The sequence below is a fragment of the Photobacterium atrarenae genome, assembly GCF_024380015.1.
Classification (GTDB): Bacteria; Pseudomonadota; Gammaproteobacteria; order Enterobacterales; family Vibrionaceae; genus Photobacterium; species Photobacterium atrarenae.
On record NZ_CP101509.1, the window covers coordinates 861,066 to 976,408 of the forward strand.

113 protein-coding genes and 3 pseudogenes (2 of these 116 cut by a window edge) are annotated in these 115,343 nt (G+C 51.7%); 78 read left to right on the top strand and 38 right to left on the bottom strand.

Going from position 1 to position 115,343, the window contains the following annotated elements:
• Together NNL38_RS19900 and NNL38_RS19905 are read left to right on the top strand one after the other, a co-directional pair.
• Positions 1-71, top strand: partial view of a type II toxin-antitoxin system Phd/YefM family antitoxin gene (locus NNL38_RS19900; protein ID WP_255392186.1) — the final stretch only. The gene continues 199 nt to the left of window position 1, outside the view; the window shows 71 of its 270 coding nt (coding positions 200-270); its start codon lies beyond the left edge, outside the window; the stop codon is at positions 69-71.
• Positions 55-399: a hypothetical protein gene (locus NNL38_RS19905; protein WP_255392187.1), complete on the top strand. Its 345-nt coding sequence runs from the start codon at positions 55-57 to the stop codon at positions 397-399. The genes NNL38_RS19900 and NNL38_RS19905 overlap by 17 nt, the downstream gene beginning before the upstream one ends.
• A gap of 177 nt (positions 400-576) precedes the next feature.
• On the opposite strand, the gene NNL38_RS19910 is transcribed toward NNL38_RS19905, so the two are convergent.
• The gene (locus NNL38_RS19910) at positions 577-1,491 is read right to left on the bottom strand and encodes a LysR family transcriptional regulator (RefSeq protein ID WP_255392188.1); all 915 of its coding nucleotides are present in this window, start codon (positions 1,489-1,491) and stop codon (positions 577-579) included.
• A 137-nt stretch (positions 1,492-1,628) separates the two neighbouring features.
• Here NNL38_RS19910 and NNL38_RS19915 point away from each other — a divergent pair, with 137 nt between their 5' ends.
• From NNL38_RS19915 to NNL38_RS19930, 4 genes are all read left to right on the top strand, one after another.
• Positions 1,629-2,570, top strand: coding sequence for a universal stress protein (locus tag NNL38_RS19915; RefSeq protein WP_255392189.1), 942 nt, complete (start codon positions 1,629-1,631; stop codon positions 2,568-2,570).
• A 27-nt stretch (positions 2,571-2,597) separates the two neighbouring features.
• Positions 2,598-3,041: a phosphate-starvation-inducible PsiE family protein gene (locus tag NNL38_RS19920; RefSeq protein ID WP_255392190.1), complete on the top strand. Its 444-nt coding sequence runs from the start codon at positions 2,598-2,600 to the stop codon at positions 3,039-3,041.
• A gap of 240 nt (positions 3,042-3,281) precedes the next feature.
• Positions 3,282-4,256, top strand: a complete 975-nt coding sequence (locus NNL38_RS19925) for a DUF1852 domain-containing protein (RefSeq protein ID WP_255392191.1) — start codon at positions 3,282-3,284, stop codon at positions 4,254-4,256.
• A 30-nt stretch (positions 4,257-4,286) separates the two neighbouring features.
• A complete protein-coding gene (locus NNL38_RS19930) occupies positions 4,287-5,333 on the top strand; it encodes a methionine synthase (protein WP_255392293.1) in 1,047 nt (348 codons plus the stop codon).
• A 173-nt stretch (positions 5,334-5,506) separates the two neighbouring features.
• Here NNL38_RS19930 and NNL38_RS19935 read toward each other — a convergent pair whose 3' ends face one another.
• Positions 5,507-7,093, bottom strand: coding sequence for a sensor domain-containing diguanylate cyclase (locus tag NNL38_RS19935; RefSeq protein ID WP_255392192.1), 1,587 nt, complete (start codon positions 7,091-7,093; stop codon positions 5,507-5,509).
• 670 nt (positions 7,094-7,763) lie between these two features.
• On the opposite strand from NNL38_RS19935, the gene NNL38_RS19940 reads away from it, so the two are divergent.
• The 3 genes from NNL38_RS19940 (at position 7,764) to NNL38_RS19950 (ending at position 10,670) form a co-directional block, all read left to right on the top strand.
• Positions 7,764-9,329 carry a methyl-accepting chemotaxis protein gene (locus NNL38_RS19940; protein ID WP_255392193.1) on the top strand — a complete coding sequence of 522 codons (1,566 nt, stop codon included), beginning with the start codon at positions 7,764-7,766 and terminating at the stop codon, positions 9,327-9,329.
• 195 nt (positions 9,330-9,524) lie between these two features.
• Positions 9,525-10,070 (top strand): hypothetical protein, encoded by a 546-nt coding sequence (locus tag NNL38_RS19945; protein WP_255392194.1) that lies wholly within the window; start codon positions 9,525-9,527, stop codon positions 10,068-10,070.
• A gap of 33 nt (positions 10,071-10,103) precedes the next feature.
• Positions 10,104-10,670, top strand: coding sequence for a hypothetical protein (locus tag NNL38_RS19950; protein ID WP_255392195.1), 567 nt, complete (start codon positions 10,104-10,106; stop codon positions 10,668-10,670).
• Positions 10,671-10,733: 63 nt separating this feature from the next.
• On the opposite strand, the gene NNL38_RS19955 is transcribed toward NNL38_RS19950, so the two are convergent.
• The 4 genes from NNL38_RS19955 to NNL38_RS19970 form a co-directional block, all read right to left on the bottom strand.
• Positions 10,734-11,267, bottom strand: coding sequence for an HPP family protein (locus NNL38_RS19955; RefSeq protein ID WP_255392196.1), 534 nt, complete (start codon positions 11,265-11,267; stop codon positions 10,734-10,736).
• A 525-nt stretch (positions 11,268-11,792) separates the two neighbouring features.
• Complete coding sequence (locus NNL38_RS19960) at positions 11,793-12,803, bottom strand: sensor domain-containing diguanylate cyclase (RefSeq protein ID WP_255392197.1); 1,011 nt, start codon at positions 12,801-12,803, stop codon at positions 11,793-11,795.
• A 390-nt stretch (positions 12,804-13,193) separates the two neighbouring features.
• Complete coding sequence (locus tag NNL38_RS19965) at positions 13,194-14,195, bottom strand: Gfo/Idh/MocA family protein (protein WP_255392198.1); 1,002 nt, start codon at positions 14,193-14,195, stop codon at positions 13,194-13,196.
• A gap of 17 nt (positions 14,196-14,212) precedes the next feature.
• Positions 14,213-14,500: a putative quinol monooxygenase gene (locus NNL38_RS19970; RefSeq protein ID WP_255392199.1), complete on the bottom strand. Its 288-nt coding sequence runs from the start codon at positions 14,498-14,500 to the stop codon at positions 14,213-14,215.
• A 101-nt stretch (positions 14,501-14,601) separates the two neighbouring features.
• Here NNL38_RS19970 and NNL38_RS19975 point away from each other — a divergent pair, with 101 nt between their 5' ends.
• Positions 14,602-15,471 (top strand): LysR substrate-binding domain-containing protein, encoded by an 870-nt coding sequence (locus NNL38_RS19975; protein ID WP_255392200.1) that lies wholly within the window; start codon positions 14,602-14,604, stop codon positions 15,469-15,471.
• A gap of 217 nt (positions 15,472-15,688) precedes the next feature.
• Positions 15,689-16,741 carry a methyl-accepting chemotaxis protein gene (locus tag NNL38_RS24750; RefSeq protein WP_304414212.1) on the top strand — a complete coding sequence of 351 codons (1,053 nt, stop codon included), beginning with the start codon at positions 15,689-15,691 and terminating at the stop codon, positions 16,739-16,741.
• A 317-nt stretch (positions 16,742-17,058) separates the two neighbouring features.
• Here NNL38_RS24750 and NNL38_RS19990 read toward each other — a convergent pair whose 3' ends face one another.
• Positions 17,059-17,835, bottom strand: coding sequence for an AraC family transcriptional regulator (locus NNL38_RS19990; protein WP_255392201.1), 777 nt, complete (start codon positions 17,833-17,835; stop codon positions 17,059-17,061).
• A gap of 98 nt (positions 17,836-17,933) precedes the next feature.
• Between NNL38_RS19990 and NNL38_RS19995 the strand changes: the two genes are divergently transcribed.
• On the top strand, positions 17,934-19,157 hold the full coding sequence (locus NNL38_RS19995) for an MFS transporter (protein WP_255392202.1): 1,224 nt from the start codon (positions 17,934-17,936) through the stop codon (positions 19,155-19,157).
• Between the two features lie 563 nt (positions 19,158-19,720).
• On the opposite strand, the gene NNL38_RS20000 is transcribed toward NNL38_RS19995, so the two are convergent.
• The 4 genes from NNL38_RS20000 to NNL38_RS20015 all read right to left on the bottom strand — a co-directional run bounded on the left by NNL38_RS20000 (position 19,721) and on the right by NNL38_RS20015 (position 24,073).
• Positions 19,721-20,212, bottom strand: a complete 492-nt coding sequence (locus NNL38_RS20000; RefSeq protein WP_255392203.1) for a GNAT family N-acetyltransferase — start codon at positions 20,210-20,212, stop codon at positions 19,721-19,723.
• Positions 20,213-20,303: 91 nt separating this feature from the next.
• Positions 20,304-21,599 carry a GGDEF domain-containing protein gene (locus tag NNL38_RS20005; protein ID WP_255392204.1) on the bottom strand — a complete coding sequence of 432 codons (1,296 nt, stop codon included), beginning with the start codon at positions 21,597-21,599 and terminating at the stop codon, positions 20,304-20,306.
• 296 nt (positions 21,600-21,895) lie between these two features.
• Positions 21,896-22,858: a TDT family transporter gene (locus NNL38_RS20010; protein WP_255392205.1), complete on the bottom strand. Its 963-nt coding sequence runs from the start codon at positions 22,856-22,858 to the stop codon at positions 21,896-21,898.
• Positions 22,859-23,509: 651 nt separating this feature from the next.
• Positions 23,510-24,073: a glycoside hydrolase family 108 protein gene (locus NNL38_RS20015; RefSeq protein WP_255392206.1), complete on the bottom strand. Its 564-nt coding sequence runs from the start codon at positions 24,071-24,073 to the stop codon at positions 23,510-23,512.
• Between the two features lie 627 nt (positions 24,074-24,700).
• Between NNL38_RS20015 and NNL38_RS20020 the strand changes: the two genes are divergently transcribed.
• The 10 genes from NNL38_RS20020 to NNL38_RS20065 all read left to right on the top strand — a co-directional run bounded on the left by NNL38_RS20020 (position 24,701) and on the right by NNL38_RS20065 (position 33,605).
• Positions 24,701-25,747, top strand: coding sequence for a tyrosine-type recombinase/integrase (locus NNL38_RS20020; protein WP_255392207.1), 1,047 nt, complete (start codon positions 24,701-24,703; stop codon positions 25,745-25,747).
• Complete coding sequence (locus tag NNL38_RS20025; protein ID WP_255392208.1) at positions 25,744-25,992, top strand: co-chaperone GroES; 249 nt, start codon at positions 25,744-25,746, stop codon at positions 25,990-25,992. Before NNL38_RS20020 ends, NNL38_RS20025 begins: the two co-directional genes overlap by 4 nt.
• An 83-nt stretch (positions 25,993-26,075) precedes the next feature.
• A complete protein-coding gene (locus tag NNL38_RS20030) occupies positions 26,076-26,942 on the top strand; it encodes a hypothetical protein (RefSeq protein WP_255392209.1) in 867 nt (288 codons plus the stop codon).
• Positions 26,923-27,207: an STAS-like domain-containing protein gene (locus NNL38_RS20035; protein WP_255392210.1), complete on the top strand. Its 285-nt coding sequence runs from the start codon at positions 26,923-26,925 to the stop codon at positions 27,205-27,207. Before NNL38_RS20030 ends, NNL38_RS20035 begins: the two co-directional genes overlap by 20 nt.
• 513 nt (positions 27,208-27,720) lie before the next feature.
• Entirely contained in the window at positions 27,721-28,233 is a 513-nt protein-coding gene (locus NNL38_RS20040) for a hypothetical protein (RefSeq protein WP_255392211.1), read from the top strand.
• 12 nt (positions 28,234-28,245) lie between these two features.
• Positions 28,246-29,238, top strand: a complete 993-nt coding sequence (locus NNL38_RS20045) for a hypothetical protein (protein ID WP_255392212.1) — start codon at positions 28,246-28,248, stop codon at positions 29,236-29,238.
• The gene (locus NNL38_RS20050; RefSeq protein ID WP_255392213.1) at positions 29,231-30,829 is read left to right on the top strand and encodes a hypothetical protein; all 1,599 of its coding nucleotides are present in this window, start codon (positions 29,231-29,233) and stop codon (positions 30,827-30,829) included. The genes NNL38_RS20045 and NNL38_RS20050 overlap by 8 nt, the downstream gene beginning before the upstream one ends.
• On the top strand, positions 30,826-32,178 hold the full coding sequence (locus tag NNL38_RS20055) for a hypothetical protein (RefSeq protein WP_255392214.1): 1,353 nt from the start codon (positions 30,826-30,828) through the stop codon (positions 32,176-32,178). Before NNL38_RS20050 ends, NNL38_RS20055 begins: the two co-directional genes overlap by 4 nt.
• Positions 32,179-32,190: 12 nt before the next feature.
• Positions 32,191-33,279, top strand: a complete 1,089-nt coding sequence (locus tag NNL38_RS20060) for a hypothetical protein (RefSeq protein ID WP_255392215.1) — start codon at positions 32,191-32,193, stop codon at positions 33,277-33,279.
• 116 nt (positions 33,280-33,395) lie between these two features.
• Entirely contained in the window at positions 33,396-33,605 is a 210-nt protein-coding gene (locus NNL38_RS20065; RefSeq protein ID WP_255392216.1) for a hypothetical protein, read from the top strand.
• 182 nt (positions 33,606-33,787) lie between these two features.
• On the opposite strand, the gene NNL38_RS20070 is transcribed toward NNL38_RS20065, so the two are convergent.
• On the bottom strand, positions 33,788-35,218 hold the full coding sequence (locus NNL38_RS20070) for an SNIPE associated domain-containing protein (protein WP_255392217.1): 1,431 nt from the start codon (positions 35,216-35,218) through the stop codon (positions 33,788-33,790).
• 310 nt (positions 35,219-35,528) lie between these two features.
• Here NNL38_RS20070 and NNL38_RS20075 point away from each other — a divergent pair, with 310 nt between their 5' ends.
• The 25 genes from NNL38_RS20075 (at position 35,529) to NNL38_RS20195 (ending at position 54,065) form a co-directional block, all read left to right on the top strand.
• On the top strand, positions 35,529-35,738 hold the full coding sequence (locus NNL38_RS20075; protein ID WP_255392218.1) for a hypothetical protein: 210 nt from the start codon (positions 35,529-35,531) through the stop codon (positions 35,736-35,738).
• Positions 35,735-35,962: a hypothetical protein gene (locus NNL38_RS20080; RefSeq protein ID WP_255392219.1), complete on the top strand. Its 228-nt coding sequence runs from the start codon at positions 35,735-35,737 to the stop codon at positions 35,960-35,962. The genes NNL38_RS20075 and NNL38_RS20080 overlap by 4 nt, the downstream gene beginning before the upstream one ends.
• Positions 35,963-36,048: 86 nt before the next feature.
• Positions 36,049-36,450, top strand: a complete 402-nt coding sequence (locus tag NNL38_RS20085; protein WP_255392220.1) for a hypothetical protein — start codon at positions 36,049-36,051, stop codon at positions 36,448-36,450.
• Positions 36,429-36,659: a TA system antitoxin ParD family protein gene (locus NNL38_RS20090; RefSeq protein WP_255392221.1), complete on the top strand. Its 231-nt coding sequence runs from the start codon at positions 36,429-36,431 to the stop codon at positions 36,657-36,659. The genes NNL38_RS20085 and NNL38_RS20090 overlap by 22 nt, the downstream gene beginning before the upstream one ends.
• Positions 36,634-36,957 (top strand): type II toxin-antitoxin system RelE/ParE family toxin, encoded by a 324-nt coding sequence (locus NNL38_RS20095; protein WP_255392222.1) that lies wholly within the window; start codon positions 36,634-36,636, stop codon positions 36,955-36,957. Before NNL38_RS20090 ends, NNL38_RS20095 begins: the two co-directional genes overlap by 26 nt.
• A 155-nt stretch (positions 36,958-37,112) precedes the next feature.
• Positions 37,113-39,689, top strand: coding sequence for a hypothetical protein (locus tag NNL38_RS20100; protein WP_255392223.1), 2,577 nt, complete (start codon positions 37,113-37,115; stop codon positions 39,687-39,689).
• A gap of 63 nt (positions 39,690-39,752) precedes the next feature.
• Positions 39,753-40,340, top strand: a complete 588-nt coding sequence (locus NNL38_RS20105; protein ID WP_255392224.1) for an ABC transporter ATPase — start codon at positions 39,753-39,755, stop codon at positions 40,338-40,340.
• A 3-nt stretch (positions 40,341-40,343) separates the two neighbouring features.
• Positions 40,344-40,883: a hypothetical protein gene (locus NNL38_RS20110; protein WP_255392225.1), complete on the top strand. Its 540-nt coding sequence runs from the start codon at positions 40,344-40,346 to the stop codon at positions 40,881-40,883.
• Positions 40,884-40,899: 16 nt separating this feature from the next.
• Positions 40,900-41,175, top strand: coding sequence for a chromosome partitioning protein ParA (locus NNL38_RS20115; RefSeq protein WP_255392226.1), 276 nt, complete (start codon positions 40,900-40,902; stop codon positions 41,173-41,175).
• A 1-nt stretch (position 41,176) separates the two neighbouring features.
• Positions 41,177-41,785: a hypothetical protein gene (locus NNL38_RS20120; protein WP_255392227.1), complete on the top strand. Its 609-nt coding sequence runs from the start codon at positions 41,177-41,179 to the stop codon at positions 41,783-41,785.
• The gene (locus NNL38_RS20125) at positions 41,778-42,278 is read left to right on the top strand and encodes a hypothetical protein (RefSeq protein WP_255392228.1); all 501 of its coding nucleotides are present in this window, start codon (positions 41,778-41,780) and stop codon (positions 42,276-42,278) included. The genes NNL38_RS20120 and NNL38_RS20125 overlap by 8 nt, the downstream gene beginning before the upstream one ends.
• Positions 42,278-42,814 (top strand): hypothetical protein, encoded by a 537-nt coding sequence (locus tag NNL38_RS20130; RefSeq protein ID WP_255392229.1) that lies wholly within the window; start codon positions 42,278-42,280, stop codon positions 42,812-42,814. The genes NNL38_RS20125 and NNL38_RS20130 overlap by 1 nt, the downstream gene beginning before the upstream one ends.
• Positions 42,814-43,425 carry a phage baseplate assembly protein V gene (locus NNL38_RS20135; protein WP_255392230.1) on the top strand — a complete coding sequence of 204 codons (612 nt, stop codon included), beginning with the start codon at positions 42,814-42,816 and terminating at the stop codon, positions 43,423-43,425. Before NNL38_RS20130 ends, NNL38_RS20135 begins: the two co-directional genes overlap by 1 nt.
• Before the next feature lie 7 nt (positions 43,426-43,432).
• The gene (locus NNL38_RS20140) at positions 43,433-43,780 is read left to right on the top strand and encodes a GPW/gp25 family protein (RefSeq protein WP_255392231.1); all 348 of its coding nucleotides are present in this window, start codon (positions 43,433-43,435) and stop codon (positions 43,778-43,780) included.
• Positions 43,777-44,652, top strand: coding sequence for a baseplate assembly protein (locus NNL38_RS20145; RefSeq protein ID WP_255392232.1), 876 nt, complete (start codon positions 43,777-43,779; stop codon positions 44,650-44,652). The genes NNL38_RS20140 and NNL38_RS20145 overlap by 4 nt, the downstream gene beginning before the upstream one ends.
• The gene (locus NNL38_RS20150; RefSeq protein ID WP_255392233.1) at positions 44,649-45,293 is read left to right on the top strand and encodes a phage tail protein I; all 645 of its coding nucleotides are present in this window, start codon (positions 44,649-44,651) and stop codon (positions 45,291-45,293) included. The genes NNL38_RS20145 and NNL38_RS20150 overlap by 4 nt, the downstream gene beginning before the upstream one ends.
• Positions 45,294-45,297: 4 nt before the next feature.
• Entirely contained in the window at positions 45,298-46,392 is a 1,095-nt protein-coding gene (locus NNL38_RS20155) for a phage tail-collar fiber domain-containing protein (protein ID WP_255392234.1), read from the top strand.
• Positions 46,335-48,164 carry a hypothetical protein gene (locus tag NNL38_RS20160; RefSeq protein ID WP_255392235.1) on the top strand — a complete coding sequence of 610 codons (1,830 nt, stop codon included), beginning with the start codon at positions 46,335-46,337 and terminating at the stop codon, positions 48,162-48,164. The genes NNL38_RS20155 and NNL38_RS20160 overlap by 58 nt, the downstream gene beginning before the upstream one ends.
• Positions 48,165-48,308: 144 nt before the next feature.
• On the top strand, positions 48,309-49,475 hold the full coding sequence (locus NNL38_RS20165) for a phage tail sheath C-terminal domain-containing protein (RefSeq protein WP_255392237.1): 1,167 nt from the start codon (positions 48,309-48,311) through the stop codon (positions 49,473-49,475).
• 13 nt (positions 49,476-49,488) lie between these two features.
• A complete protein-coding gene (locus NNL38_RS20170) occupies positions 49,489-50,007 on the top strand; it encodes a phage major tail tube protein (protein WP_255392239.1) in 519 nt (172 codons plus the stop codon).
• Between the two features lie 9 nt (positions 50,008-50,016).
• Positions 50,017-50,412: a phage tail assembly protein gene (locus tag NNL38_RS20175; RefSeq protein ID WP_255392241.1), complete on the top strand. Its 396-nt coding sequence runs from the start codon at positions 50,017-50,019 to the stop codon at positions 50,410-50,412.
• Positions 50,413-50,464: 52 nt separating this feature from the next.
• A complete protein-coding gene (locus NNL38_RS20180; protein ID WP_255392242.1) occupies positions 50,465-52,627 on the top strand; it encodes a phage tail tape measure protein in 2,163 nt (720 codons plus the stop codon).
• A 9-nt stretch (positions 52,628-52,636) separates the two neighbouring features.
• Complete coding sequence (locus NNL38_RS20185) at positions 52,637-53,032, top strand: phage tail protein (protein WP_255392243.1); 396 nt, start codon at positions 52,637-52,639, stop codon at positions 53,030-53,032.
• Positions 53,029-53,235, top strand: coding sequence for a tail protein X (locus NNL38_RS20190; protein WP_255392244.1), 207 nt, complete (start codon positions 53,029-53,031; stop codon positions 53,233-53,235). The genes NNL38_RS20185 and NNL38_RS20190 overlap by 4 nt, the downstream gene beginning before the upstream one ends.
• Entirely contained in the window at positions 53,226-54,065 is an 840-nt protein-coding gene (locus NNL38_RS20195) for a contractile injection system protein, VgrG/Pvc8 family (protein WP_255392245.1), read from the top strand. Before NNL38_RS20190 ends, NNL38_RS20195 begins: the two co-directional genes overlap by 10 nt.
• A 13-nt stretch (positions 54,066-54,078) precedes the next feature.
• On the opposite strand, the gene NNL38_RS20200 is transcribed toward NNL38_RS20195, so the two are convergent.
• The 4 genes from NNL38_RS20200 to NNL38_RS20215 all read right to left on the bottom strand — a co-directional run bounded on the left by NNL38_RS20200 (position 54,079) and on the right by NNL38_RS20215 (position 58,747).
• A protein-coding gene (locus NNL38_RS20200; RefSeq protein ID WP_255387610.1) for an IS3 family transposase occupies positions 54,079-55,646 on the bottom strand; the annotation gives its coding sequence in 2 pieces (ribosomal slippage) (positions 54,079-55,193 and positions 55,193-55,646; 1,569 coding nt in all).
• 352 nt (positions 55,647-55,998) lie between these two features.
• Positions 55,999-57,222 (bottom strand): PIN-like domain-containing protein, encoded by a 1,224-nt coding sequence (locus tag NNL38_RS20205; RefSeq protein WP_255392246.1) that lies wholly within the window; start codon positions 57,220-57,222, stop codon positions 55,999-56,001.
• A 75-nt stretch (positions 57,223-57,297) separates the two neighbouring features.
• Entirely contained in the window at positions 57,298-57,597 is a 300-nt protein-coding gene (locus NNL38_RS20210) for a helix-turn-helix domain-containing protein (protein ID WP_255392247.1), read from the bottom strand.
• Between the two features lie 325 nt (positions 57,598-57,922).
• A complete protein-coding gene (locus NNL38_RS20215; protein ID WP_255392248.1) occupies positions 57,923-58,747 on the bottom strand; it encodes a helix-turn-helix domain-containing protein in 825 nt (274 codons plus the stop codon).
• Positions 58,748-58,877: 130 nt separating this feature from the next.
• Between NNL38_RS20215 and NNL38_RS20220 the strand changes: the two genes are divergently transcribed.
• The 14 genes from NNL38_RS20220 (at position 58,878) to NNL38_RS20285 (ending at position 68,235) form a co-directional block, all read left to right on the top strand.
• Positions 58,878-59,084, top strand: coding sequence for a hypothetical protein (locus NNL38_RS20220; protein WP_255392249.1), 207 nt, complete (start codon positions 58,878-58,880; stop codon positions 59,082-59,084).
• A gap of 222 nt (positions 59,085-59,306) precedes the next feature.
• Positions 59,307-59,792 carry a phage regulatory CII family protein gene (locus NNL38_RS20225; RefSeq protein ID WP_255392250.1) on the top strand — a complete coding sequence of 162 codons (486 nt, stop codon included), beginning with the start codon at positions 59,307-59,309 and terminating at the stop codon, positions 59,790-59,792.
• A gap of 28 nt (positions 59,793-59,820) precedes the next feature.
• Positions 59,821-60,495: a tyrosine-type recombinase/integrase gene (locus tag NNL38_RS20230; protein WP_255392251.1), complete on the top strand. Its 675-nt coding sequence runs from the start codon at positions 59,821-59,823 to the stop codon at positions 60,493-60,495.
• The gene (locus tag NNL38_RS20235; protein WP_255392252.1) at positions 60,483-60,698 is read left to right on the top strand and encodes a hypothetical protein; all 216 of its coding nucleotides are present in this window, start codon (positions 60,483-60,485) and stop codon (positions 60,696-60,698) included. The genes NNL38_RS20230 and NNL38_RS20235 overlap by 13 nt, the downstream gene beginning before the upstream one ends.
• A 2-nt stretch (positions 60,699-60,700) precedes the next feature.
• Complete coding sequence (locus tag NNL38_RS20240; protein ID WP_255392253.1) at positions 60,701-61,009, top strand: hypothetical protein; 309 nt, start codon at positions 60,701-60,703, stop codon at positions 61,007-61,009.
• Positions 61,006-61,305, top strand: a complete 300-nt coding sequence (locus tag NNL38_RS20245) for a hypothetical protein (RefSeq protein ID WP_255392254.1) — start codon at positions 61,006-61,008, stop codon at positions 61,303-61,305. Before NNL38_RS20240 ends, NNL38_RS20245 begins: the two co-directional genes overlap by 4 nt.
• Complete coding sequence (locus NNL38_RS20250; protein WP_255392255.1) at positions 61,295-61,609, top strand: hypothetical protein; 315 nt, start codon at positions 61,295-61,297, stop codon at positions 61,607-61,609. The genes NNL38_RS20245 and NNL38_RS20250 overlap by 11 nt, the downstream gene beginning before the upstream one ends.
• Positions 61,575-64,334, top strand: coding sequence for a toprim domain-containing protein (locus NNL38_RS20255; protein WP_255392256.1), 2,760 nt, complete (start codon positions 61,575-61,577; stop codon positions 64,332-64,334). Before NNL38_RS20250 ends, NNL38_RS20255 begins: the two co-directional genes overlap by 35 nt.
• Positions 64,335-64,336: 2 nt before the next feature.
• Positions 64,337-64,573, top strand: coding sequence for a hypothetical protein (locus tag NNL38_RS20260; protein WP_255392257.1), 237 nt, complete (start codon positions 64,337-64,339; stop codon positions 64,571-64,573).
• Positions 64,566-65,195: an HNH endonuclease signature motif containing protein gene (locus NNL38_RS20265; RefSeq protein ID WP_255392258.1), complete on the top strand. Its 630-nt coding sequence runs from the start codon at positions 64,566-64,568 to the stop codon at positions 65,193-65,195. Before NNL38_RS20260 ends, NNL38_RS20265 begins: the two co-directional genes overlap by 8 nt.
• Positions 65,195-65,701 (top strand): PadR family transcriptional regulator, encoded by a 507-nt coding sequence (locus tag NNL38_RS20270; RefSeq protein WP_255392259.1) that lies wholly within the window; start codon positions 65,195-65,197, stop codon positions 65,699-65,701. The genes NNL38_RS20265 and NNL38_RS20270 overlap by 1 nt, the downstream gene beginning before the upstream one ends.
• Before the next feature lie 7 nt (positions 65,702-65,708).
• The gene (locus NNL38_RS20275) at positions 65,709-65,960 is read left to right on the top strand and encodes a hypothetical protein (protein WP_255392260.1); all 252 of its coding nucleotides are present in this window, start codon (positions 65,709-65,711) and stop codon (positions 65,958-65,960) included.
• A 49-nt stretch (positions 65,961-66,009) separates the two neighbouring features.
• Positions 66,010-66,543, top strand: coding sequence for a Rha family transcriptional regulator (locus NNL38_RS20280; protein WP_255392261.1), 534 nt, complete (start codon positions 66,010-66,012; stop codon positions 66,541-66,543).
• Positions 66,544-67,077: 534 nt separating this feature from the next.
• Complete coding sequence (locus NNL38_RS20285; RefSeq protein ID WP_255390679.1) at positions 67,078-68,235, top strand: site-specific integrase; 1,158 nt, start codon at positions 67,078-67,080, stop codon at positions 68,233-68,235.
• An 814-nt stretch (positions 68,236-69,049) separates the two neighbouring features.
• Here the strand turns inward: NNL38_RS20285 and NNL38_RS20295 are convergent.
• The 3 genes from NNL38_RS20295 to NNL38_RS20305 all read right to left on the bottom strand — a co-directional run bounded on the left by NNL38_RS20295 (position 69,050) and on the right by NNL38_RS20305 (position 73,874).
• A complete protein-coding gene (locus tag NNL38_RS20295) occupies positions 69,050-71,929 on the bottom strand; it encodes an AMP-binding protein (RefSeq protein ID WP_255390680.1) in 2,880 nt (959 codons plus the stop codon).
• A gap of 176 nt (positions 71,930-72,105) precedes the next feature.
• Positions 72,106-73,350 (bottom strand): response regulator, encoded by a 1,245-nt coding sequence (locus NNL38_RS20300; RefSeq protein WP_255390681.1) that lies wholly within the window; start codon positions 73,348-73,350, stop codon positions 72,106-72,108.
• A 311-nt stretch (positions 73,351-73,661) separates the two neighbouring features.
• Complete coding sequence (locus tag NNL38_RS20305) at positions 73,662-73,874, bottom strand: hypothetical protein (RefSeq protein WP_255390682.1); 213 nt, start codon at positions 73,872-73,874, stop codon at positions 73,662-73,664.
• A 202-nt stretch (positions 73,875-74,076) separates the two neighbouring features.
• Between NNL38_RS20305 and NNL38_RS20310 the strand changes: the two genes are divergently transcribed.
• On the top strand, positions 74,077-74,982 hold the full coding sequence (locus NNL38_RS20310) for a LysR substrate-binding domain-containing protein (RefSeq protein WP_255390683.1): 906 nt from the start codon (positions 74,077-74,079) through the stop codon (positions 74,980-74,982).
• A 91-nt stretch (positions 74,983-75,073) separates the two neighbouring features.
• On the opposite strand, the gene aspA is transcribed toward NNL38_RS20310, so the two are convergent.
• Positions 75,074-76,504, bottom strand: a complete 1,431-nt coding sequence (gene aspA, locus NNL38_RS20315; RefSeq protein ID WP_255390684.1) for an aspartate ammonia-lyase — start codon at positions 76,502-76,504, stop codon at positions 75,074-75,076.
• A 728-nt stretch (positions 76,505-77,232) separates the two neighbouring features.
• Between aspA and NNL38_RS20320 the strand changes: the two genes are divergently transcribed.
• Entirely contained in the window at positions 77,233-77,877 is a 645-nt protein-coding gene (locus tag NNL38_RS20320; RefSeq protein WP_255390685.1) for an ABC transporter ATP-binding protein, read from the top strand.
• Entirely contained in the window at positions 77,870-78,640 is a 771-nt protein-coding gene (locus tag NNL38_RS20325; RefSeq protein ID WP_255390686.1) for an ABC transporter permease, read from the top strand. Before NNL38_RS20320 ends, NNL38_RS20325 begins: the two co-directional genes overlap by 8 nt.
• A gap of 74 nt (positions 78,641-78,714) precedes the next feature.
• Here the strand turns inward: NNL38_RS20325 and NNL38_RS20330 are convergent, their stop codons facing one another.
• Positions 78,715-78,858: a hypothetical protein gene (locus NNL38_RS20330; protein WP_255390687.1), complete on the bottom strand. Its 144-nt coding sequence runs from the start codon at positions 78,856-78,858 to the stop codon at positions 78,715-78,717.
• A gap of 632 nt (positions 78,859-79,490) precedes the next feature.
• Positions 79,491-79,946 carry a tetratricopeptide repeat protein gene (locus NNL38_RS20335; RefSeq protein ID WP_255390688.1) on the bottom strand — a complete coding sequence of 152 codons (456 nt, stop codon included), beginning with the start codon at positions 79,944-79,946 and terminating at the stop codon, positions 79,491-79,493.
• Positions 79,947-80,382: 436 nt separating this feature from the next.
• On the opposite strand from NNL38_RS20335, the gene NNL38_RS20340 reads away from it, so the two are divergent.
• Both NNL38_RS20340 and NNL38_RS20345 read left to right on the top strand, forming a co-directional pair.
• Complete coding sequence (locus tag NNL38_RS20340) at positions 80,383-81,471, top strand: phosphotransferase (RefSeq protein WP_255390689.1); 1,089 nt, start codon at positions 80,383-80,385, stop codon at positions 81,469-81,471.
• Positions 81,472-81,475: 4 nt separating this feature from the next.
• Complete coding sequence (locus tag NNL38_RS20345; protein WP_255390690.1) at positions 81,476-82,450, top strand: 3'(2'),5'-bisphosphate nucleotidase CysQ family protein; 975 nt, start codon at positions 81,476-81,478, stop codon at positions 82,448-82,450.
• A gap of 333 nt (positions 82,451-82,783) precedes the next feature.
• Here NNL38_RS20345 and NNL38_RS20350 read toward each other — a convergent pair whose 3' ends face one another.
• The gene (locus NNL38_RS20350; RefSeq protein WP_255390691.1) at positions 82,784-84,595 is read right to left on the bottom strand and encodes a hypothetical protein; all 1,812 of its coding nucleotides are present in this window, start codon (positions 84,593-84,595) and stop codon (positions 82,784-82,786) included.
• A 642-nt stretch (positions 84,596-85,237) separates the two neighbouring features.
• On the opposite strand from NNL38_RS20350, the gene NNL38_RS20355 reads away from it, so the two are divergent.
• The 3 genes from NNL38_RS20355 to NNL38_RS20365 are packed head-to-tail and all read left to right on the top strand — an operon-like array spanning position 85,238 to position 88,357.
• Positions 85,238-85,657 (top strand): STAS domain-containing protein, encoded by a 420-nt coding sequence (locus tag NNL38_RS20355; RefSeq protein ID WP_255390692.1) that lies wholly within the window; start codon positions 85,238-85,240, stop codon positions 85,655-85,657.
• A complete protein-coding gene (locus tag NNL38_RS20360; RefSeq protein WP_255390693.1) occupies positions 85,642-86,694 on the top strand; it encodes an ATP-binding protein in 1,053 nt (350 codons plus the stop codon). Before NNL38_RS20355 ends, NNL38_RS20360 begins: the two co-directional genes overlap by 16 nt.
• Entirely contained in the window at positions 86,687-88,357 is a 1,671-nt protein-coding gene (locus NNL38_RS20365; protein ID WP_255390694.1) for a putative bifunctional diguanylate cyclase/phosphodiesterase, read from the top strand. The genes NNL38_RS20360 and NNL38_RS20365 overlap by 8 nt, the downstream gene beginning before the upstream one ends.
• Before the next feature lie 70 nt (positions 88,358-88,427).
• Here the strand turns inward: NNL38_RS20365 and NNL38_RS20370 are convergent, their stop codons facing one another.
• The 3 genes from NNL38_RS20370 to NNL38_RS20380 all read right to left on the bottom strand — a co-directional run bounded on the left by NNL38_RS20370 (position 88,428) and on the right by NNL38_RS20380 (position 92,485).
• Complete coding sequence (locus NNL38_RS20370; protein WP_255390695.1) at positions 88,428-89,294, bottom strand: MBL fold metallo-hydrolase; 867 nt, start codon at positions 89,292-89,294, stop codon at positions 88,428-88,430.
• A gap of 99 nt (positions 89,295-89,393) precedes the next feature.
• Positions 89,394-90,764, bottom strand: coding sequence for a solute carrier family 23 protein (locus tag NNL38_RS20375; protein WP_255390696.1), 1,371 nt, complete (start codon positions 90,762-90,764; stop codon positions 89,394-89,396).
• A gap of 101 nt (positions 90,765-90,865) precedes the next feature.
• Positions 90,866-92,485: an acyl-CoA synthetase gene (locus tag NNL38_RS20380; RefSeq protein ID WP_255390697.1), complete on the bottom strand. Its 1,620-nt coding sequence runs from the start codon at positions 92,483-92,485 to the stop codon at positions 90,866-90,868.
• Positions 92,486-92,696: 211 nt separating this feature from the next.
• Here NNL38_RS20380 and NNL38_RS20385 point away from each other — a divergent pair, with 211 nt between their 5' ends.
• The 4 genes from NNL38_RS20385 (at position 92,697) to rfaH (ending at position 98,716) form a co-directional block, all read left to right on the top strand.
• Positions 92,697-95,018, top strand: coding sequence for a PAS domain-containing sensor histidine kinase (locus NNL38_RS20385; protein WP_255390698.1), 2,322 nt, complete (start codon positions 92,697-92,699; stop codon positions 95,016-95,018).
• 29 nt (positions 95,019-95,047) lie between these two features.
• Entirely contained in the window at positions 95,048-95,680 is a 633-nt protein-coding gene (locus NNL38_RS20390; RefSeq protein WP_255390699.1) for a response regulator transcription factor, read from the top strand.
• A gap of 219 nt (positions 95,681-95,899) precedes the next feature.
• A complete protein-coding gene (locus NNL38_RS20395; RefSeq protein WP_255390700.1) occupies positions 95,900-97,285 on the top strand; it encodes an FAD-binding oxidoreductase in 1,386 nt (461 codons plus the stop codon).
• A gap of 945 nt (positions 97,286-98,230) precedes the next feature.
• Positions 98,231-98,716 (top strand): transcription/translation regulatory transformer protein RfaH, encoded by a 486-nt coding sequence (gene rfaH / locus NNL38_RS20400; RefSeq protein WP_255390701.1) that lies wholly within the window; start codon positions 98,231-98,233, stop codon positions 98,714-98,716.
• 84 nt (positions 98,717-98,800) lie between these two features.
• Here the strand turns inward: rfaH and rnk are convergent, their stop codons facing one another.
• The 6 genes and pseudogenes from rnk to NNL38_RS20430 all read right to left on the bottom strand — a co-directional run.
• Positions 98,801-99,214, bottom strand: a complete 414-nt coding sequence (rnk, locus tag NNL38_RS20405; protein WP_255390702.1) for a nucleoside diphosphate kinase regulator — start codon at positions 99,212-99,214, stop codon at positions 98,801-98,803.
• Positions 99,215-100,133: 919 nt separating this feature from the next.
• Positions 100,134-100,703, bottom strand: a complete 570-nt coding sequence (locus NNL38_RS20410; RefSeq protein WP_255390703.1) for a hypothetical protein — start codon at positions 100,701-100,703, stop codon at positions 100,134-100,136.
• Positions 100,703-101,131, bottom strand: a complete 429-nt coding sequence (locus NNL38_RS20415; RefSeq protein WP_255390704.1) for an AHH domain-containing protein — start codon at positions 101,129-101,131, stop codon at positions 100,703-100,705. Before NNL38_RS20415 ends, NNL38_RS20410 begins: the two co-directional genes overlap by 1 nt.
• Before the next feature lie 173 nt (positions 101,132-101,304).
• Positions 101,305-101,727, bottom strand: a pseudogene (locus tag NNL38_RS20420) (IS3 family transposase); the annotation flags it as partial.
• 36 nt (positions 101,728-101,763) lie between these two features.
• A protein-coding gene (locus NNL38_RS20425) for an IS3 family transposase (protein WP_255387610.1) occupies positions 101,764-103,331 on the bottom strand; the annotation gives its coding sequence in 2 pieces (ribosomal slippage) (positions 101,764-102,878 and positions 102,878-103,331; 1,569 coding nt in all).
• A gap of 75 nt (positions 103,332-103,406) precedes the next feature.
• Positions 103,407-104,137, bottom strand: a pseudogene (locus NNL38_RS20430) (IS3 family transposase); the annotation flags it as partial.
• A gap of 437 nt (positions 104,138-104,574) precedes the next feature.
• Between NNL38_RS20430 and NNL38_RS20435 the strand changes: the two are divergent.
• Positions 104,575-104,673: pseudogene (locus tag NNL38_RS20435) on the top strand (transposase); the annotation flags it as partial.
• A gap of 520 nt (positions 104,674-105,193) precedes the next feature.
• Positions 105,194-107,206 carry a methyl-accepting chemotaxis protein gene (locus tag NNL38_RS20440; RefSeq protein WP_255390705.1) on the top strand — a complete coding sequence of 671 codons (2,013 nt, stop codon included), beginning with the start codon at positions 105,194-105,196 and terminating at the stop codon, positions 107,204-107,206.
• Positions 107,207-107,290: 84 nt separating this feature from the next.
• Here NNL38_RS20440 and NNL38_RS20445 read toward each other — a convergent pair whose 3' ends face one another.
• The 4 genes from NNL38_RS20445 to NNL38_RS20460 form a co-directional block, all read right to left on the bottom strand.
• A complete protein-coding gene (locus tag NNL38_RS20445) occupies positions 107,291-108,838 on the bottom strand; it encodes an HAL/PAL/TAL family ammonia-lyase (protein WP_255390706.1) in 1,548 nt (515 codons plus the stop codon).
• 205 nt (positions 108,839-109,043) lie between these two features.
• A complete protein-coding gene (locus NNL38_RS20450; protein WP_255390707.1) occupies positions 109,044-109,304 on the bottom strand; it encodes a phosphopantetheine-binding protein in 261 nt (86 codons plus the stop codon).
• Positions 109,305-109,410: 106 nt separating this feature from the next.
• Positions 109,411-110,184, bottom strand: a complete 774-nt coding sequence (locus tag NNL38_RS20455) for a beta-ketoacyl synthase chain length factor (RefSeq protein WP_255390708.1) — start codon at positions 110,182-110,184, stop codon at positions 109,411-109,413.
• A 165-nt stretch (positions 110,185-110,349) separates the two neighbouring features.
• A complete protein-coding gene (locus NNL38_RS20460; RefSeq protein ID WP_255390709.1) occupies positions 110,350-111,321 on the bottom strand; it encodes a glycosyl transferase family protein in 972 nt (323 codons plus the stop codon).
• Positions 111,322-111,454: 133 nt separating this feature from the next.
• On the opposite strand from NNL38_RS20460, the gene NNL38_RS20465 reads away from it, so the two are divergent.
• The 3 genes from NNL38_RS20465 (at position 111,455) to NNL38_RS20475 (ending at position 113,628) form a co-directional block, all read left to right on the top strand.
• On the top strand, positions 111,455-112,204 hold the full coding sequence (locus NNL38_RS20465) for a dienelactone hydrolase family protein (protein ID WP_255390710.1): 750 nt from the start codon (positions 111,455-111,457) through the stop codon (positions 112,202-112,204).
• Between the two features lie 86 nt (positions 112,205-112,290).
• The gene (locus NNL38_RS20470) at positions 112,291-113,283 is read left to right on the top strand and encodes a Gfo/Idh/MocA family protein (RefSeq protein ID WP_255390711.1); all 993 of its coding nucleotides are present in this window, start codon (positions 112,291-112,293) and stop codon (positions 113,281-113,283) included.
• 30 nt (positions 113,284-113,313) lie between these two features.
• On the top strand, positions 113,314-113,628 hold the full coding sequence (locus tag NNL38_RS20475) for a heavy metal-binding domain-containing protein (protein ID WP_255390712.1): 315 nt from the start codon (positions 113,314-113,316) through the stop codon (positions 113,626-113,628).
• Positions 113,629-113,717: 89 nt separating this feature from the next.
• Here the strand turns inward: NNL38_RS20475 and NNL38_RS20480 are convergent, their stop codons facing one another.
• Together NNL38_RS20480 and NNL38_RS20485 are read right to left on the bottom strand one after the other, a co-directional pair.
• The gene (locus NNL38_RS20480; RefSeq protein ID WP_255390713.1) at positions 113,718-114,821 is read right to left on the bottom strand and encodes a hypothetical protein; all 1,104 of its coding nucleotides are present in this window, start codon (positions 114,819-114,821) and stop codon (positions 113,718-113,720) included.
• Positions 114,822-114,943: 122 nt separating this feature from the next.
• Positions 114,944-115,343: the final stretch of an ABC transporter permease gene (locus NNL38_RS20485; RefSeq protein ID WP_255390714.1), read on the bottom strand. It continues 464 nt past the right edge of the window; only the last 400 of its 864 coding nucleotides appear in the window; the start codon falls outside the window, past its right edge; its stop codon occupies positions 114,944-114,946.

The window sequence follows — 115,343 nt, forward strand, 5'->3', positions numbered from 1 at the left end:
CCTCGGATTCGCTGAAGAGCCGTCTGGCTGCCCGTAAACAAAAGGCGCAATCTGATGACGGTAACCGTTAACTTCACGGAAACCTTTTATCACACCGCTGAGCAAGTGATCGATCATTTGGCAGACTTTCGTGAGGAAGCGGCGGTGATAGAAGATGTAGAGCAACTGATTCATTGGTTCGAGGATGCGGTATCGACGCATCCTGAACGGTTTAAAGTGTGCTCTGATCTCGCGAAGTTTGGAATTTACTTATATCGCGAAGCAATTTATGGCAAATTCCGCCTGCTCTATAGCATCGATAAGTCATCTGGCCAGATCCGTATTACCGGTGAAATATTATTGCGGACCAATATGGATATTCGCGAGCATCTGGTTGAGTACTGTCTGCTCTACCGATAAAAAACTGAACTATACCTGTTTTGGTTATCAATTGTACGGTGTATGGATACATGACGTATCTTTTGATGAATTACCACTATTTCTTAATAGAATCAGATGCTCAGGACGAAAACACTTAGTGCGATCACGCCGGATGATGCAATGCTATTGTGGCTTCCCGGCAGGAAGATTGACATATCATTGCTGGCTGTTGGCTTGGTCAGCCAGGTGCTGGATAAAAGCCGTGCTCAAAGGGGTCTGCAGTTTTAGTGGCGACTTGACAATGTGCCAGTACGTTTTGATGGGAAAATGGTCGACCGGTAAAAAGGTGATATTTTCATTTGGTTCGTAATGCAGGGCATATTCAGACAATATCGCGACTCCCATGTCGGCCAGCACACAGTGTTTGATGGCTTCGTTACTCTCGATGACCAGCTTAGGCCGGAAGGGTAACTGGAGGCCGGCTAGATGCTTTTCGATGGCAAAGCGGGTACCGGACCCTTGTTCCCGAGCCAGAATCGGATAATCAAGGAACTCTTTGATTGATATTGCTTTCTTACCGGCCAGTGGGTGCTCTTTATGCGCGACGGGGTAGAGTCGGTTGGGGAGAAAACGCACCGCCGAATCAATCATGTCAGGCTCAAGGTGGCTAAACAGGTAGATGTCATCCAATCCTTGTTGGTAACGCCCCAGTATTTTATCCCGGTTGCCGACTTTCAGCACCACATCAATTAAGGGGTATTGGTGGCAAAACTCCCCCAGAAGGTGGGGAATAAAATATTTCGCGGAAGTGACCACCGCGACTCGCAAAGTGCCTGCCTTCAGGGCCATGAGATTAGCAAGCTCTGATTCCAGTGTATCGGTTGCCGCCATGATCGTTTGGCAATACCGGGCCATCAGATGGCCTGCTTCCGTGAAAATGAGTTTCTTCCCCCGGAGTTGATATAGCGGGGTGTCGATGAGCTCGGCCAGCTGGCGCAGCTGGATCGAAACCGTTGGCTGGGTCAGGTTGAGCGCTTCGGCTGCCAGGGTGATGGAGCCCAGCTCATAAACCTGGCTGAACACACGTAATGGCCTGATATTGTTCAGTCGGTTTCTCAGGTGTTGGGGCATGGTTGCTCCTTAAAACTTCTTTTATAGAAGTTCATCTATGCTTTCCATGTGTTTATTTAATTATAATTTATGTTTTGCTTCGTTCATGATCTCCCGTGAAACAGAGATTCACGTTGTCTGATTGAGAGGGAGGTCCTATGAGCTTTCGTCATTTATTGCTTCCAATTGCCCCTGAGCAACAACTGGAGAAGTCATTTCAGGAAGTGCTGCAATTTGCCAATGCACACTCTGCGCAGGTGACTTTGCTTACCGTGGTTGATGAGCTGGAGAAATTCCAGGAGTTGTCTCAATACACCGGAACCACGCTGGGCTTGCTGGATAAAGCGACGCAGTACTATCACGAGTCGTTAAAGCAGCATGTGCAGTCTTTCCGCTCGAGTTATCCGGAAGTTAAATTTTCAACGCTGATCCGGGTCGGGGTGCCGTTTATTGAAATCATCAAAGCGGCGCACGAGGTTCAGGCCAGTTTGATTGTGATTGATACCCACCGCCAGAATAAAGCCGAAGCCTGCCAGCAAGGCAGTACGACACGGCATTTAATGCGCAAGTCGGCGCTGCCGATTTGGTCGAGCAGCATGGAGCCGATGGCGATTCGCCGGGTTGGAGTGGCCGTGGATGTCGCCAGCCAGGATCAAACCGCATTTAATGAGAAAGTCGTGTCACTCTCACTGGAGTTCTGTGCGCTCACCGGGGCTGAGCTGATCCTGCTGCATGCCTGGCGCCTGGATACGGAAGGGTTTTTACGCAAGTGGAGCGGCTATAACCATTTGGATGTGGCACTGGTGGCGAAACAAATGCGTGACGACCGCGCCGCTCGGCTCAAATCATTGCTTGCCCCATACGCACACACGCCGGTGAAGCAACAAATTATGTTGCTGGAGGGAGAGGCCAGGGCGGTGATTCCTCAGTTTGTCGAGCAGCAGGCGCTTGATATGGTGATTATGGGCTCGTTGTCCCGGACTGGTATTGCAGGATTTCTGATCGGCAATACTGCTGAGTCGATGCTGGATCAATTGCGTTGCTCGGTGATGACACTCAAGCCGGATGCGTTTCACTCGCCGGTGCTGAGTCGGAAATAAGCTTGTTGTGCTGCCGCGGGAGGCGTTATGAAGATAGATAATGATGACAAGCTCTCCAAGCGACTGGAGAGGGTGATCCATTGGTCCGTACGCACGCTGTCTATTCTTATGGTCTTTGTGATCGTCATGGGGGTGCTGGATGTTGCCTGGATCCTGTATCAGCGGATGATCACCCCGCCTATTTATATCCTGACCATCTCTGACATGCTGGCCACGTTTGGGGCCTTTATGGCGGTGCTGATAGCGATTGAAATTTTCATCAATATTACGATTTACCTCCGGGAAAATGTCATTCATGTCAAAATCGTGATGGCAACAGCGCTGATGGCGATTGCCCGGAAGGTGATCATTATTGATGTGGAGGAGATGGATGTGATGTACCTGTTTGCGATTTCAGCAGTGGCGCTCAGTATGAGCGTGGGTTACTGGCTCATCCATCAGCTACCGCGGCAAAGCCATCTGGATGAGTGATTGTGTATTTATGCAAGTTTGATGGCTGGTGCTCATGATTAATTATGAATGTTTCTCATGTTCTATATGAAGTAAAAACACTCTGTTTATAACGCTGGATAACATTAAAATCGAATCTTAGTTAGGTGATTTGACACCAATCAAAAAAGACTGGAAAAGTCACAAAATAAAATTAGAAAGTACGGAAAGCTCAAGAGATAAATTCAGGTTTTATCTCGAACAATTGGATACCGGATCACGATGAATAAAGACTTTACATTTACGATTAAGAGCATTCGTCTCGATGAAAACTATCATCCCTCAGATAACACACGGATTACGACCAACTTTGCGAATTTGGCCAGAGGGGAAAGTCGTCAAGCGAATTTGCGCAACGCCTTAAAGATGATTGACAATCGTTTTAATGCTCTGGCGAACTGGGATAATCCTAAAGGCGACCGTTATTCTATCGAACTTGAAATTATATCGGTTGATATGGATATTGAAGGTAGCGGTCAGGCTTTCCCATCGATTGAAGTATTGAAAACCAATATTGTTGATTACAAAACTAACGAACGCATTGAAGGCATTGTCGGGAATAATTTTTCCTCTTATGTGCGAGACTATGACTTTAGCATTGTCCTGTTGGACCACAATAAAGATCAGCCTCAATTTAGCATCCCGGATAACTTTGGCGATCTGCATGGCAAGCTGTTTAAGTACTTTGTCAATTCGACCGCTTATCAGCAAAACTTTAAGAAGCCACCGGTGATTTGCCTTAGCGTTTCCGATAGCAAGACCTATCATCGAACAGAAAATCAGCATCCCGTTTTAGGTGTTGAATATCAGCCAAATGAATCGTCTTTGACTGAGCAGTATTTCAAAAAAATGGGGTTGCAGGTGCGCTATTTTATGCCGCCAAACAGTGTTGCACCGTTAGCGTTTTATTTCTTCGGTGATTTACTCAATGACTACACCAATCTTGAGCTTATTAGCACCATCAGTACGATGGAAACATTCCAAAAAATTTATCGGCCTGAGATTTATAATGCGAATGCGGTTGCAGGAAAGTGTTATCAACCAAATTTGAAGAATCTGGATCATTCATTAACGCAAATTGTTTATGACCGGGAAGAGCGTAGTCAGTTAGCGATTGAACAGGGAAAGTTTGCGGAGCAGCACTTCATCAAGCCATACCAGTCTGTACTGGAGCAATGGTCTGCGCATTACGCCTAATCAATAACGAGTATATAAAAAGGCTTTATGATGAAAAAACTATTACCGACTTCAACGTCAGGCAGTTTGCCGAAACCGTCTTGGCTTGCACAACCCGAGGTCCTTTGGTCACCTTGGAAATTGCAAGGTGAGGAACTCATTGCCGGAAAACAAGATGCGCTACGTGTGTCATTACAAGAGCAACAACTTGCCGGGATTGATATTGTCAGTGATGGCGAGCAAACACGCCAACATTTTGTAACGACCTTTATTGAGCACCTGAGCGGCGTTGATTTTGAGAACCGGAAGACCGTTAAAATCCGTGACCGCTATGATGCGAGTGTCCCGACGGTCGTTGGTGCTGTTTCTCGCCAACAGCCGGTGTTTGTGGAAGATGCCAGGTTTTTACGCCAGCAAACCAAGCAACCGATTAAATGGGCCCTGCCAGGCCCCATGACAATGATCGACACGCTTTATGATGACTATTATCAAAGCCGTGAAAAACTAGCTTGGGAATTTGCCAAAATCCTCAACCAAGAAGCCAAAGAACTAGAGGCTGCGGGTGTTGATATTATTCAGTTTGATGAGCCTGCATTTAATGTGTTTTTTGACGAGGTCAATGACTGGGGAATTGCGTGTTTAGAAAGAGCCATTGAAGGCCTGAATTGTGAAACGGCTGTCCATATCTGTTATGGCTATGGCATCAAAGCCAATACCGATTGGAAAAAGACACTGGGCTCTGAATGGCGACAATACGAAGCAGTTTTCCCCAAGTTGCAACAATCGAATATCGATATTATCTCCCTTGAATGTCACAACGCTCGTGTGCCAGTCGAGCTCCTTGAACTCATTCGCGGTAAAAAAGTAATGGTCGGAGCCATAGATGTGGCAACCAATACCATTGAAACGCCTGAGGAAGTCGCTGATACCCTACGAAAAGCACTTCAGTTTGTTGATGCTGAGAAGCTTTATCCTTGTACCAACTGTGGGATGGCGCCTTTGCCTCGTGAAGTTGCAAGAGGTAAGCTGAATGCCTTAAGTGCTGGCGCAGAAATCGTGCGAAGAGAACTCTCGGCCGAGTGCCAGCCGATCACTTGATGAGTGATAGTTCCCGAGGCCGTGAACACAGGGTGTTCACTGTTGAGCATGGTCCCGCCTCCGGCTGAAGGGGACCGGAGGGATAGGCGGGGAATGTTGTGGTTCCCCGCTCATATTCCCTGATGACTGGTATGCCAGTCTATTACAGATGAGGCTTGCAGACGGGGCGCGGTTTAACTCTCGGTCGGTAGTTTCTCATTGTAGCGTACCGTACAGTTGCGGCCGTTGGATTTGGCTTCATACAGGGCGTAGTCTGCCTGCTTGATGGTTTCGTGGACATGGTCGGGATCCCCCGAACAGTGCGCGAGTCCGATGGAAACGGTGATCTTGCCGACAGGAGAAATATCATGTGCTGAGATGGTTTCCCGCAAGCGCTCGGCAATATCGAATGTGTGTTCAAGGCTGGTATCGGTCAGGAAGATGAGAAACTCTTCGCCGCCGGATCGACAGAGAATGTCCTCTGTCCTGGCATGTGCCTGCATTAAATCCGCTACAGTGACGATTACTCTGTCCCCCACATCATGGCCATAGGTATCGTTGACCTGTTTGAACCGGTCAATATCTATGGCGATGACAGAAAAGCCTTGGCGGGTGTCACTGAACGCATCTAAAGCTTTCAGCATCCCGCGTCGGTTGAGCAGGCAGGTCATCGGGTCCGTATGGCTGTCGGTATCCAATTGACTGATTTTGCTCGTCATCATACCCAGGCATTTAGTGATGGCAGCTTTCAGCTGTGCGGTTTCAAAGTACCAGGAGCGAATCCTCTGGATTTGCTCAACGGTGTCATCATGCTCCAGGGTTTTGACTTCCCGGGCTAACTGCCACAGCGGCCTGGAAATGAAGGCGGCCGATATCCAGATCCCGGCCAGGGTCAGGAGCCCGACCGGGATGGTCGTGACAAAAACCGCCACCATCTGCTCATTCAGCTCCGAGAGTGTCTTTATTTTTGGTCGCTGGGCGACAACTCCCCAGCCGGTTTGCTCTACCGGCGAGAACCCGGCTAACATGTCGATGCCCAAAGAGTTCACCATGTTCATGGAACCCTGGTTACCGGAGAGCACGTAGTTGATGGCGTTGTTGTTCTCAATCACCTGACCGATCCTGGATGGATCCGGGTGATAAATCAGAGTCTTATTACGATCAACTACATACAGGTAAGAGCCGTCCTGATAACTGTGTTTGCCTAGAATATCGGATAAGATATTTTTCTTTTCAAGGTAGATGCTTCCGGAGATGTAACCCAGGTATTTTCCCTGCGCAGAAAAAATAGGGTGGGAAATACTGATGAGGTAGTTACCGGCCGGTGAGATAAAGGGATCGGTCACCAGAGGCCGCTTGGCCTGTAAAGACTGCATTGAGTTTTCTGAGGTCAGGCGGACACCTTTGACTTGCAGGGTCTCCGGTGACACCGCAACGATTGTTCCCTCAGCATTAATTACCACCACAGAGTTAAAGGTTTTGGTTTGTCGCCGCAGTCGATCGGTCTCAGCCATCAGTTGCGATTCGTCCGCCATATACGCCCCCAGTCGCTGAGCGCTGAAGGCCAGTTGTTCCTGGGCGGATTCAATAAAGGTATCTGTCGTTTCCGCCATCTTTCGTGCGTAAACCTGATTCGACTCCATCGTTTTGTTGATCAGTAGATCACGCTGGACCTTATAGATGGAGTAGAGCGTATTGGTCAGTGTGATCAAGACACTCACAATCGTCAGCAGCAGAATTAGTTTACGGAGATCAACTTTCAGTGTAGAGGACGGCACCATAAAAGATTAAAACCCTGTTCGGTCATGATAAAGACAAGCGGGAAATTACCGGGTCAATCTAATCGAGCGCTGATCCTGATGCAAGCAGGTAAGTGACAAAGTAAACAACTAAGCTGTATGTTTTATTCGTTTTTTGAACACTGATCCTGGTGGCATCAAGCTGTTCTCCGGATATGCGCACATTTGAGCTGCCACAGAAAGCGAGTTGACACAGTTCAGACCGACCCGGCAGATCAAACACCAGTGTTGTGACTCGTTTTTTCCCTTCGCTGGTGAGGGCGACCTGAGGTTGTGTCAACCCTGGTAAGGCGAAGCCCGTCTCTGAGATTGAGCCCCATCAGGGTGAGGTTGATCAATCCGGCGATCATTTGAATCGACCTGCATGATTTACTGATCAGGTTTAAACTTCTGGCTATTCGGCCGATAAAAGATACTGTCTGCGTATAAGAAATGGGATAAACCCCACACTGAGTGGGTTGTTGCATATTTGTAACGGCTTTATGATGAGCTTTCCATCAGTTATCGGACCAGTCGTCTGACCAACTTTCTCGTAACAGATGCCGACCTGATTCCGGCCGTTCACGTTCCTACAATGTTTCGTGTGACCGGGAATGGTTTGAATCAAGAAAAAAACACAACGCGTCTCAGCGTGGCTATAAGGTTATTCACAGTGAAAAAAATTATCTTACTTGTTGTCAGTGCGATGTTTGCGATAGCCGCAATCGCCAGTATTACTTCGACCTCCTATATCTCCCACCATGAAATCGACAACATCATCCTCAAGCGCTCTCAGGCTCAGGCTGAATTGCTGGCCAAACATGTGGAATATGTGCTGGAGACATCCGCGCAACCCCAGGCTGATCTTCAGGCGCTGGTTCAATCGCTGAAGCAGCGAGGAGATATTAGCTATGCGGTGGTGATTGATAAGAACATTCAGGCGATTGCCCACAGTGATGCGCAGAAGCTGAATAAAGTGTATGACGACAGTTATACCGTTGCCGGTGCCGGGAGTGGGAAAGCACAACACCTGAAATGGTATGCCGATGTTCAGCAGGTGTGGGTGTATGACATTATGACCCCGGTGTATGTTAACGGCGCGCTATATGGCTCTTTTGATGTCGGGATCCCGATCACCGAAGTGAGCGATGCAGCGGAAGAGATCGTTGTGGCGCAGCTCGCGGCTATTGTTGCAATTTTCCTATTGTGTGCGGTTGTGCTGGTGTGGGTGCTGGGCCGGTTGTTCAAGCCGCTGGTTGGGTTGCAGCATGCCCTGGTTGATATTTCCCGTGGGGACGGCGATCTGACGGTGAGGCTGCCGGTGAACGGTAATGATGAAATCGCGCAAATTTCCGAGTCGTTCAATATCTTTGTCGCCAAAATTGACGGTATTGTCAGCCAGGTGGTGAAAACCGGTCAGGATCTCGGTCAGTCTGCGGCTGAGCTGCGTCACCAATCGGCGCAGGCGCTGTCGCGTGGGCAGGATCAAAGCGAGCAAACGCTGCTGGTGGTGACTTCAATGAATGAAATGATAGCCACCATTAATGAAATTTCCCAGAATGCTGCGGGTGCGGCAGAGTCGGCGGGTAATGCCAATGATGAAACTGAGGCCGGTCGCACAACCCTGCAGAGTGCGACGAATACCATGACCGATCTGGCGGGAGAAATGGAGCAGATGTCCGGGGTCGTGACGGATCTGGCACAACGGACCCAGTCGATTGGCTCAATTCTGGAGGTGATCCGCGGCATTTCCGAGCAGACCAACTTACTGGCGCTGAATGCGGCCATTGAGGCGGCGCGGGCCGGAGAAGCCGGCCGCGGTTTCTCGGTGGTTGCCGATGAAGTTCGGAACCTGGCGACCAAAACGGCGGCGTCGACCGATGAAATCCAAACCATGATCGACCAGCTGCAACTGGAAGCCGGAAAAGCGGTCAGTGCGATGGACAGTAGTAAGGCGCTGACGGCTGCCGGAAGCGAAGCGACGGAGCAGGCTTTTGCGGCTCTGGAAGCGATTACGCAGCAGGTCCGGATGATTCTGGATATGAATACCCAGGTCGCGACGGCAACCGAAGAGCAGTCCAGCGTCGCCAATGAAATCAATCAGAATATGGACACTGTGAACAACTCGGTCCAAGCCGGATTGGACGCTAGTCATAAGCTGGAGCAAACATCGCAGCATCTGGATGACTTAGCCAAAGCACTGGATCGCCATGTCGGCTCCTTTAAGGTGTCGCTCTGAAGTACATTCAGTTCTTGATTCGATAATGCGTGAGCCGAAAGCCCCTGACCTGTGTCAGGGGCTTTTTCTTTGAATGTAAAAAATAATCAACAATTTATTTATGGGGCTGATATCGCATTCTGGTTGTCGGGATAACATGATATGCGCTTGATTGCTGCTAGTCTTTTCGCAGACGGATTTGATGATGGAGTTTAAATGAACAATTTCCTTGTTCCGAAGGCGCTGCACGAGGTTTTTGGTGAAAAGCAATCGGTGATTGAAGTCGTGTTTACTGCGTTATTTGCGGTCGTCGGCACATCGCTGATTTACTTCCACTTTGACTTCCCCGGTACAGCACATACCTGGCGCACTGCTTTCGGGCTTATTTTGATTGCGGATGTGCTGGCGGGGTGCCTTGCCAATTTCACCCGGGGCACGAATCAGTATTACGCCCAACGGCCGAAAGGACGCCTGCTCTTTATTGCGATCCATGTTCACTTACTGGTGATTGCCTGGCTGTTATCGGCTCCAATGCTGGCTGCATGTTGGATATGGCTCTACACCATTGCCTGCGCACTGCTCGTCAATCGCTTGTTCGGGTATTCCTTGCAGGTGTTTATTGCAGCAAGCTTGTTGTGTGTCGGACTGTTACTGATTTTGAGTCTGGCTTTGCCCGGGTGGTTTCTCGTGATCAGCATTTTTTTCATGATGAAAGTCATGTTTAGTTTTGCGGTAGACCATTACCGGCAACAGTCAGCATAGTGAATGGCTAACATCAAAACAGAAAAGGAATGGATGATGAAAAAGTTGGGATTCAGTTTAAGTGTGATGATGTTGAGTGGCTGCAGCAGTTTGACGACATCGCAAGAACCGCTACTGGCGGATGCTTCACAGCTGTGTCAAGGAAGCGTGGCGTTGCCTCAGGGCTTGGCACCTCATTTCGAAGCCACGCAGGATCCGGATCTGCTTCAGAGTGCACTGGGTGAGCCTGAACAGGGCAAGCTCTGCCAGGGACAGGTCTATCAGAGTAAGCCGGATGCAGAGGTGGTGCTGTTCCGGGCCTGGAACAGTACCAACCCGAACAGCCAGTTTGGCAAGTGGTGGGCATTCCATCAACCGAATGGAAAAATTGCTTCCTATCGCGCGGATTATGAAATCTGCTACCAGTGGTCACCGCTGGATAAACTGGTTCGCTGTACATTAAAACCTGGGACTAAAGTTGTGGTCGGAAATGGGCAAAGTGCGAAATGTTCGGAGTATTTAACTTACCCGACGTCGGAAAAACAGCAGGTCTACCTGGTCGATGCTGAAGCCGCGGTGCTGAACTGCACCGAGTACGACGGAGTGATGAGCTGGCAGTAAATGGGAACGACGCCCTTCCACTCATGTCAGCATTTTGAATATGAGGGAAGGGACGCCAAGGCGTTAGGCGCTATCTTTCTGACGGCCAAGGCCGTGCCAATATACAGGCCAATTTCCTTCCTCACCGTAGTTATTGATCACCGAAGCAATCAATACCAAAGTGATACTGCCAACCAGCACCGGTGTGATCAGATAGTCAAAACCGACCACCCCTTGTCCTGCCAGTATAATTACCAGCGGGTTGGCTCCGGCTGGCGGGTGTACGGCGCGGAAGAATTGCATCAGCATAATCGCCACGCCGACAGCCAGAGACATGACCACGATTGAGTCGCCCAATCCGTATAAGGCGACAAGCCCGACAGCCGAGGTAATTAAATGGCCGACGATGACATTTCGGGGTTGGGCGAGCGGTGATGCCGGTGCGGCGAACAGAATCACGCACGTTGCGCCGAAAGGGGCCATCAGCCAGGGCATCCCGGTTGACTGACCCAGGTAGCTGAGAGTCAGAATCCCCAGAAACCCGCCGACGAGTCCCTTCATCATGTGAATCATTTTGGGTTTTGGTGGCAACGCGCCTCCGCCTCGTAGCTTTTGCATCTTCGTATCTCCTCATGAAAAACAGGCGATAGATCGGCCTGTCTGATGAATGATGTGTACAGATCTGTACCATCTGTAAAATTATGATACAGATCTGTACACGTTGAGGCAATAACTAATTCATGAAAGCTCGTGTATGTGAAAGATCATGGTCGATGGGACTGGTTACCTCGTGGTGCCGCCGCTGAATTGCTACAGCGGGTTGTTTTCCGTGCCTCAAAGGAGGGGGTCAAATGCCTTCCATTTATTGCCTGCTCTGAATACGTTCGGGAGAGTGCGTGATCAGCAGCTGATTCAGGTGTTGCCGGATTGGCGTGGGGAAAAACGGAATGTTTATGCGGTGTGGTATCGGCGCCAGTTCCTGAGTACTCGAGCGGCCGAGCTGCTCGATTATCTGAAGCAGCATGTTTCTTTTTAGCCGGCGGGGGGCATGAGCTCGCTGTATCAAGCGGGACTGTGTGGAACTTGCAGCCCGGATTGAATCATCGGGCTGGCTTGATTGACTCTTGCGGTTTCATGGCCGCCCTATGGTTGCTCAGGCGCCAGAGGGGGGACAAGGATGTTTTCGTCGCAGTCAGCGAAATGGTACGCACAGTTCCGTCCGTTGGCCTTGGCCTGATAAAGCGCTTTATCGGCTTGGGCGATCAGGCACTTGGAAAGCTCATGGATACTGGTTCTTTCCAGCTCCGCCGGGGCGACAAACGTTGTCAGACCGATACTCACCGTGACTTTGCCGTGTTCAACACTGGCCCGGTAACGTTCGCCCGCCGCTTTACTGTCCGCCTCGCCCGTTTGATACATCAGAATAATGAACTCATCGCCGGCAAGACGGGCAACGACATCGCTGTGCCGTGCCGTATCGCTTAAGGTTTTGCTGACAGTACACAGAGCGTGATCGCCTTCCTGGTGTCCCCAGTTGTCGTTGATGGCCTTAAAGTTGTCGATATCAATAATCGCAATCGACAAGGGTGTTTGATAACGTGCACTTTTAGACAGCTCTTTTTCTAGCATTTCGTGAAAGATGCGGCGATTGTAAAGAGCAGTCAGCGGATCTCGACAAGCCAGTTTTTCCAGCTCACGATTTTTCTCCATCAGCTCTTCTTCCACTTTTTTATAAGCGGTCAGATCGTTGTGCGAGCCTAGCATCCGAACCGGCTTACCGGATTTGTCACGGATGGCGACACCCCGGCAACGGACCCACACGGTAGAACCGTCCTTGTGTTTGTAGCGGACGATTTGATCATACGGATGGGTTGGATCCAGGCTGTGTTTGCGGAAGTTTTCCATTGCCGCCTCGAGATCCTCGGGGAAGATCAGATCCTGCCATTCGGAGGCCAAGTGCTTTTTTTCACTGGGCTCGTAGCCAAGCAAGGTCCAAAACCTGTCGTTCATCCACTCATGTTCCGGGTTTTCCAAATCCCAGTACCACAAGCCGTCTAACGAACCATCCTGGAGAAATTCGAAGATACCGTCTTCTTCATTGAGCAGTTGGTAAAGCTCGTTTTTTAGATAATTGTCGTTATTGTTGTTCATCATGCGTTCCTTGGTAATGGAAGCAAAGTCACACTTTCATTGTGTGGATATTATCAAACTTGTTGTTTAAAGGATGGATTTTATCTCTAAAACCGACTTCTGCTCTCATTTTCGCTGAAGTAAGCGGTTTGAATTGAAGTACATCCCTTGGTTTGAATTTACGAAGTATGAATGGGTTGCTTACTGGCGTGCGAGCCGGGTGGCTAAAGATGTCTCCGTTGATCGGCCCAAGCGTGATCAATACAAGGTTTAACTTCATGAAGAGTCGACCGCTTCAAGGCCCGCCACTGCGACGACTGGTGGTTATGGGGAGCGATAAACGCATGTTGTTCAATGATGGGATTTGGCAAAAAGGCTTACGTGCAAGCGTAAGCCTTGTGATGTGTTGACCCGTTACGGCATCGGATTGGCTTGCGCCGCCGCTTCCCAGTCGGTCAACAACTGCATGATCTGACGAGAGTCTTTCGGGCGTGCGGCCGGGCGAGTCAGCGCCTTTTCTCCGGCGCCCAGGGCGGCCAGGACAGCGCGGACCTGATAGAGAAAACCGTCTCCTTCGGCATCGACTGTGATCAGCGTTTCGGCTTGTTCATATTGGGTCAGTCGCAGTTGGTTGACTTGGGTTGGCAACCACGGATTCGTGACCACTTGCAGGCTGCCGGTGGTGCCTAAGATGGTCAACGAGGCATGTAAACCGTAGTCTTCCGCCGTGTGGAGCTGCGCCATGATGCCGTTGCCAAAACGAATGTTGGCGATGGACTCGCACAGGTTCCCATCGCTGCCTTTGCGGCCCGTGGCGCTGATTTGGTAATCCGTTACCGCCTGCTCTCCTATGCACTGTTGCAGGATCAGCTGGAGGAGGGAAGCGGGGTAGCAGCCGAGGTTGAACAGGGCTCCCTTGCTGTCCGGATTGACGAACTGGGCAATCGCGGCGGTGTATTGACCCTGGATCGCGCGTATCTCACCAATCTCACCAGCCTGGAGGATCTGGCAGATCCGGGCGGCGAGTGGATGGTTTAAATACATCAGCCCCTCGGCAAAAAACACCTGATGGCGGTGTACTGCTTCCAGGGCTGCATCCGTTTGCGCCATATCGACGGCCAAGGATTTTTCGCACAAAATTGCTTTTCCGGCGCTTGCAGCCTTAATCACATACGTATGGTGTAAGTGGTTCGGCAAGGCAATATAGATAATATCAACGGCTTCATCGGCAATCAGGGCCTCGTAACTGTCGTATTGAACCGGAATATCATACTGCTCGGCCAGCGCCTGGCGTGGCTCCGGACGGCGTCCTGCAATGGCGTGGATTTGGCTCTGACCATCGGCTGTGATGGCCTCGGCCATGACGCCGGAGATAAAACTGGTTCCCAGAATGCCCCATGTTTTCGGCTGATTCATAACTTTTTGTCCTTACTTCATTGATGGCTTTCGAACGCCCGGACCAGCTCGGTGATCCCCAGTCCGATAAATTCTTGGGTGTGTCTGGCGTGGAAATGGGCTTCAAATGCTGCCTGATCGTCATACCTTTCCCAGAAAATGAAGCGACGTGGGTCCTGGCGATCCTGGGTCGCCATCGCAAATGAGCAGCCGGGCTCACGGTTCATCCCGGCGCAGAACACGTCGATTGCCGCTTTTGCCTCGTCCAGATCATATGCCGCGTGAACCCTGAGCTCTGCGGTAATGAATAGCCCTTGTTCAAACATTGTTTCCCCCTTACATCCAAGTCGTCAGAGGAATTTAATTGACATCTGAGAGTTGATAAACAACGATTCACTTCGATGTTTATCAACTTATAGTTCGGAATATGGACAAATTGAAAAGCATGCAGGTGTTCGTCGATGTCGTGCAACGGGGCAGCCTTGCAAAATCAGCGGCCCATTTTGCAATCACGGCCACTATGGTCGGGAAGCACATCAAGACGCTGGAAAGCACTTTGGGGGCGAAGCTGCTCAATCGCACCACCCGGCGCCAGTCCCTGACGGAAGCCGGTGCGATGTATTACCGGGAATGCCTGCGTATCCTGGATGATATCCAGGAAGCCGAAGATAACTTACAGGCATTCACCAACACACCGATGGGAACCCTGCGGATCAATGCACCGGTGACGTATGGCGCATTGGTTGTGGCACCGATTGTGGCGCAGTTTCTGCAGCAGTTTCCGCAAATGAATATCGCACTGAACCTTGATAACCAGCGGATCGACCCACTCCATGATCCCTTCGATGTCGTGATACGGATTGGTCATCTCGATGACTCCAGCTTAATTGCAAGGCAGATTGGCGACTATCAAATGTTGTTTTGTGCCTCGCCAACCTATTTCCGGCGACACGGCATGCCGCGAGATATTTCTGAGTTGCGTCAGCATGACTGCCTGGGTTTTGACTATGGCGATCTCCCGTTTCACGTCACCAGCCAGGAAGCATTCGTGCAGAACCGTCATCGGCTTCGGCTACGCAGCAATAGCGGGCAAGCCTTAAAAGCCGCTGCGCTGGCCCATGCCGGGATTATTTTGCAGCCGTCGGTATTGCTTCAGCAGGAGCTTGAGCGCGGCCAGTTGGTTGAATGCCTGTTATCCGACCGGCCTGAAGCACGTCCTATCCACCTGATCTATAAAGATAAGTCGCAGTCTCTGAAGATTCGAACCTTTATTGATTTCTTCATGTCACAGGTCTGATCGTTTTGAAGGCGCGCTGGTGATTGTTGAGTGAAAAATGCCACTGGATGCAGCTTGTTGAAAATAAAAGCTATTTTAAGGGTGATATTTAGTTGTATTTAAAATGCATGTTAAATTAAGATGTCCCCAATACAGAGCGAAGCAGGTGAGATGGCAGATGGGGATCGGGGCGTTATTTGGTCGCAGAGCAAGAAAGCGGGCCGAAAGAATTGAACAGATGGAGGCTGAACTCGCGCAGGTCAGCGCGGCGCTGCAGCAGCAACAGGCAGTGGCTAAGCAACAACAACAGGAGCTTTCGGAGCAGGAATCCGCGTTGCAGGCAGCGATGGCTGCCCGGCAGCATTATGAAGCAGAATTGGCTGCACTGTATCAGCGCACGGAGCGGATGCGGAAGTCGTTTGTCTGGCTGGATGAGAGTTTGCAGCAAAGCAGCATTGCCATTGGCACCTCGGTTTCGGTGTCGCATCAAGCCAAGCAACGGATTGAAAAACTAGCCCATGAATTGTCTGAGCTGACGGTATTGCAGGGGCAGCAGATGAGCTCGTTTACAGACTTATCGCAAGAGATCCAAAGCACCGCGGCCGTGATCGGTAAAATCAGCGAGATAGCCAAACAAACCAGCTTACTGTCCCTCAATGCTTCTATCGAGGCTGCCAGAGCGGGCGTACATGGGCGTGGGTTTGCTATTGTTGCCGATGAAGTGCGCTCGCTCTCGGGCACCACGGGGCAGTCTGCGCAAGCGGCCGATACGCTATTATCCAATCTGTCCGGCTGCTCCTCACAACTTGGCGAGGTCAGTGCCAGCCTTTCAGTCCGGGTCGAGCAAATCGCGGGTGACACCGAGAAAACGCTGGATAACCTGGGGATCGAGCTGGACCGGATCGGGGCCACTCAGGGCGATTTGGAAGCGGCCAACTGGCGCTCCAAACTGGAGCTGGCGATGATCGATGAAACCTTCCTGCGCAGCGATATCATCCAGTATGTGAACCGGCCGGACCAAACGGCGCCGCCTGCGGTGATCACTTCTCAGGAGTGCGGGATCGGGAAGTGGTACAACGCGGCGCATGTGCGGGAGAAATTTCAGCACCACCATCAATTTAAAGCGCTGGAAGTACCGCATCACGGGGTACATGACCATGCCGAGCGTGCCGTGGCAATGGCCATGAAGGGTGATCGCGAGGGAGCCCTGCAGGAGATCGTACACATGGAGAACCAGTACCAGCGGGTAGAATCCATTCTGCTGGCCTTGATCGGAGAAACTGATCGCTAACTCAACTGATTTCTGGGGCATTCAATCTGAGCTCAGGGAAAAAAGCAGTCACTGGGCGGCTCTGTTGCTGTTTGCACTTTGACTTAGCCGTCGAACTTCATCGGGCCACATGACTCACTTCACCCAGCCCTTTAGTGCGGGTAATTCGAACGTGAAGGTTACCGTCTTTGGCTGAATCCAGTGCAGGGCGAGCCGTCAGCAAAGCAGATTTTGATGGCTGTCATGCTTACCCGCCGGGCTTTAGTTTTATCCAGCCCTCATAATTGCGTCTGGACGACACGCGTTGGCGCTCAGGCCTGTCGGTGGCAGTCACCGGATTAGCGCGCGGCCATATATTGCTTCGGCGGTCGTCCCAGGGTCTTTTTGAAGAAAGTGATAAAGGCGCTGACGGACTCATAACCCAATTGCTCGGAGACCTGCTGGACCGGATTGCCGGAAGTCAGCTGCTGGAGCGCCACCACAATGTGTAGCTGTTTGCGCCAGTTGCCAAAAGTCAGCCCGGTTTGCTGTTTCACCAACCGCGAGAGAGTCTTCTCGCTCATCGCATACGCGCTGGCCCACTGGGCCATGGTGCGGCGGTCGGCCGGATCGGTCAGCAGGGCGGTGGCAATTTGATTGAGCCGTGGCTCCTGCGGGATTGGGAAATCGAATTGCTCACGCGGCATGGTTGGTAGTTCATCGAGCAATACCTGAACCAGCCTCGCGGTCGGGCTGTCTGCCGGATAATCCTGCGGGCGGGCGGCGAGGGCGATCAGGATTTCGCGGATCAACGGGCTGACGGATAAGGTACAGACCTGATCCGGCATGTCGGCGGCATCGGGCTCAATAAACAACATGTAGCCTTCTCCCTCCGGTGTGAGCTGGTTGCTGTGGGGAACATCGCCCGGGATCCAGACCGCAGAGTACGGTGGTACAATCCAGATGGCATCTTTGATCCGGCTGGTGACAGAACCGCAGGTCGGCATCACCAGTTGTCCTTTGCGGTGCTGGTGGTAGGGCGACTCTGCGACCCGTTCATCGGCCTGGGTATACAGGATATCGACAGCGTGCGTTGTGTTGTCGACATCCGAGAACAGGGGCGTTTGGGCGGTCATCTTGTCCGAATTTAGCAGTAAAATGTCTATTTATCTTAATTCAGCAATCCGTAAACCGTCTATAGTGCCGGGCATGGATTCTTCATTTGGTCATGCTTATGCGAAATAAATCGCTCACGCCCATCTCGTGCTGGTTTTTACTGGCATTACTTTTTATCGCCCTCAATATGCGGGCGCCGTTCACCAGCTTGTCGCCGTTGCTGGATGAAATTAGCCACTCGCTTTCTCTGAGTGCGACTCAGGCGGGCTTGCTGACAACCTTGCCGTTGATTGCATTTGCGCTTTTCTCGCCCTTTGCCTCGGCTCTGGCCAGAAGGTTAGGGCTGGAAGTGACGATTATGCTGGGATTGGTGTTGATCTCTGTCGGGGTGATGGTGCGCGCTATGAGTGCGATCCCGGCATTGTTTTCCGGCACCCTGCTGCTGGGGATCGGCATTGCAGTGGCGAATGTGTTGCTACCCGGGTTGCTCAAGCGCGATCATGCCCGCCACGCGGCATCGCTGACCGCACTGTACGTGTTGATCATGAGTGTCGGGGCCGCACTGGGCTCTAGTGTGGTGATCCCGCTCGCCCGGTTGGCTGAGCAGTCGATGGCGGCAAGTGTCCCAGGTTGGTCCGTGGCGCTACTGTGGTCTTTGCCGCTTTCACTCTGTGCCGCGCTGATATGGCTGCCTCGGCTTTGGGCCAGCCGCCGTGCGACAGTACAACCGACATCCGGCCAGGGGATTGGGCCTTTGCTGCGCTCGAAAGTGGCCTGGCAGATCACCCTGTTCCTCGGCCTGAATTCTTTCATCAACTATGTTTTTGTCAGCTGGTTTGCTGTGATGGCGATGGATCTGGGGTTCAGTGCTGAAAAAGCCGGGATCTACCACGGGTTGATGCAACTGGCAGGGGCTGCACCTGCGTTGGTGATGGTGCCCTTGATGGCCAAAGTGAAGAACGTTCGGTTTATCGCGGCGATAATGATTATGGCGACGTTGGTCGGTGTGGCTGGTTTGATGATGATGTCATCACTGGCGTTGTTCTGGGCACTATTGCTCGGCGTCGGGCAGGGCGGCGCGTTTATTCTCGGCCTGTCGATGATCAGTCTGCGTAGTGACAGCCCGGAGCAGGCCACTGCGTTATCCGGCATGGCGCAGTGCCTTGGTTATCTGCTGGCCGCGACCGGCCCGGTGGTGATCGGCTATCTGTACGAAACCAGCCAGGACTGGGATTCGGCGTTGTCCCTGATGCTGGGGGTGATTCTGGTATGGGGATACTGCGGGTTGATGGCTTGTAAGCCCGTGTCAGAATCGGTGGAAAATGTTTCAGCCACGGCTTGAGGCTTAGTTGCCCGTAGCGTCAGCGCTATCTGTGGCGAAAATGCTTTCTTCCGCCGCTGACGATCTTTCTTTGAGTGACAGCGCGTATCGGCCCGGCATCATTGCCGGGCCGACTTGTTTGTGGCTTTTCTGGACAGGACAGGTGTGTCCGCAGCTTGAGCCCTAAGTTACTGGAACTGAATGTTGAATGCGAACATATCTTTTGGCACAGCGCCAGAGACTGAATTGAAAGGGCCCTGCAAACATGAAACTGCACAATTCAAAAATATCTCTAATAATTCAAAATTATTTGATCTTATCAAAATATGTGATAAATTGGCGTCAGATTTGAGCAACTCGAATCCCCAAACATTGCGATCGCCTGGTAACAGAGGCGGTTGCATACCTGGTGACGCACTTCATGGTTTATATTGTGTGTCGTCAGTGTGCTGGTCAGCCAGCAACCCTGCTTGGAACACAGGGTTAAAATGGAACGGAAAACGGCCCAGTGCAGCTGCTCTGGGCCGTTTTTTCATGGCTTGCTTTCGGGAAGCCCGAGTTGCTTTTGGGAGACCTGAGTTGCTTTACTGGTTGGTTTCCAGCACGTAGTAGTCAATTTCAGCTTGCGTGTGGTCATAGCCAAACCCGAGCTTCTCCAGTACCTTTTGAGACGCCGTATTGACCGGATCAATCCCGGCAATGAATCGGGTTCTCCCGCCAGTGTCTGCCAGGTGATTGATCAGCCCCTGCATCGCTTCAGTTGCCAGCCCCTGTCCCCAGCACGGCTCGGCAATCACATAACCAATGCGGTATTGCGCCGTTCCTTCCGGAAATACAAACAGGTAACCTGCTACCTGATCGGCCAAAGTGATTCGGACAATTGTGCCGATACTGAGCCGGCGATCGAGCCACTGCGCGACATCATCCTGAGTTTCCAGTTGACTGCAGTCCGGCGGCAAATAGCGGCTGACGCTGTCGGTGAACAGGGTTCTGAGTTCCTGGTCGAGTCCCGGCTGGGCTCTGTCCAGCGTTGCGGCTTGCAAGCGCTTTGTCTTAAAAGCAATGGGTTCCATCATCAGGGGTCATTCTCGTTGGGGGATCGAATTGGGTGAGTTTACCATCAATCCTGATCTGGTCGAATCGATCGCCTATTATCGTTGCAAGAGATTACTCCAGCGCGCTGCACACTTGGTTGCGGCCGGACGCCTTGGCGACGTATAGATATTTATCGGCCTCGGCCAGAGCGCGGTCGATACTGCCTTCCAGCTTGGCAATGCCAATGGAAACCGTGATTTTCGGGTCCAGCGGGGCGCTTTCGATACGTTGGCGGATTCGGTTAAAGATTTTCTCTGCTTCTGCCTGGGAATCCGCATTCAGAATCATCAGGAACTCTTCGCCGCCATAGCGAAACACAATGTCTTTCTTGCGGGCATTGTCTTTGAGCAACTGGGAAATCTGCTTAATGACCTTATCCCCGGTGATATGGCCGAAGGTGTCATTGACGCTTTTGAAGTGGTCGATATCCAGCAGGGCCACAAACTGATCCGGCTGCGCCTCAATTTTCCGTTTATTGCGGTGCAGGTGTTTGCGGTTAAACAGCTGCGACAGCTCATCAATCGAAGACTGGTAATGGGCCTGTTTCCGCTTCCGGTTGACCTGGTATACGCTGAGCAGCAGCACAATCGCCACAAAACCAATGGCAGTCATCAGAAAATAAATTCGATCCACCAAGCGAAAGCGATCAATAAACAACATGTAGAGCGTCTGACCGCCGGAATTCATGATGCGATATGAAATATTCTCGCTGCGATAGAGATAATAGCCCTCTGATGTCGGACTGGTTTTGAGGGTGTGCAGCAGTAACTTGTCGATCTTCCCCTTGTTTTCGCTGTGGGAAAACAACACGTTGCCCTGGCTGTCGGTATTGAGCACCATCACGTTGTTGTTCGGGACCGCCCAGAGCTGCGCACTGTTAACGGTGGCGACATAGTGCAGGGGGATCTGGCGATCGGTTGCCGTCAGGATGAAATAGCTGTTGCCGTTATCCGCGAGCGCGATATTGAACGGCGCCTCGCTGGCGTAGTGATCCAAGGCACCAATATTGAGCTTTAAATCGGCGTTGAAGTTCCGGTAGTGAGTCTGATCCAACACATCAATCTGGGAGATATGATTCGACAGCGATTTGGGTAGTGCTTTGACGACGGCGTTGGCCTCATACGTGGTTGTGGCTTGTTGCCTGACCAGCATCAGGGCGGCTTCGATGTTTTGAATTCGTTGTAGATAGACCAGCTCAACCAGTTCCAAATCTTCGGCCTGGGCGCGCAGCTTATAATTGTTGATGAAATTTTTCGGTGTGGTGACCAGCAAAATAAACAGCAAGATCAAAAGTGTTGCGACCAGCTCTCCTTTGACCGGGGAGAAAAACGTTAACAGCCTCAAAATGATCCCTTTCTTATGATCCATGAACACATCTCTGTACAAAGGCAATGTCACGGTAAAGCGGGATCTTGTTGCTATGGTTTACGTTTAGCCGTGTTCCCTTTCCCCAAGCGCCTCAGTTTGAATGCATTTGTTTGATCTCAGAGTTGCTTGACTGACGTCATTCTCCGAATTTAATCATTTAAATGCATATCACGCATACTATATCGTGTGAATGTGACAGTATAATGATGAATGTTTTCAAATAATTACTGCGAAAATGAATTTGTATTGAGCGCTTTGTGAGTGCGCTCAGTCGGTTGGCGTTCCGCCGGAGCGGATCAAGTCGAGTGTGGATGGCAGCGTTTGGATTGTGGCCAGTAAAATCCGATATATTTCCAGCTAACCCAGATCACCAGCGTGGTGGCGACCATCAATTCGAGCAAGGCCAGAGATTTGAGCCAGGTCCAGTGCGGGTAGTCGATCACCAGCCAGTCGGTCAGTCGTTCAATAGCAACAGCACTGATCACCGACGGGAAAGTCAGGGCTGCCAGTGATGGCTGAAAGCGCTGGTTGAGCAGGTTGATATAGAACAGGTACACCAGGATCGTCATGGTGATCGCAACCCCCGCCAAAGCTCCGGTCAGGACAGGATCCGGTTCAGTCATGTTGCTCAGGTAGGCCGCCAGGGACAGATTCACCGGTGCGGCCATAATCGCCAGCGTTGGTCGGGCTGGGCGGGGCAGACGACCGGCAAAACAGAGGCGGTAGAGCACCACGGGCAGCATCATAAAGTAAATGGCGACACAGACGTGGGTCATCAGTAACGCAAACTCGGTATGGCCGAGCTGCGGGCCGGCAAGCGTACCGCTGATTGCCCCCACCGGATATAAGAACCAGCTGGGGTAGAAGTTGATCAGGCGGAAACGTTTGATTTGATGATAAAAGAAGTACACTAGCATAAAGAAATGCAGGGCCAGCGCCGGATACCAGAGTATGCGTGCAACATGGATATGGATCGATGAAAGATAGTCGGCCAGTACCAGCATCGTCATGGTCATCGGGGCCATCAGGCTGCCGTAAAGCGGGTGGCGCAGATCCAGCAGGAAATTGCGCGGAAATAACAGGTACTTGAGGATCACCGGCATCAGGAGGGCTGCCCCCAGCACAGCGCAGATCCCGCGAATAATGTCACCGCTGCCGGGCATGAACAGTGCCCAGGCTAAACCAATGCCCGTGGTCGACAGAGCCAGTGCAGCCTGTGCTGTGGGTACTTGCCTGAGTGTCCCTCGAATTCCCGCCATGCGCGTTAGATCCCCCCATATGTCATTCAAATGTTAATGCAGCGCTGAATTCTACACCAAAGCGATGGGGCAGCGCTCAGTTTTCCGAGTGATATAACAGTGCTGGCGGTCACGTTTTACGGAGCTTTTGGGCCAAAATGGATTTGCGAAAAGTGACAATTCATACCATATTTATAGAGAAGCTTGTAATGAGCCGCTTCTTGCTTAGCTTCTGGAGGATTAAGCTGTTTTCAAAGGGCTCAAGGGTGCAAGTTTCGTGTTGGTGGTTGCGTGAGCGGCTGCTGACAGAGCGGAAAGCTAAGTCGTGATGACTTAGTGACTTACAATTTGGTTAAGTGACAAAAAGTGAAATTACTTCTTCGCCAAATGACAGGAATGTCCGATTTAAAGAAGTGACTGCATCGGACACGGCATACTCAACGTAATGAGTGGCGAAGCCTCAAGTAACAACGGCCTCGGATGCACCCAAGCGGTCACTGAGGTGTTCATAAAACTTAATCCAAGCCGCACTGCAATGGTGCGGCTTTCTATTTGTATAAGCTAAAGAAAAATAAAGACTTTTCTCCATTTTTACCCTGTTTTTGAAGCCATTTGGGCGCATTTTGGAACCTTATAAATCAACAGCTTATGGCGGGGTTTTGGAACCGTTTTTCAGCCCAAAACACGGTTTTTCATCCAGCCATAGGTAAAGGTTTCGTTCTTGTCTCGGGCTTCCGTGATGTCCAGATATCTGGCTCCCTGACTGCAGTTGAGTGACTGCCAGAGAACCGCTTCTCCTTCTTTCCCACGACGTGATAAATACGCCTTTAAGGCTCGGATCGTTGCCGGCCCGATATGGCCATCTATGACCAGGTCATCATAGTAGGCTTGCTTGTTGTTGTAGACGTTCAGCCAACGCTGCAGGAATTTGGCTGCAACGCTTTGGCCCATATTGATGCCGGTATCGATGAGTTCTTCACCAATCACAGCGCTTACGGCGTGAACCTCATTAAACCGGGGTGTTTTGATGTACCGGTTTGTGTAGATCTCGCGGGCCAGTTCCTGGGTAAGCTCGGACATAGGGCCCTGGTATCCGTATTTCCGCGCTGTGGCTTCAGTGATCCCCCAGGTGGTGTTCCCACCAAGATCATCACTATCATTCGAACGGTGGCCTTCCTTCTTCAAAATCTCGCTGACGATTTGCGCCAGAGAGCGTGCTGCAGGTTGTTTACGCATAGTTGCCTCCTTTAGGTCTATGCGCATTCTCATCTCGCCGGCAACGTCATCAGAGGGCGTTCTGTCGCGACGTACCAGGTGTTATCCCCCTATACAGAACGCCCATCTTCAGAAAGCGCCTTCTCACCCCAAATCGTCGTTCCCCCGCACCCCCTGAGAGGGTTAGGGGCGCCCGGGTTGGATGTGGCAGCGTGAAAAATAGGATGGCGCGGCTTACCCCAGCCTGCAAGCCCGGGGGCACAGGATATTGTTCTAAGTTGTGGACCTGTGGATGCTTGTCGCTAATCCCTTGTCCTTGCTGGGTTTGTTGCTTTATTTCATCCATGAGTTAGCCCATTTATTCCATGGGTTCGTGTTTATCTTCCATGCTTTTCACTTTTGTCGTTTTTCGCCGCCGCTCCTCTTTCTTTTCTTCTTTCTTTTTAAAAAAGAGAGAGATAGAGAGCTAAGGAAGAGAGAAAAGGCTAAAAATCGCATCCACAGGTTAGCCATGAGGGGTATTTTTCGTTCCATGGATTTTTGACGGCTCCATGAGTGATTCCATGGATAATTCAAAGCCCTCCGATAGCCTGTAGGCCGCATGAATACTGGGCTCAATGAGTTCTCACCCTTAGGATCCATGGCTCCATGAGTTTTTCTGCCCCCGGTACCAAAATCGTTAACGAGCAAACTGACGTGTTGCTGGTTGATCAGTTCCTGAATTGGAAAAAGGAGAATGAGAACTGCAGTGCGAAGACAGTGACAAAGTACCGGAAGATCCTGGAGCAACTCGGCACTTATCTCGATGGCCAGTACCTTGGAGCTACTTTGGGGACGCTGGAGCAGTTCACTGGCGGCCAGTTGCACCGAATGGGCTATTCGGCCGCCTCCCGAAAGGTGGCCGTTGCTGCGGTTCGCGGGTTCTACAAGTATTTGCGCCAAAGGCAGCACATTAGAACCAACCCGGCGCATGACCTGGTGTATCCGAAATCCGGAAAACGCTTGCCCCGGGCAATGGGGTTGCACAGCGCCGAAGCCATTTTGCTGCAACCGGATTTGGACACGTTCGGCGGCATCCGGGACAGCGCTATGCTGGCTCTGTTGCTGGGGTGTGGTTTCCGGGTGTCAGGCCTGTGTGATCTGAATGAATCAAACCTAGTCTGGTACAAGCACCAGGGCGCAGACCGACTGGCAATTCGGTTACAAGAGAAAGGCGATAAAGAGCGGATGGTCCCGGTACCGTCAGAGGCCATGTTGCTTCTGCAGGCCTATCTTGGCCATCCGGACCTGCAAGGCATTGACCGACTGCTCGATGACGGCGACCAGGTGCTGTTTGTGAACCTGCGGAATCGCCATATTCCGGAGTGGGACTACCGCGGTGAACTCAGGCGGCTATCAACCCGGGCCGTAGACCGGATGATAAAATACTATGCGATAGCTGCCGGCGTTCCTGAAGACCAGGCGCACCCGCATGCCCTTCGCCACTTGTTTGGTACCGAACTGGCCGAGTCTGATGCTTCCACATTGCAGATTCAGTCCCTCATGGGCCATGCCGACCCGAAAACCTCTGCAATCTATACCCATATCGCGATGCGCAAGATGACCAATGTACTGGATAAAGGCAACCCACTCGGCAAGATCTCAACGCCGGTATCCGCTTTGCTGCGTGAAATGCAGAAAGGCGGTGCTCTATGAAACTGAAGCCGCTGCACGACTGGGTGGTGATTGAGCGTGATCCTGTCCAAACCGAAGAAAAAGGCCTCTTTCTTCCAAGCTCCCCATCCAATCAGGGGAAGGTGTTAGCGGTTGGTCCGAAGGTGAAGGATGTTTGGGTTGGAGATGAGGTTCATTTCAATGCTTATTCTGGACTGATATTTGTACATGCTGATTGGCAGCTGACCTTTATAAAGACATCCGACATTGACTATGTAATTGAATAGTTGAGAACTTTGTCTTTGATATTGTCTTTGATGCATAGTTTAATGGTGTCTTATGGACAGAGATTTTGGGGTAGGTGAATGCCATGGACAAAGTAAGTATTGAAGATATTAAGTGGTGGCTAGTTCAGCTTGACTCTTTCGAGAAAACGGGTAGTGGGAATGCCCCTGGTTTTTGGAAGCCTTTTCATTTTACGACCTTAGCGATTGAAGCAAAGCGTGCAGGGAAAAACCTGATATTGCCACAAGAGCGGGAAAACTATGCTGCCCGAATGGGTCTTTGGGAAGCTATAGGCATGCAACCACCTGTCAAGGTGAATAAGAATCCAGCTTGTGGGCGGTTCGTTGAAGCTCGCTCAGTACAGCATGATGTTGAAGTTCACCCACTTTCAATCGAAATATCTGAGATGTTTCGCGGATGCGTGCAAAATCAATCGACACTGGACTCTATTCAGGTTTTGATGTCAGAGCTTTTAGGGAATTGCTGCGCTCATTCCTCTACCGATGGCGTATTTGGTTTAGTCTGTGGGCAGTCATGGCCAGGTGGTAATCTATCTCAGATTTGTATTGCTGATTGCGGTATGGGGATTCGAAACTCCTTACTCGGGAACGAGGGGTTAAGAGATCGACTCACGCAAAATAATGCGTGCCAAGTGGCAACAGAATATGGGGTTACCGGTAAGCCTTATGGATCTCACTCTGGGTACGGCCTAACTCTAGCGAATGATCTAATCAAAATTAATTCAGGTTGTCTCATTGTTGTGTCTGGGAATGAGTGTTATATAAATCGTGATGGCGTTTCAGAATCGGTTACGCTTGATCATGCTTGGTCAGGAACTTGCGTTATACTTGAATGGAACATCGATCAACCACTCGATGTTGAATTAGTGTACAACTCTTGGCCTAAGCCGGATTCTATGGATGGGGAGGAATATGATGAACTCTTTACTTAATCTCCCTGGCGAATTTCAAACATTGGCCACTAGGGAAAATGGCTCATTAGCGCGACAAAAACTTCTTAACATTTTGGATGATCATGAAGTGGTGACTCTTGATTTCGCAAATAGTTCGGTAAGTCCGTCTTTTGCTGATGAGTTGGTCGGTATTTTGGCTCGAGAACTTGGTTTTGAGGTCTTCAGGACCAAAATTCGCATGGTGAACGTATCGACACCAACAAAAGCTATCTTGAAGCATGTGCTGAGTAAACGGTTACACTGAGCATTAAGTTATGAATAAGAAGGAGAGCATGTGCTCTCCTTTTTTATGTGTACACATTTTGCTGTAGGTATAACTTTATCCTTTCATTTCTTCGAACACCAAAGTCTTAGAACTTACATAACCCGTCTTTAACTTTTTCAGAGATGTCAGATATACTGGGCTTTGGCGGGCGATTATGGCATGTTAAAGAACTGTTAAATAAAACGGCCAAACCCGTCCAAAGTCTTAGAACTTTTTCCCTTTACGAGCTGCGCATACGGCTAGAATGCGCAACTCACCAGATAACCGCGGTGCCCGAGCCTTGATGTTTACTTGCTTCAGTAATCAGAGAGGTTCAGGAAATGCGCAGCTTAATTCTCAATTTCTCCCCTGTACTTCACGACCACACCATCACCGCCCAAGGGGTGGGGGCTCGGCATAGGAAAAAAACGCCTGGCTACAGGGGGAGGTGGGTACCTGGAAAACTACACCAATTTAGAACTTTCACTGAGTGCCTCCGAAGTCGAAGCAGCAGTGAAGTGTCTGCCGCTTCCGGCCCACTGGCGGCGAATAGCCGATCACCTCGGCCCGGATCAATTCCTTTCTCTCTGGCGACGGCTGGAAACCCTGCGAACGGAACGCCGTTTGCGGATCCCCGTCCCGAAATACACCGAACAGCATGAAGCCATGGCGGCGGATGTGTTTGAAGAATGGCTCGATGCGCAGCGCTTGGCGCAGGCCTGGTTTGAAATGTATGTCGCGGTGGATGCCGAGCAGTACCGGTTCATCTGGCGGGAACTCTACCGGGCCGCGTATCACCCAAGTCGGCGAACACTGCGAGTGTACGTGCCGGCATTCACGGTATGGGGCAAGCACCTGAAGCAGGTGCTGATCATCGAACTGCTGCGGGCCGAAGTACCCCGGCCCCGAATCCGGCATCAACTGCACACCTGGCTGGGTTGCGATGCCTCGCCGAGCCGGTTGCTGCGGATGTACAACGAGCTGCGCCAGGCGAACCAACTCCCTCCTGATACCAGACTCAACTGATAACGTATCGCCATGAGTGAGAAGAAGCCCAATCAGCCGCGTGAAAGTATCACCTTCAAGTGTGTTCACTGCAATTTCACCTTCAAAGCGGCCCCGGAACGAGTCGAGGATGAACCCAAACGGGCGCATCCTTTTCGCTATTTTGGTAAATGCACCAACTGCCAGCGGGAAGTGCAGCAGGTGCCGTGGGAGGTCGGGCAGTTCTGCTCGGTGCTGGCGTCGACCGGCCCGAAGACTGCAGAAGGCAAGGCGCGTTCGGCTGCCAATTTAGCCGGTCACCCGACCGCTGCCGAGCGGGCCATCACCCGCTTTAATGCCCTGAAGCACGGCGCCAACGCGAAAACGGCCCTATTTTTCCCCGCTCGCCCCGGGAAATATCCGCAGTGTGCGACCTGTGATGTCGACCACGCTTACTGCGCGACGCAACCGGCCTGCATCAAGCGTACCGAGCTGATGATGCAGCATCTGATCGCCTTTCAGTCCGGCGACCCGACCAAGCTCACCGAGCTGCACGCCATCAACCAGGCCAATCTGGCCGCAATCTTTCAGGACATGATGCAAACCATCGTGGCCGACGGTGTATCGCTGCGCAATCCGGTGTACGACTTCGACAAAGAGGGCGGTTTCCATATCGGCCAGTACAAAGACGGTCACGGTGATATGCAGACCATCGAAGAGGTCAAAGCGCACCCCTTGCTTAAGCCGATGCTCGACATGCTCAGTAAGAACAACCTCTCCATGGCGGATCTGAACATGACGCCGAAAGTTCAGGTCGACCAGGGCATCGAAATGGGCAAAACCCTCGAGCAGGAAGACGAGCGCGAGTCTGCGCTGGAGTACCAGCAGAAAATGAATGAGCAGATGGCAGGCCTGCGGCAGCTTATCAGCCGCTCACAGCAGCGGGTTCGTAACGACAGCATTCTGATTGAGCACAACCATGAGAACGGTGCCGAGGAAGCCGAAGTGATTGAGGTGGATGGCCATGAGGTAAGCAAAGATGGCTGATCGCATCACCGCCAAGCAGCGCATCGAAGTTCAGAGCCTGGCCGAGCAGGAAATCATGCGCTATGCCGGGAATCACGGCATGTGGCATAAACACGTCCACAACGTCGAGCTGGACCCGGTGCAGCTGCTGAAAATGGAAGAGATGGATGCCAGCCCCAACACCGTCGATTTCAGTTGCCGCCGTACCGGGAAAACCGCAGTCAAAGAGATGTATTTTCTGGAGTGGAATGCCATTCACTGCGATCAGGAAGGCGGAATCGTCGCGCCCCGGGAAGCGCAATCACTGGTGAACCTTGGTTACCACCTCGATGCCATCCGGCGCTCCGATATTCTCAGCGGCTACATCGCCTACAAGTCCGGCCGTAAGCAACTGGCCGATACCTATTACGAGTTCGCCAACCGCTCGAAAGCCCGGGCTTACGGCATCATGGCCAACGTCGATGGCGGGGACTTAACCTGGGCATCGCTGGAAGAGGTCGACGACCTCGATCCCGAACGTCTCTACAGCCGGTTCCTGCTGATGATGGGCTCAACCCGCCGTCTGGGTGCCAGCAAAACCGCGGTCAACAAACCGCAAATCCGCATTACCGGGGTTTTCAAAGGTGCCGATACCTTGAGCGGCATGATCGACTCCGGCGAGTACACCTGCCTGCCAACGGTCGACTGTTACCTCGGCATCGAGCTCGGCATCCTCAACGAAGAGTTCGTGATGTCGATGAGAAACCAGCTCTCGGAAGACGAATATATCCGGCAGCTGCTGTGCATCAACGTCGCCGCCAAAAACCTGATCTGGGAAAAGTACATCCGCTACGCCATTCAGGTTGGGGTGAAGATTGGCCTCGAACCGGCGATGCCGGAGCCATATACCGTCTACAAAAAGCGGGGCATGGTCTCGTTCGGCTACGATCACACCGGACATGGCGAGAATGTGGCATCGTCCCGGTCGGCCCTTGTGGTCGAAGAGCAAATCGGCAACTTCTCGGTCGTGATCTTCTGCAAAACATGGCACCCGGGCACCGATGAAGGCGTGATCCGCAAAGATATTGTCGGCTTCTGGCGCTACTTCCGGCCGGATTACGCGATTGGCGATGCCTTCGGAATCGGCCTGATCACCCAAGTGAACGATGACCTGTTCGCCGAAGGCCTGACCCAAATCGACCGCCGGGCCATCGGCGGCGGGGAGAGTACCGCCTCCACCTGGCCGGAATGGGCTTTCTCACCGTTACGGTTTGAAGGCTACGCCAAACACCAGATGGCCCAGTCCCTGCGCAGCGCCTACCACAACCGGCAGATGGTGCTGCCGTATGTCGAAGACCGCGAGAACGACCCGGATGTGCAGGACTTCATGAACCTTCCGCGCCAGCTCAAGAACATCAAGCCCAGCCCGGTGAAAGCGGGCAGCTACAGCAGTTACAAGATGCTCAAAGCGGTGATCGGCGATGACCTGTTTGATGCCCACATGGCCTCGCACTGGGCGCTGGTCACCCAGGGCGCTGCGCCGGTCCCGAGCATCATCACCATCAACCACAAAACCCGCGACCAGCTATTGGGCAGCCCCAGCAGCCTGAATTTGTTAAGGAACCTCTCATGAGCATGATTTCACGCATTTGGGCTGCTGTTCGCAACAAGCCCCTGGCTTCCGCGCCCAATACCCCGGGGAATCAGAGCGGCCAGCAACATTCCGACAAAGGCCATATCGCCGACCCGGAGCGCTCGGTGCAGTACCTGTATGACATGATGCAGTGCGACCCGAACCTGCGGGCGGCCATTGTCACCCTGCGCCATATGGACAAAGTGGATCCCCGGGTGAAGAAGATTCACCGCCGTATTGCCCGCGATGCCACCAAGGGCGGCCTGAAGCTGCACTGGGTCGGCAAAGAAAACCAGCGGGTGAACAAGCTCTGGCTGCAATTCATTACCCGGCTGCAACTGAACAATCGCGCCAAGTTGATGAGCGATGCCGGCGGACTCGCGAAAGAAGGCAACCTGCCGTTGCAGTGGGTGGTCAACGAGGCCATGCAGGTGACCAACGCCATCCGGATGCCGACCGAAACCATTATTCCTATCGTTGACCAAACCGGCCGATTCAAGAGTCCGAAGCAGGCGTTCCGCCAAATCGACCCGATCACCTGGCAGGAACTCTGCACCTTTCCGCTGTGGCAGCTCACCGTCAGCCGGTTAGACCCGGACAACTTTGACGACATGGGCTGCATGGGGCGGCCGTACCTCGATGCCAACCGCACCATCTGGCAGAAGCTGGTGATGACGGAAGAAGACCTGGTGATCCGCCGCCGGACCCGGGCGCCGCAAAAGCTGGCGCACTCGCTGGATGGTGCCGATAAAGCTGCGCTGGATGAATACCGCGAGCGGGTCGAAGGGCAAAGCGGGGAAATCGCCACTGACTTCTACGGTAACAAGCTCTCGGTCACGGCGGTCAGCGGAGATGCCAACATGGATCAGATCGCCGATATCAGCTTGCTGGTTGATGCTTTCTTCTCGGGCGCCCCGGCGCCGAAAGGCCTGTTCGGTTATGTCGACGGCATGGCGCGGGACGTTCTGGAAGATCTCAAGCGTGACTATTACGAGGAAATCGACGCCCTGCAGGATGCGCTGGCCTACGCCTATCAGGACGGATTCAAGCTGCAACTGCTGCTGGCCGGGCTGAATCCGGATTCTTACCAGTTCCAGGTGCAGTTCGTGGAGCGGATGACCGACACCAAGAACCAGCGGGCCGACCTGGCGCTGAAATATCAGGCATTGGGGATGCCGCGCAAACTGGCGTGGGAGTCAGCCGGGGTTGATGTGCAGCGCGCGGAAAGCATGCGCGAGGAAGAAGCCAACAGCCACGCACCATATTTAGAACCATCAGAACCGAATGTAAGCATTACTCCTGGTAATCAGCCTAAAGGGGAAAGTGCAACTTCAATCAGCAATCAATAACAGGTAGTGACGATGGCGAACAATTTGCGAACTCAAACTAAAGCTGCAATTCACCGGGCAATGAAAGCCGCAATGAAAGCGACTGCTGAGCTGAATGACTCTGCTCTGGCTGAGATAGAACAGCTATATACCAGCACATTGGCTGAAATTCAGTTACTTGTCTCAAATTATGCTGATGAGCTGGGTGTGGTTCGCCTTTCCCAGCTTCATAGACTGAGGCAAGAAATTGGGGATAGGTTAAACCGGCTTGCACAAACTCAAACAATGATGGTCCATGAAAACATTAGCATTGCTGCTCAGAATGGCGCTATGGCTTCAAACGGGACCGTGGCTGAAGATGTGATAAGAGATATTGTCGATGACTCAGTCATGACTGCTCGAACGTTTAAATACAATGATGGGTTGCAGCTTAGTGATCGGCTGTGGCGCATTGATCGTCATGCCAGAGAAGTCGTCATAAATGCAGTTGACCGGGCAGTGATTCTGGGTAGCTCGGCCAGTGAAGCTGCCGATGATTTTATACGAAGAGGGCAACCAATACCTGATGATATTGTTGGGAAAATGAAACTGGGTAACGCCGACGGTATTAATCGAGTGATAGCGACTGATCTAATGACAGGAAAAGGCGTACCTTACGATCATATTCGACTCGTCATGCAAACAGAGATAAATCGCGCTCATGATATGGCGTTTATGGGGGCTGCATTTAAAGATCCGTCAGTCGTTGGTATCCAGTTTACGCTTCATCCCACTAAGCACAAGAAGCCAGATATTTGCGATATGCACGCGAGTGCCAACCTGTATGGTTTAGGCAGAGGTGTCTACCCTGAAGGGAAAGTGCCCGTGAAACACATACGTACGACCAGTTATTACAAAAAGGTATTTGAAGACGAAGTGACAGAGGATGACCGCACGGGCCAGACGGATCGCATCAGCTGGCTGAAAGGGCAGAGCCGTGAAGCTCAGAAAGCCGTGCTGGGCCATGATAAGAAAGTCGCAGCTCTGGAGAAAGGCTACCTGACCGAAGGGATGATCGCGACGCCCTGGAAGCACCTGGAGCCAGCTCTGAAGCGAAAGGGCATCAACACCCAGAACTTGTAATCACCCTCTGCGGTGACGAAAAATTGGTCAATTTTGTCTACGTATCTTCGATATAATGATTACGTCAGTGAGAAGCCCATACGGTGACCGCGCCGGGCAAGCTAGGAGCTAAGGATATGAATACCGCAGAGAAAATGCCTGAACGCTACGGCATGAAAGCCAGCGCGGCCAACGAGTCGCCCGTGAAAGAAGTGGTTTGCCAGTGTGGTCACCGGATTTGTGACAGTGAAGGAGTGATCCGCTCCCGCTGTGTGAAGATTGTGGAAGGGGTGGCGCTGTGTCGCTGTAAGCGCTGGGTGGAAGTGCCGGTTGGTAATCAAGGTTGAGGAATGACAATTAAATCAGCGTTTTTTGGTAAAACACAATTAAGCGATGAAGATGCCGATCGTTTCGTGGAGCTGGTTCGGAAAAAGCATCTGAACCCGCGTGCTTCGAGGACTTTACGGCGAGGGCGGGGTGTACTGGCCAAGATGAGAGCAAAGCCTGAGTGAGAACTCAGGCTTTCAGATTATATGGCTTCTGGGAATGCCTCTAGTGCATTAGGTTCAGCTTCTTTTTCTTCCCTCTGTTTGCGGATCGCTTGGGATTCTCTATATTCTCTGGCTTCCGCAGTTACAAGGAATTCAGCGTCAGGAGAGATCTTTTGTACTTCAGCTTCAATATCGCTCAGTGCAACATCAAAAAACTCTTTTCTGTTGTTCACAAGATTCAGCCGTTTTTCATCAAACGACTTATGAAGCGCATTCTCTAATGCAGGTGCATCGTCAGAGTAGATCATGGCATGAACATCAAACGTGAAAGGTACGCTTGCATCGCCTAACTCTTTAACTCGGTCGAGCGGCTCTAAGCGTCTGGTCATGCCTATTTTATAGACGTTTTTACCGAATGAACCGATATTGGATATCACATAAACATGGCCAACTTTAGTTTGTTCTGCCATTGATTTTGCTCTTTCACTTTTAGCGTGAGCCTCTTCTAGTTCAGCGGTCAATGAAAGTATTTTCTCATTTAGATTGTCAAGTTTTTCACCAGTGGCTTTTTTCGCTTCATTTTTAGCCTTTTCAAGAAGTTTTTGATATTGTTCTTCATCCTTTAGGGCTTTTGCCATCTCTTTTTCTAACTTGGCTTCTTCTCTCATTTGTCGTTTTATTTCAGCTTGTTCATCTTTCTCTTGTTTTTTCTTCTCTTGATACTCGTATGCAAGTTTCAACTCTGATAGTTTTAAATCGAGGTAAATTCTTGATATGACGATGCAGTTTGACTCATTTAATTTGTTGATGGCCTCAAAAGACTTTTTAATGCGTGAAATCATGTTATTCACATTATTCCAAGAAACTTTTGCAATACAGGCGTCGCATTCATTATTGAATGCTCTCGCTGTAAGTCGAATGGCTTTATTAACCATTTTTTTGCCTTCGGCCCGGCTATCTCCAACAGTCCATTGAGTTGTACAGCTTATCGCTTGCTTATCAGAAATCATTTGTTTTTGTTTCTGTTTTATTTCTGATATTTTAATTTTGTATGTTTCGGAAGTGTCGAAATCAAATTGGGGCTTATAAAACCCTTGTTCAATCATATCAAGGTCATTTTCATAGAGAGAAACCTCTTTGATTAACTTATCTAAAATGTTTCTTTTAACCTGATAGTTTGATTTTAATTCATTACTTTTATTTTCAAGCCGTTGGATATCTTGGAGCACTCGGTTTAACTCTTCGTCAGCATCAATTACACCGTCAAACCGGTTCTTATAATCATCAATAATATTCTCTTTTTCTTTGAGAATATTATTTCGTTCAATAATCATTTTGTTACCGCGGACGGCAAGGAACAAGAGAAATATAATAATTATTGCTGCAATAGCAATTACTGTTGTTGATATAACCATTACCAGAAGTCCATTTAATAATGTGAGTTGTTTCATATAATCATAACTCGACATCTATAACTGTAAACCTTGACATCCCCTAAATGCGCAGTTAGTCTCATATCCATAGCAGCAAAATCTGTTATCTGGATTGGCGTCCAGCTTGATTCTACTCAGAGCCTAAAGACGCGCTCGCGTCTTTTTTGTTGGGCTGCGTTCGCGCACACCTTAGAAATGTTATATTCTATGGCGGCTCGAACAGGGGCGACTTCGGTCGCGCCGGAACCTGAGTAGCCGGTTACGCCAACCCTGTTCGAGTTGCCACCATCGTGAGTATTGGCGTCTCCGTGTGGCAGCGAATTTTCAGCTACTCAGGAGACATCTTATGTCTGCACTTCAATTATCTCTCCCCGCCCAGGGTAAAGACTCGCACTCTCTCGTACTTGAAGCCCGTGAAATGATCAGCGGACTGGCCGCCATGGCCGGCGCAACCGACGGCACCATCGACACCCTCACCGGAGATCAACTTTTCTACTTGTTCTCCGCCATCAGCGACAAGCTGGATATCGCCCTCACCAAGATGGAGGCGGAATGATGCAACAGGCCAACATCACCGAACTCGAACCAAAATTACTCGAAGCCATGTATCAGGAACTGGCGGGGCCATACCCCGCCGTCGTCTGCGACTGCGGCCACTGCATCTTCACCCACCAAGGCGTCATCCGCTCCCGCTGCGTAAAAGTCGCCGAAGGCGTAGCGCTGTGTCGATGTAAGCGGTGGGTGGAAGTGCCGGTGGGGGATGAGCTTCTACTGACATAGCAGTTGCTTGAGAAGTTTGTGAGGTTTAAAGTTGCGTAATGCGACAATTTGTCGCATTATTATAGTGTCGAAACAAGGGGGCTCAAGTGGAATCAAAATTTATAGTCGTCGATTTTGGCCTAGCGTTTAAAGAGTGGGAAGAAAGACAAATCCGCTTAACACGCTGGATTGACATGGTCGATGACATGCTGAGAAAGCATGAAAGTGGGTATGAGATCGGGCTAAAGCGCAAAGAGGAGGAGATATCTAAGAGAAATCAATTGCTTAACAGCTTGAATAAGTTTCTCAAACTAATTCGACTGTTGATTAAATTCAACCAAATTCTTAAACAAAGTCGACTAGTGAAGTTGGATCAGCTGCTTAAGCTGAATGAAATTATTCGTCAGAATCAAATTATTGACTTGCACTTAGAGGTAAGCAGTAACCGGGTGATCAAGTGCAATGACAAAGCTAAAGGAGCAATGCAATGGCAACAAGTGTCCGCTTAGATGATGAGTTTGTTACTCACGTTAAGGTATATGCGGAAGCGGAAAGCCGCTCTGTGCCTAAGCAAATAGAATACTGGGCTAAAATTGGTCAAATCATGATTGATAATCCAGATCTGTCGTATAGCTTTGTACAAGAAGCTCTCCTTGCTTCCGAAGAAGTCAAATTCGGAATGGTCAAACGGTATGAGCGAAGAACAAAAAGAAATTGATGTATTTGAGACTCCTCGGTTCGCAAAAGCGTTAAAAAAGTTGTCTGAACAGCAACTTAAAGTCGTTGAAGATGAGATAGATAAGATCATTGCTGACCCTGAATTGGGTGTACAGAAAAAAGGCGATTTGTCTCATTTATGGGTGCACAAGTTTAAGTTGGAATCGCAGCAGATTTTGCTCGGTTATAGCTGGGTTGAAAATCAGTTAAAGCTGTACCTTCTTAACATCGGCTCTCATGAAAATTATTATCAAGAGATGAAGAGAAATCGCAAGACCGATCTAAAGCTGATTAAATGATGAGATAGGTTTAAGCCTGAGCAGCAATGCGCAGGCTTTAGTATTCCTTTTAACCCCCTCCCGCCGCTTCCAAGCCTTTGACACCCTGCCCACATTGATGGCGACCGAGCCCCTGAGTTAACCCTCAGGGGCTTTTTCCGTTTTAGGGCAGAGACATGAACCAGAAAACCTTCCTTTCCGCCAGTGTTGTGCTGGCACTCAGCGCAGCACAACCCAGCGGAGCTATTCATCTCCTGTCTGATGCTGTCAAGGTGGATACCAGCAGCACAAATAAGCACACCGTTGTCACCATTACCCGAACCGGCAAATTTTACGACCCGCGATATGGCGAATTTGAACTGACCCAGCAGATGTTCGATTCCCTGGTGAAGAACTTCAACGAGAATGTTTACGGCCAGGAAATTAACATCGACATTGCGCACCAGCCTGAAAACGGTGCCGGGGCGGTGGTCCGTCGCCTGTTTACTGATCGCGGTCGACTACGTGCAGAGGTGGAGTGGTACGAACTCGGCGTCAATAAAGTCCTGAAAGAGGGCTTCAAATACCTGAGCGCCGAAATTCATCCCAATTACGTCAGCAACGAAGCAGGGCAAGACGGCCAGTACCAGGAATTCGGACCCACGCTGCTGGGCGCCGGTCTGGTCACCCGGCCGTGCATCAAGAACCTCGACAAAATCGAACTGAGCGAGGCCAGTTTGCACGAATGCCCAACCTATCTTTCCGAGTCGCTGGCCAACAAATTCTCTGAGGAACGACAAACTATGTGGAAACAACTGATCGCATTGTTCGAAGCGAACATCAAAGGGTTGAAACTCTCCGCCGAGCAGCACGCAGCCATGGTTCAGCTGTTTAAAGACTCCCTCACCGGCGTCAGTGATGAAGTCGCGGCCACCAAGCTGCGCGAGCAGATTGAAGGCGTCGCCAAACAGCTGGCTGAATCCGGCACCACCAGTGCGCCGGTCATTAACCTCAGCGGCGGTAGCCTGACCCAGGAAGACGTGGTGCGCATTCTGGGTGAGCAGCAAACCGCGCAAGCACAACAGCAAGCCGACCAAGCCAAGAAGCTGGCCGAGAAAGTGAAAATTTTCACCGATGCCATCGATGCCGCCGAAGGCCTGAGCGATGACGTGAAAACTGAACTGAAAGAAGCCAAAGACCTGATCACCGTTGAAATGTCGGACCAGCAGATCACCAAGCTGGCGGAAAACCAGATCTCCCACGGCAACCAGAAGATGGTCAGCATCCAGCTCTCCGGCTTGGGCTTCGGCTCGGTGGCCGGGTCGATGACGCAAACGCCGGACCAGCAGCGGGAAAGCCTGCAACTGCAACAGCAAATCCACTCGAACCTGCGCCAAACCAACACCTATTCCCTGGGCCAGCTGAGCCTGAAGGAAGAAAAAGACCTGCCGGTGTTTGCCCAGCAGGTGCTGGCTGAGTTCGACCGCCTGAATCACCACCGCATTCACCAGGAGCGTTTGATGCTTACCGGACAGGGCGGCGCGAACGTGATTTCAGATACCGAGCTGCCGGTGTCGGTACAACGGGAAGTGATCCGCGAAGCCCTGTCTGACCTGAACGTGCTGCAACTGGTGCAGACTCTGACCGACTTCAGCGCCAGCGCCACTACCCACATCCCGTATGAAATGCGCGATGTCTCGGCCATCATGGGCGACGGCATTGTGTTCGAGCACGGTACCATCCCGAAGGTCAAAAACTCCCAGCGCATGGACCTGGCCTACGTGCTGCCGATGAAAGTGGCGTTCGAAGTCTCCAACGAGCTGATGCACTTTTCCAAGTCGTCTGTGATCAACTGGGATGCCTGGGGCCGCAACGTCGCCACGGCCAGCCGCATTATCAAAGAGCTGGTCGCCCGCCGTCTGATGAACACCATGCAGCGTGTGGCCGACAGTTACTTGGCGGCGACAGCCAGTGACGATCTGGCGGCTCAGCTGCAAAATGCTGCAACGTTCAAAACGGCGCAGTTCCCGGTGGTGGCCCAGCATCAGCAGTTCGATCTGCAAGGCAACACCATCGGCACCGTTGAGAACCCGATTGTGCTGACCATCGACGGCACTGAAATCAAACCGTTCGACGGCTCCGGCAATCAGGCCCCAGGTACTTATTATGTGGTTCGCTCGTACAACCTGGGCCAGTTTGCCCTGGTTGATGAGCTGGGTGATCTGAAGCCGGTGACCGCAGGGGCTGCCAGCATCGACTACAGCTACGCCACCAATATCCAGAAAGTTGACAGCGATGTGCCGGACGGTATCACCGCCGAGAAGCACTACAACAAGCTGATGCAGGCCATCGGCCGCCGCAAGGCCATCATGAAGGATGACCGCTTTGTCACGCCGGACTTCCTGATCATGTCCAACACCCTCAACGACACCTGTACCAATGCCGAGCAGTTCATTGTGTCGCAGCGTCGGGACGGAACGCGTACCAGCGCGCAGGGCGATCTGGAAGCGGTGAAATCTCTGCCGGCTTATTCCACCAATGCCCCGGGCACGCACCTGGGTGACGAGCGGATCCTGATGGGTCAGCGTGGCGCCCTCACGTACACTGTGGTTAAACCTTACTCCCTGAGCGAAATGCAGGAAGCCCGCGACAGCAACGGCCAGCTCAAGGGCGGCAAAGAAGCCTACGGCGAAGAGTACAACGCCATCCACTGTCCGAAACCGATCCGTAACCGCTTTACCAGCGTGTTGTTCTACTCAGCGTCAGGACGATAGGGACGTCGTTTCCCCGGCCACCCAGGGCCGGGGCTTTTTCTTTTCAGATTCAGGGTGATCCAAATGAAACCAACCATTGCCTACACCAACAACACCAAACAGCAACAGAACATCGGTGGTCGCACCGTCATGCCGGGCGAAACCCGGGAAGTGGATGCCCGCTTTGTGCCGTCACCGGCGCTGGTCAACCGTGGCCTGATGATCCTGTTCATCAACTTTGATTCGGAAGCCCGTTACTTCGGCACCACCAAGGTCGGGCCGGGCCAAGCGGCGCGGGTGTCCATCATCCATTTCGAGAACCCGAACCGCGAGAGCGCCGGGGCTGTGCAGGATGAGATTTTTGTTCGCCTGCTGGATAACAAAATCGACGTCATCAAGCCCTATTTTTCCGAGCTGGATGACACCGAGCTGCACCGCCTGGCCGAGCTTGAAAAGGTCGACGGCAACCGGAAAACGCTGTTGGAAGACATCGAGACCGAACTGTCGGTTCGCCAGGCCGAACGCGAATTCAGCCCGGCAGAATATGCCAAGTCGCTGGAAGCCATGAGCGATGAAGATCTGCAGGTGGAAATCCTTAAAGCCGGTGACGACAGCCGTAAGCTCGACGCAGTACAGAACGAGCTGGCCAAGCGCAAAGAGCAGGAGGCTTAAGCCATGTCCGGGAATGTATGGGATAAGGTCAAAGGATTGGTTGAGTCATCAGCTCCCCTGATAGGCAGTCTGCTTGGCGGCCCTGCGGGTGGGGCTGTTGGGACTCTGCTTGCAAGCACTTTGGGGGTTGAAGATAGCCCGAAAGCTATTGAATCGGCGATTGAATCGAATCCGAACACGCTGCTTAAGATCCGGAAGATGGAAAGTGATGAGCGGGTGGAGTTGCGCAAGCTCAAGCTGCAGGAAGGTGCGCTGAATTTGGACTTCGAGAAAGCCAAGCTCACGGATACAAAGGATGCAAGGCAGCAGCACGGGGAGCACTGGATGCCTTGGGCATTGACTCTAACGCTGGCTCTGATGGTAAGCGGTATGTTCGCTTCGTTGTTTTTCGGTAATCCACCGCAGGACTATGCTCAGGTGCTCATCATGATCGCCGGGACGGTGATGGGGGCCTTTGGTACCGCTGTGGCTTTTTGGCTGGGCAGCAGCCAGGGCAGCGTGACCAAAGGTAAACAGTTGGTTGGAGGCGGGCATGGCCGGTGACACCGCGGAGTGCAGTGTGATTACACGCAGTGAGTTTTCTGAGTTCCGGATCGAGATGCGAACCTACATGAAGCAGCATACCGAGCTAATGGGGCAAATGATTGAGATGCAAACCAAGCACAACAGCTTGGAATCTCAGGTGGTTCGCCTTGATGAGGCTATGGGGGAACTTGAGAAACGAATGCGGCCACTGGAGTCGGCAACGGTAAGCACCAAGTACAACCGGGATCTGATTTGGGTGCTGCTCCTGTTCGTGGTCGGTATCGCTTCATGGAAACTGAGAGGGGGCTGACATGCAGGTATCGGATCTCATCGTGAAACTTCAGGCGGCGCTGATGGACAGCGCCGAGTTTGTTGCTGGTCATGAAAGGCAGTTGATTGAAATGGCCCTGGCCGACTACAGCCGGTATCGGCCACAGCAACGGCTCGGCACCCTTGCGCTCGAGCTTGGGGTAGATTGCTATTCGGCGCCGGCGGATTTGATTTCTGTTCGAGTTAGTTACTACGGCTTGGCGGCTCGTAAGCAACATCAGCCCTGGGAGCGCGGCTACCCGCAGCATCTGCCGACCTTGAGCCGGATTGATGACGAGAATGGCAAGCCCCTGCTGAAGCTGTCGTTTATGCCCGGCTATCACCTGCTGAATCAGTGCGGCTGGCAGTTCAGCTACAGCTACTACGCCGCGCGTACGATTCAGAATGATGCGTTCAGCATTGACCCGCACGATGAGCCACTGCTGTTGCTCCGGGCCACCGCTGAAGCTGTGAAATACCTGGCTGTGAATCATCTGAGTAAAAACGTCTCGGTGCGAAACAGTATTGGTGGTGAAGCCAAGAACGGCACCCCGGCAGGGATTCATCAGCAGTTGATGGCGCAGTTTGAGCGGCAGGTGCGCCATGCGTGAGTTATCGGTTGATCTGCAAACCTCAGCGCTGGATGAAGCGTTTCGTAATGCGCCTGAGTTGGTGTTGAGCCATCTTCGTCGAGGGGTGATGCGCGCGGCAGGTGATGTAGAGAACGTATCCAGAGATGAAGCACCTACAGCGTCGTTTGGACTTCGTAACGCGATTAGAAGCAAGACGATTGGCGAACTTCAGCAATTAGTACAAAGTTCCCAGAACTATAATGACCTTGTTGTTCAAAAAACCTCGTCTCAAGGGTTTCCACGGCTACGAATGATCGAAGATTGGATTAAAGATCAACGCCTGCAACCGCACAACCCCAAACATACGCAGTCGGACCTGGCATTCATGATCGCCCGGTCGATTGCCCGCAACGGTACCGCCCCCAATGATTTTTACGACCGAGCTGCAGACCAGACGTCCTACAGGGTCGCCGATATCCTGAATGCCTCGGTTGCCGCAGGCCTGCGCGCCGCCGGATTAAGGAGCCGCTGATGGCAAACGCTGAACGCAATATCGACGCCATTCTGACTGCGATTACAGATGGCTTTGAATCCCGCAACCCGCACCGGACAACCACCCGCAACTGGCAGGACCGCAGTGCATACAGCAACCGCGATCTGGAACCTGGGATCCTGACGGTGATTTATACCGGTGAGATCCCGAACGATGTCTACAACACCTACGTCAAAATGCTGGTCATCGGCCGGGTTTACTGCGGTGCGAAAACCACGGGCCTCGAGACTGAGCAGGCCGAGCTGGCGTTCCTGCAGGAGTGGCGGGATTTCTGTTCCAGCAGTGCCTTCGGCAACATCTCGATCCTGTCGGTGAATACTTCGCAGCAGCAGGAAACCCCGGACGGTTGGTTTATTGCGGAATGCCGCACCGGCCCGCATGACCTGGCGGGAGAGCTGGATTGGTTGCCGGTCGGCCCGGAAACCTTGCCGGACCAGATTCTGGCATCGCAATCGCCGGAGATTGGCTTTGGCCATGAGTCTGATTACTTCCCTGTTACGGATGATGATTCCTGATGGAGCTTACCCAGCATCAGCTGATTCGTTTGCTTAGTGAGATGATTCAGTTCGGTACCATCACCGAGGTGCAGGCCAAGCCGCTGCGCTACAAGGTACGGTTTGATGAAGACCGTACCAGCGACTGGCTGCGTTCAAACGTCGGTCACGCTGCAGAAGTGAAAGACTGGCACCCAATGCAGAAAGGGGAGCAGGTAGTGGTGCTCAAACCGTTTGGTTCGCATGGTGGGGTGATTGTCGCCAGCCTGAACCAGACGCAGTTTGACCAGCCGAAAGACAACCTCAAGCTGTTCTACCGCGAGTTCCAGGACGGAACCTGGCTGCAGTACGACATGGAAAACCACCGGCTATCCGGTGAAATCAAAGGGGAAGTCGACATTGTGGCGGATGAGCAGTTCCGGGTGGCGGCACCTAAAATCGTGCTGGTTGGGGACATTGAGCATGAGGGCAAGCAATCCACCACGGGCGATATATCCTCAGGGGCGAATATTACCGCGGCAAATAACATTTCCGATAGCGTTCGCTCGATGGCGGGTGATCGTGAAATTTATAACGGTCATGACCACAACCATGGCGACCCGAGAACCAGCCTTGCCAATCAACGTCAGTAGGTGATGGATGGCGACAGGAATTGATGAAAACACAGGGCTGATCATTCAGGGCGTCGCTGAATTAAAGCAGCGCCTTCTACGCTGTATGCGGACCCGTAAACGCACTTTACCATTGGGCCGGGGCTATGGCTCAAACCTCCCTTATCGCATCGACCGCAACATCACCCCAGAGCTGGAAATGGACATTTATGCGGACGTGGCCGATATGGTCGCGGACCCTCTAAACGGCTTTGCTGACGAGATAAAACTCAACAAAGTGTGGCTGGAACGAGGTGAGAATGCGGTGTTGGTAGGGGTGGAAGTGACGTTGCTATTTGATGGCAGCGTGGAAAATATCACTGGATTGAGCTGGTGAGTCAAATTGACTTGTCTAAGCTGCCGCCGCCGGAGGTAGTGCAGCAGCTTGATGCCGTCAGTATCCGAACCCGGATGCTGCTTCGCTATGCGGAGCTGCAAGGCGTCGAGGTTCCTAAAGTAGGTGATCCCCTGCACAATGCGATGTCCTCAATGGCCGAGGAAGTCACCCGGGCTCGCCAGGAGTTTCAGGATATCTCTCTCGAGAACATGGTTGCCTTTGCCTCCGGGAATAACCTGGTCCATCTCGGTGCTGCCCGTCCGGTCGAGAAATTCGACAAAGAGACAGATGATCAGTACCGCCGCCGGGTGCAAATGGCCCCTGAAAGCTTCAGCGTCGCCGGGCCTGATGGCGCTTATATTTTCCACGCCCTGAATGCTCATGAGGATGTGCTTGATGCGCGCCCATTGAGTCCCACGCCCGTCAAAGTCGATCTCTATATACTCAGTCGCCTTGGTGATGGCAGTGCTTCTCCTGAATTGTGTCAGACCGTCTTCGATTACCTGGACGGGATCACCAAGCGGCCGCTGAATGACAACCTTGATGTGTATCCCGCGATCATCAAGCCTTACCGGATTGAGGTTGAACTCAACATGCCGGTTGGCCCGGGCGAGGCGCAAACCCTAGCGATGGCCGAGAAACGTCTGCAGAAGCTGGCTGATGAAACCCATGTGTTAGGCGGTGAAGTGGCGCTTTCGGCGCTGTATGCCGCGGCGCACGTCAAAAGGGATGACAAAGCCGCGGAGATCGGGAGCTTTCAACCGGTGACCAAAGTGAGCTTGATTGAGCCACTGGCTGGGATTGAATGCCTGGCATCGGAAGCGCCTTTTTGTACTGAGATCGTGGTTCGCAAGGCTGGAGCGGTGGTATGAGTGGTTTTGTCAGCACATTGCCGCCCTCAGCTGCTGCCATGGAGCGTGCGTTAGAGCAGGTGTTCTGGGAAGAAATTGCTCTGATTGAGCGGGAGATTAAGGGTTTTCTCGACCCCAGGAAGTGTCGGTTAGATCTTTTGCCGTACCTGGCCTGGGAAGTCAGTGTGGATGATTGGGACGATAGCTGGGATGAAAAGTACAAGCGTCAGGTGGTTGCCATGGCGCTGGAAATTCATACCTACAAAGGCACCCGATACGCCGTCGACAAGAGCATTGAAGCGATCCGTTCTGACAGCCTGCGGGCTGTTGAGTGGTTTGAAGACCCGGGTAACCTGGCACCCGGCGAGTTTCGGGTTGATCTGATTTCCCAGCAGTCCCCGGTTGACTCAGAAACGCTGAGCAGTGTGTACCGTGCGGTCAACAATGCCAAAAACACCCGCTCCCACCTCAAAGGCATCACCATCACCAGCCGGGTTGAAACCCCTGAGAAGCGTATCGCCCTGAGTCGCCAGACTAAACAGGTTCGCTGTGGTCCGTGGGTGATTAGCTCGATGGTGAGTACGTCTCAAAATGCCATGGTGTGCCTGTCACGTGTCACCGTTCAGGTCCGTTCCGGCCCGTTGCCTTTAACTTTGGAGTAGAAACATGAGTGAGTTAGTGCCTGAGAGCGAACAGCAGTATGGATCTATCCTAACGCTTGCCGGCGAAGCGGCCGAGCAGAACAGTAAGCTGCTGAAAATGGGCGTGGAGATCACCCACATTGCCTTTGGTGATGCCAATGATGCCTATGCGCAGCCAAACCGGAACCAAACCTCACTGATTAACGAAATCGATCGTATCCCGGTCAATGCTGTCGATGTTCAGCAGGCCACGCCGGATGCAGTGCCGATGCTTCGGGTCGAAGCCATTTTACCGCCTGAAAAATACGACCTGGTGATCCGTGAGTTTGCATCGGTCGCAACCTTCAACGGCCAGGAGCTATACCATGCTGTCGGGAACTGTGCCCGCATCTATGTTCCACCGCCCGCAAACAACGGCAATATGCCAACACCGGTAACCCTGGAGATGTTCTATGTAATCACCTCCGGCGAGGCGATCGTAGAGATTGATCCAAGGGTAGTGCATGCGAGTAGGGACTATGTCGCTCAAGCAATAAATAAAACAGAATTACAAATATCACAATTAAAAATCTGGCCCTCAAAATTTGATGATTATCTAAAGGTTGGAGATAAGGTGCCTTTAAGCACCAATGCTGTACGTCTAAAGCTGTCAGATGGTTCAATTCAAGTATTTAGGGTATGGGACAAGGCATTTTTTGATGAAACTCATGTGGTCAGTAATATCCAAGAATATGGCCGTGAACAGTTTGAAATACAGACAGAGCATGGTGATTTTGAAGCAATTTCATTGAGGCTATACGATCTTCGTTTGAGTGGAGATTTGACTGGCTGGGGAGCAGACCCAACAGGTAAAAAAGATGCCACTCTATCAGTCATTTCGGCGGCTGATAGTGGTTTAACAATCAATCATACGGTAAGTTTTTACTGTCAGGCTCAGGTGATATTCATTTGTCTCTGGATTGTAACTTCCAAGGATCTCAATTTGACGTTAATGGATGGAGTGGTCAGTTTATCATTAACAGAGGTGAGGAAATTACAGAGCATTTGCCTGGTAGTGAAGTTGTGGCTGCTATTGAAAATAGTAATTTATATGCAGGAATTACTGCGTTCGATGGATTAACGTTTATGACGCAGCTCGATGGGTGTTTTGTCATCATTGAGACTGATCAGGATTTTTATACGTACCGTGGAGTTGTTAAAAAACGAGTAGAATATAACGTTGTTTATAATCATGGGTTATTGAGCAGTGCAATAAAATACTCGTTGGAAAATGTGAAGATAACTAAAGTTACAGCTATAAAAATCAGTCAAACAAAATTAAATATCGATGGTTTAGCATTAATTGAGAGCGATATATCTAATGTGCCTAATGGTGTATTGGTTCAGTGTGAAGACTCTACTCGTGTATCCTGTGATGTTTCATTTATAACTACAGGGAATAAACCGACCGAAAATAATACTCGACTACGTTTTGAACGTTGCTGCTATCTGCGTATAAATGATTTATATACAGATTATCCGCTGGATAATGAAGATGGTACTTATGGTTATTCATTTTCACTTTTTGATAGTTATGACATTCGAGTGGCTAACGCTAAGTCAGATGGCTACGGATGGGGGGTTGATGGTAGCGGAAATGTTCAGCGTCTATCATTTGAAAATTGCGCACTATCCCGCATTGATGCACATCAGCCATTTAGAGAGTATTTAAAGGTATCTGATAGTACCATTGGTAATTGGGGATTAACACTTGTCGGCATTGGTGACTTGATATTAGATAATGTTGATTTTGTTCAACGAAATGGATCAAAATTAAACGGTATTGTTACGTCTCGTCTTGATTGTGGCGGTTTTATTGATGGTCGATTTGTTGGTAGAAATATAACAATCAATGGTAATCATAATAAGTCATCATTCCCGCCAGTACTAAATTGTGAAACGCATGAGAATCAGGCATTGCCGCAAGGGTCACCTATCGCACCTAGATTCTTTTCTAGTGTTGAAATTAACGGGATATCAACACCTTTGTATGAGGGAGGATTGAATGTTATTAGCGCTGGTGAGGTTGGTAATAACTCGTTACTTTTCCCTCGGTTAATCACTGTTAGAGATGTTAACACGTTAAAGGGGGATCTAAATGTTGACCCTGCAATACGTGTACTTGGTTTTTCTACTGAGAAATTCACATCCGATGAAAGTATAGGAAGTTCTCAACAAGGGCCATATAACACAAAGTTGGTGCTTGATAATGTGAATGTTGATTGGTTGATTGTATCTGGTGATAATTCTGAAATTAATGTTGAATGTTATGCTAATTATATTGGTTCTGGTGATCGATATGAAACGCCAAACGTTGAAATAAAACAAAAAGGTCGTTATGAGTTTATATCCAGTAAGTTGGGTAATTTATTAACAGGATTTGGTTATAACGATTCTGTGTTTGTGTTAAATGGTGGTTCGATAAAGTCAAAAGGAACATTCAGCGAAGATTCGTATAATCGGCTAGTATGGGTGAATGGGTCTAAGTTACAGCTGAATCATGTAGATGTAACATTTAAGGATGCGGTGCAGCAGGCCAACTTAAATAAAGCCGTGATGAACAATTGTAATGTGTTTGATGGTGGGGGGAATCAAGTTCACACCTATTTATTACATCAGTTTTTATCAGGGACATCAGAGTCAATTACTGAGCATTTTATTGTTGGCAATACATACAAATTGATTACAGGGTTAGATGCAGATAATACATCGAGTAGTTTTACTTTTGTTTATAATGGTGATGGGGTTTATTATGTTCCGGGAGTTGGTGGCGGAACCCGTATTATATCATCAGGGGATAACCATCAATTTGTATCAGACCTTCCATTAAGGCGTCTATCATTAGTTTACTAATTCTTCCGGGTTCTGACTGTTGGTGAGAATTAGGGTTAGTTATAGAGCAATTTATTTACGTCCCTCCCATCACCCCCTAACCCCACTACCATAAACACAAAGCCGCTGAAGGTGTGTTTTCTTTGATCAAAGAGGAACCCACCCATGGCCGGATTCAAACATGGCATTTTCGGGTCGACGGATGAGGGCGGCGTTCGTCCTGTACTGATGGCCGACACCTCCTTTGCGGTGGTGATTGGCACGGCGCCTGATGCTGATCCTGCTGTTTTCCCCGTTGGGAAACCTGTCTTAATTCCTGGTGATGTCCGCAAGTTGGCCAAGCTCGATATGGTTGGCGATAAAGCCGGTACCTTGCCGCCGGCGCTGGAAGCGGTCTATGACCAGCAGCGCTGTACCATCTGCGTGATCCGTCAGGAAGAAGGTGCTGACGAAGCTGAAACCATCACCAATATCATCGGCGGTGTCGACCCCGTGACCGGCGCGAAGTCCGGTCTTGAAGCGATTCTGGATGTGCAGTCGATCACCGGCAAACGTCCCCGGTTGCTAGCCGTGCCAGGCTTTACCAATAACCAGTCTGTACTGACCAAGCTGCTGCCGATTGCCACCCGGCTGCGCTGTAAGGTGTTTGGTGACTGCCCGGGCTCGACCTATGAAGAAGCGGTGGCGTATCGCCAGCTATGGGGCGATCGTCGTCTTGAGCTGTTCTGGCCGCGGATGAAAAACGCGATCGGTGACAAGCTGGTCCCGATGAGTGCCTTTGCCCTTGGGATTGAAATCCAGAAAGACCAGAACCCGAATCACGGCTACAGCGCCTCTATCTCAAATCGTCGCGTGAATGGCTCGATTGGGACTGAGTTCCCGATTGATTACGTCGACGGCGACACCAATTGCATGGCGCACCTGCTGAACGAAAACCAGATCACCACGGTGATCATGGACGAAGGCCTGCGTACCTGGGGCAACCTCAGCTGCAGTGATGACCCGAAATGGCAGTTCAACAGCCATGTGCGGGTGAATGATATGGTGCTGGATGCGATCACCCACGGCCTCAAGTGGGCGCGAGACCGCAAGATTCTGGCCACGTTCGTGGAAGATGTGACCGACACCGTGCAGAACTTTCTCGATGGGGAAACCCGTGCCGGCCATCTCTATGGTGCCACCGCCTGGGCAGACCCGGACCTCAATCCGCCGGATTCCATCATTGCCGGTAACTTCTATCTCGATTACGACTTCACACCGCCAGGCATTGCTCAGGCGATTCACGTAACGAGCCATTTCACCAATGATTACGCCGACGTGATCTTCAAATAGGTAAGGACACACCATGGAACGCCGAGCTCCGAAAATGTTGGTCGATTACGCCTGGTACCAGGACGGTATCGGGATGATTGGCCTGGTACCGAAAGTGAAACTGCCGCCGCTGACTCGGATTGTCGAAGACTACCTTGCCGGAGGCATGGTGGGTGCCATCAAAATTGATATGGGCGCAATTGAAACCGAAGACATTGAAGTCACCCTGGCCGAACCGAACCCAAGCACCATCAAGATGTTTGGCCTGACCAACGGTGAGGAAAAGCCTTTTACATTCCGCGCTGCTTATCAAGGGCCTGGTGCCGCGGTCGACCGGTTCAAGGTGCAGGTTTATGGCCGGGTTTATGGGCTGGATCTTGGTGAGCTGGAACGTAAAAAGCTCACCGAGGTGCCCTGCAAAATCACCTGGACCAAGCTGAAGATGGAATATAACGGCGAGGTCTTGATTGATATCGACTTGCTGTCCGGCAAGGAAGAGGTTGGCGGCGTAGACCGCCGAGCAGGGATTAACGCGGCACTGGGTATTTCTTAAGGGGAAAGCATGAGCAACAAATACTTACCGATCACCATCACGATGCAGGTGGCAAAGGACTTTGAGGGCAAAGCGATGCCGTCGCTGACTATGCGGCCGCCGACAACCAATGACGTGATCATCGCTCAGCAACAAGCGACCCGAGTGTTGCCGGATGGCAGCAAGTATATCGATGAGGCGGAATCGGAAGCGCAGTTGTTTGCCAACCTCACGGGGACGACCCGGGAATTTATCGGTGCGCTCGAATTTTACGACTACAGCCAGCTGGGGAAGGCATACGACTGTTTTTTGCTGCCCCTGCCGCAGTATGTCGGCAAATGTGCCTTGCTCTTTCCCGGTTCTGCGGAGGCCTCCCCCTTGGAGAGCTCAGAGCCCTCACCATCGCTGAACTCTACGATTGGCTAGGTGATTGCACAGAGCTGAAAACACAACAAAGTGATGACGAATAGAGGATGCGATGACAGATAGAACTCAGTCTGTCGGCATTGGCGTAGAAGCCCGGGTAGACAGAAGTGTCCCCCGGGCTTTTAACCAGCTGGAGCAGCAAAATAAACGGTTAGGCCGGGACTCTCAGCGTCTGGCGAAGGAAACGCGTCGACTGGGCCAGGACAGCACACAAACCGGGAACAAGGTTGGCCGCTTTGGGCGGACTATCCGCCGGGCCGGTGCCGGCGTGAAGAAGTTCACCCGCGATATTGGCGCAGCCATCAAAGAGAGCAACTTACTGCGCCGCAGTGTCGATAAGCTGGATGAAGGCCTCGATGCTGTCGGAAATCAGTGGACCGCGTTGGCAACCGGTGCGGTCGGCGCGGGCTCAGCAGTGGCTGTCATGGGGCTGGAAGAACGCTATGAGCGGCTGGGTATTCAGGCCGGGAGATCCCGGGAAGAGATGACCCAGCTGCGCAAGGAGATGTTTGCCACAGCCCAGCAGAGCGACATCCGGGTTGATCAGGGAGAGACTCTCTCTGCCGTTGAAAAGATTGTCGAGAAAACCGGTGATCTTGAATTTGCCAAGGAGAACATGGCCAACATTGGTCGGGTGATGCAGGCAACCGGTGCCGCGGGCCTGGATGTCGGGGAGATGTTTGCCGACATGTCGACCAAGTTCGGCCTGAAGAACAGCGAGGATGTCCTGGCCGCGATCGACACCCTGGTGGTGCAGGGCAAAGCCGGGGCATTCACACTGCAGAACCTGGCGGCGGAAGGGGCCGCGGTTTCTGCGGCATATGCCGCGATGGGCCGTACCGGACCGAAAGCGGTACAGGAAATGGGAGCTTTGCTGCAGATCTCCCGGATGGGCTCAGGCTCTGCGGCAGAAGCTGCGAGTGCGATGGAATCGGTGCTGGCAGATATCACAGCGAACTTTGCGGACATTGAAGAGCTGGGCATTCAGGTGTTTGATGAAGAAGCACTTGCCCGGGGCGAGAAGAAATTCCGCGATATCCCGACGTTGCTGAAAGAGATCATGGACGTCACCGGCTCAGACATAACCGAATACAGTCAGCTGTTTGGTGATGAAGCCATGCGATTAATGAAAGTGCTGTCCAGCGATGATGGTAAAGCTAGCTTTGATTCCTTCCTCGGGATTTATGGTGATGGTACCGCCGTTCTCCAGGACTCCGCGCGAGCCGCTCAAACCGCCAATGCAGCTATGATGAGCCTGAAAACAGCCTGGTTTAGCTTTGCTGATGAAAACCTGGCCGCGCCGATTGCGAGCCTGGCTGATGCGATTAACAGCCTTGACCCGGAAACGCTGCAAACAACTCTGAAGGTCGCCACCGGTGTGGGTGGTGCACTGGCTGCTGCCTGGGCTGGGAGGAAAGCCTGGAAGATGGGTAAAAGCGTTGCCGGATTCTTCCGTGGCGGTGGCACTGACGGGGAGTCAGCACCAGGCTTACCCGGCGGTGAAGACGTGTCGAAGGTGTATGTTACCAACATGCCGGATTCGGGCTTGGGTGGCGGTACCGATACACCGCGCCGTAAAAAGCGATACGGGCGACGCCGCGGGCAGCGCCGGACTGGCGTAGGAAAATCGTTGATGCCTCCGCGCTCACCAGGCGCATCAATCCTGAAAGGTCCGGGCATGAAGAGTATTGGCCGTCGTCTGCCATACATCGGTGCCCTGTTAGGTGCGGTTGATGTTGGCAGTACCTTGCTGGATGGTTCGCTCTCCGGCGCCGAGAAAGCGACAGAAGTCGGTGGTTCGGTCGGCAACATGGGCGGTATGGCCGCCGGCGCGATGGCCGGTGCTGCGTTGGGCTCAGTTGTGCCGGTTGTGGGGACTGCATTAGGTGGCGTGATTGGCTCCGTATTGGGTGGCTTCGGCGGCGATGTGGTCGGGCGCTGGGTCGGTGGTTGGATGGGCGGCAGCGACAAAGCCAAGCCAGGCGATGCCATTCAAAAAGCAGAGCAGGCCAGCCCGCAGATAACACAGCAAACCACCAAGGCGATCAGCACCAACCAACAAAGCACGCAGGAAATCACCCTTGCCCCGGTATTCAACATTCAGGGGGAGGTAAGCGACGGCCAGATCGCCAAGCTGGAGCAGATGGTGCTGAACCTCAGCAAGAAGGTTAACAAGCAACAGGGCAGGGTGACAGGCCCGGCGTTTGCGGACTAAGGAGGACACATGGCAGATGTCATGATGGCGCTGGGTGACTACCGATTTTCGATCAATACCGCTGCGCTGCAGAACATTAGCGAAACGCACAGCTGGCGTTGGGCGGATCATAACGTGGCCGGCAGCAAACCCAAATCTCAATTTATCGGCGCTGACCTGTCGGCGATTCGTCTGCAGGGAACGATTTATCCGCACTTTCGGGGCGGCCTGGCGCAGACCGACAAGATGAAAGCCGAAGCGGATAAGGGGGAGCCCCTGCGCATGGTGGATGGCCTGGGGAAAGATTGGGGCCTGTGGACGGTGCGCCAGTTGCAGGTTGAGAAATCCCAGCTCTGGACCAAGGGCGTGGCCCGGAAAATAGAATTCACGCTGGAAATCAAAGAGTACCCGCAGGAGCAGGCATGACAACCTACATCACCAAAGACGGCGATCAGATTGATGATATCGCCTACCGCTATTACAACGGCCAACCCGGCGCTTATGAGGCTGTGTTGGCGGCCAATCGCGGCCTTTCTTCCCTGCCGCATCCGCTGCAAGCCGGGATTGAAATCTTCCTGCCCAAGCTTGAGGAGCCAACGGCAGACGAGGAGATCAGCCTGTGGGATTAGCTGCTTACAAAATCGTTGCCGACGGTAAAGACATCACGGACATCATCCGGCCCCTGTTCGTCAGCCTGACCATTACCGATGAAGCCGGTAAGAACAGCGACAGTTTCAGCTTGACGCTGGTTGATGACGGCAAAATTGCCTTCCCGAAAAGTGAAGCGACGCTACAAATCGCGACGGGCCGGAGTGGTGAAAAATTGCAGGAGCGGGGATCCTTCACCGTGAACTCGGTGAAGCTGGTGAGCCCCGAAAACCTGATCGTGCTCTCCGGGGATGCGGCCAACCTGTCGGGTGAATTCAAAAACCAACGGGATTACACCTGGGAGAATGTCACCCTCAAGGCGCTGGTTGAAACTGTCGCGGGTCGCTGCGGCTATCAGCCGGCAGTGTCAGATGTGTATGCCGGCACCACCATCACGCACCGCCTGCAGACCGGGCAAAGCGATGCCGACTTGCTGACTGAGCTGGCAAACGAGCACAACGCCACGATGAAAGTTGCCAAGGAAAAGCTGATCTTCTTCCCCCGGGGAGACAACCAAACCGTCAGCGGGAAAACCCTGCCGCCGCTCCCCTTGCACCTGAGTGATGAAGTGAAAGCCGAGATCACCCTCAGCGGCGCCGCCAAGTACAAGGCCGTGGTTGCCAAGTGGCATGATGCGGATACCGCACAAACCAACAGCGTGCGGGTTGGTGAGGGCGAAGGTAAGGCCAAGCACCTCAACATCGCTTACCCGGATGAAGCCAGTGCCCGGGCCGCAGCAGAAGCGGCGCTCTACGAAGCCCAGCGCGCCGAATACCAGTTGGAAATCAGCGGTAGATTTCAAGGTAGTTGACCAGATTCTCTAATTAAGCGGCTCTTTTTTGACCGCCTTGTTGGTTGTTATCTGCCCTTTCAGGGTTTAGTGTTACCGCGCCGATCGGTGACCAGTCTCGAGTATCCTTAGCCCAACGCTCAGGGTGTTTGGCTTTTGCCAACTGATAAACAGTATGTCGCTTCGCCAACACCTTGGCATCCAGGTTGCGGTGCCTCTCCGCGGGCGTCACGAACTTAATCGCACTGTGGCGGTGCTCGTTGTTGTACCAGTTTACAAAGTTCAGCATCCATTCACGTGTTGCTGCCAGATCCTTGAAACCATGCGCTGGATAATCCGGGCGGTACTTAGTGGTACGGAACAATGACTCTGAGTAAGCGTTGTCATTGCTGACGCCGGGACGGTTAAACGATGTACTGATGCCCATTTCGTCTAACTTTGCGCGCAAGGTCAGTGACTTCATTGGCGCTCCGTTGTCTGAGTGCAGATAACGCGGTTTTACAAAGCAGCGTTCACTGAATGTCGCGCGCTCAATCAACTGAGAAGCTAGCGCACCACATTCACGGTCATGGACTTCCCAGCCAACGATCTTGCGACTGTAAATGTCAATGACCATATAGAGATACCAGTACAGGCCGCGGACATTCGATGGCAGGTAACTAATATCCCAAGTCCAGATCTCATTGGGCTTCGTCGCTACATGAGAGACTGGCTCCGTGGCGGGCTTGTGTGGTTTTGCCCGTCCTCGGTGGTGTAATTGATCATTGGCTTTCAGTACACGATATATGGTTGATTCACTAGCAATATAGTCTCCCTTATCAGCCAGTCGCGGCACGATTTGGCTGGGTGGTAAACTGGCATATTCAGCGTCATTGCAGACGTCCAGAATGTGCTGGCGCTCTTGCTTTGACAATTTATTCTTCGGCTCCGGTCGGATAGCCAGAGGGCGAAGATCAGCCAATACATGACCGTTTGACGTACGCCAGCGACGCAAGGTTCGTTCAGGCACTTGTATAAGTTCAGCTGTCTTGTACTGAGGCGCGCCATTAGCGACAGCTTCATCGAATAGCTGCAGTAACGTCTGGCGCTCATCGAGAGGGGTTAGTCGTCCTCGCCCTCGACTCCGTACAAGACGTTGAGCTTTTTTGACAGCACCAGCAGCGCAGCCGTTTCAGCAAGTGCTTTGTCTTTGCGGCGCAGTTCTGTTTCCAGTTTGCGGATGCGCTTTTTATCCGCTTTACGTTCAGTCTGCTCAGTTTTCTTGGACTGTTCAGCTTGAGCTGCGCCACTGATACAAGCGAGTTTCCATGCTTTAACTTGCTCGGGATACAGGCCTTTTTCACGGCAATATTGACTAAGTTCTGTTTCTGACAGACTGGCGGTTTCGATGACGGTGGCGAACTTGGCTTCTGCCGACCATTGTTCAGAGTTTTTTTCACTACCTGGCACAGGTTTACCTTCGGAACGGAGTTTACTGCGCCAATTGTACAACGTTGCTTCGCTGATGTGTTCTTCCGCGGCGACTTCCGGAATGGTCTTGTTATGCGGTGGCAGTAGCTTCTTTAAAATGGCGGCTTTTCTCTCTTCGGAATATCTTGGCATAGTATCCTTCGTTAGCCCTCCATTGCTGGATTTTTGGGCGATTTAAGATCTGGACATCTATCCTGACACCGGGGGTCAGCGAGTGCCCCTTTATTCCCGGCCTGCGAGCGGAGCGCAGTATCAGCCTCAGCGGTCACCTCAGGCCGCAGTTTAACGGTGAGTGGATGTGTGAAAGCGTCACCGAAACCCTGGATGATAGCGGGAATGTGCTGAGTGGGGTGTTTGTGGTGCCGAAAGGGAAGGAGGGGAGAGTGCCGCGGTTGCGGTAAGGAAGCTGGAATATATTCTCCCTAGCTTAATTGCTGTGGGGAACTTTATATTCTAGCTGTTCTCGGAGTCGTCGTCTTTTTCTTCATGACTTTTTATTATTTGTGTCATCCAAGCTAAAATGTTTATTATGTTTAAGATTATTGATTGATTTCTGATAAAGAGCTATAGTTCTAGGGTTGATATGACCATATGTATCTTGAATGTACCCTAGAGTTGATAAGTTTAGATGGCTGGTCATGTCTTTAATTTTCCTCATTAATTCTGAGTCAATCAGATGTGAAGATCCTTTTATATGGTCTGGTACTACAGAATTATTTAAGTCAGATAACTCTCGTAAGTATTCCGGAGTTGAATTATATTTTATCAGGTGGTCAAGGCTTTCGTGTTTATCAGAGTTATCTATTTCTATTAGCCTTCTGTGTAGTTCTTCACTCTCGCTAGTTACATCTCGAACTTCATTGATTACATCTTCACTAATTTTTTCATGGAGAGCTTCTGTTGCAAGTTGAAGGAATCTTTCTAGCTTATACATCTGGAACTTATGCTTAGTTTTATCTTGGAACTCTTTAACCAGTTCAGTTCGTGCACCAATAGTCTTTCCATTGAAAATTTGCCACCAATCTTCTTTTCTGTCATCGGAGATAAAGACTACACCTTTGTCTTCACTGACAACCTTGTTAGTAATTTGCATCCAGACAATCAAATCACTAAACTGTCGACATTGAACTTTGAGTTCTTCACTATCTCCAAACTTTCCTGCATCTTTATAGCTATGTGGACTTTTATTGTCATATATTTCTTTACCATCAGAGATAATTTTTCTTAGTTCTTCGTCTGAATATGGTTTACCAACGCAACCATCGAAGAGGTCGGCTATTTTATCTTTGATGTCATCATTGGTGATTCTTATTATGTGATTTTTTTTGTTTTCATAAAGTTCACTACACAGTTCATCAAAGAATGAATTTGCTTTCTCGGATATATCTTTGCTCACAAAAGGGTGCTGGCGTGAATTTTCAAGGGTTTTTTTTAGGTCATTTATCTTCTTCGTTGTGTTGTCATAGGATTTTTCTTGTTCGCTAATTACGGTTAAGCGATTTTTGAAGAACTCCTCTGCTGCGCGATGTGGAATCCAAATGCGCTCTCTTATTTTGTTTAATAAATTGAATAATTCAGTTCTTGTTGAGTCGGAATACCGATAGAAGTCTAATAAAATATTAGCGTCCAAAATAAATAGACAATTATCCCAAACCGAATTTAGGTCTTCATCAGAATTTTTGAAATGTTCAGAAAATAAATTTTTCATCTTCAATCAAGCCACATGAATATATTATAAACAATCATAGTCTCATGTGGATCATATGTCACTGCGCATTGTTGCTTAATTGCCCATCACCCGCATCATCCCCAGCACCGCATCCTGTTGCTCTTCCGTTAGCCCTGAGAACAGGGCTAACAGCTCCTGCTCCTTGGCGCCGGTTTTGACCGGGCGCATGGGGGCCTCGCCGGCTAAATACCACTCGAGTCGAATATTCAGCAACGAACACAGCCTTTTCGTTTCCCGCAGGGTCCGGGGTTTCCGGTTGGTCGTCTCCCAGGCCTTCACCGTGTGGGGCGATTTGTGCATCGCTTTGGCGACCTGATTCCTCGATAACCCAGCTGCTTTCCTTGCTTGTTTCAAACGGATTTTCTTCATTCAGCGGCGCATCATACAGGCAAACTGCGTCAGCTTATTAAAGAGAGCGGATCTGTATCCAGTGGTGCAGTGAGCGGTTACACATTAGCTATATGTGCGTTCTGGCAATTCAACTGCGTAGATTTGGCAGTAGAATCACGTTGAAACACAAAAAGCTAATAAAAAGAAAAGGCTAGGAATGATGATGGGATCAGGGAAGGAACGCAGTGAAGATGCGCCAGCAGATAGGGTGCTATCGCTGGCGCTTGAGAAATTGAAGAGAGTCGCAGCTAGTAAAAAACGCTTATCTAAACTTTCTGTTAGGAAAACATCAGTCGCGAACAACATCGATGGCTGTGCGGATACTGTCCGGAGTCAGGTCTTCCGCAGTCAGCCCCAAGCGATCGGCCTGGCGGTAGACGGCAGTGATAACCCGTGACTTCTGATCGCTGTTGAGGTTCTCGCCCAGCTCATTGGCACAGTCTTCAACCAGTTTGACGACGGCACGCATTAGGTCCAGCTTGACCGTTTCATCGTCAACAGGTTTGGCTGTGCTTGTTGTTTCTGTTGAATAAAACTGCAGATCGGAGTCCTTCGCCGGTCGATGATTGGCCAGTAATGCATCTTCACTGTCGAATAGGCGGTAGGTTCCAACCTGCCCTGTTGCGATGGCTTCCTCATCTTCTGGAGAGAGCAGTGGGATCTTGATTTGCTCGCGGTTCGGGAAGTTTCTCAATTCCGCGGCAAGTTCTTCACTACCTGGGCCGACTAAGATTTCAGTAATTCGATAGTCAATCCATTTGTTATTAAGACCGTACTGTCCAGGCTGTTCAAAAATTAAAATGCTTCTGCTACCAAGGCTGCATACATAAACCTGCCAGTGTGGTTCATCTTCAAGCATTTGCTGGACTGTTTCGAAAAGAGAGGTTCCATTGTTTGTCAGCTCAACATAGAAGGGCATGCCTTTGCCGGTCAGTAACCAGTCAAGGTTAACGTTCTCTGCCCGCCTGATGGCATACAAGAATTTTTCACCGGGAATCCGTCCTCCGAAAATCCCCGATATAGTCGCGCTGGGAAACCCTAAGCTCTTACCCCATGGAGTTTGCTTTCTATCATAAAGTAAAAATTCGAGACGAGACTCAAAAGAGTTTTTCATTATTACCTTCCACGGCTTGAATTGATCAAAAAATGGATCTAGTATTCATCTTGTTCGATAACAAAGTCACTATATGGATTGATTTGTGAATTTGTTCATGTCTTTGAGTTTAACATAAGGAGATTAATCAATGATAACAACCCGAGGTCTGAATTCAGACATTATTTCTACTCGTGATCTTGATTTAAGGCTACGGGTTGAACGGTTGGCAACGTTGGAAGAACGAAAGTTGGCACAAATGGCGCGCATTTTGTTGCGTAAAGCGGTGGAGCGTCAGGAAGAAGAGCTTGGGTTGCCGCCTTTGGATGGGGACGAAATCTCTACAGCTAAAAAGTAAAAAGCCCTTTCCAGAGGCAACCAGAAAGGGCTCCGGGAAGCTGCGCCACAACACTGTTCGGAGGCTACAAGTCTCTTTCAGTGAAGCTAAACAAACTCACCGTAGGGACTAGAGCAGAGGAAGCAACCTCTATGCTCACGGCTCACACACCATTCATCCTTACGGTAGATTGTAGCGCAGCCTCCTGAAAAACAAAACGTATATTCAGAATAGGAGGCTACAATGCCTGGTTCATCTATCGTGGTGCATCACGAGGCACCGTTCTACCCGCAAGTTATCACAGCTTGCCACAATACCCTTCGCCAGTTTGGCAACACTGCGGAACTGGAGCGCCAGCTGAATAAGCGCTCTGGCGTCCTTCCGAATGAAATCAACCCTAAGCAAACCGGACATAAGTTTGGTTTGATGGACGCGATCACCGTCATGACCATTACCGGTGATGTCCAAATCCTCAGAGCAATCGCTGCTCAGCTGAATTACTCCATTTATTTCCTCGCTGATTATCACGCGATTTCAGATGTTGAGCTGCTCAACAGCTACAGCAACTGGCATGCGGAAATCGGGGATGTGAACCGGGAGCTGGCTGCTGCACTGGCCGATGGCGACATCCAGCGCCACGAGTTCGAGCGAATTGAACGAGCATTACAAGAGTCGTTCGCTGCAGCGCTGGAATTCCTGAACCGTGCGCGTTCACTGGTCGTGGACTAATGGAAGGCGAAGCCTGAGGAGGTATGCCATGAGTCATCAAACTGTATTTCAGCACTACTTTACCGAACAGGAAGAAAAGCGCCTGTTCAAAACCATCAAACACACCGACTGCATTTATGCCAAGCGGGATTATTACTGGATGTTACTGATGCGGGAGACCGCTGTTCGCCTGGGCGTATTGGCCGGGCCGGATCCGAAAAAGGCCAATAAGTACGACTTGCCGATGACGGGCCTGACAGTACTGGATGCCGAATTGAGCCTGGATGAAGGCTACCTGGTGTACGACAGCGCCAATACCAAAGGGCAGAAGAAGCACCCGGTATCCCTGAATAAATCAGCAACAGCGGCGTTGAAAGCGCTTCTCAACATTCATCGCCAGATGAGTGCGGGCTGGGATTGGGACATCCCCCGGGATGAACGCCCGCTTTTCCTCAGTCGTAACCGTCAGCGCATGAGCCGCCGGAGCTTTCAGCATCGCTTCAAACTCTGGTGCCGTGCCGCAGAAGTACCGGAAGGAACGCCCCACTGGCTACGTCATTGCTGGGCGAAACGCTACCTGGAGCGGTCGACAGCCCCGGATGCCCTGCGTCGTGTTCAGGCGGTATTGGGGCACTCTGATATCAAAACCACGGCGATTTACACCATGCCCGACCGGGAGTCCATTGCATCGGCAATGCGGGAGGCGAGCACATGTTTGCACTAATGCTGGCCGCCCATAAGCCGGCGGCAACGCTGCGCCGGGGGGATGTCGTCAGCCTTTCCGGCAACCCTTACGACGCTGCACCTGTGGAATCGGTACAGGCGATGTTGGGCGGGAAAGTGCTGGTGAAACAGATTGGCTGTCACGAGCAGTTGATCGGCAGTGATAACCGTGTGGCGGTGTTTTGTGGCTGTAGAAGGAACTAATCATGGCAAAGCAACAATCTCTCACCGAAGTGATGTATGACTTGCGCTGTAAGGCGTTGGCGGCAGCGCTTCGAAACCTCAATCATCATGTTTTTGGCAGCCGGGCGACAGACCGGGAAATTCATGAGTATGTCGCGAATGAACTTGGTATTCACCCGGGTGTCATCCGCAGTTGGCTGCGTCATGAAGGCGTTCCCCGGGAGCATGTAGCAGACATGCTGACCTTGCTGAATCAACACTCTGTGTGGGGACGCCACCAGATTCACCCAACCCGGGCCATTGCCGCGAATTATCTCGGGGGGCAGCTATGACAACTCAGATTTTTGCGTCCTGCATGTCTCAGGAGGCGCAGCACTGTTTGCTCAAGCTGGAACATCAGCTGGTTCGGCTGCAGGGCTTTATTTCTCTGCCTTCATTCGAGGGTGAGCATGCCGAACAGCTGCAGCAGTGGCAGCAAGCCGGGCTTGTGAGTCTCGAAACGAACAGCCTGAGGGAAATGCCGCCGGAGTGGATTCAGCAGCGCGGTGTGACACATGGCTGTCAGATGAGTGACGAGCTCTGGAAGGCTTCAGCCTGTTTGCGTCGGATCCTGGCTCATGGCCTGTAAGCCGCCAGACCCGAGCTGGCCCTGGCGAGGCTATCGGGACCCCGGATGGGCAGAGCCGTGTTTGTCCCGGCTGCAACCGCCCGGTGTGTCCCTCAGCCGGCTACAGCCGGAGAAGAAACGCATGGTGTGGCAACACATTCAAACTCAGCATCCGGATTTGGCTAGGTTACTGACATCTGGCGAGTTTGATGATTTGAAGCGCCAACTGACGGCGTACTTTGGCCCCGTCGAGATTGGGGTGAATTTGCAAGACATTGGAGGTTCGCTGTATGGCGTCCGCAGACAAACTAAAACGAGAAATTGACCTGCACGACCTGGCTGAGCGCCTGGAAATGGAGCGTCCTGATCCGAATGGGAACTATCGGGCACCGGGCCGGGCGGACAAGCACCCGAGTGTGAGCATCTTTTTCGCCAAAGAGGCCGGCCACATGATGTGGAAGGATCATACCTCGGGTGAGAAGGGCAGTTGTATAGACCTGGTGATCTACTGTGGTCGTGCTGATGATGCCAGTGCGGCGATGAAGTGGCTGCATGAGGAATTTGGTATTCCGGCGGATTCGCCCGATCAGCCGCAGCAAAAAGGAAAGCTGGAGTGGCTGACGGAGAAGCAGCTGGCCGTTGCCAATGATGCCCGGGCTTATCTGTTTGATGAGCGGAAAATTCCGGCGCCGGTGATTGATATGCTGCAAAAGCGCGGCGCTTTCGGGTTCAGTGACTGGACGAATCCGAAGAAGAACCCGGGTGAGATGGGGCATGGTGGCCCGGCTATTTCTTTCCCCGCCCGATGTGTGCTGAGCAAGCAGGTGATGGGGATCGACTACCGGTACTTTGACCCGGCATTAAACGGTGACTTGAAGACGAAAGCCCAGGGGGAGAAGCGCGGGTATCCCTATATTCCGGATCCAGTGGCGCTGAAGCGGGCCAAGACGGTCATTGTTGTGGAATCGCCGATTAATGCGATTTCGGCAATTGCCGCGTTTGACCCGCAAGGGGCGAACAAAGGTACAACAACGGCGATTGCAACCCGGGGCCTGGCCGTTGAAGACATTGATTGGCGTTTTTTGGTCGGGAAAAAGGTGGTGTGTTGTTTCGACAATGATCCACCGATTAAGGAAGGCCCTCGCAAAGGTCATCGCCCCGGGCCGGAGGCGGCATGGTTGGTTCATGAAGCATGTACTGCACTGAATATTCCTTGCTTTTTTGTTGATCAGGAAAAGACCAACTGGGAAGACGTAAACGACCTGAATGATTATTTGCGTAAGCATGGAACGGAGGAAACAAAGCTGGCGTTACTGCGTTTAGAGCAGTGGTTGGTTTTCGGACAAAGTGGGGATTTCAAAATAGGGCGTTTCCAACGTGTGCCACTGCCATCGCATGATGCGAATGTGTATAGCTTATTCAGAACAAAACAAGACTTCACCAGTTATATAAAAGTTTCTCAGTCTGATGAAGGTGAAGAGCAAATTACTCCGCAAGACTTATGTGGATTCCGGGTGGCGAGCTTTAGCCGAATTACTATCTCAAGTGCGAGCTCTGTGATGACTGGAGACCATGATCAGAGTGAACAAACATTATTTTCGGCATCTATTCAGTCTCCAAGACACCAGAACACGCTCATCAGAAAAGTGTTTGAAGATGATCAGGTGCATAACATCGAGCTATGGAGAAAGTTGGGTGCCATTTTTCGACCTGCGCAATTCTCCAGAATGATTAATATCCTGGAGCGAACCGCGCATATTGGTGAAAGACATGTCGTGAATTTTGTTGGTCTTGCTTGGCTGAACGGTAAGCCAGTATATAACGAAGGGCCTGATTGTTATTTTACGAACCCAAAGCAGCAGTGTCCTTATTACAACTTACGGTTTATTAGTGGAACACCTGTCGACGGCAAAAGGGTCATAGAGGCCTATAGCAAAACATTTAAACAAAGTGCTGCGTTGTCTCTACTAGTTTGGGCTGTCGGGTGCCATATGAAAAATTTTCTTGGATTTTGGCCTCACTATACGCTTCAAGCGGATAAAGGTGCGGGTAAGTCCACTGTAATTAAGCGATTAGAAAGAACGATTGGATTTTCGATGCTTTCAAGCCAGAGCATAAAATCTGAATTTCGTTTATTGACTTCAGTAGGCCACACATCGCACCCCATCGGTTGGGAAGAGATTAGCACTCAAGATCAAAAAGTTATTGATAGGGCTGTATCGATTCTTCAAGAAAGTTATCAGCATACACCAACAAAACGATCTTCCGATATGACCGAGTTCATCATCTCCGCGCCGGTTCTGTTAGCGGGTGAAGATGTGCCAGTCCAGAGCCTTCAGGGGAAGCTGGTTCGTTCGGATTTAACAAACAGAAAGGGCGAGTTACTACCGGATGATTTGCCCCGATTTCCAGTGAAAGAGTGGATTCAATTCTTAACCACTTTTTCCCGCAAGCAAATAAAAGAGAGCTTCAGAGAGTGTAATGAATTCCTCCAGTCTAAGCGCAGTTCAGTGAACAGTGACAGCACCGCAGAGCGCATGATTGAAAACTATACCTGTGTGTTACTGGCCTGGAAGCTATTGTGTGAATTTACCGGACTGCCGTCTAAATACGGGAAGTTTGTTTCTCATCTCGTGACGGAAATGAATACGCATGTGAGTGAAACCAATGCAACCCGAGAGCCCTGGGTATGGATTCTTCATGTGATTCTGGGCGAAATCGACTCCGGGCAGTTCCGTTACCCGTATGTATTCGACTGGATTGATGGCGAGTTGTGCTTGCTGATTCGGACCAGCCATATGATGCAGCAGCTCAGCCAGACACCGGCCCTAAAGCAGACGTTTGACAGCTTACCTGTTAAATCTGATCGGGTGCTCAAACGCCAACTGAAGAATGCCGGTGTGATCCTCAAAGAACCCTGCGAGAAAACAATTAATACAAGGCGAGTCTCGAACTTGATTGCTTTAGGTGTCGAGAACCTCAGGGAGTTCGGCTTGTACCCAGCGATTCCGGAGGATGTTCAAGAGAGAGAAGTTAACCAGAGGAGATGACCATGAAGAACCAGTTAATTGACCTGAATAACCATTTATTTGAACAACTGGAACGGCTGAATGATGAGAGTTTGAATGGTGACCGACTCAGCCAGGAAATAGAGCGAAGCAAAGCAATTTCCCAGGTATCAAATCAGATCATTCAAAACGCATCGCTGTCGTTACAAGGGGAGAAGTTCAAGGCTGAATATGCAGGGAAATACAGCGTTCCAATGATGGAGGATAAACGTCATGCCTAAAGGAATCTGTCACAAGTATACCGAGGATCAAAGGCGTTTCTTGGCAGAAAACCGTGACCTTCCACGTCAAGAGTTAACGGATCAATTTAATCAGCGTTTTGGCACATGCCTGGCTGCTACTGCGATCAAAAGTTATTGCAAGCGTCATGGGTTGAAAACTGGCAGAAGCGGTCAGATCGCGCAAGGTAATGTGCCCTGGAATAAAGGGAAAAAAGGGCTGTATAAGGGAAGCTGCACCAGTTTTAAAAAAGGTCATACTCCCGCGAACCTCAAGCCGATAGGACATGAGCGAATTTGTTCCAAAGACGGATATGTTTTGGTCAAAGTTGCGGAGCCTGATCCATATACGAATGCCCCAACAAGATATCGACCAAAGCACATTATTGAGTGGGAGAACCACCACGGCCCGGTACCCGATGGCCATGTTATTCGCTTCAAGGACGGTGTGAATACGCATTGGTGGGTATCGAATCTTGAATGTGTCAGCAAGCCTGTGAATTTAAGAGCGAATCAAAACAAGGTACATGAGCTGCCACCTGAGCTGAAGCCGACCGGAATGATGTTATCCAAACTGGAAGTCGCCACATTTGACGCAATGAAAAACAACAAACGGAGAGCGTAATGAAAAACCCTTTATCAAACCTGCAAGTGATCTTGCTCAGCCTTCTGTCAGAAGAGGCCATGACTGGTTACGACCTGAATAAACAAACTGCAGCTTACGGTTGGAGTGCCAGTCATCAGCAAATATACCGTGAGTTGAATCTGATGGAGTCCAAGGGATATGTCACTTTCGAGCTGGTACCTCAAGAGGGGAAGCCGGACAAGAAGGTCTATACGGTTAGCGATTGTGGCCGGGATCTGCTTTCTCTGGTTGCAGAGGCGACAAGCCCGTCAGTACCCAAGTGGCAAGATGAGGCTGGGGCCATGGTTTTCAGTAAACATGCCAACTTTTTCTTCGCCTATATCACACAGCTGAGCGATGAAATGATCCGCCTTGACCAGGTGAGGGACTCCATGCTTCCAGAAGCTCGATTGCTGCTCAATCGCCGTCGGCAGCACTTGCAAGCAGACATCGATTGGTGCAACCAGGTTATCGAAAAATTTACACCAATGAGCCAAACCGCATAGGAGATACATGATGGCTAGTAAGAATAAACCACTGAACTATATCGCCAAGATGATTGTTGAAGTCTACGAAGAGGCCGGGCTGGATCAGCCCTACATTGAAGGGAAGAAAACGGTGATGCGTCACCATGATACGAAATACGAGACGTTGGCCAGCGCCATCAACCTGGATGCCGGGAACCGGAAACGTCTGGCGACAAAGCTGGGTATCTCATCGCTGCATTTGGATGTGACGGTGAAGGTGCTCAATCACAATATTTAAAACGTCCTCAATTTTGAGGGGGTTGGGAATACCTGAGAAGGAACAGACAATGAAAGATCAAACACCAGTACCAACACCCACGCTTGAAGTGGTTGATGGAAAAGTGATGACCACTTCGCTCGTGGTTGCTGAGTTTTTTGGAAAACGCCATGCAGATGTCATCCGAGCTGTTCGAAACCTAGAGTGCTCTGATGAATTTAACCAACGCAATTTTGCGTCCGTTAAGTACAAAGATGGCAAGGGTGAAGAGCGTGATATGTTCCGCATGACAAAAAACGGTTTTGTGTTTTTGGTCATGGGCTTTACAGGCAAGTTGGCCGCTGAATTCAAAGAAGCTTATATCCTTGAGTTTGACCGCATGAAAGAAGAGCTATCAAACAAATCTTTGCCGTTTTGGGACAAAGCCGCGCTGCTACCTCATGATAAGTTTCTGGAGAAAATGGTAACGGAAGCAGGGAAGGGGAATAAATACGCCAAGGAAATCTTGAAGTTACAGTACAACGTTACATTGAAGCCACCTGCACAAGTGCGTTGTTATGAATGCGGTGCGCCCGTGAATGTAGACGGTTCATTTTCGTTGTAGAAAGCAAAACTATGCTTTCGGCTCACACAGCTACCCCCGCCCATGGGGGTAGCAACCAGGCTCAGATTGCTGAGGCAACAGCAGATATGAGGCACAGTATGGCAAAGTTCAATCACACCCCAAAACGCTCAAATGCGGTGCAGAGGGCTACTCAAAGTGGTGATCCACAGGTTAGATCAGAAGACAGAACGCGAAATTTAAGAAACTCATGGACTGTAACATTATGTTTTAAATATGTTTTATGGCCCCTTCCACAGGTCCACGGGTTATTTCGGATCCCTGTCCCCCTGGCTTCCTTTTTTCCTGGCTCTGGAGGGGATCAACATGCTTATTAAACTGAGCGAATGGCGTAGAACACGATTCCCTGAAGGGCAAGCACCGGATGTTCGGGTTTGTCGTAGGGAAATCGATTTGGGTACGTTGCCAGGGAAGCGGATCGGTCGTTCATATTATGTGGATGTTGATCAAGAAAGACTCTCCTCCGGAGATGACTTACTCGATGATCTGATGAACCACTAGTCCCAAGAGGTGTCCGTGCCACGTCCCCGAAATAAAGCCAATAGAGACCTGCCTGAAGGTCTCTATTTCAAAGGTAAAAAGGGCTATGTCTTCCGCCGAATCGATGATACATGGAAGTCTTTAGGCCATAACAAAGCAAGAGCCGTCTCTCTGGCTCGACGTTACAACGATACCTACCGTATCGATCCGGAACTATCTCACGGTATTCGCTCGACCAGCCATGGCCGGAAGACGTTGAAGCCTATGTCGGTCTTCTTTTCCCGAGTGTCGAAACGCTATTTCGAAGAAGAAAAGCCGTCCAAGAGCACATATGAGTTGTTTCAGCGCCGCCTGGTGAAGCTGGATAAAGCGTTGGGCCAGAAGTATGGCCCTGAGATTGATTTGGAGGCGGTGAACCAGGTTCTGGAGTTACATGGCGCCAGTGGCCCGTTCGCTTACAACCGCTGGATTTCCTTTATGACGAAGGTGTTTGACTATGCGGTCGATGAGAGCATCATGAACGATAACCCGGCGCGCAGAAAGAAACGAAAGCCGTATCATGACAAAAAGCGCAAGCGGATGACGATGGATGATTTCAATGCGGTTTATCGTGTCGCGCCGGTCTGGATGAAGGTTGCGATGCTATTGGCCCTGGAAAGCACCCATGCCTCAAACGAGATCTGCAACATTCGATACGACGATATTGAGATGCTGGCAGAGCCGCAGCAAGAGGATGGTTTGCTGGTTTACGGCTATCTGAAAATCCATCGTCAAAAGGTGAAGAAGCATGAAAGCAGTCGTGTGCGGATTCCCGTTACATCGTCACTCTTGAAGATTATTGAGCAAAGCCGGGATGAAATAGTCTCACCGTACGTTGTTCATCGCCGACCACTCAGGAACTTTAGAAACCGGTGTGATGATCTCACCAAGGTGAACCCCAAATTCTTGAGTGAAAAGTTCTCGTATTACCGGGACCAGGCGAAGGTGAAAAGTGAGCTTCCCAAGCAGGAAAGGCCGACCTTTCATGAGATACGAGGCCTGAGTATTCACCTTTACGACAAAGCCGGCTACGACCCGCAGAGAAGGGCTGCACACTCAAACCCAAACACCACGAGTATCTATAAATCCGGGCATGTTCAGTGGGTCACGGTAGCAGCTGCAGAGCTGGGTATTTGGGACGCGGTTCCAAAATAGTTTTGGAACCATTTTGGAACCGCGATTAGGGATATGGGTTCGTGTTGTTGTGATGATTGTTTGGAAGTGGTTTAAAATCAGTGCCTTACATGGGTTCATTTTAGTTCGAGCGCCAACCTTCAAGCGGTTGGCCCCGAACTGCAATGGTGCGGCTTTCTATTTGTGTAATACCAATTGTCGTAAATCACTGGCCATCCTAACTTGTTAAAATGCTCGATAACTGCGTTAGAATTTTTGATTGTAGAATCACTACTTATCGAAAAACTCTGCCTTGTTCTCAAGCATTTTTCCGATGCTATTTCTGAACGTTTACTTACCGTGATTGGTATTATCGATCCGCGAAATGGTCCAATGGGTCGCGCACTGGCCGCAGCTGAGCTGTGCCTCGGTGAGGCTTTTCCCTCGGATGTGTGTGTCATCGGACTGGCATTTCGGGCACTGGGTGCGACTCGGCGGACAGTTGAGATTCATACAGTGGTTGCTGTGATCGGCCGATTTGAGCATGGGTTGCTTACAATCCGGACATAACATGATTGACCCTCCCTGAATAGTTATTTAACTCATCATTGATGGCGCGTTGTGAATCGAACGCATCAATGGTGCCTCTATAGAGTCGACATTTGCGCCGATGGTGTATTGATCCCGGTCATTTCTGTCGTGATTAGGAAGTCATATGGTTTCTGGCTCCGGAGTGCTTACGTGGTCGTGAGCGGGTGAAGTGTTCGGTTAAGCTATTGAGTTTGAGCCTGTTTTTCTGTTTTGCGCAGAAGGTGTTCATCCGCTCAAACTTCATTTGCAGATCAGCAGCCGTCGATCATCGGTTTTTTGGGGTGTGGGCCAAATCCGGCTCGTCGCAGTGACGAAGGATTTCGGCACGGGCCTGATCGCGCAACTGCACGGCGGCCTGCCAGTCCTCACCGGCAGGCGTGATGAGCGGACTGAACGTCAGGCTGATCGACCCCCGGCGCGGAAACAGGGATTTATCGCGCAGCTTGGAACGGGTGCCGCCAATCGTGACTGGCAAAATCGGTAAGCCGGCTTTGGCGGCGGCGAGGAATGCGCCCATATGAAATTCATGGAGCCCGGCCATCCGATAGAGGGTGCCTTCCGGGAAAATCACCAGCGGTTGCTGCGCCGCGGCGCTGTCGGCAATGCGACCGGCATCCAGCAGCCCCTGCTCGACATCAAAGCGTTCGACAAATTCGGTCCCGAGTTTGGAGAGAAAAATGCGGGCAAACGGATTACGCAGCAGTTCAGCTTTAGCGACAAAGCGGCACGGTTGCGGACAGGCGGCCATAAACGCCAGGCCGTCGAGATAACTGGCATGGTTGGCGACAATTACACAGGGTTGCTCAGTCTTGGGTAAGTTTTCCCGGCCGTCAATGGTCAGGCGGGTCCCCGCCAGCCGCAGCAGGGTTCTGGCACCGGTGCGGGCGGCGGCCCAGGCGACAGGCTGGGTGGGCAGGACGGCGACGCTTGTCCAGACGATTGGGGCCAGCACGGCCAGCAGACACCAGAGATACCCGGCATAGGCGACATCAACGCCGATCCGCCAGCAGCGCCGGAGCTGGGGCTGCGCGGCGGCTTTGATTAAGCGCAGGGCCTGTTGCCAGACGGCACGCTGCGGATCGCTCAGGCGGTTTTCTTCAAACAAGGATTTGCACGCTGCCCGGCGCACTTTGCCGCTGGAGGTTTTGGGGATGGTGTGCGGCGGGCAAATCACCACTTCATCGGCCGGGCTGCCGAGTAAATCCAGCGCCAGCGTGTTGATTTTCAATTTAAGCGGTTCGAGTTGTTCGGGCGCCGTCTGGCGTGATTCGGCCAGAATCACCAGCTTTTCGGTACCGCTCTGGCGATCATGGCTGGCAAAGGCGGCGGTACAGCCTTTGCGGATATTCGGCAACTGACATACAGCTGCTTCCAGCTCATGGGGATAAATATTGCGCCCGGCGCGGATGATGATGTCTTTGCTGCGCCCGGTTAAAAACAGTTCGCCGCCAATGGTAAAGGCGCGATCGCCGGTCGTCAGCCAGTTGCCGTGATATAAGGCCCGGGTTTTGTCTGGATCGCGATAATAGCCCTGGGTGGCTGAAGGTCCTTTGAATTCCAGCTCACCTTCTTCCCTATCGGGCAGCTCCCGGCCCAGGGCGTCAATGATCCGGATCTGGTGACCGGGCAGTGGATAGCCGAGCCCGACCACCTCGATGGCATTCGGATCTTCTGGTTCGGCGGCCTCAGCCCGGCCGAGCCGGGTCATGGGATCGCGCTTGATTCGTTCAACTCTGGGGTGACGGGTCAGGGCGGGAAAAGTCAGGCCGACCGAACATTCGGCCAGGCCATAAACCGGTGACATCGCCTGGGGGCGAAAGCCGTAGGGTCCAAAGCGTTCGGTGAAACGCTGCATGGTGGCCGGGCTGACCGGCTCGGCACCGTTCCAGGCCAAGCGCCAGTGACTGAGATCGAGCCCGGTCAGCTCGCTGTCATCAATCTTGTTGAGGCACAGCTCGTAGGCAAAGTTGGGTGCGGCCGACAGGGTGGCGCGATGGCGGTGGATGGCCCACAACCAGCGCTGCGGCCGGGACAGAAACAGCAACGGGGACATGATCACTAGCGGAATCGCATGGTACAGGCTGCCGAGCCAGGCCCCGATCAGGCCCATGTCGTGATACACCGGTAGCCAGCTGACAAACACATCGTCCGAGCTGGCCTGCACCACCCGGCCCATGGCACGGATATTGGCTAACAGATTGTTGTGGGTCAGGGTGACCCCTTTGGGCAGCCCGGTACTGCCGGAGGTGTATTGTAAAAACGCGATATCGTCCGGGTGGGGAGTACCGATGTCCGCCTCGGGAGTATTGCTGCTGCGCAGGTCCGCCAGGGTGGTGATGGTGTGGATGCTCGGCACCTGAAGCCGCAGCAGTTGCGATAGTGGCTTGGCCTCGGACACGGTGATCATTAACTTGGCCTGGGCATTATTTAAAATGGCCGCATGGCGTATCAGGTGATCTTCAATTTGGCTCAGCCGCGCTGGCGGGTAAATTGGCACCGGGATCGCCCGGGCATAGAGAATGCCAAAGAAACTGTAAAAATACGCCTCGCTGGTCGGCAGCATGATGGCGACACAATCCCCCGGGGCGATCTCCTGTTGTTGCAGTGCCCGGGCGATGCGACGCGCCCGTTGCTGCAGCTGTTGATAGCTGATTTCGGTGATCTGATCGGCATCCTGGTAGACATACAGTTGGGGCCGGTCCGGATGCTGTTCAACATGCCAGTCCAGAACACCCTGCAGCGTGGTAGCTTGGCTGGGCAGGGTGGCGACATGGCCCAGCTCGAAGGGTCGGATTGTTTGGGTTGTACTCGACCCGGATGTTTGTTCGGTACCCAGCGGCGCGGCGTGTTGAATGGCCTGTAGCAAATCGGCCGGGGTTTCAATCTCGGCAATGGTTTGCGTCGGCAGACTGACGGAAAATTGTTTTTCGCTGCGCTGGATCAGCTCGGCTAGGGTCAGGCTGTCAAACCCCAGCGTCTGATCGAGCCGGGTTTGCAAATCCAGCTCACCGTCGACAAGGGGTTGCTGGCGGACTTCTTCGGCCAGCGTTTGGATCAGCAACAGCACGTCATTCGCCCGGACGGCGCCTTGCGCCGGTGCCGGTTCGGATTTCTGGCGGGGCTGCGGATCGGGGTGGTTTGCCATTAACAAGCCTCTGACTGCTGATCGCGAAACAGTGCTTCACCGTCGGCGACGGTTAGTTTGAAGTGTAGTTAACACCGCGAAACTTGGAGGAAATCGTGGTCTAAAGATCGGGAATAAGCCGTATGTATTCCCAATCTCGGCCTAATCCGGCAGGGAACTGCCGGTGGGAGGTGTATTTAGGGGCAAGGGAGTGCTTGCTGGTGCTCCAGCACAATGCGGTTGCGGCCGCTGGATTTGGCCTGGTACAGGCAGTGGTCGGCACGGCGGATCAGATCGTGAATATTGGCATCGTCGTTGACCATGCCGAGACTGACGGAGTAGCGTACCGTATGGCCCATGAGCGTCAACTCAGCACCGGCAATATCTTCCATCAGTGCTGCCAGACGGCGCTCGAAGATCTGCGGGGAGTTGCCGAACAACAGGCAGAACTCTTCACCGCCGAACCGGGCGACCAGCGCATCAGAGAAGAAGTTTTCCAACCGCTTGGCCAGGTCAATCAGTACCATGTCGCCGATGTGGTGGCCGAACCTGTCATTGATGGTCTTGAAGTGGTCGATGTCCAGCAGGGCGAGACAGCGTGGTCCCTGGTGATGGCGCACCAGCGCATGTTCGAAGAAGTAACGACGGTTCCAGCTTTGGGTCAGGTAGTCCTGGTTGGCCAGCCGATACAGGCGACGCTCGGAGTCCAGGATATCCAGGGTACTGTGCAGGCGGCAGTAGAATTCTTCCTGGTTGAAGGGCTTTTTGAGGAAGTCATTAGCCCCGGCTTTGAGGAACTTGGCGGTCAGGGCGTTTTCATCACTGGCCGAGAGGCCAATTGCAGCCAGCTGTCCGCTGCGCCAGGTTTTGCGCAACTCTTTGATTAGGCTGACACCGTCGCGCTCAGGCATGGCGTAGTCGGTGATCACTAAACTGATATCATGCTCTTGGCGGATCATGTCCAGGGCCTGCTCACCGTTGTTGGCTTCGATCACGGTGAGATACTGACGCTCAAGTAGGCTACGCAGGTAGCGACGTGCCGTGGCGGAGTCATCGACGACCAGCACCTTGTGTTGCTTGTTACTTTCCAACCGGTGCAGGATGGGAATAATCGAGGCGATGCAGGCCGGGCTGTCTTTGGGAATGTAATCAATAACGGTTTTGGCCAGCACTTTTTCCCGGGTCATTTCATCCATCAGCGCGGTCAGCACTATTACCTTGATATCGACTGACAGGCAGAGATCGATGATCTCCCCATCCTGGCCGTCAGGCAGGCAGTAGTCGAGAATGGCACATAAAAAGTCTGTACTTTCATCCAGTACTTTTTCGGCTTCGGCAATACTTTCTGTCAGGATGGGGGTAAACCCTGCTTTTCTGAGCTCCAGCTCGATAATCCGTCGAAAAGCCCGACTATCTTCAACGACGAGTATTTTTTGTTCCATGTACGACACCCTTAGGATTGCGTCGCGAAGCGATGATGCTGAATAAAGGCCACATTATGGTGTATTTTGTTATTAGATACAATTGCTCACCGGAACTGGCCAAATTAAGCATGTGAGATCAGGGGTTTTCAATTGACTTGACCGTTCAGGCTCTGGATCTCGTCTTTATATAAATATAGCGCAGGTTGTTGTTTCATATTGGTAGTAAAGTCTTTTTATATCATGTGGATATGCTTTGTTTTCGGATGGAGTGCTGCGGTAGAAAAAATAGATCTCACTTGTATCATTAATAACGACTTTATAAATAGGGCTCACTTGGCTTTATTTGCGAAAAACGTCGCCTTTATTTTCAAAAATGGAATGATTTCAGGAAGTTTTCTCGGGGGTTGATTTGAATTTTTCAATGATTTCACTGCGGCATATTCATTTGCCATCAAAATCATTGGCTGCAATTCATCCATAGGGGGAATCGGTGTGAACAGTAGCCGGCTCAGGTCTGCAAGCGCCCCGTTGCGGTTGATCATGAACGTTGCGCTTTTGACCAAAACTTCACCACGGGCAATTGCCTTGCCGATGCCTTGCAGCGATAATACCCAGCGGCTTCATTGCTGATTTGGCGGCGCTGTCTGGTTCCGGCTTTCGGATCATCAATGAAGCTTTTTTCCTGCGCTATTTCTGAACACTTACTGACTGTGATTGGTATCAACTAGCTGATTTAAAACGATAATGAAAAACATCGAAACCAAATGGTTGCAGGATTTCCTGATCCTGGCTGAACTGAAGAACTTTTCCCAGGCCGCGGCGGTACGCAATGTCACCCAGCCGGCCTTCAGTCGCCGGATTAAATCACTGGAATCTGAGCTGGGGCTGGAGCTGATTGACCGCAGCAAAACCCCGATCGCGCTGACCTTGAACGGCAAGCAGTTTAAAACCACGGCACAGTCGATCCTGCAACAGCTGGATGAAGAGATTAGCCGCCTCGCCGGCAGTTCGTTCCATGGCCGGCACAGTGTGCGGATCAGCACCGCCCATTCGATGGCGATCAGCATCCTGCCCAAGCTGCATCGTTGCCTGTTTAACCCGGCACTCAACGCCCAGCTGTCTGTGGTGGCGAATGAAGTGGATGAAGCGGTTGAGCTGCTGATCGACGGCAAGTGTGATTTTCTGTTTTCTTTCTATGAAGACAAGTTGCAGGTCGCGCCCTATCGTTCAATCTATCTGGGTCGCAGTTACTTGTATTGTGTCTCCGCGGTGGATGCGCAGGGTAACCCGCTGTTTGACCTGGCGCAGAACGATGCGGTGCCGAGCCTGGACTACACCCCGGAGAGCTATATGGGCCGAGCGCTGCACCGGGCGAACCGTAAGCTGACGCCCAATACAGTGTGTACCTCGTCGATGACCGACTTTATCAAGGCGCTGGTGATGCAGGGCAAGGGGATCAGCTGGCTGCCCGATTATGCGATTAAGGACGAACTGGCGGCCGGGAAGCTGCAGATCCTGACCGCCCGTGAGCCGGTGCCGCTGGATCTGTATGTTTATCGCTATCACTCCCGGTTGCATGCTTCCTGTGAGGCGATGTGGCAGGCGATGAGCAAGATGAGCCCAATTGATGGTTTGACGAACGGGCAGTAAAATATAACCGCATAAAAAAACAAAGGGCTGGATGATTCAGCCCTTTGTCGTTTGGGTGTTGCCCTACAAGAGGCGAGACGCCTGTTTCGACTTAGCTATACAGTTTGGCTTTATATTGCGGACGCATCAGGTTCTGAGTCGAGAAGATCTCGTTCAGCTCTTCTTCGCTCAGCAGGCCACGCTCCATCGCCACTTCCTTCACGCTGCGACCGGTTTCGGCACAGATTTTCCCGACGATGTCCCCTTCATGGTGGCCGATGTACGGGTTGAGGTAAGTGACAATCCCGATGGAATTGAACACGTAGTTCTCACAGGCTTCGCGATTCACCGTGATCCCGGAGATACACTTGTCAGCCAGGTTGACACAGGCATTACCCAGCAACTCAATCGATTCGAAGATTGCCTGACCAATCACCGGCTCCATCACGTTCAGCTGAAGCTGACCAGCTTCGGCAGCGAAGGTGACTGTGGTGTCATTACCAATGACTTTAAAACACACCTGGTTGACCACTTCCGGGATCACCGGGTTCACTTTGGCCGGCATGATGGACGAGCCCGCCTGCATTTCCGGCAGGTTGATTTCGTTCAGGCCGGCACGCGGACCGGATGACAGCAGACGCAGGTCGTTACAGACTTTCGACAGTTTGACCGCCAGGCGCTTGAGCGCGGCATGGACGGTAACGTAAGCGCCACAGTCAGAGGTGGCTTCAATCAGGTCTTCAGAAGGCACGCAGTCCAGGCCGGTTGCTTCTGCCAGGTACTTCACGGCTAGTTCCTGGTAGCCCGCAGGTGCATTCAGGCCGGTCCCGATCGCGGTCGCACCCAGGTTCACTTCCAGCAGCAGCGCAGCGGCATACTTCAGGTTCTTGACTTCTTCTTTCAGCAGGACGCTGAATGCGTGGAACTCCTGACCGACTGTCATCGGTACGGCGTCCTGCAACTGGGTGCGGCCCATTTTCAGCACGTCGCCGAATTCGTCGCTCTTGGCTTCGAATGCCGCTTGCAGGTGTTCAATTGAGCCGATCATTTTGATAATGCTGTTGTACACCGCAACCCGGAAACCGGTTGGGTAGGCACAGTTGGTGGACTGGCTCTTGTTGACATGATCGTTCGGGTTGATGATGTGGTATTCGCCCTTCTCATGCCCTTTCAGCTCCAGCGCAACGTTGGCAATCACTTCGTTGGCATTCATGTTGACTGAGGTGCCTGCGCCGCCCTGGTAAACATCGGAGATGAACTGATCCATGCACTTTCCGGTATCGAGGATCAGGTTGCATGCTTCAATGATGTACTGACCGACTTCGGATGGGATTGAGCCCAGCTCCATGTTGGCTTTGGCTGCGGCCTTTTTGGTGAACACCATACCGCGAACAAACTCAGGCACATCAGAAATACGGACCGAGGAGATATTGAAGTTCTCATAGGCGCGGAGGGTATGAATGCCGTAATAGGCCGAAGCCGGAATTTCACGCTGGCCCAGCAGATCTTCTTCAATGCGTACCTGGTTGGCAGTGTCGTGCATGGCGGTCACCTTTGACTCGTAGTAGAAAAGACCGGAATACAATGGTCTTTTTACAAATCAAAGTGAAATGCCTAAAAGTAAGCAACAATGCAATTAATGCATAGCCGGAATAATTGCAAAAAAAGCCATTTTATAGTTGTGTTGCCCGTTATTCTCCCGAAGGGATTTTCTTGCAGTTTTGATGGGAGATTATTCATAACCATATGGAAAAAAGAAAAAATTTAACTGACGTGTTACTTTGATCGCTTCATGCTGAAAAATATTCGGGAGATAAATCTTACTATTTTGTGAGCTTGAGCACTATGTATCAAAAAAGTGTAAAAATTGTCGATTTTTTAAGGCAGAGGGGCGGTGTTCATGCGGCCGCATTTGAGGGAGTCGGTGAAACAGAGGCGAGGAGGAGGAACAACAAGGCCAGCCGGATGGCTGGCCCAGGTTAAGATGAACTGATGTGATGAACCGGGTAAGCGAGCTTACGCGGTTTCTTGCTGTGCTTGTCTACTGCCGGGCAGGCTGAAAATGGCCGCTCAGGGCATAAATTCATCATTTCTATCGATACACAATATAAGGCCCATCAATTTGAGTCATCAGCCGGGCCCCGATAGACTGAGCGTGAGCTTATTGTTTGGATCTTCCTGATGACACACCCACAAGAGCGGCAGCATCAATTATCACAACGCCCCTTGTCAACGCGGCAGCGTCCGCGATCACCGAGTGAACAGCCACCGATGTCACAGCAGGTGAATGACCGGGCTCTGGTATTGCATGAGTTGGCTTCCGGCCAAGAAAGCATACGCCAGCCTTATTTGACCCGAACCCTGCTGCCGGGCCAGCACCTGGCCATTTGCGGTCCCTCCGGGTGCGGCAAGACCAGTTTATTGCTGGTGCTGGCCGGACTTCAACCCGCCGCCCATGGTCAGTTTGCCTGGCAGGGCCAGACGGTGGATGTGGCGGCCCTGCGCTGGTGGCGCCGGCAGTTTTGCTATTTGCCCCAATTGCCGGTGATGGGCGCGGCAGATATTGCCGGGGTGTTGCGCCTGCCGTGGCAGCTTCACGCGATGTCGGGCTCGCCGCCGGATAACGCCCGCTGCCGGACTGCGCTTGAGCGAGTCGGATTGGCGCATGCGCTGGATCGCCATGTCGAGAATTTGTCTGGCGGAGAAAAGCAGCGCTTGGCGATCGCTCGGGCGCTGCTGATGGCGCGGCCATTGTGGTTGCTCGATGAGCCAACCTCTGCCCTGGATCCGGGCAGCCGGGATCAGGTGATTGGCCTGCTGGCTTCCCAATCGGTGACCGCGGTGTCGGTCTCGCATGATCCGATCTGGCTGCAAGGGGCGCATGTTCTGCACCGGATGGAGAATGGCCATGAATAATGCACTGGAGATCAGCCACTTTGCTTTAGGTGGATTTTATCTGCTGCTTTTGTTGCCGCTGCTCTTGTTTGCCCGCTGGCAGCTTGGCCTTGGCCGTACGATGGTGACGGCCGTGCTGCGGATGACGCTGCAGCTGGCGGTGGTGGGGATCTATTTACAAACCCTGTTTGCGTTTCAGAACCCGATGCTGAACCTGGCGTGGTTGTCGGTGATGGTGTTGGTGGCCGGTTACAGTATCTGTCGCCGGGCGGAAATCAGTTTAAAGAAAGTGATACCCGCCGTCGTCGCTGGGCAGGTTGTAGCCTTGTTAGTGACTCTGCCGGCCTTGCTGGCCGGGGTGATTCAGGCCGAGCCCTGGTGGCAGGCGCAATATATGATCCCGGTGGCCGGGATGCTGTTGGGCAATTGTCTGACCGCCAATGTCTTGGCGATAGAACGCTGGCACAGTGGGCTTCAGGCGCAGCAAAATGACTACCAGTTCTATCTGGCGCTGGGCGCGCCCAATCCGGTCCAGCCGTTTGTCCGCACCGCCGTCAAAGCGGCGCTGGCGCCGCAATTGGCATCGATGACGACGCTGGGAATTGTCAGCCTGCCGGGAATGATGACCGGGCAAATTCTGGGGGGGACGGCACCATTGCTGGCGGTGAAATACCAGTTGGTGATCATGGTAGCGATTTTTATTGCCGCGACCTTGTCGGTCGCGACAGCCCTGGCGCTGATCAGCCGTTTTGCCTTTAACCGCTACGGGCAGCTGGTGCTCTAGGCTGAGGCCTGCTGTTGCCGCTGGTGAAGGCAAGTTGACGACGGATGTTGAGCAGCGTTGTGGGGAGCAAGCGCTTATCGGTTGGAGCGCAGGCGGGTTGCAGGATTGGTGATCAGTTCATAGGTGATCCCGGCCTGATCGAAAGATTGCATCAGGGCTGGCAGGTTACGGTGGTAGGTCATGGTTCTTCCCGAGGGGAAATGCGCTTTCAGGAGCATGTCGATCTTCCTTATGATCTGGCTTTGTGGCAATCTGTAGTGGATTGCGCTGTTAATGGATTGTTTTTATAGCATAACAATTCCACATTATTGCCTATCTATTCGTTCTGGTCTAGTTTCATATTGGTTTGGTGGCATATTTTTCTGTTGCCGAATGTAACATTGCGCGTGTAGGCAACCGGGAGCTCGGGGGCTTGGCACGTACTTCGAAGCTTCACGGCATTGGAACCTGAAGCGGGGAGTGTGGCTAAATGATTGGGTTTAAAAAAGAAAAGCGGCGTAAAGCACGCCGCTTGAATGAAGTGAAGCAATCGTTGTTATTGATTATTAATAAAATATTCCCGCCAGATGATTGAACGATGATCGTACGGGAATGAGCCAGCTAACGTATCGTAAATATTCAAGCCGTGACAGGCGTTTTGTTTTAATTATTAAATTAACTCAATGATTATTTTAATTAAATTTTAATTTATACCAATCACAGTAAGTAAGTGTTCAGAAACAGCGTCGGAAAAATGCTTGAGAACAAGGCCGAATTTTTCGATAAGTAGTGATTCTACAATCAAAAATTCTAACGCAGTTATCGAGCATTTTAACAAGCTAGGATGACCAGTTATTTACTACGATTGGTATTATACGGCTTCAAGCAAAATTTTCGAATCATCGTTTCCGTTCAGGAAAGATTCATTCAACCAGTAGGTGCCTTGCTCAATGTCATCTTCGTTTTTTGCGCTTAATAGCAGCAGGCTACCGATTTCAAATTGCGCTTCGGCATCACCATTTTGGGCGGACTTCTCAAACAGGCCCTGGGCGCGCACCAGATCCTGGTTGCAGTGCTTGCCCTGCTGGTAGAGGGAGGCCAGGCAAAGCTGGGCATAGCTGTCACCAAATGTATCAGCCAGCTCCAAATAATAGATGGCGTTACGATAATCCTTTGAATTCAGATAAAATTGATACATGAATTCCGCGATATCACTATTTTCTGATGCGGCTTTTTTTAGTTCGGATTGTTGCTGTTCAGAAAGTGAACCAGCAGATAATTGCTGCTCAATTTCCTCAATGGATAATTGGGGTGTGTTGTTGTTCATAACTCGTTCAGCCAAGGAAAGTGAGCGGGTAAAATAACAGAACAAAAAAAGATAATAAAAAAGTACTAGCGTCTCAAAAATGATAAAAAATCAATATGCTAGTTTTCCGCATGTTTAATTTGTCTGATTTTTCAGCCAGTTAATATCTGCCTGAAATTTGATCGATCTCACAAAATAATTGCCTGATCGCTTGGTTTTTATGCGATTTAACGAAGAGTGGCTGGGGATTATCCGGCTTGGAACCGCGATACAGCGCAGGGCAGATGCGTTGACCGATGAGAACCATGGCAGGTGCCTGACACTCAGACCACCGTTCGGCAGGTGAGTTCCCTCACGGCATGTCTCCGGCAAAAGCCGGGGAAGTGACACGTGCAAGGCAATTTGGGATACACTTGCCATTCAGAGACAGAGACTACCCAGACTTAATGAAGAGACGATGACCATCACCCCGGAGATATTGCAACAGGTCGCTCAGGCGACAGGCGCCAAGTGTGTCGCCCAAACCCAAATGATTCAGCCGCTCTGGGGCGGCTACGGCGAGTTGTTCCGAGCCTGGCTGCAGGGCAGTGAGCATCTTTCGGTCATCGTTAAACACATCAAACTGCCGCAGCCGAAATATCACCCCCGCGGCTGGAATACTGATCGCTCCCATCAGCGGAAGTTACACTCCTACCAAGTCGAGACCCACTGGTACCGGGGCTTTGCCGGTCATTGTCCTGAAGAGTGCCCGGTGCCACAGTGCCTGTATGTTCATGAGGAAGATGGCGAAATTCTGTTGATCCTGGAAGATTTGGCGACCCTGGGTTTCAGCGAAGTACGTCAAACTGCCTCCGAGACCGAAGTGCAAGCGTGTCTGCGTTGGCTGGCCTGGTTCCATGCCCTGCATCTGGGTGTGGCGCCCGCTGGCTTGTGGCCGACCGGTACCTACTGGCACTTGGCAACCCGCCCGGATGAGCTGGCCGCGCTGGAAGATCCGGCGTTAAAGGCCGCCGCTCAGCGTATCGATCAGGTGCTTGCTCAGTGCCGGTACCAGACCCTGGTGCATGGTGATGCCAAGCTGGCCAATTTCTGTTTGACCCCGGACGGCACGCAGGTTGCGGCGGTTGATTTTCAGTATGTTGGCGGCGGTTGCGGGATGAAAGATGTGATCCTGTTTCTCAGCAGCTGTATCCCGTTCGAGCAATGTGAAGCACGGGTTCCGGCGCTGCTCGATGGCTATTTTGCTGAATTGCGCCAAGCGATTACTGCGCTGTCGGAAACAGGCGAGCTGAAGTTAGCGGCCAGGATGCAGCTGACCCCGGCGACGCTGGCCGCCGATGTTGAGCAGGCGTGGCGGCCGCTCTATGCAATTGCCTGGGCGGACTTCCAGCGTTTTGTGAAAGGCTGGTGTCCGGATCACTGGAAAATCAACGCCTATACAGAGCAACTGACGCGTCAGGCCTTGAATCAGCTTGATCGTTTTGAGATTGAGCCCGGCGCGAACTCAGCTGCATCCACTGACCCCAATCCGCCGATGCAGGAGTGATCGCATGCGCTTGTCGATATCCCAGCTTCAACAGTTATTGGCTCTGGCGGTTGAAGCCGCTGAGCAAGCGGGTGCCTGTATTGCCGGGTTTGATCGCAGCCGGTTGCAGGTTGGGCATAAATTCGGCGGCGATAGCCTGAGCTCACAGGTGGTCACTCAGGTCGACCTCGACAGCCAGGCCCGGATCCTCGCGGTGCTGGAGCCGACGTTGGCGCAGTATGATCTGGCGTTGCTGAGTGAAGAAAACGCCAGCGAGTTAGATGTTGCCGCGCATCCACGGCTGCATCAGCCTTACTTCTGGTGCATTGACCCGCTTGACGGCACCCTGCCGTTTATCGAAGCCGCGGCAGCGCCAGAGGAGCCCAACCCGTCAGCATCAGGGGCGTCCGGCTATGCCGTCGCGATTGCGCTGGTGGATCGAGCCGGGTGGCCGTGGCTTGGCGTGGTGCATGATCCGGCAACCGGTGAGACCTTTCAGGCGCTGAACCCAAGTGCGCCGCACGATGGCGCCCAGTGCCAGGTGCTGCGCAATGGTCAGCCCTGGCAGCCCGCAGTCACGGAGGCGCGCGGCCCGTTCCGGGTCTACGTCGATCGCAGTTTTCTACGTGATCCGCGCTATCCGGCTTGTCTGGAAATCCTGGAATCGATCGCTGCTCAGGCGGGTCTGCCACTGGCGGTAGTACATAACCGCGGCGCCGTGATGAACGCCATGGGGGTGATAACGCACGCATCTGGGTGTTATCTTAAACTACCCAAAGTTAGTAAAGGCGGTGGAAGCGTATGGGACTTCAGCGCTACAGCTGCAATTGCTCAGGTCTGTGGCACGGTTTGGGTCAGTGATATCGCCGGCCGGCCGCTGGATCTCAACCGACCGGACTCCAACTTTATGAACCATCGTGGGGTGTTGTATCTCAATATGCCGGATCCGGAGGCTGCTGCGACGCATCTGATTGACCGACTTGCGCCGCTAACATCTTGATCTCATATGCCGCTTCTTTTTATTGCTCGAGTAGAGCAAATATTCTAGATGTGACTCGCAACTCATTCCTTGTGTCATAGGTTTGTCAGCAAACTATCACGATGCAGGCACTGGGGAATTGATTGTCGCCGGAAATTTCTTTCCCTTCGCGAATGTCGTATTGAAGGTGCCTCAAAAGGCACCTTTTCTTGTCCGTATCAACCAGTAATGATCCAGGTTGGCGGACAGAAAAAAGCCAGAGACTGGGCTCTGGCTCAGGTTGCTTCTTTCAGACATGGAAGCCGAAGCTTGGCTCGTCACGATGAACGATATGCTCTGGCTTCAGTTTGCCGGTTATCGCATTTGCTCTAGGATAAACTGGTAGTGATTCGGGGTATCACATTCCTGAATGAACAGGGTTGGATACGTGTCGCTGTCCGGATCTGATCCGAGTTTTTTTTCGAATTCTAAATAGTCGCCGCCTCGATCTATGAGATTATTCTCGTAGATCCAGGTTAAGGTTTGACCGTTTGGCAGTTTGACCTCGTAATGGGTGTCAAATGTCCCTGGAACTGCATCTTGTGAAATACCGGTCGAGGTATCAAAACTTAAAAATCGGTCACTTCCCTGATACTGGTGCGCGACACCGCTTGAGAAGGTGCCTTCAAAATCACCATAGTCGACGTGATACGCAAAGCTAACTTGTCCGTTCATTTCATCGATGGGTGTGACTGAGTTGTTGCCGGCATCAAGACGAACCGTGATTTCGAGCGGTTTATCCCATGCTATTGGGGCGTGGCATTTTTGTTCCGCTCCGGACTCATGGCCAGTTATTTTTGCTTGCCAGGCTTGATACAATGCTTCCGCTTTCTCTTTATCGTTGATGAGCAGACCATGGCCGTTTTCTTCTGCGACCAGTAAGACATCACGGTTGCTTGACATTAAACGCCACGACAGGGATTCATCGTCTTCCGGGAATTGAATCGCCAGGTTTTGATGTCCGTCGGTGTCTACAATGGCCCAGTTTGCTTCGAATCCACCTTCTGAATCTTTGATCTGCACCGTGCCTTCTTTCTCATCAGAAAACACCAGCTCACCAAGCATCGGTTTAGGGTTTTTGCTTGAAGAATCATCGCTGAGATAATACCACGTCTGGCCTTCGAAAGATGTTGCCTGCATGTCGGTACGCTGGTAAGCATCAGCTGTAACCCAGAAGTGCAAATCATGAATGCCTTGTCTCACATTGGCAAGGGTCAGCAAGATATTTTCAGATGAGTAAATGAACTCATCTTCTTCAATGACATCACCGTCACCCTTGATGAAAATGCTGGACCCTTCAATGGAATAGTCAGTCTTCTCATCTTCGCCTTCAAATGAAATCGTGCCATCCTTGAAGGTGGCTTTCGCAATACCCTCTTCCGAGAAATAGGCTTCATTGAAGCTTGCGATAGACCACGCGGCTTTCTTTTCCAGATGCTGTTGCAGGTCTTTGATGATATTTTCCTGAACCACGTTTCCTTCCGGATCAAGCCTCAGGACGATGTCGTTCAAATTATCGAGCGTGTTTTTATTGGCATGCTCATGAATGGTTTCTTGTGCTTTTTGGATAACCTGATCGGCCTTTGTCAATTCAACGCCGGCGACAGAGCGGGCAATGAAATGTGCTTTCACGGCATCATCATTGGTTTCTTTGAGCTCAATGTAATCGCCTGAAATGACGGTTTCATCAAGATCCAGAGCAATAGCTAACTCACTGAGGGAAATCTTTTTCTGAAAGGCCAGTGTGGTAAAGGGAGTCACGACATCATTGTCGGCGCTTGCTAACATGGCGTAACTTTGCAGGAGGCGTGAGCTTGGGTTATCACTGTCTACCGTTTTGCCGGCAATAATATTCGCGATAATAGGGTAGCCTGACTGTGCTCCACTTAATTCGAAAGTCCCTTCACTATTGGTAAAGCCAACTTTTTCATCATCATCGCACTTTTCATTCTGGTTTTTATCAATGCAAATCTCTGCGTTTGCCAGGTAACCATCAATGACTTTGATCGTTTTCTTCTGTGCCGTTTCTTCTTGAGGCTGTGTTTTTGAGTCAGAAGACCCGCCACAGGCGGTTAAAGTTAACGCGGAGAGGATAGATGTGGTAATCAGTGTTTTATTAATTTTCATTATTTCTCTGAATGTTTACTGTGAATGATATATCCATCTGTGATTTATATGAGACGGTGCTATTAAGCGCTTGGTATCATAGATTTAAATTGTTTAACTATCAATAAGATATGATTAAATCATGATTTTAAATTGACGGCCGGAACCCTCGGTTGTTTTGAGCGATGTCAGTAACATCATCCGGTGTTGTATAGGAGTAAACGCTTATCGATGGGTTGGTTTAAAAATAACTCTGAATATATGACTGATGAATTAAGTCAGAAATGATTGGCTGGAATGTCCAGGTCAATCAAGACGAAATGTTTTTCGGAAAGCCTAAATGAACGCCACGGTGATAACGATATGCGCTGCATTGGATGCGCGTATCGTATTCACCCTATGGACTTCACACGTTGACAAGAGAGGCTTGACTTAGGGGGGATCGTTGCTAATGTGAATTTTGTGGCATATGTTTGCAGTGGACAGCCGCAAGCATAGGCAACTGAATTGACCATGCCGTTGTGCTGCCCGTATCACTTACCGGCTTATCCAATTGAATGCTCCGTTTTGTTGCTATCCAATCGCGCTTCCCTGTTGATGTTTGGGTATTGTCACACAAAAGAACAATAACATTTAACGACGATATCAAAGAGGGTACATCTTATGGACAACGTAGCCATCAGCCGGACACAACTGGGCGGGGAATCGCCAATTGTGGCATCGGAAATGTTTGAATCCTGTATCTACACAGGCTTATTCGGCACCATTGACTCTGCCCGTATGGAGGCGATCACGGACAAACTAACGAAAATGATCGAGTCTTCCGACAATCAATTTGTGATCATTGATCTGACCAATGTCGATGCCATTGATACCTCCGTTGCATCGCAACTGGTCCGTACCGCAGATACTATGGTGCTGGTAGGGGTGAAACCGGTTTTTTGCGGTATCAGGGGGCTGTTGGCCCGCACGATGGTATCTGCAGGCGTGGATTTGGGGCGGCATGATATCGTCAGAGACTTAAAAGCAGCGGCGTTACGTTGTCTAGAGCTATCCGGATACAAGTTATGTCCGATTGCGTAAGGCAATTACCGCGCTGTCCTGAGGCCGTCAGTTTGAGCCTCGTTGTGCAGAGTGAAGCTGATGTATATGCTGCGGCTGCGCACTGCAAGAGCGCCGCACTCGGTCTGGGGATTTCAGAATATCGGGCAAGCATGTTTGGTATGGCCGTTTCTGAAATCGCCATGAATACCGTTCGGTACGCCGGCGGCGGCTGCGTTCTTGTCAAAGTGATGCCGCGCGGTGTGGACGCCACCGTAGAAGATCAGGGGCCTGGCATAGCCAGCCTGTCGCAAGCTTTTCAGGATGGCTATTCGACTTTCGCCGGGCAGAGCCTCGGATTGGGGTTGGGGGCGGCGTCCCGTTGTGTGGATGAACTGACGGTATATCGATCCGATGCAAACGGCACCGCGGTAGGTTTGCGGCAATACCTTCCCGTCTCCGACGAGGACGTGACGGTCCGGGCGATTTCTCATCCGGCAGTGAATGAAATCTATAACTGCAACCGGTATGTGCTGAAGGACTACCAAGGCGATAAAACCCTGATCGCGCTGATCGATGGTGCCGGAGACTGCGGTGGCAGGGCAGAGGCTGCCCGCATTGCGAATTTCATTGCCGAGACGGTTCGGTCCTGTTTTTCGTACCCGCTTGATGAGATGGTCAGGCAATGTCATGCGGCGTTGGTGCAGGACAGCATAAGTTCGAGGTCGAACAAAGCGAAGGTTTGCCTGCTTCGTGTGACGCCAGGTGAGATCGAGTATGTCGGTATTGGCCTTCCCTGCGCGCGCTGGCTATATGGCAATGACGAACCATTTCCGGTTCAGCCTGGCGATCTGGGAAAGTTCATGCCTGAGCGCATTGATGTGTACACAGTCCCTCGGCCGAGTCGGTTCTGCCTGGCGCTTCATTCGGCGGGTATTGTCTGGCGCGAACCGGTCAACTTCATTGGCGACAACAGACGGCGTGATTTATACGGGCTGGTACAATCTCTGTTTGACGCCTGTGCTGAGGCAACGATTGATGCCACCATTATTGTGGTTCGGGGAGGATGTCATGAATGATGCATCAAGCCAAACGGCAACCTTAAGACAGTTGCTATCCGGGATTATCGGCACTGTGCCATTCGGGATCCTCACTTTTTCCGATCAGCGGGAAGTTAATATCATTAATGCCCAGGCGGTGACATTACTGGGGTTCGGCGATACGGCACCCAGGGAAGTCCTTGATCAAGATTATCTGGAAGTGCTGCAACACGCGCCGGACCTGCTGGATCAGGTTGACAAGCTGTTTTTCCATGGCAAGTACCGCGAACTGGACTTGAAGAATGTAACCGTTCAGGGGAGAAATCTGAACATTAAGTGTCGCGCCATGATGAAAGGCGTCCTGATCGTGCTGGAAGATATCACAGAAGACAATGCTTTGTTGTACCGGGCGACGCATGATGCTCTGACACAGCTGATAAACCGGCAGCACTTTGAAGACTGTGTCAAAGATATGTTAGGCAAAGCGGTGTCGTCTCAACGGTATGGCGCGCTTGTTTTTATGGATCTCGATAATTTTAAGCCCGTCAATGATTCCGCTGGGCATGCGACGGGTGACGAATTATTGCGACGGATCGCAACCTTGTTAAAAAGCCGGGTGAGAAGCGGTGATTTACTTGGCAGGATTGGCGGGGATGAGTTTGCGATTTTACTCGATAACTGCTCTCCCGGAGATGCCGTATCCATTGTGGAAGATATCCGGAAAAAGGTGGAAAGGCTGGTGTTCTCAAACCAGGGGCTCCCGATTCGGATCACCCTTTCTGCCGGGATCGCACCTTTTCAGACCCATGCGGCGCCCGATATCAGCAGGCTGCTCAGTGTCGCCGATACTGCTTGTAAGATCGCCAAAGACGAGGGGAGAAACCGCGTTCATGTGATCGATGACGAGCATGGTGAGTTTGAAACCTATATCAAAAGCGTCAAATGGCTTGATGAGCTTCACCAAGCTATGGAAAACGGTATGCTGTTGCTGTACGGGCAAAGAATTGATGGCATCGGCGCGTCCCTGGACAAGCCATACTATGAAGTCCTGCTCCGGCTGAGAAAAAGTGATGATGAAATTGTGGGACCGCAATCATTTATCCCGGTTGCAGAGCGGTACCATATGATGCCGGAGATTGACCGGTATGTGATGGCTTCCCTGTTTCGTACCATGGGCAGCCGCGCAAAATGCACTTATTCGGTGAACCTTTCCGGACAAACCATCTCTGATATCGGCTTGGTTCGTTTTATCGAGAAAATGCGAAATACCTATGTCTTTGACCCGAAATGTATTGTTTTCGAAATTACGGAAACGGCAGCCATCAACGATTTTGAAAAAACGCTTCAGGTGATGTCACTGCTGAAACAGCAGGGGTTTCAGTTCTCGCTAGATGACTTCGGCACCGGACTCTCTTCCTTCAGCTATTTAAAAGCGTTGCCGATTGATACGCTGAAAATCGATGGCCTTTTTGTGAAAGGGATGGCAACCGATCAAGTTTCTTACCAAATGGTGAAATCCATCCATGATGTTGCGCACGTGATGGGCTTACAGACAGTCGCAGAATTTGTGGAAAACCAAGCCATCTACGACTGCCTTGCCAAAATCGGGGTGCAATATGCGCAGGGCTACCATATTCATAAACCGGAGCCGCTCGCTCAATTGGGTTTGCTTAAGCAGGAGAAAGCGGCGGCGGTCAATTAATCGTGTCCCTTAGAATGTAAAACCGTTATCGCTTCCGAGTATCAGCGCCGTGGGCAATGTTTGAGAGGCTCTACTCGTGTAACCCAACCACCTGCGCCGTGGTTTCGCTCAGGGTAAATTTCCCTTTTGCATCTTTGGTGACCCGCCCCAGGGCGATATCCGGGTCGTGGGTCAGGACAACGCGTCCGCTACGGCTCAGTAAATCGCTCAGCAGCGCTTCTTTTTCTTCAATGAGTCCTTCGGGGAAGCGGTCGTAGCCCATGGTGATCGGCAGGTGGACCCAGGGTGCGCCGGGGATCAGATCGCCGGTGAAGACCACCGGGCCGTTTGGCATGGCGATTTCCGGCAGGATTTGTCCCGGTGTGTGGCCGTCACTGAAGTGGAATCGCCAGTCTGGCCCCAGCAGTGGCAGCTTGCCGTCATCATCGACCAGAATTACGCGGCCGCTGAGGGCCAGTGGTTCGAGGATGTCGGCCAGATACGAGGCTTTATCGCGTGAATGCGGGTTCATGGCACGCGCCCATTGGCGCTTGCCGGTGATAAATTGCGCGTTGGGAAACAGCAATTCGGGTGGACTGTCGGGTTGCCAGGCAGAGAGCAGGCCACCGGCATGGTCGAAATGCAGGTGCGTTAAGATCACCAAATCGATGTCTTTGTGGCTCAGGCCGTGCTCGGCCAGGCTGTCGAGCAGAACGTGGTGTTCTTCCTGAACGCCGAAGCGGGTTTTCATCTCCGGCGAGAAGAAAGCGCCGATCCCGGTTTCAATCAGGATGTTTCGCTCAGGCTCTTGAACCAGCAGGGCGCGGCAGCCTAACTGGATGCGGTTGTGTTCGTCCGCTGTCATCCAGCGGCTCCACAGGGCTTTTGGGGCGTTGCCGAACATTGCGCCGCCATCGAGTTTCTGGCTGTTGCCGGTTAAGGTAGTTAGGGTACGCATCGTGTCTTCCTTGATCATCATTATAAGTCGGAACAGCGCAAAAAGGCACCGGGGCTGGGAGAGCTGTCCCGGTGCGGCTTGATGCTGTTCAGGCGATTGTTAGCTGTTGTTCAGGGCTTCTTCATCTTTCTCTTTGACCCTAAAGCGCAGAATATGCGTGCGCTCAATCAGGATATAGAGAATCACCCCGGTGGCCAGTCCCCAGCTGGCGCCATACACCGCCAGCACAACCCCCATGGTCCCGGCGATCCCGCGCTCGGTATTGGTGTTGAGTTGCTCCAATCCTACCATCAGGCAGATATAGCCGGTCAACAGCAGGGTCAGTGAGAGGGCAATCGGCAAGACCGGCTGGAAGAAGCTGACCAGCGGTAGCGCAAACAGGGCGATAAAACCGGTGATCCAGAAGGTACCTGCGCCACTGTAAATTGAGTCCATCGCTTCGCGGCCATGCTTGTAGCGCTCGGCCATGGTGGCGGCAACGGCGGTCCAGAGCGGACCGGCCAGACCGGGGTATGGCGCAAAGAACGCATGCAGGGCATTACGTAGGGCCGTGACCAGGTGTACCCGGTCGATGTTGTTTTCAATTACTTCATCGGTACGCAATTCATCGGCGCGCTGCATCAGTGACTGGCCGACAATGATGTCACCAAAGGCAATAATATAGGCGATCACCGCTGTCGGGATTGCCATCAGGAATACATCGAATCCCGGAAAGCCAACACTGAACGGCAGGTATTGCCACATTCCGGCAAAATCAGGCGCGGTGATGCCCCAGCGGACATCCGGCATCGGGTACTCCCCTACGGCGATCCCGACTCCAATCGCGATGACCATCCCGGGCACCATGCCGTAGTTGACGATTTTCTTCGCCATCGGTACCCGCTCCAGCAGTCCTTTGAACGAGACCGAGAACATCAGGTAGAGACAAATCAGGCTGCCGATCACCAGCGAGATCGGGGTCGCGGCCAGGCGGCCACCGCTGGAGATCTCCCCCATCAGGGCGGCGATCCCGGCACCAATGATGATCCCGCCTTTGAGCGAGTTCGGCACCAGCTTGACCATGGTCGAGCCGAGCCGGGTAACGCCTAATATCAGGAAGATGACAAACACCAGCAGTTGCAGGGCAAACAGGGCCTGAATCGCCGCCGGGCCCGGTTCAAAATCGCCGAGGAACAGCAGCACTACCGGAATGCCGGGAGTGATCCAGCCGGGAACAAACGGGACCCCCAGCAGTGCGGGCAGCATAAAGCCGACGCCGCATACCACGACATAGGCCAAGGCTATGTCGTAGGGAAGGCCGAGGTATTTTTCCAGCAGCGGGATCATGGCCAGGCTGACCACAAACATGATCAGGGCCTGGAGCATCTCCGCGAACTCCCAGCGGTAATGGATAAAGGGGATACGTACTTTGAAAGGACCCAGTGGCCAGTACGGCTGCTCGGACCCCTGCTGTCGTTGATAAACCTGCATGCGATCTTCCTTGTTCTGTGTGTTCACGGATTGGATTGTTGTTGTAATCGGGTGGTGCGGTTGCTCAGACAGAGCAGGCGGCAGCCCGCTCTGCCTAGGGTTCAGGCTTTCTTCGCCCAGTCGCGCAGGACATATTTCTGCACTTTACCGGTCGAGGTTTTCGGGAGGTTGGTGAAAACAATGGTCTTCGGAATCTTAAAGCCCGCAAGGTGCTGGCGACAGTAATCGATAATTTCCTCTTCGGTGGCGTATTCGCTCTGCTTGAGGGTGACAAAGGCGCAAGGGGATTCGCCCCATTTCTCGTCCGGCTTGGCAACCACGGATACCTCCATGATGGCCGGGTGTTTATACAGCACATCTTCCAGCTCGATGGTGGAAATATTCTCGCCGCCGGAGATGATGATATCTTTCAGCCGATCTTTGATTTCGATATAGCCGTTGGGGTGGCACACCCCGAGATCGCCGGTATGGAACCAGCCGCCCTCAAAGGCTTCCGCGGTCGCGGTCGGGTTTTTCAGGTAGCCTTTCATCACTGTGTTGCCGCGCATGAAAATCTCACCGATGGTTTTGCCGTCTTTGGCGACCGGTTTGAGGGTCTGGATATCGGCGACCATCACTCCTTCCAAAGTCGGATAGCGTACCCCCTGGCGGGATTTCAGCGTCGCGCGCTCTTCCAGGCTGAGTTCGTCCCACTCTTCATGCCAGGCGCACACGGTCACCGGGCCGTAGACTTCGGTCAGGCCGTAGACGTGCGTGACTTTGATCCCCATTTGCTCGATATCACCAATCACCTGGGCGGGAGGCGCGGCACCGGCCACCATGGCCTCGACCGGGTGATCAATCGCCGCTTTGGCGGTTTCCGGCATATTGATCAGGGCGTTGAGGACAATCGGTGCACCGCACATGTGGCTGACCCGGTGTTCGCGGATCAGCGTCAGGATTTTTTGCGGGTCGACCCGGCGCAGGAATACATGGACGCCGGCCAGCGCAGTGACGGTCCACGGATAGCACCAGCCGTTGCAGTGGAACATTGGCAGGGTCCACAGATAGACCGGATGCTGACCCATTGACCAGGTCATCTGGTTGCCCAGCGAGTTGAGGTAAGCGCCGCGGTGGTGGTACACCACACCTTTCGGGTTGCCGGTGGTGCCGGAAGTATAGTTGAGGGAGATGGCCTGCCATTCATCACTCGGCCACTGCCAATCGTAGTTGGGATCGCCCTCGGCCAGAAAAGCCTCGTAGTCGAGCTCGCTGGTGGCGGCACCTTCGCCGTATTCCGGATCGTCGACGTCAATGACCAGCGGCGGGTTGTCCAGCATGGTGATAGCGTCGCGGATCACGTCATGAAACTCGCGATCGCAGATCAACACCTTGGCTTCACCATGGCCCAGCATAAAGGCGATGGCTTCGGCATCGAGACGAACGTTCAGGGTATTGAGCACCGCCCCAATCATTGGGACGCCGAAGTGGGCTTCCAACATGGCCGGGATATTGGGCAGCATCACGGCCACGGTATCACCTTTGCCGATCCCGCGCCCGGCCAGCGCAGATGCCAGTTGGCGGCAGCGCTGATAGGTTTCTGACCAGTTACGGCGGATTGCGCCGTGAATGACGGCCGGGTAGTCAGGGTAGACCGCCGCCGTGCGCTCAAGAAAGCTCAGTGGCGTGAGTGCGATGTGGTTGACGTCACAAGGTGTCAGACCCGTCTCATACATAGACATGCAGTTTCCCTCTTTCTTGTCTGTTATTCCGTTATCAGGATTATCGAAAATTTAATGTTTTGTTAACATGTGGTAATTTATAGCAAGCCAGAACGAATTATGGAAATAGCCTATAGTCGTATAGTATTTTTACTATACGGCTGTGGCGGGTGTCGGCTGAGTAGGTTTTTTTAAGGCCCAGCAATATTTTTCAAGGAATTGATAGCAAACGATGGCAGGCGAACAGGGACGGCTTTATCTCGATTTGTGGTTGCGGTTACTCCAGCAGGGCGCGGCAGCCGAGCAGGCGGCGGCCTTGTGTCGTTATGCCGAGTCCTGGCCCGGGGTCAGCCAGGCATACTGGCTCAGTTGGCAGCCCCAAGAGCAGATTTATGCCCATGACGGCGGCGGACCGGCACTGCCGCCGGGCCAGGGCGATCCGCTTAAAGCCAGCGATGCTGCCCTGTTTGAACAACTCAACCGGGATACGTGCCTGTCGCTTGCCGAAGTGCGTCAGGAACAAATGTGGTTGTCCGGCCGGTTGCGCCGGGCGGGGCTGGCTCAGGGGACACTGATCGCGTTGACCCCGGTCACCCCCGGGGTGCTGGTGGTTGCAACGTCCACCGAGCAGCAAGCAGATGCATTACCGGCGATGGCCACGCTGTTGCAAACTTTACTTATCAACCGGCCGAAACAGGCCCCGGAAGTGGTGCTGTTACAGCGTGACCCCTTGCCCGGTCTTCGGTTCAATCACTTTGGTGTCCCGTTGGCAATGAACGCGGCGATGCAGCAATTGCTGGCGCACCAGCCTGAATCCGGACTCTCTGAGATGTTGCCGGTCAACTATGCCCAGCTGATCACGGCTTGTCTTGAGCAGGGGCGGGCGATTGGCGAGGTGGAATCCGCCTGGGCCGAAAAATTCTTGCTGTGGCAGTTTATCCCGGAGCCCTCGCTGGATACGGTGATGGTGCGCTGCCGTGATGCGACCGCAGAAATTCGCCGCAAGCGTGAAGCGGCGGTGGCCTCACGGTTGTACCGGTTGATCACCGAAAATACGACTGACTTGATCTCCCGCCATACCCCGGATGGCCGCTTTCTTGATGCCTCCCCGGCCTCCTGGATCCTGCTGGGTTACTGGCCGGAAGCGCTGCGGGGACGTCCGGCGCATTCGCTGCTTCACCCCCGGGATCGGGGGCGTTCCCTGTTTCAGGCGGCAGAAGCGCTGGCACGGGACGGCTACCTGACCCTGACCTACCGGATCCGCCATTGTGACGGGCACTATTTATGGTTCGAAACGGCTTGTCGTGGGATCCGCGAAACCTATACCGGTGATGTGGTCGAGATTGTTTGTATCTCGCGGGACATTACAGCCCGGGTGCGGGCAGAGGAAGAGAACCGCCGGCTGGCGGAAGTGGTCCGGGCCAATACCGATCTGGTGTTGTTTATCGACTCGCAATGGCAGCTGAGTATGGTGAATCCTGCGGCTCGCCGGGCGCTGGGGATCCGGGGTGATAAAGACCTGCCATCGCTGGTTGACTTGCTGACCCCGGAAGATTTTCAACGGCTGCGCCAGCAAGGCTGGTCCGGCGCAATCCAGCGCGGTGCCTGGGCAACGGAAGTCCGGCTGTTGCCGTTGGGGTCGGATAACGGTTTTGTGGTGTCTTTAGTGTTGCTGGCCCATAAAGGGGCCGGTGGTCAGTACTACTTTTCGCTGGTGGCCCGGGATATGACCGAGCGAGAGCTGCGCGAAGCGGAGCAGCGCCGACATCAGGATGAACTGGCGCACACTGCCCGGTTGATCACCATGGGTGAGCTGGCTTCCGGTATCGCCCATGAGATTAACCAGCCGCTGGCGGCGGTGATGAATTATGCCAGTGCCAGTCAGCGTTATCTGAAGGCCCTTGAAGAGCGGCCTGAAAATGTTGCCCGGGTTGCCGAAGGGTTGCGGTTGATTGCGGATCAGGCCCGCCATGCCGCGGCGGTGATCAGCCGGCTGCGGGGGTTTTTGCGTAAAGGCTCGCGTAACATCCAGCCGCTGGCGATTGATACTGTGGTGCGTGAGGCGATGGATTTATGTGCCTGGGAGGCCAGTCGTCATCAGGTGACACTGCAATATGTTCCGGATCAAGCACCGCGAGGCCTGCAGCCGGAAGGGAAGCTATGTGAGTCGGAGCTCCCGATGGTTTACGGTGATGCTGTGTTGATGGAGCAGGTGCTGGTCAATTTGCTGCGCAATGCCATTGAGGCCAATTGGGAGCAAGCGCCGCAGCAGGCATCGCGGGTGGTGATCCGGGTGGCTGTTGAAGGCGACAAACTCTGTTTGAGGGTGAGCGATCAAGGGCCGGGATTGCCGGACGAGGCGCGGGAAAAGCTGTTTACCCCGTTTTATACCAGCAAGCCCGATGGCCTGGGGCTGGGACTGTCGATGAGTCGGACCATTGCCGAAGGGTTTGGCGGCGGTCTCGATGTTGATGCGTCTGATGGGGTAGGATTGACCTTTTGTTGTTGGCTCCCGTTGCGGCTCAGGGGTGAGAACGTGCCGTCGCGTGGTTAGGGCTGGATTGAATAGGCTAAGGAGAAGCAATGCTGAGTGAGCAGATTGTCTATGTCGTCGATGATGATCAGGGAATGCGGGATTCGACCCTGTGGTTGTTCGAGTCGGTCGGGTTGAAAGCTGTGCCCTTTAGCAGTGGCCAGGCATTTCTTGAGGCGTGCGATCCCAAAGCCAATGCCTGTGTGTTGCTGGATATTCGGATGCCCGGGATGGGTGGGTTGCATGTGCAGGAAGAAATGCGTCGGCGCGACATTCACCTGCCGGTGATTTTTGTCAGCGGCCATGCCGATGTGCCGATTGTGGTACGGGCATTTAAAGCCGGTGCGGTGGATTTTATCGAAAAACCCTATAATGAGCAGTTACTGCTCGATAGTGTCCAGCAGGCCCTGAATAGCAAGACAACTGTGACCGTCAGCTATACCAAGCAGGCTGTTCAGGAGCAGCTGGCCGGGCTGACACCGCGGGAGCAGGATGTCTTTTTGCCCCTGGTGCAGGGCTTTACCAATCGGGAAATTGCTGAGCAGTTAGGGATCAGCGTCAAAACCGTTGACTTGTATCGCTCCCGGGTGATGAAGCGCCTGGCAGCGGATCACCTGCCAGCGCTGGTCGGCATGGCGATTGCCGCGGGTCTGGTTGATCCCCTGGATCTGCGGGCGAAATAGCAACGGCGCTACCCATTTTTACCTGTCTCCTGAGAAATTCCAGGAGTTGTTTAATTCCCCCTCCTTTTCTTCGTACGCGCTGTGGATTGTCTCAAGATGGGACAACTTGAGTTGTGAAGATACGTTTTACTTAGGAAGAAGGTCGTACAGGGTCTTGGCAGAAGCCAAGCGCCCGGCAGAAGCGATCCTACGAATCATAAAACGACTCAGGAGGCGGGTATGAGCCAGCTAAAAGCGGCGATGATTGAGAAGTTTAAGGCGCATTTCCAGGGGGCGATTTGTCTCCCCGATGATGAAAATTATGATGAGCTGCGCGAGATCTGGAATGCGATGATCGACCGAAAGCCGGCGGTAATAGCCCAGTGTACCTCGGCCGAATGTGTCGTCCAGGCGGTCAATTTTGCCCGCGAGCATGATCTGCTGGTCTCGATTCGTGGCGGTGGCCACAACATTGCCGGGAATGCCGTCTGTGACGGCGGGATCATGATCGATCTCTCACCGATGAATCAGGTGATCGTCAATCCCAATACCTGGCGGGCCATTGTTGAGCCGGGCTGCACCCTGGGAGATTTTGACAGCGCAGCGCAGGCGCACGGGCTGGCAACGCCATTGGGGATCAACTCTACCACCGGCGTTGCCGGTTTAACATTGGGGGGCGGGTTTGGCTGGCTCAGTCGAAAATACGGCATGACAGTTGATAACTTATTGGCAGTGAACATGGTCACAGCGGATGGCCACCAGGTGAGGGCCAGTGCCACCGAGAATGACGATTTGTTCTGGGGAGTTCGCGGCGGCGGCGGGAATTTCGGTGTGGTGACCAGCTTTGAGTATGCGCTGCACCCGGTTGGCCCGGACGTTTTGAGCGGGCTGATCGTCTTTCCGTTTGCCCAGGCGAAGCAGATCCTGACGCAGTTTGCCCGCTTTACCGAAACCATGCCGGATGAGATGAATGTCTGGATGGTCACCCGCAAGGCGCCACCCCTACCGTTCCTGCCGGAAGCGGTGCACGGGAGTGAAATTATTGCCTTGGCAATCTTTTATATTGGCGATCCGGCAGAAGGCGAAAGCTTAATTGCACCGCTGCGGGAATTTGGCACACCGCTTGGTGAGCATATCGGGGTGCAGCCTTTTGTTGATTGGCAACAGGCGTTTGATCCATTGCTCACCAAAGGGGCCCGCAATTACTGGAAGTCCCACAATTTTACCAAGCTGACGGATGAAGTGCTGGATGTGCTGATTGAATACGCCAGCCAGCTGCCGTCCGATCAATGTGAAATCTTTATCGGTACCATTGGGGCACAAACTGGACGGGTTGCACCGGATGCGATGGCTTACTCCAGTCGTGATGCCAACTATGTCATGAATGTCCATGCCCGGTGGGAGACGGCCGCGGAAGATGAAGCCTGTATCGGCTGGTCGCGGGCGTTTTTTGCCAAATCCCAGCCGTTTGCCAGTAGCGGAGCTTATATTAATTTCCTCACCCATGATGAGGGCGACCGGGTCGCGTTTGCTTACGGGAGTACTTATGAGCGGCTGGTGGAGATTAAACAGAAATATGATCCGACCAATCTGTTCCGGATGAATCAGAATATCAACCCAGGCTGAATCCCTTGCCCGGGCCGTTATCCTGCGGCGGTATCGACTGATCCGCCGCGGGTCGGTCAGATCGTCAGGCGCTGACTGCTCATCAGGATGACGGCGTTTCTTCATGTGATCGGTTCGCTTTGATATGGCTGATGGAATTTAAGAAACAGTCAGGGGGTTCATGGCTGCTTCAACCATGAAAGTGAATAACTATAGCGGGGGCTCATAGGCGGCTGCCAAATGAAACAAATAAATTATGGGATCGGAGTATGATTTTAAGCGGTCGTTATTTAACCGCAAATAAACAGATCAGTTAAACATCGAAAGCTCATCTCGCTTCAGGAAAAACAAATATGAAGATGTAATCGAATACATTGTAACTTGTATTTTTCATGGGTATAGATAGAGGCTTTATTCTTCCCGCTGGTTAATGACTGTTTTATTGTTAGATGAAAATCACTGAAATTGATAAATTTATATATAAGGGGTCATTTTTGACTTATTTGTTTACCTAAACATTACATTTGAGTGAATATCTTTTCTTAATTTTGACATTCGTCCCATGATCACATGTCACCATTTTTATTCATGCATTAACTATGGATAATGCGTGGCAAATTTGAGCAAGCGATTGCATATATTGATGAGTTTAACAGTTGGTGTCGTGGAGGCCTTATGGCTGTGTTGCATATGCATTGCCCAAAATGCAAGCAAGAACAAATGTTTATGCGCTCAAAAAGGACGGTGATTGAGCGGCTACTGAAGAAAAACAGCATGAAAGTCACTTGTCATGTTTGTGAATCTCAATTTTGGCACAAACCGTTTGATGAGCATAGATTGAAAGAAATTTAACGTTGTGATGACATCACGGCCGGGGCAGATACTGTGCTGTGAATTGGTCATTGAACGTCATGGCTGTCGTTAAACTTGTGGTTTAACACCAATGGACAAGAAGAGCACGGAATCATGAAGAAGTGGTATTTACTGTACTGCAAAAATAACGAGATTGAACGAGCGATTGTGAACTTAGAGCGAATAGGTGTTGCATGTTATACACCATTCGTCAATAAAGAGGTCATTCGGCGTGGGAAGAAAGTGGTGGTCAAAACACCGTTATTTCCGTCTTATTTATTTGTCCAATTTGATTATGAGTGTGGTCCAAGTTTTACCACGGTTCGTTCCACTCGTGGGGTTGCTGACTTTATTCGGTTTGGCCAGACTCCCAAAGAAATTCCACCTGAGTTGATCACCCAGATTCAGCTGCGAAATGTGAACACGGAAGTGGCCTTGATTGCCGGCGATAAAGTGAAAGTGAATCAAGGGGCGATACAGGAAGTTCAGGCAATTTTCCTTGAGCCGGATGGCGACAAACGTTCAATGCTGCTGCTTCATATGATTAACCGTGAAGTCAAAGTCAGCGTCGATAATAAAAATATTCGCAAAGTGGTGTAATACCGGGCCGGGTCCTAAACAACACATAGACCCGGCTATGTGTTGTCCATATTGATAGTTGCAGATCAGGTTCTCAGGTGATCATTAACGATGATATGCACCACTGCGTTCGGGTTGCTCGAGCACTGCTTCGATCCGTACATGTAACATGCCGCCACCGGGTTTGGGCCACTCAATGGAATCGCCGACGGATAATCCCAGTAAGGCACTGCCAACCGGTGCAAGGATAGAGATCCGATCAGCTTTTCCCTCGGTCTCATTCGGGTAGACCAGGGTCAGGCAGAAGGGCTCCTGGGAAGATTCCACCACAAAACGGACCGTGGAGTTCATGGTGACGACATCGGCCGGGATCTCCTCCGGGGCGACAATATCAGCACGATCCAATTCTGCTTCCAGAGCTGCTTTGCCGGGGTGCGATGCATCCGACAGGTTTTCCAATAAGCTATCCAGCCTTTCGGCATCCAGAGAAGAAATGGTAATACTGGGTTGCTTGGTCATTATTTCACCGTTATCTGATTGAAAATGTTATACAGTGCCCGGCAGAGCTAAAATATCAGCTCCGGGAAAATGCAATATGCGGTACGGAAATGGCTTCTATGATGTCTGCAGACACTGTGAGCGTGCGAAGAGGCACGAATACCAATCGAGTAAATAATTGGTCATCCTAGCTTGTTAAAACGCTCGACTACTGCGTTTTTCCGGCGCTATTTCTGAATACTGATTTACAGTGATTGGTATAAGTGATGGTAGCTGAAATTCCGTGCTATAACAAACAGGTTGCGTATTTTGGTGGACAGGCCCTCTACACTTAACCGAAGGGGGCAAGCATGATCCAAGCACTGTTTTTCGATCTCAGTTGCAACCCTATCGTCTGGTCCACTCCAATATTTGCTCAGAGTTTAGTGAGTTTGACTCTCATGATCCTAACGCCGTTTCTATCAGCGGCGCTGAAACCGGACTGAATTATGCTGCGCTGGCGGTCGGCTTACAGGCGTGCCTGGTTATAACCGGCAAATATCAGCCCGGCGATGAAAACTCGCTTTCACCCCCTTGCTAATGTGTCGACTCAGTCATCAAGGTAGTGGAGTGGGTTTTAGTATGCCACTTCATAGCTCAACAAATCACCTGATAATCATCGGGCAATTGCAGAAGCGGTAGTGGTCTAACCACTACGCTCTCGTTTCCATAGCTAAGTTTAGTTCATCTTTTTTCAAGACGCTTTTGCACGTGCAGCGAAAGTGCCGAATCTGACGATTGGAAAGCTGCCTCAAAGAGAACAATATATTGAAGAATTGAGAAATATCCATGATGCTACCTATTACTCACCAATGGATACTTTAGGTGTAGTTGCTGTCAGTGTTACCAACAGCTAATACGAACAGTGTCACATAGGTACAAGATCGCCGAAACGCTCTTTTTAGAAGACACTTAGTAAGTCAGGTTCAAAATGTAAGCCATGTAAACCATGCTCTTCACAGAGAGTTTTAAATGTTTCTGTGGCGTATAGTGTTTGGCATCCTTGTAGTCGAGACTTAAAAAGAAGTCGATCTTTTATATCGTCTTCGTCAAAGTACAATGTCTCTAAGCCATCCTCGATACCATCAAGGTATTTTTTAACGCATAGAGATTCATCTTCGACGGCGAAAGATAGACAGTTGAAAATAAAAGCATGCTCACCTTCAATTGATATCGGTAAGAATTCACCTTCTTTCTCTAGAGCAGGCTTTAGTATGTTGTAGGCATTGTCCCGAAGCACCAAGTATGTGCTGGCCCAAAGAGAAACATCGGGTAATGTAGAGTTCTTACCCAAAACATCGCTAAATGAAGCAGAGACATTAGCCCAAATTGGTAACAATGATGTATTTTGAGAGCGCTGTTTATGTATGGTCATCATGTGTTGCTTACCTATTGCGGCAAATAGCTCTGATGGACCAAGTTGGAGTCCTTGATATTCTTTAGGTAGTTCTTTCAACTGATAAACGTTCATTAATCACCTTCCCACTCCGGATTTTTCTTCGCCATTACCTCATCAGGATAAGTCGAGTTTTTTAATTTATTTTTAATATTTCTAAGCCGATTCAAAAACACTTGCTCCGGCAGCATATCATTGCTCAAGTTTTTTACGATCCAAGTTTCATAATTATACCGATGGATCTGCTTATGAGAAGGGGCATCAGGCGTTGTCCAGTGGCCAGAATCTTTTCTGTTGCGTGGCAACCAAACCCCGTTGCGAGGGTCATTAATACCAATACCGAAGATATGAAGGTTAAGGCGAGCCGACATCATTTCCATTTGTCTGAATCGCCCTGCCCCCATGATGATATGGTGAGGATCATGCCGTGGGCTAGGTTTGTGCTCTCCAATACTTGTTAAGTTACGAGATAGCACATTTGTTGGATGATGAGGCTCTTGCATCAATTCCTCAGGTGTTTTTTTTGAGCTGTTTTCTCGATATTCAGTCAATGAACTTTGTAAATATGCCTGTGCAGAAAGATTACGTCTTAGTAGCTTTAAATGTTCAAAATCTTTCTTTGCTTCCTTCGAGTCGTGAGCTTTGTTGTTTGCTAATCGTTTGAATAGCCACCGACTCAGTAGACACTAATTAACCTTTCTTCATACCGCTTTTCATACTCTACTGGTGACAACTGATTATTGGAACCGTGTCTGCGTTTGACGTTGTAGAACATCTCGACATATTCGAAGATATCCATCCGCGCTTCTTCCCGAGTGGAATAGATCTTTCGCTTCACTCTTTCCCTTTTCAGTAACTGGAAAAAACTTTCAGCTACCGCATTGTCATGGCAGTTGCCCCGACGGCTCATGCTTGATTCCAGACCGTGCTGCTTTAAGAATTTATCCCAGTCATGACTTGTATACTGGCTTCCTTGATCGGAATGCACGAGTACCTTCTCTGACGGTGAGCGTCGCCATATCGCCATCAGGAGCGCGTCCAACACCAGCTCTTTCGTTATTCTGCTTTTCATCGACCAACCAATCACTCTCCGAGAGAACCGGTAGATTTCAAGGTAGTTGACCAGATTCTCTAATTAAGCGGCTCTTTTTTGACCGCCTTGTTGGTTGTTATCTGCCCTTTCAGGGTTTAGTGTTACCGCGCCGATCGGTGACCAGTCTCGAGTATCCTTAGCCCAACGCTCAGGGTGTTTGGCTTTTGCCAACTGATAAACAGTATGTCGCTTCGCCAACACCTTGGCATCCAGGTTGCGGTGCCTCTCCGCGGGCGTCACGAACTTAATCGCACTGTGGCGGTGCTCGTTGTTGTACCAGTTTACAAAGTTCAGCATCCATTCACGTGTTGCTGCCAGATCCTTGAAACCATGCGCTGGATAATCCGGGCGGTACTTAGTGGTACGGAACAATGACTCTGAGTAAGCGTTGTCATTGCTGACGCCGGGACGGTTAAACGATGTACTGATGCCCATTTCGTCTAACTTTGCGCGCAAGGTCAGTGACTTCATTGGCGCTCCGTTGTCTGAGTGCAGATAACGCGGTTTTACAAAGCAGCGTTCACTGAATGTCGCGCGCTCAATCAACTGAGAAGCTAGCGCACCACATTCACGGTCATGGACTTCCCAGCCAACGATCTTGCGACTGTAAATGTCAATGACCATATAGAGATACCAGTACAGGCCGCGGACATTCGATGGCAGGTAACTAATATCCCAAGTCCAGATCTCATTGGGCTTCGTCGCTACATGAGAGACTGGCTCCGTGGCGGGCTTGTGTGGTTTTGCCCGTCCTCGGTGGTGTAATTGATCATTGGCTTTCAGTACACGATATATGGTTGATTCACTAGCAATATAGTCTCCCTTATCAGCCAGTCGCGGCACGATTTGGCTGGGTGGTAAACTGGCATATTCAGCGTCATTGCAGACGTCCAGAATGTGCTGGCGCTCTTGCTTTGACAATTTATTCTTCGGCTCCGGTCGGATAGCCAGAGGGCGAAGATCAGCCAATACATGACCGTTTGACGTACGCCAGCGACGCAAGGTTCGTTCAGGCACTTGTATAAGTTCAGCTGTCTTGTACTGAGGCGCGCCATTAGCGACAGCTTCATCGAATAGCTGCAGTAACGTCTGGCGCTCATCGAGAGGGGTTAGTCGTCCTCGCCCTCGACTCCGTACAAGACGTTGAGCTTTTTTGACAGCACCAGCAGCGCAGCCGTTTCAGCAAGTGCTTTGTCTTTGCGGCGCAGTTCTGTTTCCAGTTTGCGGATGCGCTTTTTATCCGCTTTACGTTCAGTCTGCTCAGTTTTCTTGGACTGTTCAGCTTGAGCTGCGCCACTGATACAAGCGAGTTTCCATGCTTTAACTTGCTCGGGATACAGGCCTTTTTCACGGCAATATTGACTAAGTTCTGTTTCTGACAGACTGGCGGTTTCGATGACGGTGGCGAACTTGGCTTCTGCCGACCATTGTTCAGAGTTTTTTTCACTACCTGGCACAGGTTTACCTTCGGAACGGAGTTTACTGCGCCAATTGTACAACGTTGCTTCGCTGATGTGTTCTTCCGCGGCGACTTCCGGAATGGTCTTGTTATGCGGTGGCAGTAGCTTCTTTAAAATGGCGGCTTTTCTCTCTTCGGAATATCTTGGCATAGTATCCTTCGTTAGCCCTCCATTGCTGGATTTTTGGGCGATTTAAGATCTGGACATCTATCCTGACACCGGGGGGAACAGGTCAACGACGACTGCGAGGTATAGCCAACCTTCGTGAGTTTTTATATACGTGATATCGGTCACCCAAGACTGATTTGGAGCTGTCGGGTTGAACTCCCTGGCCAACTTATTCGCAACAACGACATTCTCTGTGCCCACTTTGAGCCTGGGTTTTCGATATCCTCTTTGCGACTGTAGGCCTTCTCGTTTCATCAAGCGGTGAACTTGGTTGATACCGCAACATTCACCTTCATCACGTAAATCACTGTATATTTTTCGATAGCCATAAACGCCGCCAGATTCCAGCCAGAACTGCTTGATGAGTCCGAGAAGGTATTTACGCCGTTTCTCCTGTCTGCTGTCGGGTTGCTTAAGCCAAGCATAATAACCACTTGGGTGGATGCTAAGGACTTTACACATACGTCGAACAGGCCAAACAGCCTGATTGGCTTTGATAAAGGCGTACCTCAGTCGGACTGGCTTGCGAAGTACACCGCGGCTTTTTTTAATATGTCCCTTTCTTCGGTGACTCTTTGCAGCTCCTTTTTGAGTCGACGAATTTCGGCACTTTCATCGGACTTGGCTTGATACTGGGAGGAATCTGGGCCGTAGCGTTTAATCCACGCATAAAGGCTATGCGTGGTAGTCCCTAAACGATTTGCCACATCGACTACACTATGACCTTTTTCAGTAACCTGTTTGACGGCTTCAACTTTGAATTCTTCTGGGTATCGCTTGCTGCTCATAAGCACCTCTCTGCTAGTCATTTTGTCTAACTAAAAGGTGTCTATCAAGTCGGTGGCTATTCAGTTTATTATGGCGAGTAATAGCCTCAACCTCATAGCGATGCACTGCTAACTCGAGAGGGGAGGGGTTCGACGGCCTCAATGGCAAAGGCATAGGTTTCTGTGATAGGGACACTTTCATACTCCACATGTTGCACTGCGATCCCAATATATATGCTCAATTTTTACCCATCAATGTGAGGTTTGTATTTTGGGTACAAAGTCTCGTAATTTCATTGTGTTACTGATAGCTATAGCATTTACTCCATTTACACAGTTGAGAACCTAAGACTGAAGAAAGCACATTTTTAAGTTGTCATGTTTGTGAAGTGGCACACTAAATTTGGCCACCTGAATAGAGGTGTCGATATGCATTCGACTACTTATGTGGTTAAGCTATGACCAAGCGTACAAGACGTACTTTCAGTGTAGAGTTTAAATTCGAAGCAGTGCAGCTTGCTCTCGACCAAGACTACACGGTGATTGAAGCAGCAAAAGTGAGTTGGTGGTGCAGAAGTGATGATATTACTTGTCTAGCCCATGTCTGTGAGTTTAAGTCTTGAAGCATGAAAACCGGATGGATTGAGAAAATGTTTTTCCAATTCTTCCGGTTTTGTTTTTCAAACCGCGTGGTCGGCTACAGCTAATCATTAACACCCTTATGAATTATAAAAAATCCCTTCTCTAAGATTGCAATTGATAACGTTATGTTTTTAAAGAGGTAAAAAAGTTTATCCACAAAAACAGTGGGTAACTTTACGGTGGGATAACAGGACGTTGATGGTTTTTTGAACGGTGGTTTGATGGCGGCGGCACCGCCTTGTTTGGAGAGACAGCACGGTGATTGGGGTGTGAAATATCTTTCTATGCCATCAGAGTTGTTGCGCCGTCAGTTTGAGCCGGTTCATAGTTTAATGAAATATGCTTTATAAGTATTCGGTTGCACGAATGGCCTTTGTTATCTTGGAGTTTGGATTGCTTTGTTGAGGGTGATGTATGCTGAGTCTGGCCCGTGCTATGAATTTGCGAAAGACCATTTTTACCGTTTTCTTTATTCCCACCATTTTGTTGCTCGGTGTCATTGGCTATCAAATCAAGCTGGCCAATCAGCAAGTGGCTGAGACGGAGCTGTCGCTGGAAACGGTTACCTTGTTTGAGTTGTATGATGATGTGGCGCATCAGTTTGCGGTTGAGCGCGGCTTAACTGCTGGCGTGATTGCTGCCCAAGGTAAAAGCCAACAGCGGGATGCATTGCTGGCGCAAAGGCACAAAGCAGATGCAGCCTACCAGCACTTGCTGGCATTTTCCCCGCAGCACCTGGAGCCGCAGGTGGTGGCAACCTTGTTGGGTGATGTAAAGCCAGAGCTGGACCGGCGTGAGACGATTCGCGGCCAGGTCGATCGGTTGTCCCTGACAGAGTCCCCATTTGCCTACTATTCAAATATCAACAAGCTGGCGCTGGATAATCTGGCGGTGGTGATGACCCAGCTCAGTGATCCGGATCTAAAGCAGGATATGCAGGGCTTACTGGCACTGCTGGTGATTAAAGAACAGGCCGGCATGGCCCGGGGCGCCCTGAACGGGGTGTTTGCCGGCAAGCAGTCGACGCCAGAACGATATACCCAAATCTCCAATTACTTGAGCGCTGAGCAATATGCGCTGCGACAGGCGAGAATGTTGCTCTCGGGAGATGCGCAGCAGCAGTTGCAGTCGATCCTGAGTGATTCAGTCTGGCAGCAAGTCATGACCATTCAGCAGCAATTTTTAGCGCAGCACGACAACCTTTCGGCGATTGACGGCCCGGAAGCCTCGGTTTGGTTCCCGCTGGCAACCCAGCGGATTGGCCTGATCAAGGCGCTGCGCGATGATGTTGCCAGCGAGATCAAGGCACATGCGCGACATCATCAGGCGGAAGCCAGCCTGATCCGTAATGTAATGATCGGTATTGTACTGTTGCTGGTGCTGCCGTTGGTACTGCTGACGATCAAAATGGTCAACTCGATGCGTGAACGGGTTGAGCAATTTATTGCTCAGCTGGATCGGATGGCATCGAATAACGATCTTTCCATTCGCCTCGACGACGGTCGGCGGGATGAATTTGGCCGGATTGCCAGTCATGTGGATCAACTGGCCAGTAGCTTGAGTGCGACGCTGCATAAGACATTGCGTTTTGCCAGTCAGACAGAAAAAGAGATGGCGGCAATGGTTGATCTGGTCGCCCGGGCGAAAGACTCCAGCCAACAGACTCATCTGCGATGTGACAACATTGCCACGGCAATGACGGAAATGGCGCAGACTAGTGAAGAGGTTGCCGGGATCACCGTCGATGCGCAGCACAGTACTGATCAGGTGAAAGATAACGCAGAAGCCTGTTTTGAACATAGTGATCGCTCATTCCAGTCTGCGACTGAATTGCTGGAGAATGTTGATCAGACGTTCGCCTGTATTGAAGCACTGGAAAAACAGATGGGGAGCGTGACGGAGATTTTAGACACCATCAATGCGATTTCCGAGCAAACTAACCTGCTGGCGCTGAATGCGGCGATTGAGGCGGCGCGTGCCGGTGAGCAGGGACGAGGGTTTGCGGTGGTGGCCGATGAAGTACGGACGCTGGCCCAGCGGAGTAAACAGTCGACAGAGGACATCCGTAAGCTGCTGGAAGGCATCGGCCAGAATGCCAAAGACTCCTTTGACAATATGCAGCAAAGCCGTGAAGCCAGTTATGAGGCTCAGGAAGTGGTGTCGGATACCAAGTCGCTGGTGGAGAAATTGATTTTGGCGGTGAACGAAATTGCCCAGTTTAATGTAAGTATCGCGACCGCATCCACAGAGCAGTCGCAAACGGCGAAAAGCGTTGATACCGATCTGGATGAGTTGCTGGAGCTGGCGGATAACACCAAAAAATCCATTGCCGATATTCATCAGGAAATGGCACTGGTGCAGGGACGGATGGCTGAGCTGATGGAAGAAGTCAGTCACTTTAAAATTGACCATCCGGAGCATGCGCCGATTGGGATGACTGCCCGATAACATCAGCAGCAGTGCAGGTGTTGCAATACCGGGCCTGGGCCCGGTATTTTTGTCACTGTAAGCCAAGCCTGCCAGAGCGGCGGCTTAGTCGTACATCTTCCAGTTCTGCTCGCGGATCTTGCTGATAAATAAGCGCAACTCGCTTTCCAGTGGCCGGTCCTCGCGCACCATCTCAAAGTCTTTCTGGACAGAAGTAAGCATGGCCTGTAGAGCCGGGCTCAGCTGGCTGGTTTGCAACTCGCCCTGGGCTTCGCGCAGCAACAGGGCTTGCGATGCGGCAAGTAGCGAAGCCGAGGCGACTTGTTCTGTTAACTCCAATACCCGAAGGCAATCGCGTGAGGCGATGGTGCCCATACTGACCTTATCCTGGTTATGGCACTCGGTCGAGCGAGAGAAAACGCTGGCCGGCATAGTGTGTTTGAGTGCTTCGGCAGTCCAGGCGGAAATCCCGATTTGCACCGCTTTAAAGCCATGGTTGATGGGTTTGCGCGCCCCGGTGGCACCGGTGAGGTTGAACGGTAAACCGTTATTGAATTTGTAGTCCATCAACTGGGCCATCTGTCGGTCCAGCAGATCGGCCAGGTTGGCAATCGCAACTTTCAGGGTGTCCATCGCCATCGCAATATGACCGCCGTAGAAATGACCACCATGCAGCACTCGCTCATTGTCGCCGTCAATTATTGGGTTGTCGTTGGCGCTGTTAAGCTCGTTCTCAATCAGCTGGCGCAACCAGGGCAGGCTGTCTTGCAGCACTCCGATCACATGCGGTGCACATCGCAGCGAATAGCGATCCTGCAAGCGATCACTGTTGCGTGGCGGCAGAGAGGATTGCAGGTCGCTGCGTAGCCAGCTGGCGACTTGTTGTTGTCCCTGATGCGGCTTAACGGCAAACAGTGCTTCGTCAAAATGGAAATCATTGCCCTGCATGCCGACAGAGACCATCGCGGCGATCCGGGTCGCGAGTTGGGCAAGGTACTCGGCTCGTTTATAGGCGAGGCAGGCCAGGGCTGTCATTACTGAGGTGCCGTTCATCAGCGCCAGCCCTTCTTTCGGCTTGAGAGTGATCGGATGAAGCCCCAGCTCGGTATAGACCTCGGCGGCCGGGCGAACTTTTTCCTGATACATCACTTCTCGTTCGCCGATCAGAGCGGCAGCCAGATACGACAGTGGTGTGAGATCGCCGCTGGCACCGACAGAGCCTTCCTGGGGGATCCGCGGGGTAATGTCATGGTTGATCAGGGTGACAATCTGATTGAGGAGTTCATGGCTGACGCCGGATACCCCCTGGCTTAGTGAGCACAGGCGCGTTGCCAGTACAGCCCGGGCCTGCTGGTGGTCAAGATGTTCACCAAGCCCGCAGCCGTGGAAGCGGGTCAGGTGGAGTGGCAGCTCATCGACCAGCTCGGGTGGGATCGCCACCGTGCAGGAGTCTCCGTAACCTGTCGTGACCCCGTAGATCACGCCTTCTTCCTTGAGCAGGCTATCGAGAAACGCAACACCGCGGTCAATTTTGGCGTTGAATTCAGGTGAGGCATTGATTTGAGCCCGGGCACCATTGGCAATATCGACCACATCTTCAATGGTCAGTCGCTCGGCACCAAACAGGATGGCATCTTGATGATCAGCGTTCATAATAAAATCCATTATTGATCAGTGAGTTATAGTTTTACCTCTTATTGATGATTTCATCCTATACAATATGCCCCTGGTATCATAATGGTGAGGTCTGGTTTTTCGAGGCTGGTCACGTCACGAGCACTGGAGGGGGGGACGGTCTGCGAAGCGGGCGGAGCTGCCGCCCGCAAAAAGAATATGTGAAGTGTGTCTGGTAACAGGCTCAGGCCGCTTTGACTGAAGCAATATAGTCGGCGAGGGTTGCTACGGAAGCAAAATGCTGGCGCGCTTCTTTGTCGTCGCTATCTAATGTAATGCTGTACTGTTTTTTGAGCGCCAGCCCTAACTCCAGTGCATCAATGGAGTCCAGCCCCAGCCCGTCATTAAATAACGGCTCATCGGTTCCGATATCGTCAACACTGATGTCTTCAAGGTTGAGTGAGTCGATGATCAGTTTTTTGAGTTCAAGGTGAAGTTGTTCCATAGCGTAACTGTCCTTTCTGTTTTGGTTGAAGAACCATAGATCAATATGCTCATTGTGACATATGTGTCAGGCTGTATCACAATTGAGATTTAGAAATTGGAGCTAATTAACACTGTTGTTGGTTTGGTATCGCTGACGCCTTGTTTGATTCGGTCATCACGCTGCGCTGCCAGATCCAGCGATGGCGATCCGTCGTCAGTTGCCAGTGGTGCTGGTTGCTCAGCAGTTGCCTGATCAGCTCAAGGGTTGCCGGACCTGTTTCAGGCTCCGGTGAAGGCGGCGTTTCCCAGCGGATTTGATAGCCTGCACCGCCGGTGAGCAGCATTGCCAGGGCATAACTTTGATAATGCCCCTGATCGAATGGCTGAAATGGCTCCGGCAACGGGGCGTCAAAATCGACCAGCAGCACCCGGTGATCCGGAAATTCGGCCAGATAAGCGGCGGCATCGAGGAGCGCACTGTGCAGGGTGTCCCGTCCGGCAGCGATCGACGAGACGGGAACCGGCCGGTTGGCGGCAATGGTAAACAGGCCGGCAGCCGTGTTGTGTACGGTTTGGGCAAAGTGAGTCGGCGAGGCTTCTTCGCCCTGTAGGATGCTTTCGATCAGGGCGGTTGTACGCGCCAGTTCACCATGTCGACTGGCAAAGACAATGTAGTCAATGGGTTGGTCCTGGGCCAGGGACAGTGCTGCTTGCAGGGCTATTTTACTGAGTGGGCTGGTGCGTCGGCGCATCATCGGCGGGATCAGGTTTGCCGTGACTGGAGCCGGGTTTTCGGGCCAGGTCATATCCTGCTGTGCCCACTGTTGCCAATGGCCGGGCTCAGTCAATCCGGGGGAAAGGGCTAGCCAGTTGAGCAGAGTAAAAGAGAATGAATTCATAGACAGCGCCATATTGAGTTATTTATGGCTATGGTTGCATATATTGAAAACAGGCCCCAGCAGAACCGGGATGATTATTGAGGCATCTCACTTTTTTGCAGCGGGTTGAGTGCAAGAGAGGGGGGCACCACTTGGCGGGCAAGTGGTGCAAGCGTGGCGTTTGGTCTAGGCGTGACGGTGATCCCACCACTGCTGGGCTTGCTCGAGTGCAGTGGCTTGATCCGGGCAGACCTGCATCATTTTCAGCACAATGGCCATGGTTGACACGACGGCATGTGTGCCATAGCTGTTATCGATTTCCCCCTCCCAGACTTGTCGCAGATATTCACCGCTGATCTCCCCGTGTTTGCCGGAGGCCCCTTCCAGGAAGGTTGGCCACTCCTCTTCATAGATTTCCCCGCGAGAGACTCCGGCCAGGCGGCAGGCGGTGCGCGGGCTGCGTTCACTCTCGCCGCCTTCGCCCTTAAAGGCCACCATGTTGAGATCGCCAACTCGCTGCGCGGCTTCTGCGTGCAGCTTTTCATAGCCCTGGTGGAAAATGCCGTGGATGGCAAACGGCGCACCACTTGGGTTCAGACCGCGGGCAACGGTATTGAGCGGGGTGCGTAGGCCGACCTGATCGCGCAGGGCCAGCAAATCGACCAGTGGCTCGCAGTAAGCGGACAGCGGGATGTAGCAGATGTCGTCATGGGCGAGGATGGTTTTGGCTTCATCCGGCGTCGTGGCCTGACGGATTCCGAGCGCCGGGCAGGCGGATTCAATCTGAAATTTCACGGCATCGACCGCGGCATGGCCATGCAGCAGCACCCGAACGCCGTTTTTCGCCAGCAGCTTGGCAGCCAGCAGCAACCAGGGTGGCTGGCGACGCTTGCCGGCGAAGCAAGGCCAGTCGAGGTCAATTTCCAAGTCCTGCCAGTCCGGATCGATCCGCTCGCGCAACGCCTGGATATATCCGGCTGCCTCTTCACCGGTTTCACAACGGACCCGCTGCAGCATCAGCAGGACGGCCAGTTGGAGTCGCTCGGCTCTGCCGTCCAGGTACATGGTCAGGGCTTCCCGCGCTTCTTCCTGCGTCAGTGGCCGGCGGCCTTTCTCGCCTCGGCCGACATGTTTAATAAACTCTGTAAATGCTGGCATTGCTTTCCCTAATTCCATTTTTCACACTGATATTAACTATACCCCATTGAAACGGAATGCGAATGTCTCGGTTATTAACAAATCACCTACACTGATAGAACTGTCGCACCGAAGCAGGTACATCGGAGGGAGAATGAAAATCGGACGTTTGGCAGCAGCGCTAACGCTGCTGGCTTCAGGGACGGTGATGGCTGAAGGAAAGATGGTCAGCTATCAGGTCAATGGCGAGGCGTATGAAGGTTACTACACTGCGCCAGAAGGATCCGCGGCCCCGTTGGTTTTATTGATCCATGACTGGGACGGGTTAACGGACTACGAAGTGAAACGGGCTGAAATGCTGGCAGAGGCCGGGTACGCGGTCTTTGCCGCAGATTTATTTGGTGCCGGAGTTCGGCCAACCAAAAATGAGGACAAGCGTCAGCATACCGGTGAGTTGTATCAGGACCGTCAGAAAATGCGCGATTTGCTTCAGGGTGCGATGGTCAAAGCACAGTCTCTGGGGGCAAACACCAGACAAGCGGTAGCGATGGGATATTGTTTCGGCGGCGCAGCAGTGCTGGAAATGGCCCGATCCGGGGCCGACATGAAAGGGTTTGTGACGTTTCATGGCGGGCTGCGTACCCCTGAAGGACAGGATTACTCGCGAACCAAAGGTAGTGTGCTGGTTCTTCACGGCGGGGCTGATCAAGCGATCTCAATGAGCGATTTTGCCGCCCTGTCGCAAGATCTCGAGCAGGCCAAAGTCGACAGCGAAATGATCGTTTACAGCGGCGCACCGCATGCCTTTACCGTGTATGGTTCGCCGAATTATCGCCAGGATGCGGATGTGAAGTCGTGGCAGCGCTTCCTGACTTATCTGAAATCTGTGTTCCATGCCGGATAATCGTGGTCGCGCTGCACGTTACATCATTATGATTTAATTGATTTTTACTGCTGCCTTGGTCATGCTGTTGGCCGGAGGTAGAATTCATGAAGCAGTGTCCGGAAACACCGATCCGTTGGGGGATCATCGGTTGTGGCAATGTCACGGAAGTGAAAAGCGGCCCGGCCTATCAGATGGTGGAAGGCTTTGAGCTGGTCGCTGTTATGCGACGGGATGAAGCTAAAGCCCGCGATTATGCCAAGCGGCATGGCGTCGCACGGTATTACACTGATGCCGATCAGCTTATTGCCGATCCCGAGGTGGATGCGGTGTATATCGCCACGCCGCCAGATAGCCACAAAATCTATGCGTTAAAAGTGGCCGAGGCTGGCAAGCCGTGTTGTATTGAAAAGCCTCTGGCACCGGACTACGCCGACAGCGCGCTGATTACTGCAGCATTTCGTAAGCGCTCACTGCCGTTGTTTGTCGCTTATTATCGGCGGTCACTGCCGCGTTTTCGTCAGGTCCAATCCTGGTTAGCAGATGGCAAGATTGGCGAGATCCGCCATGTCAGCTGGCAGCTCTCCAAACCGGCCAATGAGCTTGATTTGTCTGGTCAATATAACTGGCGCACTGATGCGGCGATTGCACCGGGCGGCTATTTTGATGATTTAGCCAGCCATGGGCTCGATTTGCTGATGTTCCTGCTGGGCGATATTTCCCGGGCGATGGGAATTTGCCTCAATCAACAAGGGCTCTATAGTGCCGGAGATGCGGTCACCGGGTGCTGGCAGCATGAATCTGGTGTTACCGGGTGCGGCAGCTGGCATTTTGGCGCCGCTAAGCGTGAAGATCGGGTGGAAATTATCGGCAGCCGGGGCAAGCTGGTGTTTTCCGTCTTTGATGAAGCGCCGGTGATTATAATCAACGAATCAGGCGAGCGAAGCCGTTTCATTGAAAATCCGCTGCACATTCAGCAGTTTCATGTCGCAGCCATGGCAGCGCACTTGCTGGGCGGCGAACCGCATCCTTCGACAGGGGAAACGGCGACCCGAACCGCCTGGGTCATGTCCCAGATCCTGGGTCAGCCCGGCGAATAACGAGATTCAATTCAGTTAGGGGAAAAGACTATGTTGTGTGTTACAACATCTGAAATCGCTCACCGGACCATTACCGAAACGCTGGGAACGGTTAGCGGAAACGTGGTGCAATCAAAGCATGTCGGTCGCGATATTATGGCCGGTTTTAAAACGATCTTTGGCGGCGAGATCCGCGGCTATACCGAAATGCTGGTGGAAGCGCGGGAAAAAGCCATGAGCCGGGCGATTGCCGAGGCCGAAGCCATGGGCGCGGATGCGATCGTCAACGTGCGTTTTACCACCAGTGCGATTATGCAGGGCGCCTCAGAAATTCTGGTCTACGGTACGGCAGTGAAGCTGAGATAGACGTTGAAATAAAAGAGTGAAAAACGTATTTCGGGTATTGGAGAGAATAGAAGCTCGCAATATGCGAACTTCTATTGAATTTTAAGCAGTTAATATTTTGATGAACGGCATTCTTTCAAATACGTTTTATAGTCAAACCCGTCTAAAGATGCATACTGCCCCCCCAAATAGACAACGAGTCGTCCGTCGTTCGTGACCCTAAATCCAGTGGCCCCATCGGCGCCTTCGTCGGTAACACTAACGGAATAACCCACGCTGGTTGAAGCTGCCGGGGTAGGACTGGTTGCGACGCTAAACGTGCCGTTATCGTTAAAGTAAGCAGGGTAAGCTTTGACTTGGTTCGTCCCCATATTTGCGCCACATGTGGTGTCTGTATAGGCGTGAACGATATACCAGTTCCCCGTACTATCTTCAACTAATTGAGCATTTTGACCGAGGCTTTTGTTGCAGCCTGTATTGGATGGTGAGGTATAGCTGTTGACATAGGAGAAGGTGCGAATGTCAATTTCACCTTCGTTATCCGTGCCATATTGAAATAAATCTGTCACCGATGCCTTGTACGCCGCGCCTTGTGCATTGTCCATGTCGTGTAAAATTAACCAATAGTCATTTTCATGTCGGTTAATCCAAACATCTGTGATTTCTTCTATTCCATTATCCGCTTGAGTCAACGCCGCCACTTGTCCTTGGTCGCCATCGATGGTGAATTTACGAAAGCGAACCGTTTTTTCATATTGAGAGGCGATAATTAAATAACCCTGGTCCTTGGCGCTGTTCGTGGGCGCAGGTAACCAGGCAATACCAGATGGGTGTTGCTCACTAATATAAATCTTATCGTCAAGAGACATGGTTTCGTTGCTGGCGATAAGATCGTTGCTTGAATCAAACATACTTTCTGTGACCTGAAATGCGAGAATTTGTCCCTCATCATCTGAGCCTGTTTCAGAATGGGAAATAAACGCAGTATGGGTGCCATTACTCCATTGGTGTGACAGTGCAAAAGATTGATGGTGGTCACTGATCTCAAAGCTGTGATCAACTTCGGTGTCGGCAACAAACGCTTGGCAGCTCTCTGCCAGGCTGGACAACACTTGATCCATGGAAAGGTTCAGCTGAGGTTGTTGATAAGCATCTGAAGTTGCATAGACTGAGCTACTTAAACCCAACATAACGGTTGGTATAATATGTTTCATATTGAAAGTTCCATCTTTAAAGTTCAGGTTAATTACAGGTATTTAAATGGTGAGAGGTTTAATTCTTACCGAGAAAACAGTATTTACACTTATGTTCGAGAATTATATTGCTGTATTTATTATTACCGCCCAATTTTCGATAACATCTCTGGTGATATAAATCGGCTGATCACAAACATAAACAGAATTGATGGGATCAGTAATATCAGCGCCGTAATCGATGCGATCTGGTAATTGCCTTCCATGCTTGCCGTATATAACAGGAGCGGTAAGGTGTTTATCTCTGGCGCGCCGACAAAGAATGTTCCGGTGAACTCATCAAGGGACTCAAGGAACACGAAGATACCACTGGCCACAATCCCCGGTGTCGCTTGAGGCAACGTGATATGGAAGAAGGTATAGACAGGGCCTGCGCCCAAATTTCTGGATGCCCGGACCATCAAAGGGTCTATACCGGAAAAAGCGGCGACGCTAATCCAGACCGAAAACATCAGACCATGGACACTGTGTACCAGGACGACC

Coding starts and splice junctions, on each gene's coding strand:
- NNL38_RS19905 (WP_255392187.1), top strand. CDS start 55: ATGACGGTAACCGTTAACTTCACGGAAACCTTTTATCACACCGCTGAG.
- NNL38_RS19910 (WP_255392188.1), bottom strand. CDS start 1,491: ATGCCCCAACACCTGAGAAACCGACTGAACAATATCAGGCCATTACGT.
- NNL38_RS19915 (WP_255392189.1), top strand. CDS start 1,629: ATGAGCTTTCGTCATTTATTGCTTCCAATTGCCCCTGAGCAACAACTG.
- NNL38_RS19920 (WP_255392190.1), top strand. CDS start 2,598: ATGAAGATAGATAATGATGACAAGCTCTCCAAGCGACTGGAGAGGGTG.
- NNL38_RS19925 (WP_255392191.1), top strand. CDS start 3,282: ATGAATAAAGACTTTACATTTACGATTAAGAGCATTCGTCTCGATGAA.
- NNL38_RS19930 (WP_255392293.1), top strand. CDS start 4,287: ATGAAAAAACTATTACCGACTTCAACGTCAGGCAGTTTGCCGAAACCG.
- NNL38_RS19935 (WP_255392192.1), bottom strand. CDS start 7,093: ATGGTGCCGTCCTCTACACTGAAAGTTGATCTCCGTAAACTAATTCTG.
- NNL38_RS19945 (WP_255392194.1), top strand. CDS start 9,525: ATGAACAATTTCCTTGTTCCGAAGGCGCTGCACGAGGTTTTTGGTGAA.
- NNL38_RS19950 (WP_255392195.1), top strand. CDS start 10,104: ATGATGAAAAAGTTGGGATTCAGTTTAAGTGTGATGATGTTGAGTGGC.
- NNL38_RS19955 (WP_255392196.1), bottom strand. CDS start 11,267: ATGCAAAAGCTACGAGGCGGAGGCGCGTTGCCACCAAAACCCAAAATG.
- NNL38_RS19960 (WP_255392197.1), bottom strand. CDS start 12,803: ATGATGAACAACAATAACGACAATTATCTAAAAAACGAGCTTTACCAA.
- NNL38_RS19965 (WP_255392198.1), bottom strand. CDS start 14,195: ATGAATCAGCCGAAAACATGGGGCATTCTGGGAACCAGTTTTATCTCC.
- NNL38_RS19970 (WP_255392199.1), bottom strand. CDS start 14,500: ATGTTTGAACAAGGGCTATTCATTACCGCAGAGCTCAGGGTTCACGCG.
- NNL38_RS19975 (WP_255392200.1), top strand. CDS start 14,602: ATGGACAAATTGAAAAGCATGCAGGTGTTCGTCGATGTCGTGCAACGG.
- NNL38_RS24750 (WP_304414212.1), top strand. CDS start 15,689: ATGGAGGCTGAACTCGCGCAGGTCAGCGCGGCGCTGCAGCAGCAACAG.
- NNL38_RS19990 (WP_255392201.1), bottom strand. CDS start 17,835: ATGACCGCCCAAACGCCCCTGTTCTCGGATGTCGACAACACAACGCAC.
- NNL38_RS19995 (WP_255392202.1), top strand. CDS start 17,934: ATGCGAAATAAATCGCTCACGCCCATCTCGTGCTGGTTTTTACTGGCA.
- NNL38_RS20000 (WP_255392203.1), bottom strand. CDS start 20,212: ATGATGGAACCCATTGCTTTTAAGACAAAGCGCTTGCAAGCCGCAACG.
- NNL38_RS20005 (WP_255392204.1), bottom strand. CDS start 21,599: ATGGATCATAAGAAAGGGATCATTTTGAGGCTGTTAACGTTTTTCTCC.
- NNL38_RS20010 (WP_255392205.1), bottom strand. CDS start 22,858: ATGGCGGGAATTCGAGGGACACTCAGGCAAGTACCCACAGCACAGGCT.
- NNL38_RS20015 (WP_255392206.1), bottom strand. CDS start 24,073: ATGCGTAAACAACCTGCAGCACGCTCTCTGGCGCAAATCGTCAGCGAG.
- NNL38_RS20020 (WP_255392207.1), top strand. CDS start 24,701: ATGAGTTTTTCTGCCCCCGGTACCAAAATCGTTAACGAGCAAACTGAC.
- NNL38_RS20025 (WP_255392208.1), top strand. CDS start 25,744: ATGAAACTGAAGCCGCTGCACGACTGGGTGGTGATTGAGCGTGATCCT.
- NNL38_RS20030 (WP_255392209.1), top strand. CDS start 26,076: ATGGACAAAGTAAGTATTGAAGATATTAAGTGGTGGCTAGTTCAGCTT.
- NNL38_RS20035 (WP_255392210.1), top strand. CDS start 26,923: ATGATGAACTCTTTACTTAATCTCCCTGGCGAATTTCAAACATTGGCC.
- NNL38_RS20045 (WP_255392212.1), top strand. CDS start 28,246: ATGAGTGAGAAGAAGCCCAATCAGCCGCGTGAAAGTATCACCTTCAAG.
- NNL38_RS20050 (WP_255392213.1), top strand. CDS start 29,231: ATGGCTGATCGCATCACCGCCAAGCAGCGCATCGAAGTTCAGAGCCTG.
- NNL38_RS20055 (WP_255392214.1), top strand. CDS start 30,826: ATGAGCATGATTTCACGCATTTGGGCTGCTGTTCGCAACAAGCCCCTG.
- NNL38_RS20060 (WP_255392215.1), top strand. CDS start 32,191: ATGGCGAACAATTTGCGAACTCAAACTAAAGCTGCAATTCACCGGGCA.
- NNL38_RS20065 (WP_255392216.1), top strand. CDS start 33,396: ATGAATACCGCAGAGAAAATGCCTGAACGCTACGGCATGAAAGCCAGC.
- NNL38_RS20070 (WP_255392217.1), bottom strand. CDS start 35,218: ATGTCGAGTTATGATTATATGAAACAACTCACATTATTAAATGGACTT.
- NNL38_RS20075 (WP_255392218.1), top strand. CDS start 35,529: ATGTCTGCACTTCAATTATCTCTCCCCGCCCAGGGTAAAGACTCGCAC.
- NNL38_RS20080 (WP_255392219.1), top strand. CDS start 35,735: ATGATGCAACAGGCCAACATCACCGAACTCGAACCAAAATTACTCGAA.
- NNL38_RS20090 (WP_255392221.1), top strand. CDS start 36,429: ATGGCAACAAGTGTCCGCTTAGATGATGAGTTTGTTACTCACGTTAAG.
- NNL38_RS20095 (WP_255392222.1), top strand. CDS start 36,634: ATGAGCGAAGAACAAAAAGAAATTGATGTATTTGAGACTCCTCGGTTC.
- NNL38_RS20100 (WP_255392223.1), top strand. CDS start 37,113: ATGAACCAGAAAACCTTCCTTTCCGCCAGTGTTGTGCTGGCACTCAGC.
- NNL38_RS20105 (WP_255392224.1), top strand. CDS start 39,753: ATGAAACCAACCATTGCCTACACCAACAACACCAAACAGCAACAGAAC.
- NNL38_RS20110 (WP_255392225.1), top strand. CDS start 40,344: ATGTCCGGGAATGTATGGGATAAGGTCAAAGGATTGGTTGAGTCATCA.
- NNL38_RS20120 (WP_255392227.1), top strand. CDS start 41,177: ATGCAGGTATCGGATCTCATCGTGAAACTTCAGGCGGCGCTGATGGAC.
- NNL38_RS20125 (WP_255392228.1), top strand. CDS start 41,778: ATGCGTGAGTTATCGGTTGATCTGCAAACCTCAGCGCTGGATGAAGCG.
- NNL38_RS20130 (WP_255392229.1), top strand. CDS start 42,278: ATGGCAAACGCTGAACGCAATATCGACGCCATTCTGACTGCGATTACA.
- NNL38_RS20135 (WP_255392230.1), top strand. CDS start 42,814: ATGGAGCTTACCCAGCATCAGCTGATTCGTTTGCTTAGTGAGATGATT.
- NNL38_RS20140 (WP_255392231.1), top strand. CDS start 43,433: ATGGCGACAGGAATTGATGAAAACACAGGGCTGATCATTCAGGGCGTC.
- NNL38_RS20150 (WP_255392233.1), top strand. CDS start 44,649: ATGAGTGGTTTTGTCAGCACATTGCCGCCCTCAGCTGCTGCCATGGAG.
- NNL38_RS20155 (WP_255392234.1), top strand. CDS start 45,298: ATGAGTGAGTTAGTGCCTGAGAGCGAACAGCAGTATGGATCTATCCTA.
- NNL38_RS20165 (WP_255392237.1), top strand. CDS start 48,309: ATGGCCGGATTCAAACATGGCATTTTCGGGTCGACGGATGAGGGCGGC.
- NNL38_RS20170 (WP_255392239.1), top strand. CDS start 49,489: ATGGAACGCCGAGCTCCGAAAATGTTGGTCGATTACGCCTGGTACCAG.
- NNL38_RS20175 (WP_255392241.1), top strand. CDS start 50,017: ATGAGCAACAAATACTTACCGATCACCATCACGATGCAGGTGGCAAAG.
- NNL38_RS20180 (WP_255392242.1), top strand. CDS start 50,465: ATGACAGATAGAACTCAGTCTGTCGGCATTGGCGTAGAAGCCCGGGTA.
- NNL38_RS20185 (WP_255392243.1), top strand. CDS start 52,637: ATGGCAGATGTCATGATGGCGCTGGGTGACTACCGATTTTCGATCAAT.
- NNL38_RS20190 (WP_255392244.1), top strand. CDS start 53,029: ATGACAACCTACATCACCAAAGACGGCGATCAGATTGATGATATCGCC.
- NNL38_RS20205 (WP_255392246.1), bottom strand. CDS start 57,222: ATGAAAAATTTATTTTCTGAACATTTCAAAAATTCTGATGAAGACCTA.
- NNL38_RS20215 (WP_255392248.1), bottom strand. CDS start 58,747: ATGAAAAACTCTTTTGAGTCTCGTCTCGAATTTTTACTTTATGATAGA.
- NNL38_RS20220 (WP_255392249.1), top strand. CDS start 58,878: ATGATAACAACCCGAGGTCTGAATTCAGACATTATTTCTACTCGTGAT.
- NNL38_RS20225 (WP_255392250.1), top strand. CDS start 59,307: ATGCCTGGTTCATCTATCGTGGTGCATCACGAGGCACCGTTCTACCCG.
- NNL38_RS20230 (WP_255392251.1), top strand. CDS start 59,821: ATGAGTCATCAAACTGTATTTCAGCACTACTTTACCGAACAGGAAGAA.
- NNL38_RS20235 (WP_255392252.1), top strand. CDS start 60,483: ATGTTTGCACTAATGCTGGCCGCCCATAAGCCGGCGGCAACGCTGCGC.
- NNL38_RS20240 (WP_255392253.1), top strand. CDS start 60,701: ATGGCAAAGCAACAATCTCTCACCGAAGTGATGTATGACTTGCGCTGT.
- NNL38_RS20245 (WP_255392254.1), top strand. CDS start 61,006: ATGACAACTCAGATTTTTGCGTCCTGCATGTCTCAGGAGGCGCAGCAC.
- NNL38_RS20250 (WP_255392255.1), top strand. CDS start 61,295: ATGGCCTGTAAGCCGCCAGACCCGAGCTGGCCCTGGCGAGGCTATCGG.
- NNL38_RS20255 (WP_255392256.1), top strand. CDS start 61,575: ATGGCGTCCGCAGACAAACTAAAACGAGAAATTGACCTGCACGACCTG.
- NNL38_RS20260 (WP_255392257.1), top strand. CDS start 64,337: ATGAAGAACCAGTTAATTGACCTGAATAACCATTTATTTGAACAACTG.
- NNL38_RS20265 (WP_255392258.1), top strand. CDS start 64,566: ATGCCTAAAGGAATCTGTCACAAGTATACCGAGGATCAAAGGCGTTTC.
- NNL38_RS20270 (WP_255392259.1), top strand. CDS start 65,195: ATGAAAAACCCTTTATCAAACCTGCAAGTGATCTTGCTCAGCCTTCTG.
- NNL38_RS20275 (WP_255392260.1), top strand. CDS start 65,709: ATGATGGCTAGTAAGAATAAACCACTGAACTATATCGCCAAGATGATT.
- NNL38_RS20280 (WP_255392261.1), top strand. CDS start 66,010: ATGAAAGATCAAACACCAGTACCAACACCCACGCTTGAAGTGGTTGAT.
- NNL38_RS20295 (WP_255390680.1), bottom strand. CDS start 71,929: ATGGCAAACCACCCCGATCCGCAGCCCCGCCAGAAATCCGAACCGGCA.
- NNL38_RS20300 (WP_255390681.1), bottom strand. CDS start 73,350: ATGGAACAAAAAATACTCGTCGTTGAAGATAGTCGGGCTTTTCGACGG.
- NNL38_RS20305 (WP_255390682.1), bottom strand. CDS start 73,874: ATGATCAACCGCAACGGGGCGCTTGCAGACCTGAGCCGGCTACTGTTC.
- NNL38_RS20310 (WP_255390683.1), top strand. CDS start 74,077: ATGAAAAACATCGAAACCAAATGGTTGCAGGATTTCCTGATCCTGGCT.
- aspA (WP_255390684.1), bottom strand. CDS start 76,504: ATGCACGACACTGCCAACCAGGTACGCATTGAAGAAGATCTGCTGGGC.
- NNL38_RS20320 (WP_255390685.1), top strand. CDS start 77,233: ATGTCACAGCAGGTGAATGACCGGGCTCTGGTATTGCATGAGTTGGCT.
- NNL38_RS20325 (WP_255390686.1), top strand. CDS start 77,870: ATGAATAATGCACTGGAGATCAGCCACTTTGCTTTAGGTGGATTTTAT.
- NNL38_RS20330 (WP_255390687.1), bottom strand. CDS start 78,858: ATGCTCCTGAAAGCGCATTTCCCCTCGGGAAGAACCATGACCTACCAC.
- NNL38_RS20335 (WP_255390688.1), bottom strand. CDS start 79,946: ATGAACAACAACACACCCCAATTATCCATTGAGGAAATTGAGCAGCAA.
- NNL38_RS20340 (WP_255390689.1), top strand. CDS start 80,383: ATGACCATCACCCCGGAGATATTGCAACAGGTCGCTCAGGCGACAGGC.
- NNL38_RS20345 (WP_255390690.1), top strand. CDS start 81,476: ATGCGCTTGTCGATATCCCAGCTTCAACAGTTATTGGCTCTGGCGGTT.
- NNL38_RS20350 (WP_255390691.1), bottom strand. CDS start 84,595: ATGAAAATTAATAAAACACTGATTACCACATCTATCCTCTCCGCGTTA.
- NNL38_RS20355 (WP_255390692.1), top strand. CDS start 85,238: ATGGACAACGTAGCCATCAGCCGGACACAACTGGGCGGGGAATCGCCA.
- NNL38_RS20360 (WP_255390693.1), top strand. CDS start 85,642: ATGTCCGATTGCGTAAGGCAATTACCGCGCTGTCCTGAGGCCGTCAGT.
- NNL38_RS20365 (WP_255390694.1), top strand. CDS start 86,687: ATGAATGATGCATCAAGCCAAACGGCAACCTTAAGACAGTTGCTATCC.
- NNL38_RS20370 (WP_255390695.1), bottom strand. CDS start 89,294: ATGCGTACCCTAACTACCTTAACCGGCAACAGCCAGAAACTCGATGGC.
- NNL38_RS20375 (WP_255390696.1), bottom strand. CDS start 90,764: ATGCAGGTTTATCAACGACAGCAGGGGTCCGAGCAGCCGTACTGGCCA.
- NNL38_RS20380 (WP_255390697.1), bottom strand. CDS start 92,485: ATGTCTATGTATGAGACGGGTCTGACACCTTGTGACGTCAACCACATC.
- NNL38_RS20385 (WP_255390698.1), top strand. CDS start 92,697: ATGGCAGGCGAACAGGGACGGCTTTATCTCGATTTGTGGTTGCGGTTA.
- NNL38_RS20390 (WP_255390699.1), top strand. CDS start 95,048: ATGCTGAGTGAGCAGATTGTCTATGTCGTCGATGATGATCAGGGAATG.
- NNL38_RS20395 (WP_255390700.1), top strand. CDS start 95,900: ATGAGCCAGCTAAAAGCGGCGATGATTGAGAAGTTTAAGGCGCATTTC.
- rfaH (WP_255390701.1), top strand. CDS start 98,231: ATGAAGAAGTGGTATTTACTGTACTGCAAAAATAACGAGATTGAACGA.
- rnk (WP_255390702.1), bottom strand. CDS start 99,214: ATGACCAAGCAACCCAGTATTACCATTTCTTCTCTGGATGCCGAAAGG.
- NNL38_RS20410 (WP_255390703.1), bottom strand. CDS start 100,703: ATGAACGTTTATCAGTTGAAAGAACTACCTAAAGAATATCAAGGACTC.
- NNL38_RS20415 (WP_255390704.1), bottom strand. CDS start 101,131: ATGCAAGAGCCTCATCATCCAACAAATGTGCTATCTCGTAACTTAACA.
- NNL38_RS20440 (WP_255390705.1), top strand. CDS start 105,194: ATGAATTTGCGAAAGACCATTTTTACCGTTTTCTTTATTCCCACCATT.
- NNL38_RS20445 (WP_255390706.1), bottom strand. CDS start 108,838: ATGAACGCTGATCATCAAGATGCCATCCTGTTTGGTGCCGAGCGACTG.
- NNL38_RS20450 (WP_255390707.1), bottom strand. CDS start 109,304: ATGGAACAACTTCACCTTGAACTCAAAAAACTGATCATCGACTCACTC.
- NNL38_RS20455 (WP_255390708.1), bottom strand. CDS start 110,184: ATGAATTCATTCTCTTTTACTCTGCTCAACTGGCTAGCCCTTTCCCCC.
- NNL38_RS20460 (WP_255390709.1), bottom strand. CDS start 111,321: ATGCCAGCATTTACAGAGTTTATTAAACATGTCGGCCGAGGCGAGAAA.
- NNL38_RS20465 (WP_255390710.1), top strand. CDS start 111,455: ATGAAAATCGGACGTTTGGCAGCAGCGCTAACGCTGCTGGCTTCAGGG.
- NNL38_RS20470 (WP_255390711.1), top strand. CDS start 112,291: ATGAAGCAGTGTCCGGAAACACCGATCCGTTGGGGGATCATCGGTTGT.
- NNL38_RS20475 (WP_255390712.1), top strand. CDS start 113,314: ATGTTGTGTGTTACAACATCTGAAATCGCTCACCGGACCATTACCGAA.
- NNL38_RS20480 (WP_255390713.1), bottom strand. CDS start 114,821: ATGAAACATATTATACCAACCGTTATGTTGGGTTTAAGTAGCTCAGTC.